Source organism: Oceanobacillus sp. E9 (assembly GCF_001741975.1).
GTDB classification, from domain to species: Bacteria; Bacillota; Bacilli; order Bacillales; family Amphibacillaceae; genus Oceanobacillus; species Oceanobacillus kimchii.
On the sequence record NZ_LSNA01000005.1, the window covers coordinates 1 to 115,343 of the forward strand.

The 115,343-nt window shown below is 34.2% G+C and carries 107 protein-coding genes, 1 riboswitch and 1 other annotated feature; of the genes, 69 read left to right on the top strand and 38 right to left on the bottom strand.

Annotated features, from left to right (window positions below):
* Nucleotides 1–591: 591 nt before the first annotated feature.
* The 3 genes from AQ616_RS03735 to AQ616_RS03745 form a co-directional block, all read right to left on the bottom strand.
* Complete coding sequence (locus AQ616_RS03735; protein ID WP_069685116.1) at nt 592–1,770, bottom strand: dicarboxylate/amino acid:cation symporter; 1,179 nt, start codon at nt 1,768–1,770, stop codon at nt 592–594.
* Between the two features lie 129 nt (nt 1,771–1,899).
* Entirely contained in the window at nt 1,900–2,085 is a 186-nt protein-coding gene (locus AQ616_RS03740) for a hypothetical protein (RefSeq protein ID WP_017797417.1), read from the bottom strand.
* Between the two features lie 73 nt (nt 2,086–2,158).
* Nucleotides 2,159–3,424, bottom strand: coding sequence for a BaiN/RdsA family NAD(P)/FAD-dependent oxidoreductase (locus tag AQ616_RS03745; protein ID WP_069685117.1), 1,266 nt, complete (start codon nt 3,422–3,424; stop codon nt 2,159–2,161).
* 200 nt (nt 3,425–3,624) lie between these two features.
* Here AQ616_RS03745 and AQ616_RS03750 point away from each other — a divergent pair, with 200 nt between their 5' ends.
* The 6 genes from AQ616_RS03750 (at nt 3,625) to AQ616_RS03775 (ending at nt 9,290) form a co-directional block, all read left to right on the top strand.
* Nucleotides 3,625–5,241, top strand: coding sequence for a putative polysaccharide biosynthesis protein (locus AQ616_RS03750; RefSeq protein WP_069685118.1), 1,617 nt, complete (start codon nt 3,625–3,627; stop codon nt 5,239–5,241).
* A 10-nt stretch (nt 5,242–5,251) separates the two neighbouring features.
* Nucleotides 5,252–5,962 (top strand): pseudouridine synthase, encoded by a 711-nt coding sequence (locus tag AQ616_RS03755; protein WP_017797414.1) that lies wholly within the window; start codon nt 5,252–5,254, stop codon nt 5,960–5,962.
* 18 nt (nt 5,963–5,980) lie between these two features.
* Nucleotides 5,981–6,550, top strand: a complete 570-nt coding sequence (gene thpR, locus AQ616_RS03760; RefSeq protein ID WP_240490465.1) for an RNA 2',3'-cyclic phosphodiesterase — start codon at nt 5,981–5,983, stop codon at nt 6,548–6,550.
* A gap of 12 nt (nt 6,551–6,562) precedes the next feature.
* Nucleotides 6,563–7,489 (top strand): NERD domain-containing protein, encoded by a 927-nt coding sequence (locus AQ616_RS03765; protein WP_017797412.1) that lies wholly within the window; start codon nt 6,563–6,565, stop codon nt 7,487–7,489.
* Nucleotides 7,489–8,409: a diacylglycerol/lipid kinase family protein gene (locus AQ616_RS03770; protein ID WP_017797411.1), complete on the top strand. Its 921-nt coding sequence runs from the start codon at nt 7,489–7,491 to the stop codon at nt 8,407–8,409. Before AQ616_RS03765 ends, AQ616_RS03770 begins: the two co-directional genes overlap by 1 nt.
* Nucleotides 8,410–8,477: 68 nt before the next feature.
* Complete coding sequence (locus tag AQ616_RS03775; RefSeq protein ID WP_017797410.1) at nt 8,478–9,290, top strand: phosphotransferase family protein; 813 nt, start codon at nt 8,478–8,480, stop codon at nt 9,288–9,290.
* On the opposite strand, the gene AQ616_RS03780 is transcribed toward AQ616_RS03775, so the two are convergent.
* On the bottom strand, nt 9,282–9,569 hold the full coding sequence (locus AQ616_RS03780) for a YtzH-like family protein (RefSeq protein WP_017797409.1): 288 nt from the start codon (nt 9,567–9,569) through the stop codon (nt 9,282–9,284). The genes AQ616_RS03775 and AQ616_RS03780 overlap by 9 nt on opposite strands.
* A gap of 74 nt (nt 9,570–9,643) precedes the next feature.
* Here AQ616_RS03780 and trmB point away from each other — a divergent pair, with 74 nt between their 5' ends.
* The 3 genes from trmB (at nt 9,644) to helD (ending at nt 14,291) form a co-directional block, all read left to right on the top strand.
* Nucleotides 9,644–10,285 (top strand): tRNA (guanosine(46)-N7)-methyltransferase TrmB, encoded by a 642-nt coding sequence (gene trmB / locus AQ616_RS03785; RefSeq protein WP_017797408.1) that lies wholly within the window; start codon nt 9,644–9,646, stop codon nt 10,283–10,285.
* 214 nt (nt 10,286–10,499) lie between these two features.
* A complete protein-coding gene (gene uraA, locus AQ616_RS03790; RefSeq protein ID WP_017797407.1) occupies nt 10,500–11,759 on the top strand; it encodes a uracil permease in 1,260 nt (419 codons plus the stop codon).
* 216 nt (nt 11,760–11,975) lie between these two features.
* On the top strand, nt 11,976–14,291 hold the full coding sequence (helD, locus tag AQ616_RS03795; protein WP_069685120.1) for an RNA polymerase recycling motor HelD: 2,316 nt from the start codon (nt 11,976–11,978) through the stop codon (nt 14,289–14,291).
* Nucleotides 14,292–14,587: 296 nt separating this feature from the next.
* On the opposite strand, the gene AQ616_RS03800 is transcribed toward helD, so the two are convergent.
* Nucleotides 14,588–14,788, bottom strand: a complete 201-nt coding sequence (locus tag AQ616_RS03800) for a YjzC family protein (RefSeq protein ID WP_017797405.1) — start codon at nt 14,786–14,788, stop codon at nt 14,588–14,590.
* Between the two features lie 100 nt (nt 14,789–14,888).
* Nucleotides 14,889–16,460 (bottom strand): peptide chain release factor 3, encoded by a 1,572-nt coding sequence (locus AQ616_RS03805; RefSeq protein WP_069685121.1) that lies wholly within the window; start codon nt 16,458–16,460, stop codon nt 14,889–14,891.
* Nucleotides 16,461–16,603: 143 nt separating this feature from the next.
* On the opposite strand from AQ616_RS03805, the gene AQ616_RS03810 reads away from it, so the two are divergent.
* The 12 genes from AQ616_RS03810 (at nt 16,604) to AQ616_RS03860 (ending at nt 30,389) form a co-directional block, all read left to right on the top strand.
* Nucleotides 16,604–19,753, top strand: coding sequence for a DEAD/DEAH box helicase (locus AQ616_RS03810; protein ID WP_069685122.1), 3,150 nt, complete (start codon nt 16,604–16,606; stop codon nt 19,751–19,753).
* 12 nt (nt 19,754–19,765) lie between these two features.
* Nucleotides 19,766–20,323 (top strand): O-acetyl-ADP-ribose deacetylase, encoded by a 558-nt coding sequence (locus tag AQ616_RS03815; protein WP_017797402.1) that lies wholly within the window; start codon nt 19,766–19,768, stop codon nt 20,321–20,323.
* Nucleotides 20,324–20,441: 118 nt separating this feature from the next.
* A complete protein-coding gene (locus tag AQ616_RS03820; protein ID WP_017797401.1) occupies nt 20,442–21,638 on the top strand; it encodes an ornithine--oxo-acid transaminase in 1,197 nt (398 codons plus the stop codon).
* A 236-nt stretch (nt 21,639–21,874) separates the two neighbouring features.
* Complete coding sequence (locus AQ616_RS03825; protein WP_069685123.1) at nt 21,875–22,819, top strand: 2-hydroxyacid dehydrogenase; 945 nt, start codon at nt 21,875–21,877, stop codon at nt 22,817–22,819.
* A 406-nt stretch (nt 22,820–23,225) separates the two neighbouring features.
* Entirely contained in the window at nt 23,226–23,384 is a 159-nt protein-coding gene (locus AQ616_RS19545) for a hypothetical protein (RefSeq protein WP_017797398.1), read from the top strand.
* Between the two features lie 23 nt (nt 23,385–23,407).
* A complete protein-coding gene (locus AQ616_RS03830) occupies nt 23,408–23,662 on the top strand; it encodes a transcriptional regulator SplA domain-containing protein (protein ID WP_069685124.1) in 255 nt (84 codons plus the stop codon).
* Nucleotides 23,655–24,683, top strand: a complete 1,029-nt coding sequence (gene splB, locus AQ616_RS03835) for a spore photoproduct lyase (RefSeq protein WP_069685125.1) — start codon at nt 23,655–23,657, stop codon at nt 24,681–24,683. Before AQ616_RS03830 ends, splB begins: the two co-directional genes overlap by 8 nt.
* 217 nt (nt 24,684–24,900) lie before the next feature.
* Nucleotides 24,901–25,200 (top strand): DUF378 domain-containing protein, encoded by a 300-nt coding sequence (locus AQ616_RS03840; protein WP_017797395.1) that lies wholly within the window; start codon nt 24,901–24,903, stop codon nt 25,198–25,200.
* Between the two features lie 171 nt (nt 25,201–25,371).
* Nucleotides 25,372–26,550: an aminotransferase class I/II-fold pyridoxal phosphate-dependent enzyme gene (locus AQ616_RS03845; RefSeq protein ID WP_017797394.1), complete on the top strand. Its 1,179-nt coding sequence runs from the start codon at nt 25,372–25,374 to the stop codon at nt 26,548–26,550.
* A gap of 1 nt (nt 26,551) precedes the next feature.
* Nucleotides 26,552–28,222 carry a thiamine pyrophosphate-binding protein gene (locus tag AQ616_RS03850; protein ID WP_017797393.1) on the top strand — a complete coding sequence of 557 codons (1,671 nt, stop codon included), beginning with the start codon at nt 26,552–26,554 and terminating at the stop codon, nt 28,220–28,222.
* 191 nt (nt 28,223–28,413) lie between these two features.
* Nucleotides 28,414–29,838 (top strand): carbon starvation CstA family protein, encoded by a 1,425-nt coding sequence (locus tag AQ616_RS03855; protein WP_069685126.1) that lies wholly within the window; start codon nt 28,414–28,416, stop codon nt 29,836–29,838.
* 101 nt (nt 29,839–29,939) lie between these two features.
* The gene (locus AQ616_RS03860) at nt 29,940–30,389 is read left to right on the top strand and encodes a hypothetical protein (RefSeq protein ID WP_017797391.1); all 450 of its coding nucleotides are present in this window, start codon (nt 29,940–29,942) and stop codon (nt 30,387–30,389) included.
* Nucleotides 30,390–30,485: 96 nt separating this feature from the next.
* Here AQ616_RS03860 and AQ616_RS03865 read toward each other — a convergent pair whose 3' ends face one another.
* The 6 genes from AQ616_RS03865 to AQ616_RS03890 all read right to left on the bottom strand — a co-directional run bounded on the left by AQ616_RS03865 (nt 30,486) and on the right by AQ616_RS03890 (nt 34,923).
* A complete protein-coding gene (locus AQ616_RS03865; RefSeq protein ID WP_017797390.1) occupies nt 30,486–30,893 on the bottom strand; it encodes a thiol-disulfide oxidoreductase DCC family protein in 408 nt (135 codons plus the stop codon).
* Between the two features lie 93 nt (nt 30,894–30,986).
* Nucleotides 30,987–31,454, bottom strand: a complete 468-nt coding sequence (locus AQ616_RS03870) for a DinB family protein (protein WP_069685127.1) — start codon at nt 31,452–31,454, stop codon at nt 30,987–30,989.
* 211 nt (nt 31,455–31,665) lie between these two features.
* Nucleotides 31,666–31,971: a PTS sugar transporter subunit IIB gene (locus AQ616_RS03875; RefSeq protein WP_069685128.1), complete on the bottom strand. Its 306-nt coding sequence runs from the start codon at nt 31,969–31,971 to the stop codon at nt 31,666–31,668.
* Nucleotide 31,972: 1 nt separating this feature from the next.
* Entirely contained in the window at nt 31,973–32,308 is a 336-nt protein-coding gene (locus tag AQ616_RS03880; protein WP_069685129.1) for a PTS lactose/cellobiose transporter subunit IIA, read from the bottom strand.
* Nucleotides 32,308–33,600 carry a PTS sugar transporter subunit IIC gene (locus AQ616_RS03885; protein WP_017797386.1) on the bottom strand — a complete coding sequence of 431 codons (1,293 nt, stop codon included), beginning with the start codon at nt 33,598–33,600 and terminating at the stop codon, nt 32,308–32,310. The genes AQ616_RS03880 and AQ616_RS03885 overlap by 1 nt, the downstream gene beginning before the upstream one ends.
* 12 nt (nt 33,601–33,612) lie before the next feature.
* Nucleotides 33,613–34,923: a 6-phospho-beta-glucosidase gene (locus tag AQ616_RS03890; RefSeq protein WP_069685130.1), complete on the bottom strand. Its 1,311-nt coding sequence runs from the start codon at nt 34,921–34,923 to the stop codon at nt 33,613–33,615.
* A gap of 184 nt (nt 34,924–35,107) precedes the next feature.
* Here AQ616_RS03890 and AQ616_RS03895 point away from each other — a divergent pair, with 184 nt between their 5' ends.
* Together AQ616_RS03895 and chbG are read left to right on the top strand one after the other, a co-directional pair.
* Nucleotides 35,108–35,836, top strand: coding sequence for a GntR family transcriptional regulator (locus AQ616_RS03895; protein WP_017797384.1), 729 nt, complete (start codon nt 35,108–35,110; stop codon nt 35,834–35,836).
* A 17-nt stretch (nt 35,837–35,853) separates the two neighbouring features.
* On the top strand, nt 35,854–36,552 hold the full coding sequence (gene chbG, locus AQ616_RS03900) for a chitin disaccharide deacetylase (protein ID WP_017797383.1): 699 nt from the start codon (nt 35,854–35,856) through the stop codon (nt 36,550–36,552).
* 248 nt (nt 36,553–36,800) lie between these two features.
* Here chbG and AQ616_RS03905 read toward each other — a convergent pair whose 3' ends face one another.
* Nucleotides 36,801–37,670, bottom strand: a complete 870-nt coding sequence (locus AQ616_RS03905) for a LysR family transcriptional regulator (protein WP_017797382.1) — start codon at nt 37,668–37,670, stop codon at nt 36,801–36,803.
* 170 nt (nt 37,671–37,840) lie between these two features.
* On the opposite strand from AQ616_RS03905, the gene mmgD reads away from it, so the two are divergent.
* The 4 genes from mmgD (at nt 37,841) to AQ616_RS03925 (ending at nt 41,745) form a co-directional block, all read left to right on the top strand.
* Entirely contained in the window at nt 37,841–38,947 is a 1,107-nt protein-coding gene (gene mmgD, locus AQ616_RS03910; RefSeq protein WP_017797381.1) for a citrate synthase, read from the top strand.
* Nucleotides 38,948–38,972: 25 nt separating this feature from the next.
* Nucleotides 38,973–40,409 carry a bifunctional 2-methylcitrate dehydratase/aconitate hydratase gene (locus tag AQ616_RS03915; protein WP_069685131.1) on the top strand — a complete coding sequence of 479 codons (1,437 nt, stop codon included), beginning with the start codon at nt 38,973–38,975 and terminating at the stop codon, nt 40,407–40,409.
* 13 nt (nt 40,410–40,422) lie between these two features.
* Nucleotides 40,423–41,328 carry a methylisocitrate lyase gene (gene prpB / locus AQ616_RS03920; protein ID WP_017797379.1) on the top strand — a complete coding sequence of 302 codons (906 nt, stop codon included), beginning with the start codon at nt 40,423–40,425 and terminating at the stop codon, nt 41,326–41,328.
* Between the two features lie 183 nt (nt 41,329–41,511).
* Nucleotides 41,512–41,745, top strand: coding sequence for a hypothetical protein (locus tag AQ616_RS03925; protein ID WP_017797378.1), 234 nt, complete (start codon nt 41,512–41,514; stop codon nt 41,743–41,745).
* 209 nt (nt 41,746–41,954) lie between these two features.
* Here the strand turns inward: AQ616_RS03925 and AQ616_RS03930 are convergent, their stop codons facing one another.
* On the bottom strand, nt 41,955–42,278 hold the full coding sequence (locus tag AQ616_RS03930) for a YolD-like family protein (protein WP_069685132.1): 324 nt from the start codon (nt 42,276–42,278) through the stop codon (nt 41,955–41,957).
* 1 nt (nt 42,279) lies between these two features.
* A complete protein-coding gene (locus tag AQ616_RS03935) occupies nt 42,280–42,501 on the bottom strand; it encodes a hypothetical protein (protein WP_069685133.1) in 222 nt (73 codons plus the stop codon).
* Between the two features lie 161 nt (nt 42,502–42,662).
* On the opposite strand from AQ616_RS03935, the gene trhA reads away from it, so the two are divergent.
* From trhA to AQ616_RS03970, 7 genes are all read left to right on the top strand, one after another.
* On the top strand, nt 42,663–43,304 hold the full coding sequence (trhA, locus tag AQ616_RS03940; RefSeq protein ID WP_017797375.1) for a PAQR family membrane homeostasis protein TrhA: 642 nt from the start codon (nt 42,663–42,665) through the stop codon (nt 43,302–43,304).
* A gap of 210 nt (nt 43,305–43,514) precedes the next feature.
* The gene (locus tag AQ616_RS03945) at nt 43,515–44,510 is read left to right on the top strand and encodes an ABC transporter ATP-binding protein (protein ID WP_017797374.1); all 996 of its coding nucleotides are present in this window, start codon (nt 43,515–43,517) and stop codon (nt 44,508–44,510) included.
* The gene (locus AQ616_RS03950) at nt 44,507–45,508 is read left to right on the top strand and encodes an ABC transporter ATP-binding protein (RefSeq protein ID WP_017797373.1); all 1,002 of its coding nucleotides are present in this window, start codon (nt 44,507–44,509) and stop codon (nt 45,506–45,508) included. Before AQ616_RS03945 ends, AQ616_RS03950 begins: the two co-directional genes overlap by 4 nt.
* A 93-nt stretch (nt 45,509–45,601) precedes the next feature.
* Nucleotides 45,602–47,401 carry a peptide-binding protein gene (locus AQ616_RS03955; protein ID WP_017797372.1) on the top strand — a complete coding sequence of 600 codons (1,800 nt, stop codon included), beginning with the start codon at nt 45,602–45,604 and terminating at the stop codon, nt 47,399–47,401.
* Nucleotides 47,402–47,648: 247 nt separating this feature from the next.
* Nucleotides 47,649–48,617 (top strand): ABC transporter permease, encoded by a 969-nt coding sequence (locus AQ616_RS03960; protein WP_017797371.1) that lies wholly within the window; start codon nt 47,649–47,651, stop codon nt 48,615–48,617.
* An 11-nt stretch (nt 48,618–48,628) separates the two neighbouring features.
* Nucleotides 48,629–49,552: an oligopeptide ABC transporter permease gene (gene opp4C / locus AQ616_RS03965; RefSeq protein WP_017797370.1), complete on the top strand. Its 924-nt coding sequence runs from the start codon at nt 48,629–48,631 to the stop codon at nt 49,550–49,552.
* A 131-nt stretch (nt 49,553–49,683) separates the two neighbouring features.
* The gene (locus AQ616_RS03970) at nt 49,684–50,409 is read left to right on the top strand and encodes a YkgJ family cysteine cluster protein (protein ID WP_017797369.1); all 726 of its coding nucleotides are present in this window, start codon (nt 49,684–49,686) and stop codon (nt 50,407–50,409) included.
* A 121-nt stretch (nt 50,410–50,530) separates the two neighbouring features.
* Here the strand turns inward: AQ616_RS03970 and AQ616_RS03975 are convergent, their stop codons facing one another.
* The gene (locus tag AQ616_RS03975; RefSeq protein WP_069685134.1) at nt 50,531–51,259 is read right to left on the bottom strand and encodes a processed acidic surface protein; all 729 of its coding nucleotides are present in this window, start codon (nt 51,257–51,259) and stop codon (nt 50,531–50,533) included.
* Between the two features lie 202 nt (nt 51,260–51,461).
* On the opposite strand from AQ616_RS03975, the gene AQ616_RS03980 reads away from it, so the two are divergent.
* Nucleotides 51,462–51,695, top strand: coding sequence for a hypothetical protein (locus tag AQ616_RS03980; RefSeq protein ID WP_069685135.1), 234 nt, complete (start codon nt 51,462–51,464; stop codon nt 51,693–51,695).
* A 52-nt stretch (nt 51,696–51,747) separates the two neighbouring features.
* On the opposite strand, the gene qoxD is transcribed toward AQ616_RS03980, so the two are convergent.
* The 4 genes from qoxD to qoxA are packed head-to-tail and all read right to left on the bottom strand — an operon-like array spanning nt 51,748 to nt 55,510.
* Nucleotides 51,748–52,032, bottom strand: a complete 285-nt coding sequence (gene qoxD, locus AQ616_RS03985) for a cytochrome aa3 quinol oxidase subunit IV (protein WP_017797366.1) — start codon at nt 52,030–52,032, stop codon at nt 51,748–51,750.
* Between the two features lies 1 nt (nt 52,033).
* Nucleotides 52,034–52,630: a cytochrome (ubi)quinol oxidase subunit III gene (locus tag AQ616_RS03990; protein ID WP_017797365.1), complete on the bottom strand. Its 597-nt coding sequence runs from the start codon at nt 52,628–52,630 to the stop codon at nt 52,034–52,036.
* Complete coding sequence (qoxB, locus tag AQ616_RS03995) at nt 52,627–54,579, bottom strand: cytochrome aa3 quinol oxidase subunit I (protein ID WP_069685136.1); 1,953 nt, start codon at nt 54,577–54,579, stop codon at nt 52,627–52,629. Before qoxB ends, AQ616_RS03990 begins: the two co-directional genes overlap by 4 nt.
* Before the next feature lie 46 nt (nt 54,580–54,625).
* Nucleotides 54,626–55,510 carry a cytochrome aa3 quinol oxidase subunit II gene (qoxA, locus tag AQ616_RS04000; protein WP_017797363.1) on the bottom strand — a complete coding sequence of 295 codons (885 nt, stop codon included), beginning with the start codon at nt 55,508–55,510 and terminating at the stop codon, nt 54,626–54,628.
* A gap of 253 nt (nt 55,511–55,763) precedes the next feature.
* On the opposite strand from qoxA, the gene AQ616_RS04005 reads away from it, so the two are divergent.
* The 8 genes from AQ616_RS04005 to AQ616_RS04040 all read left to right on the top strand — a co-directional run bounded on the left by AQ616_RS04005 (nt 55,764) and on the right by AQ616_RS04040 (nt 66,723).
* Complete coding sequence (locus AQ616_RS04005) at nt 55,764–56,981, top strand: EAL domain-containing protein (protein ID WP_069685137.1); 1,218 nt, start codon at nt 55,764–55,766, stop codon at nt 56,979–56,981.
* 120 nt (nt 56,982–57,101) lie between these two features.
* Nucleotides 57,102–58,265, top strand: a complete 1,164-nt coding sequence (locus AQ616_RS04010; RefSeq protein ID WP_017797361.1) for an exonuclease SbcCD subunit D — start codon at nt 57,102–57,104, stop codon at nt 58,263–58,265.
* A 15-nt stretch (nt 58,266–58,280) separates the two neighbouring features.
* Entirely contained in the window at nt 58,281–61,370 is a 3,090-nt protein-coding gene (locus tag AQ616_RS04015) for an AAA family ATPase (RefSeq protein WP_017797360.1), read from the top strand.
* A 57-nt stretch (nt 61,371–61,427) separates the two neighbouring features.
* Entirely contained in the window at nt 61,428–62,114 is a 687-nt protein-coding gene (locus tag AQ616_RS04020) for a ribonuclease H family protein (RefSeq protein ID WP_017797359.1), read from the top strand.
* 121 nt (nt 62,115–62,235) lie between these two features.
* Nucleotides 62,236–63,402 carry a hydroxymethylglutaryl-CoA synthase gene (locus AQ616_RS04025; RefSeq protein WP_017797358.1) on the top strand — a complete coding sequence of 389 codons (1,167 nt, stop codon included), beginning with the start codon at nt 62,236–62,238 and terminating at the stop codon, nt 63,400–63,402.
* 289 nt (nt 63,403–63,691) lie between these two features.
* Nucleotides 63,692–65,080: an NAD-dependent succinate-semialdehyde dehydrogenase gene (locus AQ616_RS04030; protein WP_069685138.1), complete on the top strand. Its 1,389-nt coding sequence runs from the start codon at nt 63,692–63,694 to the stop codon at nt 65,078–65,080.
* 93 nt (nt 65,081–65,173) lie between these two features.
* Nucleotides 65,174–66,226 (top strand): FUSC family protein, encoded by a 1,053-nt coding sequence (locus AQ616_RS04035; RefSeq protein ID WP_017797357.1) that lies wholly within the window; start codon nt 65,174–65,176, stop codon nt 66,224–66,226.
* A 308-nt stretch (nt 66,227–66,534) separates the two neighbouring features.
* A complete protein-coding gene (locus AQ616_RS04040; RefSeq protein ID WP_069685139.1) occupies nt 66,535–66,723 on the top strand; it encodes a hypothetical protein in 189 nt (62 codons plus the stop codon).
* A gap of 57 nt (nt 66,724–66,780) precedes the next feature.
* On the opposite strand, the gene AQ616_RS04045 is transcribed toward AQ616_RS04040, so the two are convergent.
* The 3 genes from AQ616_RS04045 to AQ616_RS04055 all read right to left on the bottom strand — a co-directional run bounded on the left by AQ616_RS04045 (nt 66,781) and on the right by AQ616_RS04055 (nt 69,153).
* Complete coding sequence (locus AQ616_RS04045; RefSeq protein ID WP_069685140.1) at nt 66,781–67,233, bottom strand: YndM family protein; 453 nt, start codon at nt 67,231–67,233, stop codon at nt 66,781–66,783.
* 268 nt (nt 67,234–67,501) lie between these two features.
* Nucleotides 67,502–68,974 carry a sodium:solute symporter family protein gene (locus tag AQ616_RS04050; protein ID WP_017797354.1) on the bottom strand — a complete coding sequence of 491 codons (1,473 nt, stop codon included), beginning with the start codon at nt 68,972–68,974 and terminating at the stop codon, nt 67,502–67,504.
* The gene (locus tag AQ616_RS04055; RefSeq protein WP_017797353.1) at nt 68,971–69,153 is read right to left on the bottom strand and encodes a hypothetical protein; all 183 of its coding nucleotides are present in this window, start codon (nt 69,151–69,153) and stop codon (nt 68,971–68,973) included. The genes AQ616_RS04050 and AQ616_RS04055 overlap by 4 nt, the downstream gene beginning before the upstream one ends.
* A gap of 208 nt (nt 69,154–69,361) precedes the next feature.
* Here AQ616_RS04055 and AQ616_RS04060 point away from each other — a divergent pair, with 208 nt between their 5' ends.
* Complete coding sequence (locus tag AQ616_RS04060) at nt 69,362–70,216, top strand: YtnP family quorum-quenching lactonase (RefSeq protein WP_069685354.1); 855 nt, start codon at nt 69,362–69,364, stop codon at nt 70,214–70,216.
* Nucleotides 70,217–70,258: 42 nt separating this feature from the next.
* On the opposite strand, the gene AQ616_RS04065 is transcribed toward AQ616_RS04060, so the two are convergent.
* Nucleotides 70,259–70,573: a PepSY domain-containing protein gene (locus tag AQ616_RS04065; RefSeq protein ID WP_017797351.1), complete on the bottom strand. Its 315-nt coding sequence runs from the start codon at nt 70,571–70,573 to the stop codon at nt 70,259–70,261.
* A gap of 171 nt (nt 70,574–70,744) precedes the next feature.
* Between AQ616_RS04065 and AQ616_RS04070 the strand changes: the two genes are divergently transcribed.
* Complete coding sequence (locus tag AQ616_RS04070) at nt 70,745–71,809, top strand: M42 family metallopeptidase (protein WP_069685141.1); 1,065 nt, start codon at nt 70,745–70,747, stop codon at nt 71,807–71,809.
* Nucleotides 71,810–71,861: 52 nt separating this feature from the next.
* Complete coding sequence (locus tag AQ616_RS04075) at nt 71,862–72,374, top strand: DUF84 family protein (RefSeq protein WP_017797349.1); 513 nt, start codon at nt 71,862–71,864, stop codon at nt 72,372–72,374.
* A gap of 132 nt (nt 72,375–72,506) precedes the next feature.
* Here the strand turns inward: AQ616_RS04075 and AQ616_RS04080 are convergent, their stop codons facing one another.
* On the bottom strand, nt 72,507–72,947 hold the full coding sequence (locus tag AQ616_RS04080; protein WP_069685142.1) for a YtoQ family protein: 441 nt from the start codon (nt 72,945–72,947) through the stop codon (nt 72,507–72,509).
* 115 nt (nt 72,948–73,062) lie between these two features.
* On the opposite strand from AQ616_RS04080, the gene AQ616_RS04085 reads away from it, so the two are divergent.
* From AQ616_RS04085 to AQ616_RS04115, 7 genes are all read left to right on the top strand, one after another.
* Nucleotides 73,063–73,434 (top strand): thioredoxin family protein, encoded by a 372-nt coding sequence (locus AQ616_RS04085; protein WP_260048385.1) that lies wholly within the window; start codon nt 73,063–73,065, stop codon nt 73,432–73,434.
* 17 nt (nt 73,435–73,451) lie between these two features.
* Nucleotides 73,452–74,261 carry a DUF1444 domain-containing protein gene (locus AQ616_RS04090; protein WP_017797346.1) on the top strand — a complete coding sequence of 270 codons (810 nt, stop codon included), beginning with the start codon at nt 73,452–73,454 and terminating at the stop codon, nt 74,259–74,261.
* Nucleotides 74,262–74,274: 13 nt separating this feature from the next.
* Nucleotides 74,275–74,883, top strand: a complete 609-nt coding sequence (gene ytpR / locus AQ616_RS04095) for a YtpR family tRNA-binding protein (protein WP_069685143.1) — start codon at nt 74,275–74,277, stop codon at nt 74,881–74,883.
* Between the two features lie 145 nt (nt 74,884–75,028).
* A complete protein-coding gene (locus tag AQ616_RS04100; RefSeq protein ID WP_069685144.1) occupies nt 75,029–77,458 on the top strand; it encodes a DNA translocase FtsK in 2,430 nt (809 codons plus the stop codon).
* A 369-nt stretch (nt 77,459–77,827) separates the two neighbouring features.
* Nucleotides 77,828–79,138, top strand: coding sequence for a UDP-N-acetylmuramate--L-alanine ligase (gene murC, locus AQ616_RS04105; protein WP_017797343.1), 1,311 nt, complete (start codon nt 77,828–77,830; stop codon nt 79,136–79,138).
* 255 nt (nt 79,139–79,393) lie between these two features.
* Nucleotides 79,394–79,807, top strand: a complete 414-nt coding sequence (locus tag AQ616_RS04110) for a DUF948 domain-containing protein (RefSeq protein WP_011066624.1) — start codon at nt 79,394–79,396, stop codon at nt 79,805–79,807.
* A 20-nt stretch (nt 79,808–79,827) separates the two neighbouring features.
* Entirely contained in the window at nt 79,828–80,331 is a 504-nt protein-coding gene (locus tag AQ616_RS04115; RefSeq protein ID WP_069685145.1) for a YtxH domain-containing protein, read from the top strand.
* A gap of 56 nt (nt 80,332–80,387) precedes the next feature.
* Here AQ616_RS04115 and AQ616_RS04120 read toward each other — a convergent pair whose 3' ends face one another.
* Nucleotides 80,388–82,499, bottom strand: a complete 2,112-nt coding sequence (locus AQ616_RS04120; RefSeq protein ID WP_017797341.1) for a cell division protein FtsA — start codon at nt 82,497–82,499, stop codon at nt 80,388–80,390.
* A gap of 156 nt (nt 82,500–82,655) precedes the next feature.
* Here AQ616_RS04120 and AQ616_RS04125 point away from each other — a divergent pair, with 156 nt between their 5' ends.
* From AQ616_RS04125 to motS, 4 genes are all read left to right on the top strand, one after another.
* Nucleotides 82,656–83,729: a bifunctional 3-deoxy-7-phosphoheptulonate synthase/chorismate mutase gene (locus tag AQ616_RS04125; RefSeq protein ID WP_017797340.1), complete on the top strand. Its 1,074-nt coding sequence runs from the start codon at nt 82,656–82,658 to the stop codon at nt 83,727–83,729.
* A gap of 484 nt (nt 83,730–84,213) precedes the next feature.
* Nucleotides 84,214–85,212, top strand: coding sequence for a catabolite control protein A (gene ccpA, locus AQ616_RS04130; RefSeq protein WP_017797339.1), 999 nt, complete (start codon nt 84,214–84,216; stop codon nt 85,210–85,212).
* Between the two features lie 103 nt (nt 85,213–85,315).
* On the top strand, nt 85,316–86,143 hold the full coding sequence (gene motP / locus AQ616_RS04135; protein ID WP_017797338.1) for a flagellar motor protein MotP: 828 nt from the start codon (nt 85,316–85,318) through the stop codon (nt 86,141–86,143).
* The gene (gene motS / locus AQ616_RS04140; RefSeq protein ID WP_017797337.1) at nt 86,133–86,888 is read left to right on the top strand and encodes a flagellar motor protein MotS; all 756 of its coding nucleotides are present in this window, start codon (nt 86,133–86,135) and stop codon (nt 86,886–86,888) included. The genes motP and motS overlap by 11 nt, the downstream gene beginning before the upstream one ends.
* An 85-nt stretch (nt 86,889–86,973) precedes the next feature.
* On the opposite strand, the gene AQ616_RS04145 is transcribed toward motS, so the two are convergent.
* From AQ616_RS04145 to AQ616_RS04155, 3 genes are read right to left on the bottom strand one after another with little or no spacing between them, the layout of a single operon-like run.
* Nucleotides 86,974–88,161, bottom strand: a complete 1,188-nt coding sequence (locus tag AQ616_RS04145; RefSeq protein WP_069685146.1) for an acetoin utilization protein AcuC — start codon at nt 88,159–88,161, stop codon at nt 86,974–86,976.
* On the bottom strand, nt 88,158–88,808 hold the full coding sequence (locus AQ616_RS04150) for an acetoin utilization AcuB family protein (RefSeq protein ID WP_017797335.1): 651 nt from the start codon (nt 88,806–88,808) through the stop codon (nt 88,158–88,160). Before AQ616_RS04150 ends, AQ616_RS04145 begins: the two co-directional genes overlap by 4 nt.
* A gap of 1 nt (nt 88,809) precedes the next feature.
* On the bottom strand, nt 88,810–89,463 hold the full coding sequence (locus tag AQ616_RS04155; RefSeq protein WP_017797334.1) for a GNAT family N-acetyltransferase: 654 nt from the start codon (nt 89,461–89,463) through the stop codon (nt 88,810–88,812).
* 134 nt (nt 89,464–89,597) lie between these two features.
* Between AQ616_RS04155 and AQ616_RS04160 the strand changes: the two genes are divergently transcribed.
* Entirely contained in the window at nt 89,598–90,041 is a 444-nt protein-coding gene (locus AQ616_RS04160) for a VOC family protein (RefSeq protein WP_017797333.1), read from the top strand.
* A gap of 88 nt (nt 90,042–90,129) precedes the next feature.
* Here the strand turns inward: AQ616_RS04160 and AQ616_RS04165 are convergent, their stop codons facing one another.
* A complete protein-coding gene (locus tag AQ616_RS04165; RefSeq protein WP_069685147.1) occupies nt 90,130–93,039 on the bottom strand; it encodes a transglycosylase domain-containing protein in 2,910 nt (969 codons plus the stop codon).
* A gap of 120 nt (nt 93,040–93,159) precedes the next feature.
* Nucleotides 93,160–93,363, top strand: a binding site (T-box leader).
* A gap of 57 nt (nt 93,364–93,420) precedes the next feature.
* Between AQ616_RS04165 and tyrS the strand changes: the two genes are divergently transcribed.
* Both tyrS and AQ616_RS04175 read left to right on the top strand, forming a co-directional pair.
* Nucleotides 93,421–94,698, top strand: a complete 1,278-nt coding sequence (tyrS, locus tag AQ616_RS04170; protein WP_017797331.1) for a tyrosine--tRNA ligase — start codon at nt 93,421–93,423, stop codon at nt 94,696–94,698.
* Nucleotides 94,699–95,072: 374 nt separating this feature from the next.
* Complete coding sequence (locus AQ616_RS04175; protein WP_017797330.1) at nt 95,073–96,716, top strand: AMP-binding protein; 1,644 nt, start codon at nt 95,073–95,075, stop codon at nt 96,714–96,716.
* A gap of 160 nt (nt 96,717–96,876) precedes the next feature.
* On the opposite strand, the gene AQ616_RS04180 is transcribed toward AQ616_RS04175, so the two are convergent.
* The 5 genes from AQ616_RS04180 to AQ616_RS04200 are packed head-to-tail and all read right to left on the bottom strand — an operon-like array spanning nt 96,877 to nt 101,823.
* Nucleotides 96,877–98,238 (bottom strand): GntP family permease, encoded by a 1,362-nt coding sequence (locus AQ616_RS04180; protein ID WP_017797329.1) that lies wholly within the window; start codon nt 98,236–98,238, stop codon nt 96,877–96,879.
* Between the two features lie 41 nt (nt 98,239–98,279).
* A complete protein-coding gene (gene dgoD, locus AQ616_RS04185) occupies nt 98,280–99,428 on the bottom strand; it encodes a galactonate dehydratase (protein ID WP_017797328.1) in 1,149 nt (382 codons plus the stop codon).
* 15 nt (nt 99,429–99,443) lie between these two features.
* Nucleotides 99,444–100,076 (bottom strand): bifunctional 4-hydroxy-2-oxoglutarate aldolase/2-dehydro-3-deoxy-phosphogluconate aldolase, encoded by a 633-nt coding sequence (locus AQ616_RS04190; RefSeq protein WP_069685148.1) that lies wholly within the window; start codon nt 100,074–100,076, stop codon nt 99,444–99,446.
* A 28-nt stretch (nt 100,077–100,104) separates the two neighbouring features.
* A complete protein-coding gene (locus AQ616_RS04195; protein ID WP_017797326.1) occupies nt 100,105–101,058 on the bottom strand; it encodes a sugar kinase in 954 nt (317 codons plus the stop codon).
* Between the two features lie 18 nt (nt 101,059–101,076).
* Complete coding sequence (locus AQ616_RS04200; RefSeq protein ID WP_017797325.1) at nt 101,077–101,823, bottom strand: IclR family transcriptional regulator; 747 nt, start codon at nt 101,821–101,823, stop codon at nt 101,077–101,079.
* Nucleotides 101,824–102,009: 186 nt separating this feature from the next.
* On the opposite strand from AQ616_RS04200, the gene AQ616_RS04205 reads away from it, so the two are divergent.
* The 8 genes from AQ616_RS04205 to AQ616_RS04240 all read left to right on the top strand — a co-directional run bounded on the left by AQ616_RS04205 (nt 102,010) and on the right by AQ616_RS04240 (nt 110,285).
* Nucleotides 102,010–102,777, top strand: a complete 768-nt coding sequence (locus AQ616_RS04205) for an SDR family NAD(P)-dependent oxidoreductase (protein WP_069685149.1) — start codon at nt 102,010–102,012, stop codon at nt 102,775–102,777.
* Nucleotides 102,778–102,851: 74 nt separating this feature from the next.
* A riboswitch (PreQ1 riboswitch) is annotated at nt 102,852–102,898 on the top strand.
* 66 nt (nt 102,899–102,964) lie between these two features.
* On the top strand, nt 102,965–103,462 hold the full coding sequence (queF, locus tag AQ616_RS04210; RefSeq protein ID WP_069685150.1) for a preQ(1) synthase: 498 nt from the start codon (nt 102,965–102,967) through the stop codon (nt 103,460–103,462).
* A 49-nt stretch (nt 103,463–103,511) separates the two neighbouring features.
* Nucleotides 103,512–104,147 (top strand): queuosine precursor transporter, encoded by a 636-nt coding sequence (locus AQ616_RS04215; protein ID WP_069685151.1) that lies wholly within the window; start codon nt 103,512–103,514, stop codon nt 104,145–104,147.
* A gap of 304 nt (nt 104,148–104,451) precedes the next feature.
* On the top strand, nt 104,452–105,528 hold the full coding sequence (gene chvE / locus AQ616_RS04220) for a multiple monosaccharide ABC transporter substrate-binding protein (RefSeq protein WP_069685152.1): 1,077 nt from the start codon (nt 104,452–104,454) through the stop codon (nt 105,526–105,528).
* A 64-nt stretch (nt 105,529–105,592) separates the two neighbouring features.
* Complete coding sequence (mmsA, locus tag AQ616_RS04225; protein WP_139136334.1) at nt 105,593–107,128, top strand: multiple monosaccharide ABC transporter ATP-binding protein; 1,536 nt, start codon at nt 105,593–105,595, stop codon at nt 107,126–107,128.
* Nucleotide 107,129: 1 nt separating this feature from the next.
* On the top strand, nt 107,130–108,284 hold the full coding sequence (gene mmsB / locus AQ616_RS04230; protein ID WP_069685154.1) for a multiple monosaccharide ABC transporter permease: 1,155 nt from the start codon (nt 107,130–107,132) through the stop codon (nt 108,282–108,284).
* A 119-nt stretch (nt 108,285–108,403) separates the two neighbouring features.
* A complete protein-coding gene (locus tag AQ616_RS04235; RefSeq protein ID WP_069685155.1) occupies nt 108,404–109,438 on the top strand; it encodes an aldose epimerase family protein in 1,035 nt (344 codons plus the stop codon).
* Nucleotides 109,439–109,580: 142 nt separating this feature from the next.
* Nucleotides 109,581–110,285: a hypothetical protein gene (locus tag AQ616_RS04240; RefSeq protein WP_139136324.1), complete on the top strand. Its 705-nt coding sequence runs from the start codon at nt 109,581–109,583 to the stop codon at nt 110,283–110,285.
* 380 nt (nt 110,286–110,665) lie between these two features.
* Here AQ616_RS04240 and AQ616_RS04245 read toward each other — a convergent pair whose 3' ends face one another.
* Entirely contained in the window at nt 110,666–111,517 is an 852-nt protein-coding gene (locus tag AQ616_RS04245) for an MBL fold metallo-hydrolase (RefSeq protein WP_069685156.1), read from the bottom strand.
* Nucleotides 111,518–111,870: 353 nt separating this feature from the next.
* Complete coding sequence (gene rpsD, locus AQ616_RS04250; protein WP_069685157.1) at nt 111,871–112,473, bottom strand: 30S ribosomal protein S4; 603 nt, start codon at nt 112,471–112,473, stop codon at nt 111,871–111,873.
* A gap of 353 nt (nt 112,474–112,826) precedes the next feature.
* Here rpsD and AQ616_RS04255 point away from each other — a divergent pair, with 353 nt between their 5' ends.
* Nucleotides 112,827–114,611 carry a sensor domain-containing diguanylate cyclase gene (locus AQ616_RS04255; RefSeq protein WP_084822431.1) on the top strand — a complete coding sequence of 595 codons (1,785 nt, stop codon included), beginning with the start codon at nt 112,827–112,829 and terminating at the stop codon, nt 114,609–114,611.
* 154 nt (nt 114,612–114,765) lie between these two features.
* Here AQ616_RS04255 and AQ616_RS04260 read toward each other — a convergent pair whose 3' ends face one another.
* Nucleotides 114,766–115,248: a GAF domain-containing protein gene (locus tag AQ616_RS04260; RefSeq protein ID WP_069685158.1), complete on the bottom strand. Its 483-nt coding sequence runs from the start codon at nt 115,246–115,248 to the stop codon at nt 114,766–114,768.
* Between the last annotated feature and the right edge of the window lie 95 nt (nt 115,249–115,343).

Consider the following 115,343-nt stretch of genomic DNA (forward strand, 5'->3'; position numbering starts at 1 on the left):
AGCGCCGATGGTAGTTGGGGCTTTGCCCCTGCAAGAGTAGGACGCCGCCAGGCAACGATAAAAAGACGGATTAGCTATTAAGCTAATCCGTCTTTTTATCGGCAAAATTTAAACTAAACTAACATACATAAATATTATTTTCGAGAATACTCATGTGAGAAAATATATCGCTTTGATCATACGTGACATCCACTAATCTATCTATCATAGAAACAACATGTTATCTTGTTATTTGTGACTAAATATCATCTATTTGCGCTCTATAGTGAATGTCGTAAAATAAAATCATCCTCCTGCTCATAAAACTTCTATTACTACCTTCTATAATATATCAAGATATCTTAATTATAAAATTGATTTAAATAAGTAAAAGTATTATTTTTTCATTCTCTATGGATGGCAATGTTTTTCTTATATATTTCCTAGGTTAGTAGCCTTATCTATCTAAATTAACCTATAATTTCTTTTTTATTATAATTAGTTTTTAATGTTAATTTTACTCTTAATCCAACACTTATTTTAGTGTGAATAAAAACTGCCTTTCCCTACGTGAAAAGCAGTTTTAGTAAGTTATCTTAGTGAATAATCTAATTAAGCATCATCATTTGTTATTTTCCACTTATTATTTATCGAATCTGCAATACTGGTAATTGCTCCATCTCCTGTCACATTACAAGCAGTTCCTAAACTATCTTGAGCAAGATATAATGCAATCATTAAAGAAACCATTGTTGGTCCAAAGCCTAGCATAGTATCTAATAATCCAATAGCCGCCATTACAGCACCACCTGGAACGCCAGGTGCAGCGATCATTGTTACTCCTAATACAAGTAAAAATGGCAATATAGAACCAATTGTAGCGACTGATCCTTGTAAGAACATTACAGCTAAAGCACAACTAGTTATAGTAATGGTACTTCCTGATAAATGGATGTTTGCTAAAAGGGGTACAGTAAAATCAGCAACATTACCTTTTACATGTAATTTTTTTGTGTGCTGTAATGTTACCGGAATGGTAGCAGCAGAAGACTGTGTACCTAAAGCTGTAAAATAAGCCGGTATCATCCTTTTAAGCATACTAAATGGATTTTGTCGACTTAACGTTCCAGCAATAGTATATTGAAATATCAGGTAAATAATATGTAAAACAATAATCATTGCAAAAACAACTGAAAAAACACTTAAAATGGATGCTACTTGACCTGCATAAGTCATATTTGTAAAGATTCCAAAAATATGAATTGGTAACAATGGAATAATAACTTTTTGTATAACTAGTTCAATGATAGACCTAAAATCAGTCATTACTCTTAACAATGAATCGTTTTTAATTGCTGCAGCTCCTATACCTAGTACAAAGGCTAATATAAGTGCAGTTACCACTTCTAAGGGTGGTGTTAGTTCAAAAGATAAGAAGCCAGTTTCTAAAGCGCTGCTTGGGTCATCAAACATTTTTAGACTGTGTCCACTTAATATTGTTGGATACAAGGACTTAGTAAATAAAAATGCTATAATTCCTGCAATTATTGTAGAAATATAAGCTATAAGTGCAGTAATGCTAAGAAGTTTTCCTGCACCTTTCCCCATATACCCTATACCTGGTGCAATAAAACCAATGATAATAAGAGGTATAATGAATGTTAAAAAGCCACCAAAAATGTCATTAAAAGTAGCAAATAATCGTACCAGCCATTCATTGGCAAATGTTCCAAAAACTATACCAAGAACTATGGCCAGGATGATTCGGATAAGTAGTCCAAATTGTTTCATGATGGTTTCTCTCTCCTTAATTGTATGATGTAATTATTCTAACAATTATACACATAATTATTTCTATATGCTAGTATATAAAAAGGAAAAGAGGAGTATATATTGTACTCCTCCGTACCCGTGTTTGACTTAACTCATTCCAAACGGTCCCATTTGTCCACTATTACCATTATTGCCTCCACTATCTGATAAAAAAGGCGCGAATTTTTGAACGGTTTGTCCAATGTTTTGATTGTTTTTTGTCATGGTGTAGTAAGTTGCAGCTCCCATACCTACAGACGCAATAATTGGTAACCATTTACTTTGATTATTCAAGAGTAAATCACCCTTTCTATAAAATATCAGACATTTATAGAATGAACGTATAACAGTTATTTCATAAGCGGTATCAATTGGAAGTGATGGATGCTTTTGCAGCATTCATTCCAGCTAATCGGCCAGTTACAAGAGCAGAAGTAATGTTATAACCACCTGTATATCCATGTATATCAAGAATTTCACCACAAAAGAATAATCTGTCCATTACTTTCGATTGCATTTGATTTGGTATAATTTCCTTAATTGAAACACCACCGCCTGTTACAAAAGCTTTCTCTATTGGTAAAGAACCGTTTACTTCGAAAGTGAAATGTTTAATATCATAAACAAGATCATTGATAATTTCATTGGAGATATTTGCACATTTTTGCTCGTCTGTTACATCATATTTAACTAATAAATATTCCATGAATCTTTCTGGAACTATTCCTTTTACACTATTTTTAAATGCCTTTTTTGGATGAGTTTTTATTTGATTTTTCATCCATTGTAAAATTTCTTTTTCTGGTTTATCGGGGATAACGTCTAAATGCATCGTTACGGAATCTCTTCCTCGCATTAGCTCTTTTACAACAAATTGTGAACATCGAAGAACGGCGGGACCGGATACTCCGAAATGAGTAAAAATCATATCCATTTTATGCGTAATTATTGCTTTTCCTCGTTTATTCCATACACTTAGATTAACATCTCTCAAGGAAAGTCCCTGTAATCTTTTTTCTTTAATAAATGATTCTTTTGAGGTTAAGGCAACTTCAGTGGGGTATAATTTGGTTATTGTATGACCGGCAGCTTTTGCCCACTCATATCCATCCCCAGTGGAACCAGTATGCGGTACTGCCTTCCCACCAGAAGCGATTACGATAGCAGTTGTTTGAATGTTTGTATGATTATCTAATTGAATAGTATGCTGTGTATCTCCATAGGAAATGGAATGTACCTTTGTACTCATTTGAATCGTTACATTTAAACGTTTTAATTCATTTATTAACGTGTTAACAACATCCATCGCTTTATTAGAAGCAGGGAACATTCTGCCATGATCTTCTTCTTTTAATGCTACACCCAAATTCTCGAAAAAATCAATAATGTCATAGTTGTTAAATATGGAAAAGGCGCTATAAAGAAATTTTCCATTACCTGGAATGTGTCGTATAACTTCTTCTTGAGGTAATCGATTAGTTACATTGCATCTACCTCCGCCAGATATAGCAAGTTTTTTACCAAGTTTTTTTCCTTTTTCAATAAGAAGTGTTTTTGCTCCATGCTCTGCAGCTGATAAAGCTGCCATTAAACCAGATGGACCACCACCAATTACAGTTACATCATATTTCAATTATCTTCATTCCTTTCTATAGTATCGTACCATTTTCCAGAGTCAAAGAACAAATACCAGTATAATTGTCAAAAAATCCCCTTAAGTGAAGAATCTTATATAAGAAAGGTATTTAAAAGTATGATAAAATTGATAAGTATTGAAATACATAGAAATGAAATATCTAACGAGTGAATCGTAATTGTGGGTGAACTATTAAAATGTCAAAAATGGTACGTGGAACGATGCTTCTATCGGGAGCATCGTTTTTATCCAAGTTTTTAGGAATGATTTTTGTAATTCCATTTTATGCAATTGTCGGTGATGCTGGTGGGACGTTATTTGCCTACGCCTACACACCTTATAGTATATTTATTAGTCTCTCTACTGTAGGCATTCCACTTGCAGTGTCAAAATTTGTATCAAAATATAATTCATTAGGTGATTATGAAACCGGGATGCGAATGTTTAAGGCCGGAAGTACATTAATGCTATTTACTGGCCTTGTAGCATTTATTGTTATGTTCTCAACAGCTGACTGGATAGCTAGTTTACAAATTAGAGGGGATAATTCAGCTATTACCTCTGATGATGTTGCTTACGTTATACGTATGGTTAGTTTCGCTTTAATCATAATTCCAGCAATGAGTATTGTACGTGGTTTTTTCCAAGGTCATCAATCCATGGGACCGACAGCTGTATCGCAAGTCATTGAACAAATTGTTCGCATCTTATTTATATTAGGTGGTTCATACGTAATCGTCTTCGTATTGGGGGGGTCTAAAACAACAGCAGTAGGCTTCTCTGCTTTTGCTGCATTATTAGGAGCACTGGCCTCATGTGTAATATTGTTTTTATATTGGAAAAAAAGAAAATCACATTTACAAAAACAAATCGATGCACAACGTTATACGTATGATTTAAAAACAAAAGATTTATTTAAAGAACTTTTTCGGTATGCAGGTCCATTTGTATTAGTCGGATTAGCTATACCGTTATATCAGTTAGTCGATCAATTTACATTTGAACCAGCGATGAATGCAAGTGGTAGAGAAGATGAATGGATACTGGCCTCTTCCGTAATCATGAACTATGGCCATAAAATAATAATTATTCCAATGACAATTGCAACAGGTTTGTCATTAGCAATGTTACCGTCCCTTACAGAGGCCTTTACTAAAAATAAACGAGAAACGTACACAAAGCTTTTAAATCAAGCATTACAAGTAATTCTAGTATTAGTTGTACCTGCTTCAGCAGGGATAGCAATGTTATCTGGTGAAATTTATGGTTCATTATTTACAATGGATGATTTAGGTGCAAGAGCGGAATTAATGGCTTGGTATGCGCCAGTAGCATTATTGTTTGGATTTATAACAGTAACTGCTGGAATGTTACAAGGGATTGATCAGCAAAACTATGCGGTTATTAGTTTACTTACTGGATTATTAGTAAAAATACTATTAAATAATCAATTTATTCACTTGTTTGGCGGAAAAGGTGCTATTCTTGGAACTGCATTAGCCGCTTTAATTGCAGTTATCATGAATTTATGGAGATTGAAAACGACAATCGATTTTTCGTTTAAACAAACGATAAAACGGACGATGCTCATTACGATATTTACTGCAGTTATGTGTGTGGTAATCTTGATGTTAAAATTAGTTCTTGGTATTTTCTTACCGTTCCAAGAGGAGAGATGGGCTGCGATTGTAATGCTTATCTTTGGAGTGACAGTAGGCGGAGGAGTATATCTACTATTAGCTTATAAATCAACGTTATTAGAGCATGTATTTGATGGAAAAATACCGCTTATTGGCCGATTTATGAATAGATAGGAGGGAAATCATGCGGTTGGATAAATTACTCGCTAACATGGGAGTCGGTTCTCGTAAGGAAGTGAAGCAATTACTAAAGGCGAAGCGAATAACAGTAAATGAAGCCATTGTCAAAGACAATGGAATGCATGTAGACCCGGAGCATGATCAAGTATGCGTTGATGAAGAATTAATTACTTATCAAAAACATATTTATCTTATGATGCATAAGCCACCTGGTGTAGTATCTGCGACTTCTGATAAACGAGATCGGACAGTAATTGACTTATTATCAGCAGATGAGAAGAAGTTTGATCCGTTCCCTGTAGGTAGACTAGACAAAGATACAGAAGGACTACTATTAATTACGAACGATGGAGAACTTGCTCATCGGTTAACTTCACCAAAAAAACATGTCGAGAAGGTATATATTGCTTATATAAGTGGTGAATTTCCGGAAAATATCATGGAACAATTTCAAGAAGGATTAACATTAGATGATGGGTATCAAACGAAACCAGCTAAATTGGAAATAGTAAATAAACAATCAAATAAAGTTAAGGTAACGATAACAGAAGGGAAGTACCATCAAATTAAGCGAATGTTTATTACTGTTGGTTGTAAAGTAACCTATTTAAAAAGGATTCAGATGGGAAACCTACAATTAGATGAAAGTTTGCCAATTGGTAACTTTCGCCCATTAACGGAAGATGAATTACAGTATTGTAAATCATTAAAGTAGTAAATAAGTAAAGAGGAGGTGGAAATATTGGCCCATTATTTTATTGGTATAGATTTACCTAATCATGTCAAACAAAGTTTAAATGATGTTCAACGGAAATTTCCAACCTCCTTTTCGTATAGACAATGGACACATAAATCTGACCTTCATATAACACTAACATTTCTAGGTGAATTAGACGATAAACAATTAACTTATATAGAATATTATCTAAATAAATTAAAAAAGAGGCCATTTTTTTTAACGATGGATCAATTAGGGATATTTGGTAATCATGAGAAGCCGAGAGTATTATGGGCAGGCCTTAAACACTCTCATGATTTACATGAAATTTATCGACAGATTAGTAGTATGTTAACACAAATGGAATTCTCCATAGATACTCGCCCATATCGACCGCATATCACTTTAGCTAAGAAATGGAATGATCCATCTAATTATTTAGATAGTAAACAATTTGAAATGATGCAAAAAAATGTACAATCTATAGCAACGAGTTTTGAAGTAGATACTATCCATTTATTTAAAATCTTTCCACAGCAAATGCCAAAATACCAAAAATATAGGAGTTTTCCATTACGTGGTTAAGGGGATGTAAACATGGCGCAATTAATCAAATTACAAGATTATATATCACGTTATGAGTGGGACACTTATCGTTATCCTACGCAATATATACGTCAAAAAAAAGATCAATGGGAAAGGCTTTATCAAATATGGCAGCAACCAGAGATGGATAGGGAAAAAGTAGATGAACCTGTAGAGACATCAAAAGAAGGAATACTCCAAAGGTGGAAAAAACGTATAAGAAGAAAAGATATCTATGTAGAGTCAATTGAATCAGAAAATCATGGAAAGGAAGATGCGTATGAGTCTTTACCATCTTCTGAAAAAGATCTTAAGCATTATTTTTTGGATCAATTGTTTGATATACAAATGAAATGGGCAACTTCTACGGTCTCAAGAGTATCAGTAGTAGAATCAAAATTCTATCATGATGAACTTCTTCGTTTTTTATTACAACGTTTCCCTGATACATACTTCGTCATGTACATGCCTGTATTTGAAATAAAACAAGCTCCAGTAGAATCAGATATACTTTTAATTAGTCCTTTAGATGTTGAAATAATACATTTTCTTGAAGTAGAGAAAGAAGCTGTAATTATGGCTGGCGAAGAACGTACATGGACTGTGACTAGAGGAGAAGATAATGAACGAGTTATTAACCCATTAATTTCTTTAAAAAGGTCAGAGAAATGGATTCAAGGCATCCTGCAGCTACACAATATAGACATTCCGGTTAAGAAAACGGTAATTTCTCGAACCAACCGTATTTTATATGCAACAGCACCATATCAAACAAAGGTGGTAGATCGGGTAGCTTTTGAAGGATGGCTAAATGAAAAAAGAAACCTTTCATCTCCATTGAAAAAAACACAACTACATGTAGCTGAGTGTTTATTAAAACAATCAATTTCTAATTCAATTCGACGTCCTGAATGGGAAGCAGAGAACACGGAAAGCTAATGTTTATATTTATTGTGAATCCGACAGCTGGAGAGGGAAGAGCAAAGTATATTTTTTCACAGATACAACAAATGGAACAATATCGTACGCTGTTAGAAAAAAAGGTATATTTTACAGATTACCCAACTCATGCAGAGATAATAGTGAGAGAAATTTTACATGAATATAATAAGAAGCTAAAAGGATTATTTATTGTTGGTGGAGACGGAACTATGCATGAAGTAATAAATGGTTTAGATAATGTAAATAATCATATCCCCATTTCATTCATTCCCAGCGGTTCAGGAAATGATTTTGCTAAGGGAATTAATTTGAAAAAACACGCTTTAAAAGTCGATGCTTTCAATCAACCAATTGATTATTGGTTTTGTGTATATAAAACCAATAATTGCATTCGAAAAATGGTCAATAGTCTAGGTTTTGGATTCGATGCTGAAATTACCGAGAATGCAAATAGTGCAAGATCAAAAAAGTATTTTAACTCATTAGGGATAGGAAAAATGGTTTACTTAGCTTCTCTTGTAAAAGTTCTGCGCACATATAAGCCTAAAAATATGCAGGTTTCTATCGATGGAATAACAAGAAAGTTAAATAATTGTTGGATGGTATCTATTGGTAACCATCCATATTATGGTGGAGGTTTAAAGATATTACCTCATGCAAAGAATAATCGAAATAAAATGTATGGTATAATCATTCACACAATACCTAAATGGAAAGTACTTCTATTATTTATATCGGTAATTTTTGGGTGGCATCGTTATTTTAAGGAAGTTGAGTTATTCGAAGCTGATACGGTCGAGGTATTATCAGATAAATATATTTGCTATCAAGTAGATGGACAAACAGATTATACTGTTAATTGTAAAATAAAAAAAGATAAAAATCCAATCTCAGTTATAATAAATAAAAAGCAATAATTGTATTTTATATGAAATCTAGATACAATGTATAATTGAACGCTAAATTTGAAAGATGTGAAGAAGTTATGATTAAGTGGCTTGAGCAAGCTCTAGGCACAGGGTGGAATATTACTCCAGCAGGAGGTCTTACTGGGGATGCTTTTATAGCGGAAAAGAACGGGAGACGTTTATTTTTAAAACGTAATTCTTCACCGTTTCTTGCTGTATTATCTGCTGAAGGAATTGTTCCTAAATTAATTTGGACGAAACGTATGGAAAATGGTGATGTCATTACCGCACAAGAATGGTTAGAAGGTCGTTCACTAAATGTTTATGAAATGCAACAACAAAACGTGGCTGATTTATTAAATAAAATACATCACTCTACAGAGCTTTTGCATATGCTGCTAAGAATGGGAAAGAAACCAGTTACTTCAGATGAAAGTTTAAAATCAATAAAATATAAACTTGATAAACAAGGGATGATCGATAGTTACAGTGAAGTAATAGAGGCTATCCATTATTTAGAGAAATTGTTACCGGAAACTCGCGACCAGCAGCTCGCAGTATGTCATTGTGATATAAATCATAATAACCTTATACTAACAAGTGAAGAAAATATCTTTTTAGTTGATTGGGATAATGCCATGATTGCTGATCCAGCAACAGATATTGGTATGCTTTTAAAATGGTATTTACCAAAAGAAGACTGGGTTCCATGGTTAAAACAATATGGCATAGAACCAAGCCAGAATTTATTTACTCGCATGTATTGGTATTTATTACATGATTCCCTCCATTTTTTAAGTTGGCATAATACAAGAAATGAACCGGAAAAGGTTCGCCAACGTCTATGGGATTTACAGGAATTAAATGATCAAATAAGAAGTTTATTTTAAGTTAGTTTGTTCAATTGCATTTATCCAATGTTTTATATTATTTTTATTTGAACTTACATGATCCGGCAGACTTTGTGCTTCTTCGCCTTGTCTGCCATAATTATATATTTCAGGCAGAATAGTAAGAAGTTGTTCATCCGTGATTTGCTCTCGGTCAAGTATGGATTGGACAAGCCTTCCAATCTGTTGACACTCACTTACTGAAGCACAGCATTCTCCGTGTTGTTCGTCAAGTATGTCTGATAGTAACGCTAATTGATTGGATATATTTAATGTCATATTTATCACCTCTTAAGTAGTTTTTTCTGAATAAAGTTTTCTATACAAAATGAAATAAAGTGAGGGAATACAGCATGAGGCAAAGAAATAAGCCGTGGGCAGACGAGTATTTACAAGAAAAAAATCATATTGTTATTAATGACCCAAAGAGCAATAAGGGAAATTGGAATCAGCTTTTTAATAATAATAATCCAATTCATGTAGAAATTGGGTCGGGAAAAGGACAATTTATACTGGGAATGGCAAAGCAGCATCCAGATATTAATTTTATTGGAATAGAATTAGCAAAAAGTATTATTGTTTCTGCTGTTCAGAAGATAGATAAAGAAAGCTTAGCTAATGTATTTATGTTAAATGAAAATGCGATAGATGTGCGTGAAATGTTTGCTGATGATGAAATCTCAATGATTTACTTGAATTTTTCAGATCCATGGCCGAAAAACCGACATGAAAAGCGACGCTTAACATATGAACGCTTTTTAAATCAATATCAAGATATTTTGTGTACTAATGGAGAAGTAATATTAAAGACAGATAACCGAGGATTATTTGAGTATTCTGTAGTAAGTTTTTCACAATATGGGATGAACATAAAGGAATTGAATGTTGATTTACATGCTATAGAAGACGAAACAAATGTTATGACAGAATATGAAGAAAAATTTTCTGCAAAAGGACAACCGATTTATCGTTGTAAAGCAGTGTTTGAAAAATAATCCTTGACTTTTTCTCGAATTTTGTCATAATTAGAAAGAAATATAGTCACCTTTAAATCAGTCCTGTGAGGCTGGTAAGGTTGTGCGGAAAAGAAAATTATAGTGGAAGCAAACATAGCATACATATATGCGTTGATGTTTCCTTGTACTCTCACTGCACCTTGCCATCTTTTACAGGCGGGGTGTTTTTTTATATAAGGGGAGTGTGAGGACAATGAAAGATAGAGAAATACAAGTAGATGAACGTTTACCTTTATTACAAAGCTTGCCTTTAAGTTTACAGCATCTATTTGCGATGTTTGGATCTACGGTTTTAGTACCTATTTTGTTTGGTGTTGATCCTGCAACGATTTTACTAATGAATGGTATCGGAACATTATTATATATTTTTATAACAAAAGGAAAAATTCCTGCTTATTTAGGATCAAGTTTTGCATTTATATCTCCAGTAACAATGGTAATAACTGAAGGTGGAGGATATGGTGCTGCTTTAGGAGGATTCTTTGTAGTAGGTTTAGTTTTAGTCATTATTGGATTAATAGTTCGTTATGCTGGAACTAGTTGGATAGATGTTATATTTCCTCCAGCAGCAATGGGAGCAATCGTAGCTGTTATTGGATTAGAGTTGGTGCCGACAGCTGCTGATATGGCTGGTTTATTACCGCAAGCAGATGTGCCAAGAGATACTACCGCGATTTTGGTATCTTTAATAACTTTAAGTGCGACGATTATTTATTGGGTGACAATGCGTGGATTTTTGAAAATAATTCCTATCTTATTAGGAATTATAACTGGTTATGCTGTAGCTACAATGTTTGGTATTGTAGATTTCGGTGCGGTTGGAGAAGCGTCATGGATACAAATGCCAACTTACTATCAAATTGAATTTAATTGGTCAGATATATTAATCATCTTACCTGCAGCGCTTGTATTAGTACCAGAGCATATTGGTCATTTAGTAGTTACGGGTAATATTGTGAAAAAAGATTTAGTAAAAGAACCGGGTTTAGATCGTTCTTTATTTGGAAATGGATTTTCAACAATGATTTCTAGTTTTCTAGGGTCAACGCCCAATACCACCTATGGTGAAAACATCGGAGTATTAGCTATAAGTAAAGTATATTCTACGTGGGTAATTGGAGGAGCTGCAATAATTGCTGTATTACTATCGTTCTGTGGTAAATTAGCCGCACTTATTTCTTCTATACCTACACCAGTAATGGGAGGAATTTCATTACTATTATTTGGAATTATTGCTGTCAGCGGGTTACGTATGTTAGTAGAACAGCAAATTGACTATAATAAATCTCAGAATTTAATTTTAACATGTGTAGTCCTTGCTATTGGAGTAAGTGGTGCTTCCATCAATATAGGGTCGGTAGAATTAAAAGGTATGGGTCTAGCTACAATTGTAGCAATTGTTATAAGTTTATTCTTTAAATTACTCGATGTATTAAAATTATCGAATGAGTAATCCTGGAGTTTCTAAAGCTTTTAAATAAAGATAAGAAATAAAAAACCTGATGATCAAATCATCAGGTTTTTCTATTGCACCTTTGTCGTCTTTAATGGTACACTAATATAGTTACATCATATTGATTGATTTTATATATACTATTCCTAATTATATTATAAAGTCAATTAAATGATTTGTCAACAAAAATAATACATTTAAATTAGGGGGATATTTATGAGTTCTTCCAAAAATAGTGATCAGGTTTTTGAGTATCAACGTTTAAAACGTATTCTTCAAATAATTGAAGAAAGGGAAAATGTAATTAAACAGCAATCTTCAAAAATAAAAGAGGAAGTTGTAGAATTTAGAAAAAACTTTTGGGATGATATTACCATTAATTTAGAAGAATTAGATGATGTTATTGAAACGCAAGAAAGTATTAAACAACAATCTAATGTTTTAGCACAGAAAGAGAGACATTATGGTAAGAACTATCAGCAGATAAAACAGTTGCAACGATTAAAAAATCAACCTTATTTTGGGAGAGTAGATTTCAAAGAAGAAGCCTACAATGAAGAAAATCAAATATATATTGGTACTTCGTCTTTAATGGATGAAGAGGGATTAGACTTTTACATCTATGATTGGAGAGCACCGATTTCAAGCATTTATTATGATTATGCACCTGGACCAGTTCAGTATGAAACAGATGAAGAACTAGTAAAGGGAGAAATGACTTTAAAACGACAATTTGTTATCAGGCAAGGAAAAATGAAAGGTATTTTTGATACAGCTGTAACTATAGTAGATGAATTGCTACAGGAGAGCTTGAGTCAATCAGCAAATGCTTCAATGAAGTCTATTGTTGCAACTATTCAACAAGAGCAAAACAGGATTATTCGTCATCAAGGTAGTAAAATATTAGTAGTACAAGGAGCAGCAGGAAGTGGAAAGACGGCGGCTGCTTTACAAAGAATTGCCTATTTATTATATCATCATCGTTCGAGTTTACAAGCAAATCAAGTTCTACTGCTTTCACCAAATGATATATTCACAAGTTATATTTCTAACGTTCTCCCAGAATTAGGTGAAGAGCCAGTGAATCAACAAACATTTTATGATTTTCTTGTAAAAGGTATTGAAAGTAATCTTATTGTCGAAACCCCTTTTGAACAAATGGAACAGCTATTAATAAGAGAAGATAAACAACAAAAAGAAAACACAGTAAAATACTTTACAAGCATTCAATTTATGAAAGATATACAATCGTATTTATCATTTCTAAATTATAATGGTTTACAGTTTCGACATATTCGTTTTCGAAATGAACTTCTTATCTCTAACGAAGAAATTAATGCGTATTTTCATGAGCTTCCTAAAGCGATGCGCTTATCAAATAAAATTGAAAAAATCCAGCTATGGTTATTACAAAAAATAAAAGTACTTCAAGAAAAAGAAATTGCAGCAAATTGGGTACAAGATCAAATGGAATTATTAAAAAAAGAAGATTATATGAAAGCTTATCATGAGGCAGAAGCAGAGGAAGAAGAAAGTTCTATTCAAGATGAAGAGTTAATTTTGCGTAAAAGAATAGTGCGCAAAGCATTTGCACCATTAATACAAAATATAAAACTAAATCGTTTTGTACACACATTACGAATGTATAGAGAATTATTTAACCAATGGGCACCTGTTGACAGAAAGAGTGAATGGAAAACATATTCGAAGTATGTATTAAATGATCTTCATCAGAATAAATTACCTTGGGAGCATGCAGTAGCATACCGATTTTTTAAAGGAGAAATAATTGGTCATGATGCTGATCAACCAACAAGATTGATTGTTATTGATGAAGCACAAGATTATACACCATTTCAATTTGCTTATTTGCAGCATGTATATCCATATGGAAGAATGACACTTCTAGGTGATATTAATCAATCCATCTATTCTTATACGACCACTGATAATCCAATTCAGGAAAAAGCAGATTCAAAAGATATTGAGCGGATTGTATTAACTAAAAGTTATCGATCTACTAAGCCGATTACAGATTTTACTACTTTTTTTGCACCAAGTAATGAAGGTATAAGTGCTTTTGATCGTCAGGGACCACTACCAACTGTGATTCAACTGCCCGCACAATCTAATTATAAGAATGCGCTTTGGGAAATAATTGAAGGTAAGAAAAAAGAGGGACATGAAACAATTGCTGTGATATGTAAATCAATGCGGGAATGTGAAAAATATAAAGAATTACTGGAGGATGACGAAGAAATTAATCTTATCCGTTCAAATACTAAAACATATCAAAAAGGTGTAGTTTTCGTGCCAGTATATTTGGCTAAAGGTATTGAATTTGATGCTGTCATTGTTCCAGATGCATCTGAACATAACTACAACACGGAAAATGAGAGGTATTTATTATATACAGCATGTACTCGAGCAATGCATGATTTAACACTTGTTTTTATGGATAAACCGAGTCCATTTATTAAGGAAATCCCAAAAGAAAAATACTCATTTAGAACAATATTAGAAAGAAATTAGAGTGGGATAAAAGTATTTACTCAAAAAGTCGAATGAATGGTGTTAAAAATCCGCTTCAGAAATATACTACGCTTATCTAGAGACAGCTGGTGAGCCTCAGGATGCTTATACATCGAGGTCTCACCTATGCCTCACTTCCACAGGATAAGGAAGACCTCGACAGCATTATATCGCACGCAGAAAATCGGTTTTTGATATTTAAGGAGTTTCCGTATATTTCTTACGCTATTTTAGCAATCATCCGTTTTTTTATCAAAACTTTTTTATGTTACAACTTGATTTTTTACAACTTATATTTAGCCTTGTACTCCGGGATGATGACGTTTTCGCTTATTTACCCACACACGATCTTTATTCGTGTTATCTGGAAAGGACTCTCCTGCCTGTAACTCTATAATTTGTGGATCATTTACATTACTTCCAGTTTCACCGATTTCCATATAAACACCATTATTTGGAGCTTTTTCACCAGCTCGAAATTCAGACCTTTCTCCCATTAGTATCCACTCCTTTTTATTTAAGATAAACTTATTATGCAAAGAAATATCTATAATCATGAATGGGAATATTATCCCGCGCGTAGCGGGAAGTGGAAACTTACGTGTAATCATTAACTTCGAATAGGTCGATTAATTCGATTTCAGGATTCTTATCCTTAAACCAGTTCAGCGCAAATTCATTTCGGAATAGAACAAGTGGTTGATTGTTACGATCACGAACTAATAAATTTCCACTGTCAAATAACTTTCGATCAACTTGTTCCTCTTTTAACCAACGGGGAAGACGTTCACCAATAGATTCCAGCATAACTTCTGCGTTATATTCATGTTGCATTCGGTAAGTAAACACTTGATACTGCAATTCTCCTACAGCACCTAATATAAAAGCATCAGTCATTTGATCACGAAATAACTGAATAGCGCCTTCTTGAACTAACTGCTCTATTCCTTTACGGAACTGTTTTGATTTTAACACATTTTTTGCAGTAACTTTTTTAAATAATTCCGGTGGAAATTGTGGCAATTCATCGTATTCATACGTGTTTTTTCCAACTAAAAGCGTATCTCCGATTTGATAGGCATTTGGATCATATACGCCAATAATATCTCCAGCATATGCTTCGTCAACTGTATCTCTAGAGGAAGCGACCATTTGTTGGGATTGAGCAAGTTTTAATTCTTTGCCCGTTCGTGCTAAACGAACAGTCATACCGCGATCAAATTTACCAGAGCAAACTCGTAAGAAAGCAATTCGATCACGATGGGCAGGGTTCATGTTTGCTTGAATTTTAAAGATAAACCCTGAAAAATCTTCATTGTCTGGCTCAATTGGTCCCAACGTAGTTTTTCGTGATGTTGGACTTGGTGCAAGATGAATGAACGTATCAAAAAATACTTGTACTCCAAATGGAGATAAAGCACTACCGAAGAATACAGGTGTTAATTCTCCCCGTAATATAGCTTCTTCGGAGTATTCATTCCCTGCTTCCGTTACTAGTTCTAATTCTTGTTGTGCATCTTTAAAGGTCGGGTTTTCTATAAGGTCTTTATGGTTGGATAGTTCATTATTTGGAATATACGTTTCCGTATCGCCAGGGTGATGCTGAACAAACTGATCTCCATGTCTATCGAAAATTCCTAAGAAACCTTTTCCCATACCTGCTGGCCAATTCATTGGATAGGTGTCAATTTCTAAGACTTCTTCAAGTTCTTCTAAAAGAGCAAGGGGTTCCTTTCCTTCGCGATCCAATTTGTTCATAAATGTGAAGATTGGAATACCTCTCATTCGACAAACTTTAAATAATTTAATGGTTTGAGCTTCGATACCTTTTGTAGAGTCAATAATCATAACCACACTATCGACTGCTGTTAATGTACGATACGTATCTTCACTAAAATCTTCATGACCAGGTGTATCGAGAATATTGATATGCAAGTCGTCATAAGTGAAATTCATTACACTAGATGTAACAGAAATCCCACGTTGTTTTTCGATTTCCATCCAATCGGACGTTGCAAATTTACCAGATTTCTTTCCTTTTACCGTACCCGCTGAGCGTATCAAATTTCCGTATAGCAAAAGTTTTTCTGTCATGGTGGTTTTCCCAGCATCTGGGTGGGATATAATTGCAAACGTCTTTCGTTTTGATACTTCATTATTTATCGACATATTGCCTTAACCTTCTTTCATTTCTATATACAAATAGATGTTCTTACTCAGATGTTTTATAATAAATAAAGACACCTCCATACTATACTATAGAATTTTATATTTTACGATGGGTAGTAAAGCTAAGAAAGTTGTGATTAATTATGTATTCCTTAACCAAACAGAAAGTACGAGAGTTGTGTGGAGATGTTTCATTTAAATATGGTGAGCGATTATGGAATGGAAATCGCGTCCAAATGGTGAATAATCATAATGAAACAACTGCTACGGTTACAAGTACGGAAGATTTCCATGTGCAAATAATCTGGGATGATGGAGAAATAAAAGAAACGAAATGTAGTTGTCCATCGTTAACTTCTTTCACAAAAGATTGTCAACATATTGCCGCCGTGTTAATCGGTATTTGTGATACAAATACAAAGAGTATTAATCGTACGGATGAAATTATGCGTGGATTTTTAGAGAAAAACGATAAGGATAATCAAGAGTATACGCATCAAGGTTATTTTGAAAATAGACAAGAATTACAACCAACATTTCGATGTCATATATTAACAAATAGTAAAAATCCAATTATGTCAATATCTATAGACATTAATCACTATGAAATTAAACAGTTATCTGATTTTTTATTAGCAGTTCAACAAGGTAACTCGTATAAGATATCGAATGACATTATCTATTCTCCATCAAATAATTACTTTAATACTAAAGATGAAGCAATAATACGTCATTTAATACAATTAAATCAGGAGATTACTTTAACTAACACTTTTAAAAATGCTGATAAAAATAAGCTTGTCATTCCTCCATCTATTTGGAATAAACTGGAGTCTTTTTTCCAAGCTTCCGTTAATACGGAATTAATTATAGAACAATCAAATTGGATTTTACCTAGCTTTTCTATCGTTGATTATTTACCTCCCTTGCATTTTCAAATTGAAAAGTCAGCTAACTTATTTCAGATTACTTGGGAGGAGTTCCAGTCATATATATGTTTACCTTCTTATCGACTTTTTGTTACACAGCAAGCTGTCCATATTTTGACAGAACAAGAAGTAACTACGATTGACTTATGTGATCGATTATGGGGAGAAAATGAAGAAAGTAGTTTGTTCATTTCATTAGAACAAGCAGAGCAACTCATACCCCTCTTAACAAAAATAGGTGAATTAGATGATTTAACTGGCATGATTGCTCAAAGTAAAAAGCCATTAACCGTAAAGATATTTTTAGATCGAATACGTAATCGATTATTGGCAGGAGTAGAATTTCATTACGGTGGTGTCATGTTTCAACCATTTGAACCATCTCCCGTGTCGTTATATCGACAAGAAGAAAAAGAAGAGGAGATTATTCATTTTTTACAAGATAAAGGATTTGCACATATGGATGGTGGCTATGTGCTTCAAAATGAAAAGTTAGAATATGAATTTCTGTATCACCATTTACCTAATTTACAGAAGCAAGCAACGGTTTTCGCTACTACTGCAGTTAGAAATAGATTAAGTAAAAAACATTTTCAACCAATAATACGAGTGCGACATAAAAGCAATCGTACAAATTGGTTAGAATTTACGTTTCAAATGAAAGGTTTTGTAGATCAAGAAGTACGTGGAGTTTTGGATGCATTAGAAGAAAAACGGCCATATTATCGATTGAAAGATGGTTCTTTACTTTCGCTTGAAACAAAGGAGATTGAAGAGTTACAATCCTTTTTAATTGATTCTCCAATGTCATCCACTGAGATATTAGAAGGTTTGGAAAAACCTTTAAATGAAGGATTTACGATCGCTAATAGGTTAGAAGAACGAGGAATACTTGAAGTGGAAGACTCGTTTAAACAGATGTTGTTGCAAATTCAACAGCCAGATGAACAAGCTTATTTCATTCCAAATCCTATTTCATCTCTTTTAAAAGAATATCAACAAGAAGGAGTTCGGTGGATGAGAGCAGTAGCAGACATGGGATTTGGTGGTGTTCTTGCAGATGAAATGGGGCTAGGAAAAACCATTCAAAGTATTGCATACTGTCTTTCCATTCAAAAAGAGTGGAAAAATATGAAACAGCCTATTCTTATTGTTTGTCCAACTTCTGTCTGTTATCAATGGAAACAAGAATGGATGACATTTGCCCCTCATTGTTCTACTGTTGTGTTGGATGGTACGAAAGCAGAAAGAAAGCAAAAGAAATTGGAGTTACGTAATTGTGATGTTTGGATAATTTCATATGGGATGTTACGTAATGAAATAGATTGGATACAAAACCAAGTAGATCGTTTTCATACAATAATTTTTGATGAGGCACAAGCGTTTAAAAATCCTGCAACGCAAACTTTTCGAACTGTAAAAAAACTTCGTGCTAAACATCGTTTTGCTTTAACAGGCACCCCTTTAGAAAATAAAATGGAAGATATTTGGTCTATTTTCCATGTTGTATTTCCAGAGCTACTAGGTAATATAAAAGATTTTAGCTGGCTTACACATGATCAAGTTATTCGTCGTATTCAACCATTTATGCTTAGACGTGAAAAGAAAGATGTCATGCAAGAACTTCCAACAAAAGTAGAACATATAGAGCGTATTCCTTTAACAGAGAAACAAAAGCAGTTATATGTATCTTACTTAGCGAAACTTCGACATCCTTCTTTTAAGCACTTAGATAAGGAAACCATACGAAAAAATCGAATAAAAATTTTAGCTGGGATTACACGATTAAGACAAATATGTTGTCATCCATTATTATTTGTTAGAGAATATAATAACAATTCAGCAAAGTTAGAAAGACTCAAGCAATTAATTAAAGATGCTAGTCGAGCAAATAAAAGACTACTCATTTTTTCACAATTTACTAGTATGCTGCAAATAATTGGTAAAGAGTTAAGAAATAAGGATATTTCATATTATTATATTGATGGAGAGACTCCTGCAGAAGAAAGAGTGGAGATATGTCGTGCTTTCAACCAAGGTAAAAAAGAAGTTTGTCTTATCTCTTTAAAAGCTGGTGGAACTGGTTTGAATTTGGTCGGAGCTGATACGGTAATCTTATATGATGTTTGGTGGAATCCAGCTGTGGAGGAACAAGCTATAGATCGTGCACATCGAATTGGACAACAAAAAGAAGTCACTGTTATACGTCTACTTTCTGAAGGAACAATTGAAGAAAAAATGTATGAATTACAGCGTAAGAAACGGGAATTAATGAATTATTTGGTTTCTGGAAAATCTACAATTAACTATCAGCTTTCAGATGAAGATATACAGGACTTATTGTTTAACGAAACAAAAGATTAGGTAGGTGAGTAGATGAAACGTAATATAAATGATAATACGCTTGAAATAGTAGTTGGAGATATAACCAAGGAAGCAACGAATGTTATTGTAAATGCAGCAAACGGTAGTTTATTAGGTGGCGGGGGTGTTGATGGTGCTATCCACCAAGCCGCAGGACCTAAACTAGTAAAAGCATGTCAAGAGGTAAGAAATCATGAACTTAATGGGGAAGAACTACCTACGGGTGAAGTTATTATTACTTCAGGATTTCAATTGTCCGCTCGTTTTATCATCCATACGGTAGGACCTATTTGGAATCAGACCCCTGATTTACAAGAAGAATTATTGGCTAACTGTTATCGTAATGCTTTGGAATTAGTAAAAGTAAACAAATTATCTAGTATTTCTTTTCCTTCGATTTCAACAGGGGTGTATGGTTACCCTATTCATGAGGCGGCAACTATCGCTTTACAAACAATTATTCAATTCCTACAAGAAAATCATATAGGACTTGTGAAAATCGTACTATTTAGTGATAAGGACTATAACATTTACCAAGAAAAATTTCAGCATTTAGTGGAAAAAATCTAAGCATTGAAACCGAACTAATATTTAGTTCGGTTTTTATTTGTTTTATTTTAAGGTTGACGTTTCTTGAACTTAATGATAATTCTTAAATATAGAAATAATTGAATGAGAGGGGTATTTGATGACAATTACATCTACAAATATTATTGAAGAGACTAATTATTATGGTGCTCATAATTATCACCCACTTCCAATAGTTGTTTCTGAAGCAAATGGCGTATGGGTAAAAGACCCTGAAGGAAATACGTACATGGATATGTTAAGTGCATATTCAGCAGTAAATCAAGGACACCGTCATCCGAAGATTATTGAAGCACTTAAAAATCAAGCAGATAGAGTAACATTGACTTCCCGTGCTTTTCATAATGAATTACTAGGTCCTTGGACAAAACGTATTGCGAAATTAACGAAGAAAGATAAAGTTCTGCCAATGAATACAGGTGTGGAGGCTGTTGAAACCGCGATAAAAGCAGCACGCCGTTGGGCATATCAAGTGAAAGGAGTTACAGAGAACCAGGCGGAGATAATTGCTGCCAATGGTAATTTCCACGGGCGTACCTTAAATGCAATATCTTTATCAAATGATCCAGATGCTACAAAAAATTACGGTCCATTTGTACCTGGGATTAATAAAGTAAATTATGGAGATATAAATGCAATTGAAAAGGCAATTACAAAGAATACTGCAGCAATCATTCTTGAGCCTATTCAAGGAGAAGCGGGAATTATTTTACCTCCAGAAGGATATTTGGAACAAGTAAGAAAACTTTGCACAGAGAAAAATGTATTGTTTATAGCAGATGAAGTTCAAACTGGTTTTGCACGGACAGGGAAAATGTTTGCATGTGAATGGGAAGGCGTAGAACCAGATATCTATGTCATGGGGAAAGCATTAGGTGGTGGTGTTTTACCGGTATCAGCGATTGCTGCTAATAAAGCAATTATGGATGTATTTACACCTGGCTCTCATGGATCTACTTTTGGGGGGAATCCATTAGCGTGTGCTGTATCGATGGCCGCAATCGATGTCATTGAAGAAGAAAATTTAGTTACTAAGTCATTAGAATCAGGTAAATATTTTGCAGATAAGTTGCGTGCAATTAATTTTGAGGGAATTAAAGAAGTCCGTGCAAGAGGATTATTCATTGGTATGGAATTTGACCAGCCAGTACGTGCTATTTGTGAGAACTTGAAAGATAAAGGAATCCTATGTAAGGAAACACATGTAAATACGATACGATTTGCACCACCATTAGTTATTACTAAGAAAGAAATAGACTGGGCATTACAACGAATAGAAGAAGTAGTAACTAATTAATATAGGGATAGGGTAGGGCGCAGGGGCATAACCATTGTATTGGTCAAAAAATTGACTGAAGCTAGAATAAGGGTAGAGGAACTAGTGAAACTCCGGTATTATTGACTGTCTCCTGAAAAGCGGAGTGTATTTTTGGTGTTGGAGCGGGACTTCAAACCTATTCATTCTATTTGTTTTTCGGGTAAACACTTATGTCCCAGCCCTTTCCCTTCAATTAAAATAGAAAGGAAATCATCATGAATATATTATTGATGCTGCGAGGTCCATTTATAGAAGCAAATCCAGATTTTATAGAGAAGATAAAAATGTTAGGTAACATTACTATTTTATATACGGATAATGGTATTGATAAAGAGAAACTAAAGCAGGAAGTGAAAGAAATTGAAGTTATAGTAGTAGCTGTTGTTCCTATTGATAAAGAAATTATCGATGCAGCACCAAAATTGAAATATATTATGAAGTTTGGAGCTGGTTACGATAACATTGATTTTAGATATGCAAGAGAAAAAGGTATTCCAGTTACAAATACTCCTGGTCAAAATGCAGATGCTGTTGCAGATCATGCATTTGGATTAATGTTAGCCACCGCGCGTCAAATTTCTTCGAAGAACGAAGAATTAAGAAATGGTCATTGGGAATTGTCTATGGGAATGGAAATATTTCAAAAGAAATTAGGTATTATCGGTTTTGGTGCAATTGGTCAAGCAATCGCACAAAGAGCAACAGGGTTTCAAATGGATGTTTTAGCTTATGGTACTTATCAAAATCAAACGATAGCAGATCGTCTGAATGTAAAATTCGTAGATCTTTACACCCTGTTGAGTGAAAGTGATATTGTAGTCGTATCAACTACACTTCGTAAGGAAAATTATCAGTTAATTAACGCAAAAACACTTAATGAAATGAAAGAAGATGCCTTGTTTATTAATGTATCAAGAGGGCCGTTAGTAGATGAAGATGCTTTGTATGAAGCACTTAAAAATGGCAACATAAAAGGTGCAGGATTAGATGTGTTTGTAGAGGAACCATCGAACCACCCTTTGTTGACATTACCGAATACAACTGTAACACCTCATATTGGTGCTGCTACAAATGAGGCAATAAAACGTACAGGAAATGTTGCTTTAGAGAATTTACAACGCTTTAAAGACGATATTCCTCTGTTACATGTGGTTAATTAAGGAGAGTACAATTCAAGTAGAACGAATAATAACCGGACTTTAAATCTCTGATTTTTAGTTCGGTTATTTTGTTTGGAGACTTTTATCCTTCATGTAATAGGAAATGATTTCCTTAAATCTTCGTATATGTACGATTTTGTTCCATTCATTCAGCGGGGATAGAGAAAAACCCCACTGAATGAATTTTCATTTTATCTAGGTGGTCTGTTTTGTTTATATTTATGATCATCTTTCATTTCATTTAATTCCTCTTTTGACTTATTCTTCTTCTTTTTTCCTTTAGCCATTTTAATTACCTCCTTTATTTTTTTATTTTCTGCTATTTCTTTGTGCTATATTCATATCATAATTTCGCCGTATATGGTAAAAGATATTGACAAGTCGATGTTTAGAAAGGAAGAAATTTATGTCTGAAGAAAACAAAAATCGAGAAAAAGACAAAGGGAAACAAAGAAACGTAAGAAAGTATAATACATCTCCAAAACAAGATGTAGAAATAGCAGAAGAAACCGAATTTCTTAACGTAAATGGCAAGAAAAATAAGCGTTTTCGTCCTAATGGATAAGATAAAGAAAGGAGAAAACTTATATGAATAACCCTTATTTTCCTGGTGATATAGTATATATGATTATAAGAAATCCTCATGCTCAGGATGTAGCTCAAGTTCAGCAGGCTGCCGTAGTACAACATCCGGATAATCCATCGGAACTTGCATTATTTGTTCATGAGACGTATTACCCTATTACGGATGAATATGCTATTTTTACTTCAGAAGAAGCAGCAGAAAATGCTTTTAGGGAAGCATTTGTATCTGATGATGAAGAGGGGCAATTTTATGGTTAAACCTTTTGTCCCTCAATTGATATATGTGGAACCAAAAGCAATGGAATATAGCTTAGGTCAATCACTAGTAAGTAAGTTTGAAAATATGGGGGTTGAAATTAGGGAAACAACTTCTCATAATCAAATTCGAAATTTACCGGGTGATAATGATTTTCAAAAATATCGTAACGCGAAGTCTACTTTAGTTATCGGAATTAGAAAAACATTGAAATTTGATACATCCAAACCTTCTGCTGAATATGCAATTCCTTTTGCTACTGGTTGCATGGGGCATTGTCATTATTGTTATTTGCAAACAACAATGGGTAGTAAGCCATATATTCGTACGTATGTAAATATAGATGAAATTTTTGATGCTGCAGAAGGATATATGCAAGAAAGAGCTCCTTTGGATACAAGATTTGAAGCATCATGTACTTCTGATATTGTAGGTGTGGATCATCTTACACATACGTTAAAACATGCTATCGAATATTTTGGGAAAAGCGAGTACGGTAAGCTACGTTTTGTTACGAAATTTGCACACGTAGATCATTTACTTGATGCTGACCATAAGGGTAGAACAAGATTTCGTTTTAGTATTAATAATAACCATATTATCAAATATTTTGAGCCTGGTACGTCCCGATTAAATGAGAGGATAGAAGCTGCTGTTAAGGTTGCTGAAGCGGGGTATCCTTTAGGTTTTATTATAGCTCCTATTTACTTACATGATGGTTGGAAAGAAGGATATAAAGAGATGTTCGAGAAACTTGATGATGCTCTCCCACCATTTGCAAGAAAAAATCTAACATTTGAGATGATTCAACATCGTTTTACAAAGCCAGCAAAACGTGTAATAGAGAAAAATTATCCGATGACTAAATTGGAATTAGATGAATCAAAAAGAAAAACCAAATGGGGAAGATATGGTATTTATAAATATGTATATCAAGATCAAGAACAACAGGATATAAAAAAGACACTAGGTGGATGGATAAATGATTATTTTCCAACTAGCAAAATCGAATATTTTACTTAATTGAGATGGTGCCTCTTTTTTCTTGATTAATCAGTTTTGTACTTCTTCGTGAATTTAATTCCAGAAGTTCTATAAGTCCTATGGCAATTCGTTGATCGTACTTGGTACTTGCTATATCTCCTTATATTGGTATGCTCTTTTTTCTGAAAGGATAGCTATAAAGAAGTATGAAATTATAAAAACAACAAATGCTAATGGATAAGGAGGTGATTGTAAGATGAGAACATTGCATGCGATCGCTCTAACCTTATTAGTAATTGGAGGAATCAACTGGGGATTAATTGGATTTTTTCAGTTTGATTTAGTTGCTGCGATCTTTGGAGGCCAAACTTCATTATTATCGCGAATTATTTATGGTCTAGTGGGTATTAGTGCTGTTTATTATGTTGCGACTTTATTTACTGGAGAAGAAGTTGAGGACAATACTGTAAATAATGGAAGAGTGAATTACGGAACAGAATTTGCAGAGGAAAATGATTTCGAAAACGATATAGATGATGATTTAGAAGATCGATAAAAATGGAAACTCGAGGGTATACACTTTCCCTTGAGTTTTCTCGTTAGAAAAATTCTGAAAAATCATGGATATTTTATATACCCCATGCTACACTGTGAGTAATTATAAACAAGGCATAGGTAGTTAAGTGACGAACATATACTTTAGAAGTAATTATTCTGGAGGGATAATATGAAATCACTATATGGATCGGATATAGTTCGAAATATGCCGGCTTACTTATTTGCACATATTCAAAAGAAAAAGCAAAACCTGATTGAACAGGGAAATGATGTTATCGATTTAGGTATCGGAGCACCTGATTTACCACCACCCTCTTATATAATTGAAGAACTATGTAAACATACAAAAGATCAACAACTACATCGCTATTCTTCATATCAAGGGATTCCAGAATTAAGAAAAGCAGTTGCTCATTTTTATCAAAAAAAATACAAAGTTACACTTGATCCAGAAAAAGAAGTTCTCATCTTAATTGGAAGTAAAGAAGGGATTGTCCATTTAATACAATCTGTTGTGAATCCAGGAGATAAAGTGATTCTGCCAGATCCAGGATACCCTGTTTATAAAATGGGTGTACATCTAGTACAAGGAAAAGTAGTTTATTTACCTTTAGATAATAACAACGAATATAAACCGAACTGGAAAATGATAAGCGAACAAGATAAAGAAGAAGCGAAGTTATTGTTTTTAAATTATCCAAATAATCCAACAGGTGCAACAGCTCAAAAGGAGACGTTTGTGAAAGCAGTCGAAATGGCAAATAAATATGATATCTGTATTGCACATGATGCAGCCTATGATCATGTGACATTTGCTAACTATAAATCTTCAAGTCTACTTCAAGTAGAAGGTGCGAAAAAGATAGGGGTAGAATTAGGATCATTATCTAAGAATTTCAATATGACTGGTTGGAGAATTGGATATATTGTTGGAAATTCGAGTGTCATTCATTCGTTAGCGACATTAAAAAGTAATATAGATACTAGTCAATTTATACCAATTCAACTTGCTGCAAAAAAGGCATTAGAACAAAGTGAAGATGAGATTCGCACAATACATCAAACAATGGAACAACGTATGTTAAAAACATGGCAACTTTTAAAAAATGCTGGCTTTCAAGTAGAGAAAACCAAAGGAACGATTTTTCTATGGGTGAAAGTTCCGGAAGGCTATACCTCAAGTTCATTTTCAGAACAAGTTCTAGATCAAGCACATGTAATTGTAACTCCTGGTTCAGCGTTTGGTAAACAAGGTGAAGGATACTTTCGAATTGCACTAACAGTGCCAGAAGAAAGGCTGATTGAAGCAGTTCAACGTATTGATTCTTGGATAAATGGAGGAAAGTAATATGAGTCATAATCGAATTCATTTAAATGCAGCAGAAGCTATTGTAAAAGGGTTACGAAGAGAAGAAGTAAAACATATTTTTTGTGTTCCAGGTGAAAGTTATCTTCCTGTATTAAATGCTCTATATGATGAGCAAGATATACAAGTAATTTCAGGTCGTCATGAAGGTGGTATTGCTTTAATGGCAGAAGGATATGCAAAAGCTACAAAAAAGCCTGGGATAGTTATGGCAACGAGGGGAGTGGGAGCAAGTAACTTATCCATAGGTGTACATACCGCGTATCAAGACTCTACTCCAATGGTTGTGCTACTAGGGCAAGTAAGTACTAAGTTTAGAGGCAGAGAAGGCTTTCAAGAAGTAGATTTAGAGAGTTTCTTTCGTCCGATTTCCAAATGGGCGGTGGAAATTACAGATGTACAGCGCATACCTGAAATACTTGCTAAAGCTTTTCGCATTGCTAAAACCGGAAGGCCCGGACCAGTAGTAATATCTTTACCTGAAGATATCCTTTATGAAGAAGGAGAATTCATATTTAGAGCACCTGTTAGTATTCCACGTCCGTCACCTTCGATAAAAGAAATATCCATGTTTCAGCATTTTTTACAAATTGCCAAAAAACCTTTAATTATTGCTGGAGGGGGAATTCGTTTTTCGGGTGCTGAAGATGCGCTTCTTGAATTTGCTGAAGCATTTCAGATACCTGTGATGACAGCCTTCAGGAGGCATGATGCATTTCCAAATAATAATAACTTATATCTTGGACATTTAGGGTTAGGTATTACAGCAGAAATACGTGAAGCTGTAGATGAAGCAGATGTTATCTTTGCTTTAGGTACAAGATTATCGGAAATTACTACCCAGGATTATTCGATTATCACAAATGATAAACGGCTAGTGCATATTGATATATCTTTTGAAACGATAGGAAATGTGTACCCACCAGATTTAGGTATTGTAGCGGATATAAAAGAAGCTCTACTGGCGTTAAGAACGATTAAAATTGAAGAGGTAAAGGGTTCAGGGGAATTTATTTGGAAAGAATGGGTAGAGAACAGGCGTACCAAGCAAATAGAATCGATAAAAAAATTAAATCAAAAACAAGATATTCAAAGTAAAATAATCGGTTATATACAGCAGCAATTAAGTCATGAATATATTATTACAAATGATGCAGGTAATTTTGCAGGATGGCTACATACGTATTTCCAATTTAACCATAAAAACACTTATATTGGCCCTACATCAGGAGCAATGGGGTATGGCGTACCTTCTGCAATTGGAGCTGCAATTGCAATTCCAAATAAAACGGTTATATCCCTGTCCGGAGATGGTGGATTCATGATGACTGCACAAGAGTTAGAAACTGCAGTGAGATATAAAATTGGTATGCTAAGTCTTATATTTAATAACCAGATGTATGGAACAATTCGAATGCATCAAGAAATACACTATCCAAAAAAAGTAATAGCAACAGACCTTGGAAATATATCATTTAAATCGTATATTCAAAGTTTAGGAGGAAAAGGATATCAAGTTACTAGCTTTCAAGAATTTGAACATGTATTTCCAATAGCACTTGAACATGCAAAAGTCTCACCAGTTGTCATTGAGATTCTTACCGATCGTGAACAAATAAGTGTAAATAAAAGAATAAAAGATTTTCATAAATGAATTAGTTTACGATGATCCAACTAATAGTAATAATTGGTAATCAAGAATACAATCCTTGTTATTCTTGAATTTTTTTTGATGTTTTATTCATAGGATTGAAATTTTATTAACGAAAATATATTGATATTTATCGGTTAAAAGATATAATGGTGATATGGAAACGATTACATCGGAGATTATGGGGGATATATATGATAACACTTTTCACAGCTATTATTTTATTAATTATTGCATATTTTACGTATGGAAAATTTATAGAAAAGTTATTTGGACCATCAGATAAGAGGCAAACTCCAGCTATATCACAGAATGATGGAGTAGATTATCTTCCAATGAATAAACAGAAAAATGCTTTAATTCAATTATTAAACATTGCGGGTACAGGACCAATTTTCGGGCCTATTATGGGTGCGTTATTTGGACCAGTTGCATTTTTATGGATTGTCATTGGATCGATTTTTGCAGGAGCGGTGCATGACTATTTAACAGGGATGATATCTATACGAAATCGTGGTGCACACATACCACAGCTTGCAGGAAAGTTTTTGGGAAGCTTTTCGAGACATATTGTTAATGCTTTTTCTCTTCTTTTATTAATCTTAGTTGGAACCGTTTTCTTAACTACTCCAGCTTCATTGATCGATATTTTACTAGATGGGAAAGTTGCATTTATATATATTTTAGGAGCTATTTTACTCTATTATTTTCTTTCAACAATTCTACCAATTGATAAAATTATAGGTCGAATTTATCCATTTTTTGGAGCAATCTTATTAATTGGAACTGTGTTAATAGGTGTAGCACTAGTATTCTCTGATTATAAGATACCAGAACTTACGATTCAAAATATACATCCAGATAACTTACCAATATTCCCTATTTTATTCTTTACGATTACTTGTGGAGCTTTATCTGGATTCCACGCAACACAATCGCCGATTATATCTAGAACAACCCAAAAAGAATCACAGGGAAGATATATTTTTTATGGGATGATGATTGCAGAAGGAATTATTGCAATGATTTGGGCAGTAGCAGCAATGAGTATTTTTGATGGACAAACATTAAGTCAAGTGATCGCAGACGGGACAGCTTCAGCAGCAGTGAGTGAAATTGCTATTACTTTATTAGGAGCTGTTGCGGGTACAATTGCGGTAATTGGTGTGATTATTTTACCTATTACTTCAGGTGACACTGCCTTCCGTGCAGCGAGGTCTATTATTGCAGATTACTTAAATATTAACCAAAAGAAAGCTGCTGACCGTTTAATGATCGCAATTCCATTATTCGGGATAGCATACTTCTTAACAACAATTGATTTTAATCTGTTATGGAGATATTTCTCTTGGGCAAACCAAGCAACAGCAATGCTTGCATTATGGATTGCTACGATGTATTTGTATGTGAAAGGTAAGAACTTTGTCGTATCTATGGTACCAGCCATTTTTATGACTTATATGGTTCTGGTATATATTCTTAATGCGAAGATTGGATTCCAGTTAGATTTAAATATATCTTTCATTATTGGACTTGTATTGACAGTAATATTAACCATTCTATTCTTTATAAAAGCAAAAAATAATGTAAAAAATGACCTTCAAGTGGATATGGAGTAAATGAATATAAAAGTCATAGAATTTTCTATGACTTTTTTGCTTCTTTTTTATATAGTTTGCCGTCTATTAAAGTAAGTAGATGTCGTTAAAGGGGGAATGAAATGATGAATCAAGAAAGAAAAAGAATGTTTTATATTGATGCAACAGCATTACAAAACTATTTAGATATAGAAGTAATGACCAATACCGAATTTGACTTTAAGCGCGTGGATAGATTATATGGAGTAGACAATCACGAGCTGAATTATGATTGGATTGAAAAGTTAGGACTTGGAGTAGTAAGAACGAGTTATTTTAATGATTATTTTATTTATAATGCTACTTATGACAATTTGATCAATGAGTCAACTAGAATTGGTTTGTATTATCAGTTAACACATCCAGAATACGATGATAAAGAATTAGATCGTTGGATTTTTGGTGATAAAGATGGCATCAACTATCTTTTGGAGTTAGTTGGAGAGCATGGTTTATTAGTTGTAAGTAAGTTAAAAGAAATATACAGGCAAAAAAAAGGGAATGTCATCAAGTTTCCAATCCAAAAGAAATAAATTGGATCCTTATTTAGTGCGAGTATTACTGCCTGATGCGGAATAAAAATTTTTACTAAAAAAGGGTAACCTCTTCGAGTCAGAGGTCACCCTTTTTTATATATCTTCAACGGATTCGATAAATCTTTGTCTTTCTTCGGGAGTAGGGAGTTTACATTGTTGTTTTTTACCAAACCATTTAAATCGATTGTTGGCGAACCAATCATAAGCTTTGTTTCGAATAGAGTTTGGAACAATAGTTAATCCGTATAATAATTTCCACGGTAATGGTAATTTTCTACAAATATCTAGTACCGCATTAGACTTTATTTTCACATCGTTATTTTCTTTTACGAGTACCATACTGTCTGTATCATTAGGGATGTTATATTTTTCTCGTAAATATTTACCTGCTTCACTTTGTAGAGAGGCAAAGGAAAACATTCCTTCTTGATCTCGCTTTAGAATAAATTGAACACTTGAATCACAAACATTACATTCACCATCAAAAAGGATTATATGCAAAGTGAGCCTCCTAAAGTTTAATCTATTTCATCAATAAAGATGTTTTTATTTTACATTATACATATTCCCCTTTATACATTCGTTAAACAGTTTTTATTTTACAAGTCGATAAATACGCTTAATTGTCTCCATATGAAGAGCTTCATGATAAAAACTGAATAACAATGTTTCGGAAAAAGTGTCAAATCGCATTTTTGAACTATTGATAAAAGGAGTAGGCAAAGTCTCTTCTAGGTGATAAGGTGCATAGTTGTTGATTCTATCAATTTGAAGGGTTAGTTCTTTAACTATTTCATTAAAACTAGGTGGTGTTCCCTTCCATTCATTCGGACTAGTACCAGGTTTAAAATATTCGATAAAGGTTGTAGGGATCTCTAGCTTTTCATTCATTACTCCAAATATAAGCTTCTCTTGAACTACTATAATATGGCCAAAATTCCATCTAATATTATTTCGATATGTTTCTGGGATATGATCAGCTAATTCTTCAGGAATTTTTTCTAGAGAATTTAAAGTGATCCCGCGTACTTGTTTCATATGATTTGAAATGTGTTCATACAATTTGATCGCCTCCATTTATATAATATTCAATAATTTTATTATAAAACCCTTCATTTATAATAATAAATAAATAGTATTTCTATGAAAAGATATTTTGAAATATAGTATCTATCCTTATATAGTAAGAAAAGATTCCATCTATCAAAAGTGATAGGTGAAATCTTATTGGTTAAAACAGTTAATATTATTATACCTTGATCATGAGTCTAATTTAAGTGTTTTTTAGATTGATTGCTTGTTCTAATACTTTATCACCTTGAACCAAACCGTAAGCCATTTGGTCAATAACAGCAACTTTAACTCCTTTTGGTTCAACTAACTCACGAATCTTCTTTTCTAAATAACGAACTTGAGGACCAATTAATACAACATCTAGATCTGTTAAATGATTTTTTAATTGTGTTTCAGGAATTGCGTCAATTTCCACTTCTAATTTATTTTCCTTTGCTGCGATTTCCATTTTTTTAACAAGCATGGATGTGGACATGCCAGCAGAACATACGAGACGAATCTTCATGTTATCTCTCCTCCAACTTTTTTATTTGTTTTTGCATTGCAATCATTTCGATTGCTAAATCTTTTACAGTTAAAGCATTCATTAAATGATCCTGTGCATGGATAAGGATTATGGAGAATTCTGGAATGGTCCCATTTGCTTCATCTTGTAATAGAGATGTTTGTATATGATGAGCTTCTGTAAATTCTTTATCAGCAGTTTCTAGCTTTAATTCTGCTTCGTTAAATTCTCCGTTTCTAGCAAGCTGTAATGCTTCCATTGCTTCAGACCTAGCGTTTCCTGCATGTAATATAATTTGAAATGAAAGCACTTGTAATTCTTCCTGTTGTATGATCATTATTTTTGACCTCCTATCTTTTCTCTCATCGAACGTACACCCGCCATAATAAATGGAATATATAATAGTACGGCTATGGTTAAGTTAAAGAGCTGTAAAATGATTCCACGTACATTTCCTCCAGTGACAAGGTATCCACTTAATATAGGGGGAGTTGTCCAAGGAAGTATAGCGACGGTTTTTGGTACAAGGCCTAATGACAAAGCAAAATAAGAGATTATTGTTAAGGTGACAGGTACAAGGATAAAAGGAATTAAAAAGATTGGGTTTAATACAATTGGTAACCCAAAAATTACTGGTTCGTTGATATTAAATAAACCGGCAGGTGCTGATAATTTTGCTACTTCTCGATATGGATGATTTTTTTCATGTCTGATAACAATAAATACAGCAATCAGCAAAGCAATTGTCGTTCCAGATCCACCCATAAAAACAAATGTATCTAAAAATGGTTTTGTTACTACATTTGGCACATCAAATGCGGACATACCTTTTTGGAATAAGTCTGCATTTCGTTCAATCAGAGGCAAATATACTGGTTCGATTACTGATCCGATAATGTTTGTACCATGTAGCCCAAAAAACCATAATAAATGATTTAAGAAGGCAACAATGATTGCTGCAGGTAATGTATTTCCGAGTCCTTGGAGAGGCTCTTGTATTACATTGAATATTACTTCAAATATACTAATTCCAGAGAATACACTAACGAAAGCATGGAATAGACCAACAAGAACAAGAATAATTATCGCTGGTATTAAAGCAGAAAATGATCTGGAAACTCCTTCAGGAACTCCTTCTGGCATTTTGATGGTAATATTCTTATTAATGAGAAATCTGAAAAACTCTGTTACTAGCATGGAGAGAATAATAGCAACAAATAGTCCTTGTGCTCCAAGCCAAGCAAAATTCAATCCACCATCAGCAGTCGTCGGGACAAGCATAATAAAAGCTGCAGCGGAAATTAAACCTGAAGATAAACCATCTATTTCGTAGGACTTAGCTAAATTATATGCGATAGAAAATGATATAAGTAGTCCTAATACAGCGAATGTACCATTCCATATACTTCCACCAACTACTTGCCATTTACCTTCACCAAAAATACTATTTAACATTTCAACTAGACTAAAATTCCCGAAATCTGGAAAGTTATTGATTAACACAGCTAATGACCCAATAATAATTAAAGGCATAATAGAAACGAAACCATCACGTATTGCAACTAAATGACGTTGTGACCCAATACGACCAGCGATTTCAATAAATTTCTGCATAAATTTGTTATTCATGCTTTGTTCCTCCTATAGTTTAAATTGTGGTAGAAAAGATTTGTGAGCTTCTAAAAGTTCATCAAGTAACACTTTTGCTTTCTTTTCGTCTTGAATTAATGGATTCATAACAAACGCATTGTAAGCATCCTCATATTTTCCCGATAATGCAGCTTGAATTGTGAGTTCTTCCATTGCTTTCATATTTTGGATCATGCCTTTTACAGGAGCTGGAATCTTTCCAATGGAAATTGGTTTTGGACCACCTTTTGTTATCACACAATTAGCTTCAATTACTGCATCATTCGGTAAATCAGTAATCGTACCATGATTATGTGTATTTACTGTCTGTATATCATTCTTATTATTGTATATGGAGTCCATTAAACTACATGCAACTTTGCTATAAAATGCTCCACCTCTTTTTTCAAGTTCTTTTGGTTTAATATTTAATTCCGGTTGTTGATATAAATCAAATAAGGATTCTTCTAATTGTTGTACTACCTCCGCTCGTGTACCATTTTCTTTATATGCATGCAAATCCTTTTGGAGTACTGTTTCTGTTTGGAAATAATATTGATGATATGGATTAGGTAATAGTTTTGTAGATTGAATGAATGTCCTTGACCAATTTAACGGCATTATATTTGCTGGTGTATAATTGGCTTCCCGGTTGATTAGTCGATCGAATATTTCTTCCGTACGATTTTCTCCGTCTACAAGTATCTTCTTACCAAAAATAAAATGATTTAGTCCAATAAATTCAATTTGCACCTCTTCAGGTTTTGCATTTAATAGTTCGGCAGTGGAATGTTGTGTATTAAAAGGAATATTACAAACTCCTATAACTTTTTCATGTCGAGAATAATTTAGAAGTGCTTCTGTAACTATTCCTGCTGGATTTGTAAAGTTAATAATCCAAGCATCTGGGCATATTTCTTGTACATCTTTTGCGATTTCCATCAACACAGGTATTGTACGAAAAGCTTTCATTATGCCACCTGCACCATTTGTTTCCTGTCCAATAAAACCATGCTTTAGCGGAATACGTTCATCTATTGCACGTGCTTTAAGACCACCAACTCGAATTTGAGTAGCAATAAAATTTGCATTGACTAATGCTTCTTTACGATTCAATGTCCATGAAAGTTTAATATTCGCATTCGCTTGATGAATCATTCTTTTTCCAAGATAACCAATAGTTTCTAGTTTATGTTTCCCTGGTTCAATATCAACTAGAACAATTTCATTTACAGGAAAAGTATCCTGACGTTGAATAATTCCTTCAATAATCTCCGGAGTATAACTTGAACCACCACCGATAATAACGAGTTTTAATGCCATAATTTAATGCTCCTTCACTAAATGTAATCGCTTTTATTTAAAATGTTTAGATAACTCACCTAAAATGTATCATACAAATTTTGTATTGTCCATACAATTTTATTTAGTTGTTATAACATAAATTATTGTCAATCAGTTTCAAATCTTGTAAACTAAATAAAAACAGTGAAAAAGGAGTACGGTAATGGAGAAAAACCAATCTTTACACGCTTATATTAAGCAGGAGTTATTACAACGAATTAAGACAAATCAATACAAAAGTGGAGAAAAAATTCCACCAGAGCTAGATCTTTGCAAAGATTTTAATGTAAGCCGTACCACTGTTCGTACAGCATTAAACCAACTTACACTAGAAGGCTACCTAGTTAGACAACAAGGAAGTGGAACATTTGTAGCTGATGAAAAAGTGAAACAGACACTGACACAGACCGTCAAGCGTTATAGTGATCAGTTAGCAATTCAAGGGAAAGTATCAGAAATTGAAGTAATAGATATTTCTGTAATTGCAGCTGATGAAATGATTGTTTCATATCTAGATGTATATATGAAAGACCCTATACAGCGGATTGAACGTGTTCGTAAAGCAAATGGCCAGCCCACGCAGTATGAAATAGCGTTTATACCTTGGTCCATTGCACCAGGAATTACCAATACACATGTTGAAACTTCTTTATATAAGTCGTTAAACGACATGTTCAATGTATTCATTGCTAAAACTTATGAAAATATGGAAATAACCCTTGCAGATGATCAAATTTGTAAATATCTAGAATGTGAGCCAGGACTACCATGTTTTTACATAGAAACGATTGCAGAAGATCAACTGGGGAAAAAAATAGAATTTTCAAAGTCGTTTTTCCGAGGAGATAAGACTAACTTTACAATAGAACGAAAATATCCAGAATTAGAATAATTGATGGAGGGGTATCAATGAGGGTAGAGATTAATGCGGATGATTATGGACTAACGAGAGGTGTAACGGATGGAATTATAAAAGCCCATAGAGAAGGATGTGTTACATCAACGACACTCATGATGAATGGATTATCAGTAGAATACGCTGTTGAACAGGCAAAGAAAAATCACGAGTTAAAAGTAGGATTACATCTCGTTTTAACATGGGGGAAACCCATCTTAAATAATAACACTTCTTTGATACAATCAAATGGTAATTTTAAGTATACAAGTAGTTATCGAAATATGGCTCCTCCTTTACTAGAAGATGTTGAAAAGGAATGGCGAGCTCAATTAGAAGCATTTAGGAAAACGGGTTTAACACTTAATCATATAGATAGCCATCATCACATTCACGCTTGGCCACCATTAGTAGGTGTTATTTTAAAATTAGCTAAGGAATATGAAGTTCCTGTACGGTATGCGGATTCGTTGAAGGATTATCCGGATATATGTTGGACTGAAAAATTATGGACTGAATTTTATCAAGATGGTGTTACAGATAATCTGTTTGAACAATTAAAAAAAGAAAATGTTCTTTCTGTAGAAGTGATGACTCATCCTGGATTTGTAGATGAAGATTTAATAGAAAATAGTTCCTATTTGTATACCCGTGAAAAGGAAGTCGAACTTCTTTGTGAAATGAGAGTTCCAGAATGGGTACAGTTAAAGTGAAATTTTATCTTAGAAGACAATTTTAAAGGCAATATATTTTATTTATTAGTTATAATAACCAGGTTGAGACTAGAGTAGTAAAGATAAGTTCAGATTAATACAATTGGGAAATATACTTTACTTTCATGGTTAGCATATTACAGCTCACCGCTGTCTCACCCTCGGCCTTCTTGCCCTAGAAATTTTAAAAATCTCCTTCACGATAATTAATCTCATTTGACTTTTTGGTAGTTTTATTTTTTCTTAGGTTATAATGCTTTAACATCAATGGTTTGAATGAAATCTACAAATGCACGAACAACATTCATTTGCAATGCATCTTCGGGGTAATACATCCAAGTCTGCCTTTTAATGAGTTCCCTATCTTCATTTATGATTGGTTTAACAATTAATTCTGGGTTATTTCTAACTACTAAATTAGCAACCACTGCATAGCCTAAACCATGTACAACCATTTCTTTACAAGTTTCCACTTGATTAACATGGATAGTAATATTGGGGCTTTGAGTATAATGGTGATGCCACCAATTATCAACCATCAGTCGCATATGATCGTCCGTATAATAATCAATCCTTGGAAGCTCAGGAAGTTGTTCCCAAGAAAACTCCCAAGGTGATGCGATGCAAATTTCTTCTTCATACAATAATTGTTTTCTCTCTTTCCATGGATAATTTCCTTTTATAAAACTAATATGTACATCATGATTTAATAACAATCGATGCATTTCGCTACTCCATCCAGTTACTACTTGGCACTCAACATCAGGATATTCTTGTTTAAATAATTGAAGCAGTTTGGGCATTTTATTAGATGCAAAAAAGTTTGAAACTCCTACACGTAATGTTCCTGTAACTTGATTTTTCATATTGTCTAGTGTTTCTTCAATCTTTCTCTGCTCCTTTAACATTTGCTGAGCATGATGTGCCAATTGCTCACCTTCAGGAGTAAAAGCAATTCCCCTACGTTTTCTCATAATAATTTGTATACCATAATAGGTTTCTAATTTTTTCATTCGTGAAGTCAGGGTGGGTTGTGTTAAAAATAATTGATGGGCAGCCTGTGTAATATTCTCTGTCTCATATAAAGTGGATAACATTTCCCAATCCTGTAAATGCATTGATAATCCTCCTATAACATGTGATATAGATTTTTTTTATGTTTATTTATTAATATTATATATTTTTCTAATTTTCAATTCAATATTATAATTAAGGTATATAAGGTTGAAGGATGTTTTTTTCGATCGTTTGACTACGCTTTCAAAATTTAAAATGAGGAGGAATAAAATTGAAGACAGAAGAAAAATTTATTCCAGGTTTGGATGGTGTGATTGCTTCGGAAACAGCGATTTCTTTTTTAGACGTTGATAAGGAAAAAATTATCATCAATGGGCATGACCTTATCGAATTATCATTAAAACAGGATTATATAGATATTCTTCATTTGCTTTTGGAAGGGGGTCTACCTAAAAGAGCAGAAAAAACAAATACAGAGAAATTGTTGAAAGATCATTATGAAGTTCCTCAATCAGTATTGGAGATCTTAAAACTATTACCAAAGGGAACACATCCAATGGATGGAATGCGGACAGCTTTATCTGTGCTTGCAGGATACGATAAGAATATCGAGGATCGTTCAGCTAGTACAAATAAGGATCGTGCTTATCGGTTACTTGGACAATTGCCAACAATAACAGTAAATAGTTATCGAATTATAAATAATCAAGAAGTGATGCAACCAGCGATAGAACTATCATATAGTGCAAACTTTTTATACATGATTACAGGAAAAGAACCGTCAGATTTAGAAGTGGAAATTTTTGACCGTTTGCTACTGCTATATAGTGAACATGAAATGCCGAATTCTACCTTTACTGCTAGAGTAATATCTTCGACTAATTCTGATATGTATGGTGCATTAACTGGAGCTATCTCCTCGTTAAAAGGTAATCTACATGGTGGTGCAAATGAAGCAGTTATGTACATGCTTAATGAAGTGGAAACGGTGAATGAATTTGAACATTTATTATATAAAAAGTTAGAAAATAAAGAAAAAATTATGGGGTTTGGGCATCGTGTTTATATGAAAAAAATGGATCCTCGTGCACTTATCACCAAAGAAGCACTAAAGAAACTTTGTGAGAAAGATAATGACTATACGTTACTAGAGATGTGTGAAGCTGGAGAGAAAATAATGAAAAAAGAAAAAGGATTATATCCTAATTTAGATTATTACGCAGCTCCTGTTTATTGGAAATTAGGTATACCAATTTCACTCTATACACCAATCTTTTTTAGTGCACGTACAGCTGGACTCGCAGCTCATATCGTTGAGCAACACTCAAACAATCGTATATTCCGTCCAAGAGTAAAATATATCGGAAAAGATTATTAAAGGAAAAAGAGAGGGGATTTATTATATGACACAAGTAAAAACGATTAACCAAACAGATAAAATTATAGAAGAAATAGCTGATTATGTACTTCATACAGAAATTACGAGTGAAGAAGCTTATAGAACTGCACACCAAGTACTAATTGATACATTGGGTTGTGGGATTTTAGCGTTGAATTATCCAGAATGTACAAAATTATTAGGTCCGATTGTGCCAGGTACAGTTGTACCTAATGGTAGCAGAGTACCGGGTACTTCCTATGTGTTGGATCCAGTGCAAGGTGCCTTTAACATTGGTGCAATGATTCGCTGGTTAGATTACAATGACACTTGGCTTGCAGCTGAATGGGGACATCCCTCAGATAATTTAGGTGGAATCTTAGCTGTTGCTGATTATGTAAGTCAAGAAAGATTAAAAAAAGGTGAAGAGCCAATTAAAGTAAAAGAAATACTTGAAATGATGATTAAAGCACATGAAATTCAGGGTGTATTAGCTCTAGAGAATAGTTTGAATCGAGTTGGATTAGACCACGTTTTATATGTGAAAATTGCTACTACTGCAGTTGTGACAAAAATGCTAGGTGGAACGAAAGAAGAGATACAAAATGCATTATCTAATGCTTGGATTGATAATTCAAGTTTACGTACGTATCGTCATTTTCCAAACACAGGTTCAAGAAAATCCTGGGCTGCTGGAGATGCGACAAGTAGAGCAGTTCGATTAGCTTTAATGGCAATAAAAGGAGAAATGGGATATGCTACAGCTCTTACCGCAAAAGGTTGGGGATTCCAAGATGTTCTTTTTAAAGGAAAGGAGTTAAAGCTAAGTCGTTCTTTAGGAAGTTATGTTATGGAAAATGTCTTATTTAAAGTATCATATCCTGCAGAATTTCATGCGCAAACAGCAGCTGAGGCAGCAGTTCAATTACATCCAGAAATAATTGGGCGTCTTGATGAAATTAAAGAAATAACGATTACAACCCATGAATCTGCTATTAGAATAATTGATAAGACAGGACCGTTACACAATCCAGCTGATCGAGATCATTGCTTACAGTATATTGCTGCTATTGGGCTTTTGAAAGGAAATATCACTGCAGAAGATTATGAAGATGATGTGGCATCTGATCCGCGTATTGATGAATTACGTGAAAAAATGGTAACCGTGGAGAAAGAATCCTATACAACGGATTATTTAGATCCGGAGAAGCGTTCGATTGCTAATGCAATACAAGTACACTTTGTAGATGGAACTTCGACAGATGTTATTGATTGTGAATATCCATTAGGGCATCGTTTCCGCCGTGATGAAGCAGTTCCTAAGATTTTGGAGAAGTATGCGTATAATTTATCTACACAATATACGGATAAACAGAGTGAACGTATACAAAAATTTACTAATAATTTTGATGAGGTGCAACAAATGAATACGACGGATTTTATTGATTTATTTGTAAATTAAGGAGGACTTATAAATGGCTTGGATAGTAGACCAACCTATATCACAACAAGAATTAGCAAGTCAGTTCAGATCCCAAGTAAGCGAGAAAGGTATTTTACAAATTCCTGGTGCACATGACGCGATGGCTGGATTGGTTGCCAAAGAAGCCGGATTTCAATCTCTTTATCTTTCAGGAGCGGCTTATACAGCTAGTCGTGGCTTGCCGGACTTAGGTATTATTACTTCAACAGAGATAGCTGATAGAGCTAGAGACATTGTACGTGCTACTAATTTACCTATTCTTGTTGATATAGATACAGGTTTTGGTGGTGTATTGAATGTTGTCAGAACGTCACGTGAAATGGTAGAGGCAAATGTGGCTGCAGTACAGCTAGAGGATCAGAAATTGCCTAAAAAGTGTGGCCATTTAAATGGAAAACAGTTAGTAAGTACAGAAGAAATGGTTCAAAAAATTACAGCAATTAAAGAAGTGGCTCCAACTCTTGTGATTGTTGCTAGAACTGACGCCCGTGCAGTTGAAGGTTTAGAGAATGCTATTTCAAGAGCCCAAGCTTATGTAGAAGCAGGAGCGGATATTATATTTCCAGAGGCATTACAAAATGAAGAAGAATTTCGCCTTGCTTCAGAAAAGATAGATGCACCATTACTTGCTAACATGACGGAATTTGGGAAAACTCCTTATCTAACTGCAGAGGAATTTGAACAAATGGGCTTTGATATTGTCATATATCCCGTTACATCTTTACGAGTTGCAGCAAAAGCCTATGAAAAAATCTTTTCAATAATTCGTAAAGAGGGAAGTCAAAAGAATGGTTTGTCAGATATGCAAACAAGGAAAGAATTATACCAGACAATTTCCTATGAAGAGTTTGAAGATTTAGATGAAAGTATTGCTAAAACGGTTTTAGAAGATAAATAATAGTGTTTGTCATATGCACCTTAGAGTTTGGATCTTTGGGGTGCATATTTCTTTTTTTACATGTCATATTAATTACTTACTTTTTTTAGACTTATCACATGGTACTTCCACTATTGCACGCTAGTATAGAATTATTCAATATATACATTCTAATTAAGTAAAAGGTATAAGGTGGTGGAAACCATGTATGTTATTAGTCTAATGGGAGTTAGTAAGGTTATTGAAGCTCCTGTTCATCAAATAAAAAAATGGATTCAACTATTTGGTTCCTATATTCCGATGACGTTTATGGACCAAATCCTTTATTTTGAGATAGAAGCCGTTCATATATTGTCGTTTATAAAAGAAAAAATAGAAGAAGAATATGACTGGACTGAAATTGAAAGCTTACTAGAGCATACGGTTTTTGGTGAGTGAGAGGTTGGGACAAAAATATTCACGCAAAAGATAAATCCGAATGAATGGATTTAAAAAAACTCGCTTCAGAAATATATTCCGTTTTCTTTGGGTGGCTGGTGAGCCTCCGAAAGGGTCTCTCCGAGCCTTGCTCCCATAAGAGTATCCGAATATTCTAAGACTTATTCTAGCTATCATTCGTTTTTTGACCAATCCTTTTTGTTATGTCCTCATTCAGATTCTATATTCAAAAGGTTATTTACAGGTAGTTCTATGGTACCGTTACCTATATTTAGTTGGAGATATTCCTTTGTTACTTTTATATTTGATGTTTGACATGTAATGGTTTGTATTTCTCCATCATTATAGTAAGTAATTATGATATTGGAATTATTGACCGTAGCATACTGTAATTGCTGTTCCATATAATCAAATTGCTGATTATCGATAACAGGTTTAGAAATCTTTTGAGCTTCTTTTTTCTTCTTTCTAAGATATTCAACATGTTCTGGCAGCATCATAGCTGTCCATTTTATACTTCCGCGATCATTCATGTCATGCACCGTATCTCACTCGCCCAGATGATTTTCCGACAGACAATATCTGGTCAAGATGAAATAATCTGATTTCTTTTCGAAAATAACAAAATGCAAGTATCGAATCAGATTTTATCGTTACTACTTGAACAGTTCGTTGTGTTATGATATCTTGCTGATCAATATATACCATTATTACTTTTTCTTTTTGTTGTACAGAATGAAGAAGTAATGGGTACATCGAACGATCCCTCCTTTTACAAAATAGGAACAAATGTTCTGTATTTAAAGTATATCATGATTAGAAAAAAATATACATACGATTTTATTCGCTTTTTCGTTTTTGAACATGTAATATTTTAAAGTAGATGAATTTATTGTGTGGAAAGAAGGATGGTTGAATTGGCAAATACACATATTTTTACAAAAGGAGAAGAAATTGCGAACGCAATAACTCATGGTGTGGCAGCTTTATTAAGTGTAGCAGGGTTAGTTGTGTTGATTGTTTCATCAGTAATAAATGGGACAGTGTTACATGTTGTTACATTTACTATATTTGGTGCGACCATGGTAATCTTATATACTTCTTCAACATTTGTACATGCTTTACCAAAAGGAAAGGCAAAAGATATATTTGAGATACTTGATCATTCTTCCATCTATTTATTTATAGCTGGTACTTACACCCCTTTTACACTATTAGTTATTCAAGGCGCGATGGGGTGGAGTATCTTTGGTATTGTATGGGGAATCGCTTTAGTGGGTATTGTATTTAAAGTATATTTTGTAAAACGATTTCTGTTTACCTCTACGTTATTATATATAGCGATGGGCTGGTTAATTGTAATAGGATGGTCGCAAATAACAAATAACATAGAAAGTAGCGGGGTATATCTGCTCATTGCAGGTGGATTATGCTATACGTTAGGAACGGTTTTTTATATGTGGAGAGGATTTAAATTTCATCATATGATTTGGCACTTATTTGTTATTGCGGGTACACTTTTTCATTACTTTTGCGTACTATTCTTTTTACTTCCTTAAATTGAAATATAATATATTACTCGAATGTACTTCTTTTAAGAAGAAGTGCATTTTTTATTTGACTATGTCGAATTTTGTTATATTTAATAAAATTCAGTATATTCCGTTGACAGTTTACGAGTTATAGTATAATATGAATTCAAATTTATTAACTAGATATATATCCCTAGCTAAAAATATTCAAAAAAGGTTTGGGAATGGAGTGTGCGAATGAAAAAGGAATCAGTACTTGATGTTGCAAATTTAAAAACATATTTTTATTTAGAGAAAGAAAAAGTTGCAAAAGCAGTGGATGGAGTTTCGTTCCACGTATCCCCCGGTGAGACAGTGGCCATCGTAGGAGAATCGGGAAGTGGAAAAAGTATTACTGCATTATCAATAATGCAACTAATTAATAAGCCTGGGGAAATTATTGATGGAACTGTTAAATTACATAATGAAGAAATTCAAAATCTTACCTCTAAGCAAATAACGAAAATTAGAGGAAATGATATAGGTATGATTTTTCAAGAACCGATGACTTCTTTAAATCCAGTATACACAATTGGAAATCAAATTATCGAAATGTTAAGAAAACATAAAAAAATAAATAAACAAGAAGCAAGAATAAAAGCAATTCATTTATTAAAACTTGTAGGAATTCCGCGTGCAGAGCAAGTAATAGATGAATATCCACATCAATTGTCTGGTGGTATGCGTCAACGAGTTATGATTGCAATGGCGATATCCTGTGACCCTAAACTATTAATTGCTGATGAACCTACTACCGCCCTTGATGTAACCATACAGGCACAAATTTTAGATTTATTACAAGAGATGAAAGAAAAATTTCATATGGCAGTGCTATTAATTACACACGATATAGGTGTAGTATCAGAATATGCTGACCGAATTATCGTAATGTACGGAGGCCAAATTGTAGAAGAAGGAACAGTTTCAGAGTTACTACATCATACCAAACATCCCTATACGAAAGGGTTATTAGAAAGTTTGCCAGATATAAATCAAGATATCGAACGATTAGGGACGATAAAAGGCTCAGTACCACCTGCATATGATTTTCCGATTGGTTGTCGCTTTTCAACCAGATGTCCATACGTCATGGAAGAATGTAAACAAGCTATTCCAAAATTGACAAAGATGGAAGAAAATAATAACCACGCAGTACGTTGTTATCTCTATCAAGAAGAGGTGGTGAAGAAATGAAGCTGGCCGAATCAAATGTTTTAGTAGATGTGAAGGAAGTGAAGAAATATTTTCCTATAAAAGGTGGAGTTTTAAAACGAACTATTGGACATTTAAAAGCAGTTGATGATGTGTCATTTTCTATTTATGAAGGAGAGACGCTTGGAATTGTAGGAGAATCTGGTTCTGGTAAGTCGACGCTAGGACGGGTAATGCTACGTCTTCTAGATCCAACGGAAGGCAAAATCGAGTTTAATGGGATAGATATATCTCATTTAAGTAGAAGAAAATTAAGGGTTCATAGAAAAGATATGCAAATGGTATTTCAAGATCCATTTGCATCGTTAAATTCTAAAATGAGTATTTCAGAATTGATAGAAGAACCTTTAATTGTACAAACTAATTTGTCCAAAGAAGAGAGAATGAAAAAAGTAATCGACATTATTGAAAAAGTAGGACTTCGAGCAGAAGACCGCTTAAAATATCCTCATGAATTTTCTGGTGGACAAAGACAACGTATAAGTATTGCTCGAGCATTAATTACAAATCCGAAATTTGTGATTTGTGACGAGCCAGTTTCAGCATTAGATGTATCTATCCAAGCTCAGGTTCTTAATTTAATGAAAGATTTACAAGATGACTTAGGATTAACCTATTTATTTATTGCACATGATCTTAGTGTAGTAAAACATATTAGTGATCGAGTCGCAGTAATGTATTTAGGAAGAATTGTTGAAATTGCGGATAAGCATTCGCTATATAAAAACGCAATGCATCCATATACACAAGCTTTACTTTCTTCTATTCCTGTCGTTAAAGCAAATGATGAGGTAGCAACACTAGCAACACCAAAAGAGAGAATTAGATTAACTGGAGATTTACCGTCTCCAGCAGATCCTCCGAGCGGTTGTACATTCCGTACACGTTGTCCTTTTGCTTTTGAACAGTGTGGATTGGAAAAACCACCATTAATAGAAAAGGAAGAAGGTCATTACGTTGCCTGCCATTTGCATTCTTGAAAGAAGGTGGAGTACATAATTAGGAGGTGATGTCTCTGTTATCAAATGGTTAAGTTAGTAAATCTATTAAAGATACTTAAAGGGGGAAAATTAATGGGAAAATGGAAAAGAATACTGATGCTTGCTGTACTATTTCTATTTGTTTCTATATTTGCAGTAGCTTGCTCAGGTAATGATGAAGGTGAAGGTGATACTGAGGAACCTGCTTCTGCAGAAGAAGATACTGATGATGGAGGAGAAGAGGCTACTGGTGAACCGCAATCAGGCGGAACAATTACAGGTGCAATGGATACTGCACCAGCTGGGGTTTTTAATCCGATCTTCTATGAAGAAGCATATGAGGCAAATATCTTGGACTTTACGCATGAAGGTTTATTGAGTCAAGATAAAGAATTAGTGTTTGGACCTAACTTAGCTAAAGATTGGGAAATTAATGATGATAACACAGAAATCACGCTAAACTTAGAAGAAGGCGTTAAGTGGCATGATGGTGAAGAATTCACAGCAGATGATGTTGTCTTTACGTACAAATCGATTGCATCTCCTGGATATATCGAAGCAGGTGGTGTACGTACTGAATATGTAGAGAAACTAGTAGGCTATGAAGCATTTAATAGTGGAGAGACAGATGAATTTGAGGGTGTTGTTGCAGAAGATGATTACACGGTTACCTTTAAATTCGAAGAACCAAATGTAACTATTTTGAAGGATGTAGCATTTTCAATTATACCAGAACATATTTTTGCAGATGTACCAATTGAGGAAATGCCTTCTCATCCAGCCACTTTAAATGCTGGTGAAGTAATCGGAACTGGTCCATTTAAATTTACTGAAATGCTTGAACGAGAACAATATATCCTAGAAAAGCATGCCGATTATTGGGAGGGTGAACCATACCTAGATCAAATTGTATGGAGAATCGTAGATCAGTCGGTTATGCTTGGACTTTTAGAGAATGGAGAAATTGATTTTATCTCTGATCCAAATGGTGTTCCTGCAGCTGATTTTGAAGATGTAGATGGGATGGAACATGTAGAAGTTATTGAACAGACTGATTTTGGTTATCAATTAATGGGCTTTAAAATGAATCATAGAACAGACGCAGATGTTGAAAGTGGAACAATCGATCCAGCTAATTGGAAAGTAAATGAAGATGTGGGAGAAAAACTTGTTCGTCAAGCAATGGCATATGCAATTGATCGTCAAGCTATTGTTGATAATTTACTGCATGGGCATGGATCTGTTATTAACGCCCCAATTGCACAACAATTTTGGGCATATGATGAGGAGGCAACTACAGCATATGAATATAATCCAGAAAAAGCAGCAGAATTGCTTGATGAAGCTGGATACGTTGATACCAATGATGATGGATTCCGAGAGACTCCGGATGGAGAAGAATGGATTGTTAACATTAATTATCCGACCGGAAATGCGCTTCGTGAACAATCCGCTCCAATATTAGCGCAATTCTTAGAGGAGGCTGGAATTAAAATCGATCTACGTCAACCGAAGGAAATGACTGCATATGTAGAAGAATTAACGAATGATAATACGGATTGGGATATATATTTACTAGGTTGGAGTTTAGGAAGTGGGGACCCAGATCCATCTGGATTATGGAGAAGTGTAGATCCTTATAACTATGGTCGTTGGAATAACGAAGAATCGGATCAATTGATTGCTGATGCATTAACACCACCTGATGCTTTTGAACAAAGCTTTCGTGAGGAAAAGTATAGTGAATGGCAAGGTTTATTTTCAGATGAACTTCCAGCGCTATTACTTTACGCGCAAAATAAAATTTACGGCCATAATAAACGCCTAAATGGAATAGATCCAATGCCATATGGATTTATAAATGATCCACACCTATGGTGGGTTTCTGAGTAATAGTATATGTATAGGAGCGTGCGTTTGTGGCCGTATGCTCCTTTCTATTTTGCTCTTAAGGAACTAGAAGATTCGAGTTGAGTGATAGCGAGATATTCCAATTCAACATTTGCTCTTTTCTGTCGTTTCTTTATTTGCACTGTGTAGAGGTGGTAGAAAAATCGAATCCCATTACTAAAGAGCATAGTTCATACCAACAAGGACTTACATATATGTTCCTAGGAAAAAACATTAAGGTGGGAATGACATGACGAAATATATTATACGAAGAGTATTAGTATTTTTCCCGATGCTTTTAGCTCTAACTATTATTGTTTTTACGCTTGCTCAATTAGCTCCTGGAGACGCACTGACTGGACAGCAACTTGCAGATCCAAGAGTAGATCCTGAAGTGTACGAAAAGCAGAGAGAAGCACTCGGCTTAAATGACCCTATACCGGTTCGTTATGGTAGATGGATATCAGGTGTAGCTCAGGGAGATTTTGGTAACTCACTTGTGTTTAACGGTCGTTCTGTAATGGAATTAATTCAGGATAGGATAATGAATACAGTATACTTAGGTGTGTTTGCATTATTAATTACATTAGTTGTATCTATACCGATAGGCATTTATTCTGCTAGAAAACCATATTCATTGGTAGATTATGCTGCTACAGGGTTTGGATTTTTAGGACTAGCCATACCGAACTTCTTTTTTGGTTTAATGGCAATCTACTTTTTATCTATTAACTTAGGATGGTTCCCTGCTCAAGGGACACTATCATCTCCAGGAGCATCAGGATTCAGTGGTTTCGTTGATCGAATTCATCATATGATTCTTCCGGGAATAACACTAGGATTAGCTGGTACAGCAACATACATGAGATATATGCGATCTGAGGTACTGGGCGTTTTAGGTAGTGATTATATTCGCACTGCACGAGCAAAAGGAATGTCAGAGAGAAATGTTCTTTATAAACATACTCTACGAAATGCATTATTACCGATTGTGACTTTAATGGGATTTGAAATTGGAATTTTGCTTGGTGGTGCAGTAATTACGGAACAAGTCTTTCAATACCCAGGACTAGGAACTCTATTTCTTAGCTCTGTTACCAATCGTGATTATCCGGTTGTAATGGCAATTGCAATGATTTTGGGTGTTCTCGTCTTAGTTGGAAATTTAGTTGCTGATATCTTGTATAGTGTTATTGATCCTAGAATTCGTTATGATTGAGGTGAGTGAAAATGCAATCCATGCCGCAAGAACCAGTGCCTAATATTCCTGAAGAAGGTATATTATCCAAAAACCAAAAAAGTAAAAGTCCTTTTCAAATAGGATTAAGTAGATTTTTTAAAAACAAACTCGCTGTAATTAGTCTAATTATATTACTATTAATTATTTTAATCTGTATATTTGCTCCATTATTTACGGATCTTGATCCGGAAAAAACGAATCTTTTAAAAATCGAGCAAGGTCCGAGTGAAGAACATATTTTAGGAACGAATGGAGTTGGACAAGATAATTTTTCTCGTCTGTTATACGGAGGACGAATCTCTTTAGTCGTTGGGTTTAGTGCAATGTTCTTTACATTAGTAATTGGTGTTGTATTAGGTTCGCTAGCTGGTTACTATGGTGGTAAAGTCGATAGTGTTATTATGCGTGGAGCAGATATTATGTTAATGTTGCCATTTCTAGTATTAGTACTTACGATAATGGCGGTAATTGATAATGTAACAATTGGTTTATTTGTTACAACAATTGCTTTAACGTCATGGCCAAGTTTAACAAGGATTATTCGGGGGTCATATTTATCTTTACGTGAACAAGAATTTGTATTGAGTGCACATGCTATTGGAGCAAATGATTTTCGAATCATTTTTAAACATTTTATTCCGAATGCAATAGGACCAATTGTCGTAAATGCCACGCTTATGATGGCATCTTACATTATCATAGAATCCGGACTAAGTTTTATAGGGTTTGGAATCCCGCAACCAACACCAACCTGGGGGAATATGATATCCGAAGCGCAAAATATTAGGATTTTACGTAACCATCCGGAAGCTTGGATACCACCAGGACTTGCGATTTTTATTACCGTACTAACTATTAATTTTATTGGAGACGGTTTAAGAGATGCTTTTGATCCAAAAAGTAATCAACGTTAATACGTATACCGCAAGAAATCGATACCATGTACATTGATTTCTTGCGGTATTGTTTTGTTCATAAATTGATTTACTTTTTTTAGGTAATACGTAACAATAGAATGGAGACAGATATAAGGAGATAGAATGAAATGCTAAAAGATTTGAGTTATGATGAAGTAAGGAAAAAATGTGATGAAATAAGTGAAACTTATCAGATAAATGAAGAATTATTTTATGGTGTGATTGAAGATTGGGATGGAACTGAGAAGACAATAAATGATAAGTTACAAGGGGTATTCCAGAGTTTATTAAAAGTTGTATCAAATGAAATTACTACAATGGAAGACAAAGTGTCTTTGGAAGCGACATGCCAAATGGGATGTGCTTTCTGTTGTTATTTTCCAATTATTATAACGAAATTAGAATCAAAATTACTGCAGATGACTATCAATAATTTTGATTCTGAACGGAAAGAAAAGCTATATAATCACATTGAACAATACTTTATTAAATATAAGCATATACTTGAGCAGGTTCCTGATAATACGGATGAGGAAATTGGTGAGGTGAAGGAAGCTTATAAAAAATTACAACTTCCTTGTGTACTGCTGGATACGGAAACAAACCAATGTATGGCATACGAAGTACGTCCAATTCCGTGTAGAACATATATGAGTTATTCTGACCCACTATTATGTAAAGAAAATCTACTTCCAAAAGAAACCGTTAGTTTTGAATTTCTTTATGAACCATATATATCAGCATTAAATGAATTTCTTCAGTGGGCATACGAGGATGGGAATACAGGTAAGATAACATACCCAAATGATTTATATGAGACGGATTACTTGTTTAATTGGATGAGTAAATCATAAATTTAATAAAAACGGGTTAGACAAATAAAAAGATTAGTTCAAAATTGGTGCTTTTGATTAATGCTTTATTGTCTAACCTCTCTTTTGTGAGTGTAAACGTAAATACCTAGTTCATCTTATACTAAAAAAAGATTGCTTGGAATGCAATTGGAGTAAGACCGATAAATACGTTAAGATGCGGATCTGTAGTAGGGAATATACTCTCCGTATCCCATATACTCATATTCATTCCACTACCGAAATCTCCAGAAAAATCATCTGTTAAATCAGAAGTAACATCTTGACCACCCATATAAGCGTCAACTACTAATTCGAGATCCCAAATAGTCTCGTAGTTTTCGATAGAATCGCCCATACTCTTCAAGTACTCTTCTAATTCTTCAGATGAACTGAAATCATAAAACTCTAGTAGACCTTGAATATTTTCTTCAGTAATTTCCTCGTCCCAATCCGTTATTTCATCAGAATTCTCTACTCCTTGATCTAAAGCAAATGCTACATCTTCAATGAATAAAAACCAAGTTGAATCAAACACATCTTCATCTTCAAATAGTTGTCCTGTCTCTCTTAATTTTTCATTTAACTCTTCATGAGTAATATCATAGGTGTTATAAATTTCTTCTAACGTTTTTTCAGTTACGGGAATACCTAAGTAGTCGTTGTTAGGAAAATCATCAATGGAATAAAACTTACTATCTAAGTACTCAATATAATCTTCCTTATCCCAATCAATTTCTACGAGAAATGCTTCGAATTCTGGATCATCTGCTTCAATTGCAAATGCAACCGTTGGAATAATAGTGAAACTAAGAATCATAATAAATAGTGCAGTGAATAATTTGTTACGCATATGAAACCTCCTATAAGAATTAAAATACAAATTTAGTATAAATTGTTAATACAAAAATTGCTACGAATAACCTGCGAAATGCAGATAAATAAACCAAAAGTCCTGATGTCAAGTTTAAATATATTAGTTCATAAAATTGTAACTTACTTATTGACAACTTTTTGAACATGCAGCATAATGTAAACAAAGGGGATGAAGTTTCATGGATATCAATCAAAAATTACTGAAATATGTATCAATTATTTGTGGGACGCTAATTACAATAGGATCTCTACTATTTATTTATGGATATTTTGTAAGCGATTTAACCGCGGTGACTGCTATTGGTATAGGGTTGGTAATGGGCTCAACTTTCATCTTTATTATGGGTGTTTTCTTAGTAGCAACAGAGGAATCTTTTGTTAGCGAGAAAGAACAACGAACAAATTTATATTAAAGATAGGCATATAAAAAAGCCAAAGGCAAAAGTGCCTTTGGCTTTTTCGAATCTACATATATCCCCAAACCATTGCGAGTAATGATCCGAATACGGTGAGCAATGCAATCAATGCACCGTAATAAATACTTGTATATATTGTACCTTTATCTTCACTTTCTCCTGCGTGCATAAATACAATCAGTTGTACTCCAGCTTGAATGAATGCTGTAACAATAAGAATTGTTAAGCCCATTGCAAAGGACATGTCTAAAAAGTAGACGCTCAGCGCAATCACTGTGAGGAGCAGGGAAAAGATAAATCCGTTAACCTGCTTCATAGGGAATAATTCTTTCATGTTACATCATTCCTTTCAAGTACACAAAGCTAAAGATGAAGATCCACATTACATCAAGGAAATGCCAATATAATGAGAATATAAATGATTTATTCGCTGTTTGAGCAGTTAAGCCGTGCTTTACTAATTGAATAATAATCATTATTCCCCAGAATAGACCAAATGTAACGTGCGCTCCGTGTGTTGCTAGGGTAGTAAATAATGTTGCAGTGAAACCACTTGTTTGTAGTGTTGCGTTTAAGTGATAGAAATGAATAAACTCATAAATTTCAACACTGACAAACGCTGCACCAAGTGCAAGTGTAACAATCAGAAAACCGATCATTGCTTTAGTACGTTGGATTCGCATTGCATGTATTGCTAAACCAATTGTAAAACTACTCGTTAATAAGATCATTGTATTAATGATGACAGGTCCAATTTCGAAGATTTCTGCTGCGCCTGGACCGGAACCGACACGACCTTCATAAATAAAGTAGCTTGTAAACAGTGTAGCAAATAACATGATCTCTGCACCTAAGAATATCCAAAAACCAAGGATATTCATCTTATTTTGTTCGGTACTGTACTCAAGAGGTTGATTAGAATCTATTTTCATTTCTTGTCACCTCCAAATTTCTTTTCAGTCTCAATAATTTCTTCTTTATGGATATGGTGACCATCATCTTTTTCAAATGTACGGTATAGTAGACAGCCTAGTATTCCTATTGCTCCTACAATAGCTCCGGCCCACACATGGAATACAAAGAAGAAACCAAAGATAAAGAAGAAACCTGCTAATATAATGGACCAACCACTGTTATTTGGCATATGGATGTCACTAATTGGTTCTTTAAACAACTGATATCCGTTTTTCTTGTAATCCCAAAATGCTTCTTCTGAATCTACAGTTGGTGTAACAGCAAAATTATACTCTGGAACTGGATTATGCGTAGCCCATTCTAAAGAGCGAGCGTTCCATGGATCATCTCCAACATTTCTTGGTGCATGACGGAAACTATAGTAAATATTGAATACCAGAAGGATAAATCCTAGGGTTAATAATGCTACTCCACCAAACGATAGTAAGTTTAATGGACCGAAACCAGAAGCTTCCGAATAAGTGTACATACGTCTTGCTTGCCCGTCTAATCCTGTGATGTACATTGGGAAAAAGGATAGACAGAAACCGATAACGATATTCCAGAATGCCCATTTACCAATTCTTTCGTTTAGTAAGAAACCAAACATTTTTGGCCAGTAATAAATTAATCCTGCAATCATCGCAAATACTACACCAGGAATAATTACATTATGGAAGTGAGCAACTAAGAACATCGTATTGTGATATTGATAATCAGCACTTGCGATCGAGAGCATTACACCAGTTACTCCACCAATCGTGAATAAAGGAATAAATGCGATGGAATAAAGCATTGGTGTGGTAAATCGAATTTTACCTTTCCACATGGTCAGTAGCCAGTTAAATATCTTAATTCCGGTTGGAACTGCTATCGCCATCGTTGTAATGGAGAAGATACTATTTGTAAGTGCACCTTGACCCATTGTAAAGAAATGGTGAACCCAAACAACAAAGGATAATAGTGAGATAATAACCATGGAAGCTACCATCGATTTATAACCATATAAGTTTCTTTGAGAGAATGTCGAGATAATCTGACTGTAAATACCAAATGCCGGTAATATCAAAATATATACTTCTGGGTGTCCCCATATCCAGAATAGGTTTGCCCACATCATATCCATACCGCCATCAGATGTTGTAAAGAAATTCGTAAAGAACTGACGGTCAAGAGTACCCATTAATAGGGCAATTGTTAAAACAGGGAATGCAAATACAATAATTATATTTGTAATTAATGCAGACCAAGTGAACATTGGCATTTTCATCAATTTCATACCTGGTGCACGCATTTTTATAATCGTGACTACAAAGTTAATACCAGTCATCAGTGTACCGATACCAGATATCTGTAATGCCCAGTTGTAGTAGTTAACACCTACATGTTCACTAAACTCTGGTCCTGCTAGTGGATAATAATTTGTCCATCCAGCATCAGGTGATCCTCCGACTACGAAGGAAATATTGAATAACATTGCACCAGCAAAGTATAGCCAGAAACTTAGTGCGTTTAAGCGAGGGAATGCAACATCTCGCGCACCAATTTGCAATGGAATAACATAGTTCATTAAACCAATAATAAATGCCATGGCCATGAAGAAAATCATAACCACACCATGGGTAGTAAATATTTCATTATAGTGTTGTGCATCTAAGAAACTGTTATCAGGAACTGAAGTTTGTAGACGCATCATAACTCCATCAGCACCACCACGGAAAAGCATTAGAAGTGCTGAAATTATATACATAATTCCTATACGTTTATGGTCAACGGTAGTCAACCATTCGTTCCAAAGATATCCCCATTTCTTGAAGTAGGTAATACCTACAACAACTGCTATAGAAACAAGTGCAATGGCAACCAGGGATGCATAAAGCATCGGATCGTCATGCGGAGGAATGGCAAATCTTTCTAATATATTCATATTTATGAATCTCCTTTCGATGCTCTTGTTGCATGAATCTTATAAATTAGTGATGATGGTGTCCTTCGTCATTAGAATCGGATGGTCCGTGATTATGTGGACTGTTCTCACCTTCAGGAGCAGGTTTAAATTCTTGATGTGTTCCTGTGAATGTCATTTGACCGAGATGACCTGGTTCTAATATTTCTTCAAATTTTTCTTCAGTAAGAGGATCTGCTGTAGCATGAATTTCCTCTACCCAAGTGTCGAATTCGTCATGAGGCATAACTGTTACATTAAACATATTTTCCGCAAAACCTTCACCATTAAAGTTAGAGTTTCTTCCTACAAAATCGCCTGAATGATCAGCGACTACATTCAATGTATTTACCATGTCAGCCATCGCATATTTTTGTCCAGCTAGTTGAGGAACCCAGAAACTAGAGATTGTACTATGAGAATATAATCTAAATTCTACATTTCTATCCTGTGGTATAAATACATAGTTTACAGTTTCAATGTCTTGTTCTGGATAACTAAAATGCCATTTCCAGTTTGAAGATGAAGCATAAATAACTAAAGGTTCGTCATCTTTATACCCTTCTGGTACAGATTCTACTTGATACGTAGATATTACAGAAACAACTGCTAAGAATGCTACTATTAATACTGGAACACCAACAATAATTCCTTCTACAACAGGACTTCCTTCTATGTGTGGTGGCTCATAATCGTCACTTTGTTTTGAAGCTCTATACTTAAACAAAACAATTGCTAGCATTACCATCACAACAATTACAATTAATGCCATCGTTATAATTGAAATCCATATAACATTTGCGGTCGTTGCTGCTTGTGGCCCCTTAGGATCAAGTACGAGTAATGGTTCACAACCTGCTAAAAATAAGGCTGTTGCTGTTAATAACATTATATAGGCCCACTTTTTATTCATGTAGATACCCCTTTCATCGGTATGTTTATGGATAGTATTCTAAATCCTATCAAGTTAACATGTCAGTGACAATATTAATACTCGTAAACTAAAATAACAAGAGTTTGAGAAATGCTTCACAAAATGTTCATTAATATGTGGATTTTGTATGGTAACTAAAAAAAATGTAACAGAACACTTGACATGATTATGAGTTAAAAAGGAAGAGAGGTACTTGTTTGCTGTGATATAATAGTCTAAAGGGGGATTAGATATGGATCCGTTAGATGTAATGTTAGATATGGACCAATTACTTCCTTATTATAAAGCGATCGTCAGCGCAGATACGCAAATGATCATTGGATATGAAGTGATTGCTTATTTTCAAAATAAGCATGGGAAGTTACAACGTATGGATTGTTTTTTTGATGATGTATCCATTCCGGATGAATTTCGTATTGAAGTAAATACTTATCTTCAGCGTAAAGCTATAGAAAATAAGCTTGAAAAGCAAGATAAAAGTTTTCTATCTTTCTACTATGACGCTGATTTACTTGTACGAAACAACGGTGAAGCATTACTTGCAATACTTGAAGAATACCAATCAAAAGGATTAAAATTAAATGAAATTATATTAGAAGTGAAAGACACTGCATTTCCTAAAGATATGGATCAACTATCCAACCTAATAAAATATTTAAAAACATTAGGCGTAAAAGTTAGTATTCAACTGGAAAATCCAAATGGTATCCTTGACCAATTAGCTACATTACATCCAAATGTATTAAAAGTAGATACAAGTTTTCTAAAGGATGATTTACTACCTCATCTATACAAAGATGTCTATCATGCAATTTCCATGTTGTCACGCAAAATTGGTGCGTCTCTCCTGTTTAAAGGAATTAATAATTATAATCAATTTAATTATGCATGGAGAAGTGGGGGCCAATACTATCAAGGTAGGTACTTAATTCATCCTCAAAATGACTTTGTAGAAGTTGATAGCTGTAAATCAGTCATTCAAGTTAGTTTTAAGCAATTCGTTACATATGAACGAAAAAAGGGGAAAGCGCAACTGGAACTTCTAGAAAAAATACATGCTACGTTTACTAGTATTTTAACACAATCGACTTTAACAGATAACTATGACGAATTTATATTAAATGTAGGTAAGGCATGTAAAGAATTCGCATTTCGGGTTTATATTTGTAATGAGGAAGGTATTCAACTTTCTTCCAACGCAGAAAAAGATCAAGAAGATACGTGGAAACTGGTTAAAGAAGGTTTAAATAAAAACTGGAGTTGGCGACCTTATTTCTTTGAAAATGTAATGAGGATGAACTTAGAGAAGAAAGGTTTACTTTCTGATCTGTATACGGATATAGATAAGTCGGAATTAATCCGTACATATTCTTATCCGCTTACAGATGGACGGTATATATTTTTAGATATTCCTTATCGTTATTTATTTGAGCAAGAAGGATTATTATAAAGGGGAGCTAAAATTAGTGGGGGGCTATATTCCCCCCCCCCCGCTTAAATGTTGTTAGAGTAGGTCATTACATTACTTTCTGTTACATACAAAAAAAGAACTTATGCTAGGAGTGAAATAATGAAAATATTCCATACTGCAGATTGGCATTTGGGAAAGCTGGTTCAAGGAATTTATATGACAGAAGACCAAAATTATATACTAAATCAATTTGTTGCGGAAGTTGAAAAGGAACAACCGGATGTAGTAATTATTGCGGGAGACCTCTATGATCGAGCAGTTCCTCCAGTTGACGCAGTACACTTATTAGACAAGACATTAGATAAAATAATCCATGGACTTAATATTCCGGTATTAGCAATTGCTGGAAACCATGATAGTCCTGGAAGGCTACATTTTGGAAGTGGATTAATGAAAGAGAACGGTTACCATGTTACCGGTAAATTATCAACAGAATTAGAACCAGTCATTTTGAAAGATTCTTTTGGGGAAGTACATTTTCATTTTATTCCTTATACGGATCCTAGTACGGTGCGCACTATTTTTAAAAATGACGAGATCATTACACATGATGATGCTGCAAAATATATAATAAATAAAATTCGTGAAAATATGGCTCCTCATGCAAGGCATGTCGCTATTGGACATGCTTTTGTCACGCCATTTGGTGAAGAACGTGAGAATACAAGTGATTCGGAACGTCCGCTTTCCATAGGTGGAGCAGAATATGTAGATGCACATCATTTTAAAATATTTGACTATACAGCACTGGGACATCTCCATCAAGCGCATTATGTATTAGATGAAAAAATCCGTTATTCTGGATCTCCTTTGAAATATTCTATATCAGAAGAAAATCATAAAAAAGGCTTTCTTATTGTAGAGTTGGCTGAAAATGGGGAAGTCTGTGTTGAGAAAAGGCACTTATATCCACTTAGAGATATGCGTCGTGTGAAAATGACGATAGAGCAAATTTTTAATGAAAACCGAAGCGATGATTATGTGTTTGTTCAATTAATGGATCAGACTCCAGTATTATCGCCAATGGAAAAAGTCCGCTCTATCTATCCAAATGCAATGCATGTTGAACGAGCTCAAGTTTCACCAATTTCTTTGAAAGATGAAGATTCAATACCGAAGACAAAAATGAATGAAATGGAACTTTTCCATGCTTTTTATAAAGAAGTAAAAGGTGAAGGACCTTCAGAAGAGGCAATTGAAATTATTAAAACAATAATGGATGAATTAAATAAAGAAGAACATAAAGAAGTCAAGGCGAAGTGAATGGAGGTGTAAATATTGCGACCATTATATCTTAAATTAACTGCTTTTGGACCTTATAAAGATACAGAAATAATTGACTTTACCAAATTAGGTGACGTACAGCTTTTTTCTATATCAGGCAATACAGGAGCAGGAAAAACAACGATATTTGATGGAATTGCCTTTGCTTTATATGGTAGAGCTAGCGGATCCGATCGAGAAGATAACCGATTACTTCGAAGTGATTTTGCAGAGGATCACGTACACACATCCGTAGAATTGGTCTTTACGATTAAAGAGAAAATCTATCGAGTATTACGTCAGCCTGGTCACATAAAAAAAGGAAATAAAACAAAGACCGGTGAGAAGTATGAACTATTTGAAATAACGGATCTACAAGAAATTTCGATAGTAGACAGACAGATTGTGAGTGAGATAGATAAAAAGATTGAAGAGCTAATAGGTCTGACACAAGATCAATTTAAACAAATAGTCATGCTACCTCAAGGTGAATTTCGAAAACTATTAACCTCAGAAACGGAGAATAAAGAAGCAATATTAAGAAGGTTATTTAAAACAGAACATTATAAGTATATGAATGAAATATTGCGTCAGAAAAAAAGTACTTTTGAACAATCGTATAATCGAGTATCGGATCAGTTAGATCAAACAATGAAGCAAATTTCTTCTATTTTTCCACTCCGTGAGAATTCCAAATTACAAGATGTATTTCAAGCAGAGTATTATAATGTACAGCAGGTTCTAGAAGCGATGAATGATGAAAAAGTATATTATCAACACGAAATCGAAAAGAAAAACCAACAATACATTTCTAGCTATAAGAATCATGATACTGCACTGAAGGAATATTATGCGGCAAAGCATATAAATGAACAGTTTGATCAACTTCGAGTGAAAAAACTTCATAGTCAGGAGTTAATGAATAAGGAAGCAGATATACACCAATTGGAAAATCAATTAAAAGCAGCTGAACTAGCTCAGCGAATTGAGCCGTCAGAGCAATATGTATTAAACTACCAAAAACAACTACAAGAAAAGGAGATTCAGCTAAAAACACTGACTAAAAAAGAACAACAAGCTTCTGAACAACTAAAATTAGTCACCTCGCAATATAAAAAAGAAGAAGAAAAGAGCGAACAGCGAGAAAAAGTATCGATCTATATAAATCAACTGGAATCGTATCTTCCTATAGTTGAGCAGCTGGACTCTGAAAGAAATGAAATTAATTCTTTAAATAATCAGATTAATCAACAGGAGCATAAGATACGTGAGGACAGACAGTTACTTGATAGAAGAGAGAAGGAACAAGAAAGCTTAGCTGAAAAAATAAAGGAATTAACAAAACAAGTTGAGAAAGCTTCCGAGTTAAATAAGCGATTAACTGAATTAAGGCAAATTGGAAAGTTACTTCAAAGGTTGATTAGTTTACAAAAAGAAGAATCGAATATTCAATACAAGTATCAACAAACAAAAAAGGCTTATGAAAATAGTAAAAAACAATATCAAGAAATGGAACAAAATTGGATAAATAACCAAGCATTTGTATTGGCTTCACATTTACATGATGGAGTGGAATGCCCAGTTTGTGGAAGTACTGCACATCCTAAAAAAGCTTCTATGGAAAAACAACCGATTACGAAAGAAGCGTTAGAGTCCCTTCAGAATCAAATGGAAGAAAAAAATCATTCTTGGCAGGAACAACAAGTTGCGCTATCTTCAAATAAATCTTCTTTGAATGAAGTGTTTACTGAACTTAATGAATGGGGGGTATTACTGGACGAACCATCTAAAACTTTCAATGAAATTGTACAAGAAGGCAAACAATTAGCTGAAAAAGAAAAGGAAATTGAGCAGGCAAAAGAGAAACGAAACCAATACGAAGAAAGATTAGAGCAACAAAAACAAGAAGATAAAGAGAATAAAGAAGCATTTGAACATCTAAAGCAAAAATATCAAGATCTATTTGCTTTGATACAAACAAAGCAGGCTAGCCATACAGAGAAAAAGAGACAAGTGCCAGAAGAGTTTCATCAGTTATCGGAACTGAAAGCAAATTTACGTAATCAAAAACAACAAAAACAAGAAATGGATCAAGCATGGAAGGATATTCAACAACAATATCAGCAAATTACACAATGGCATTTGGAAATCCGTTCTGAGGTAAAGAATTATCAAAAACAAATAACAGAACTGAATAAACAAGTAGAAAAAGCCAACAAAACATTTGAACAAAAAGTGAGTGAAGCTGGTTTTACTTTAGGAACATACCATGAAGCGAAATTAGAAGAAAATATATATGTTGAGCATAAACAACAAGTTGAAATGTATAACCAGGAAAAGCAACAATTAGACAGTCAAATTAAAGAATTAGAAGCAACTTTAGCGAAAGAAGAAAAACAAGATCTTGGCTACTTAGAAGAAAGACTTAGGGATTTAAAACGTGATTTTGAACAAAATTTAAATCAATTAAATACACTTAAAAAGTATAACCAAGAAATTTATTCAATTAAAGATCGAATGGAAGTATTACACAATGAAGTTGCAGAAACAGAAAATAATTTAATGGTGATTACAGAGATTTATGATGTATTACGTGGACAAAATCAGAAGAAGGTTTCTTTTGAAAGGTATTTACAAATGGAATATCTAGAACAGATTATCGAAGCTGCTAATTATCGGTTAAAAGACTTATCTAATGGACAATTTTATTTAACTAGAAGTGATCGACAAGAATCTCATGGTCGACAAAGTGGACTTGCTTTAGATGTTTATGATACATATACTGGTCAAACAAGAGATGTTAAAACGTTGTCCGGCGGTGAAAAATTTAATGCCTCTCTTTGTCTAGCTTTAGGCATGTCTGATGTAATTCAAAGTTTTCAAGGTAATGTTATGATCCAAACAATGTTTATTGATGAAGGCTTTGGCTCATTGGATGAGGAATCATTAACGAAGGCAATAGATACGTTAGTACAACTACAAAAGTCTGGAAGATTAATCGGTGTAATATCGCACGTCCAAGAATTAAAAGACATATTACCTGCTACCATTGAAGTGAAAAAGACGAAAGAAGGGTATAGTCATACAAATTTAATTGTGAAATAAAAGATCGGATTTCCGATCTTTTTTCACATTTTGGGAAAAGACTAAGATGGAAATTAAATGATGATTGGTGGGGATAAAGTGAATATACGGTTAGCATATATGTATCGAGCTGGAAAAGAAATGGAGATAAATTTCCTGTCAGATGAAATGCGTATAGAAGATAGCGTTATAATTGCAGAGAAGTTAGAAAAAGAGCGGTCCGTTCAAAATTTATATGCAATAGACGACCTTGACCGAACTTGGACGATCAAAGAATTAAAACGTCTAGTAGCCCAAGTGGAAGAGGAGCCACATCATATTTTGGTTTATTTTGATGGGGGCTATGATAGAAATGATTTGATTGCAGGTGTTGGAGTAGTTATTTATTTTGAAAAGAACAATAAATACTTTCGACATAGAAAGAACGTAAAATTAGAGCAGTTAGATAACAATAATGAAGCGGAATATGCCGGATTATATCATAGTTTAGAGATACTCGAGGAAATGGGGGCTACAAATCAGTCGATTACTTTTAAAGGAGACTCTATGGTAGTTATTCATCAGTTGAATGAAGAGTGGCCTTGTTATGAAGAGAATCTTCAAAGATGGATAGAACGTATTGAAATTAAAGTAGAACAACTTGGAATTCAACCTGATTATCAAGTTATATCAAGAAAGAATAATAAGGAAGCTGATCATTTAGCGACACAAGCAATTCAAGGTATACAAATTGAAAGTACATTGGAAATTAACAAAAGAAAATAAGAGGATAGCTAACTTAGTTGATTTTTAGAGAAAGGTTATATTATCATTTAAGTATTAGATTTCGAGCATTTTATTAGAAATAGATGTATAAGACAAGTTGTAATAGTGAAGGAGAATGACATTGAAGATAGGAATAGATAAAATTGGTTTTTATGCTCCACATTTATATTTAGATATGAATGAACTAGCAAAAGAGCGTGGAGTTGAACCAGAAAAATTTACAATAGGTATTGGCCAAGAAAAAATGGCAGTGTCGCCCATTACACAAGATACAGTTACGTTAGCTGCGAATGCAGCGGCACAAATATTAGACGATACTGATAAACAAGATATTGATATGGTTATTTTTGGTACAGAATCAGGTATTGATCATTCCAAATCAGCTGCAGTAAATGTACATCAGTTATTGGGATTGCAACCACATGCACGAGCTATTGAATTGAAACAAGCTTGTTATGGTGCAACAGCAGGTATTCAGATGGCAAGAGGACATATAGCTTTAAACCCAAATCGAAAAGTATTAGTATTAGGATCGGATATTGCACGATATGGATTAAAGACTCCTGGAGAATCGACACAAGGAGCCGGTGCAGTTGCGCTATTAATTTCTGCTGAGCCAAGAATAATGGAAATTGAACAAGAAAGTACCTATTATACTGACGATATTATGGATTTCTGGAGACCTGTGTACTCGGATACAGCATTTGTTGATGGAAAGTACTCCAACGAACAGTATATTGCATTTTTTCAAAAAGTATGGAATTCATACAAAGAGCAAACAGACCGCAGCTTAGAAGATTTTGCAGCAATTTGTTTTCATTTACCTTATACGAAAATGGGATTGAAAGCTTTGCGTACAGTATTGGATGAGGTTGGGGAAGAAACTCAAACGCGTTTGAAGGACCAATATCAATTAAGTACCCAATATAATCGCAATATAGGAAATATCTATACAGGTTCACTTTATTTGAGTCTACTCTCATTATTGGAAAACAGTGAGGAATTAAAAGCTGGCGATAAAATTGGAATGTATAGTTATGGTTCTGGTGCTGTGGGAGAATTTTTCTCTGGTATATTACAAGAAGGTTTTGAAAAACAACTACACCATACAGAACATAATGCTATGTTTGAAAAACGCCAAAAAATATCTGTTTCCGAATATGAAAAAATCTTTGAACAACAAATCCCAACAGATGGTTCAGTCGCTGAATGGTCAACAAATGAAGACCCAGCTGAAATTTGTCTGACAGGAATGCAAAATCATCAACGCGTATATCAAGTGAAATAAATTTTTTAAGGCATTAAATAAAAAAATGAACGTAGAGGTCCAATTCTTTTATAAGATTTGGGCCTTTTTTGATAGATAACTGTTAAGGACAATACAAATAAACTTATATACTAATCCTAGATATGTCCAGAATAGGTATCCACCTAAAAATAGATTCCAGCTTACTAGTACATTATGTTTATATCTAATTTATTATCATTTATTGTCGAACGATTACATCGTATGGAAATAAGGGAAAAGGTATAATAGAGTACAGAAAATGAATAGAAATATATAGGAGGTTACAAGTATGGCAATAATGAAAGAATGGATTGAAGTGACAAATCCGGCAACAGGTGAAGTGATTGATCGTGTTGAGCGTGGAGGTAAAGTTGAAGCAAGAGAAGCTATTGATCAAGCATCTGAAGCTTTCAATGATTGGTCCAAACTTACGGCTTATGAACGAAGTGAGTTGTTAATGAAATGGAATACATTAATTACAGAACATCAAGAAGAGTTAGCTAAAATAATGACAATGGAACAGGGAAAGCCATTTAAAGAAGCTTTGGGAGAGGTACAATATGCGAATAATTTTGTATCTTGGTACGCTGAGGAAGGGAAGCGGCTTTATGGGGAGACGATACCTGCATCTAAAGCAGACAAACGTATTCTTGTACAGCGTCAGCCGGTAGGTGTTATAGCAGCGATTACTCCATGGAATTTCCCGGCTGCTATGATTACCCGAAAAGTTGCTCCTGCAATGGCTGTTGGTTGTACAGCTGTAGTTAAACCTGCCAGTGCAACCCCTAGAACAGCAATTCGATTAGCAGAGTTAGCGGAGGAAGCAGGAATTCCAAGAGGAGTTTTGCAAGTTGTAACTGGAAGTTCGGGTGAGATTAGTGATGCATGGATGGAAGATAGTAGAGTTAGAAAGATATCCTTTACTGGTTCTACAGAAGTAGGAAAAATATTAATGAGAAAATCAGCAGAAACAGTGAAAAAAGTATCCTTAGAGTTAGGTGGCCATGCACCTTTAATAGTTATGAAAGATGCTAACATTGAAAAGGCAGCAGCAGGCGCAACAGCATCAAAATTCCGAAATGCTGGTCAAACCTGTGTGTGTACGAATCGTATATACGTACACGAATCGATAAAAGATGAGTTTAACGAAGCGTTTGAACGGAAAGTAAGAGAGTTAAGAGTTGGTAATGGATTAGAAGAAGGTATAGATGTGGGACCGCTTATTGACCATGATGCGTTGGACAAAGTAGAAACACATATACAAGATGCAGTAAATAAAGGGGCTTCCATAGTATATGGAGGAGGTAAGGAGGGCAAGGGTAGTTTGTTTTATAAACCAACTATCTTATCCGATGTTACCGATGATATGTTGTGTATGACTGAAGAGACATTTGGTCCATTAGCTCCCGTTACAACTTTTACAACTGAAGAAGAAGCGGTCAAACGTGCAAACCACTCTCCATATGGACTAGCAGCATATCTATTTACAGAAAATCTGTCTACAGCAATTCGTATAAGTGAACAATTAGAATATGGTATTGTAGGTGTGAACGATGGGGTGCCATCCACTGCTCAAGCTCCATTTGGAGGTTTTAAAGAAAGTGGGATTGGAAGAGAAGGCGGTCATCATGGAATAGAAGAATATGTAGAGGTGAAATATATTTCTATCCAGCTATAGAGACTTCTCCATGCATTAGCTGTATTGCCTCGATATTTGTGGTGACAGACATCAAAGAAAAAGGTATACTACTGCTAGTGAGGTGCAAAAAACATGGAATTTAATATAGGACCGCGTATGGTTAAAACGGGCCTTGCCGTTGCGCTGACATTGCTTATCACAGGATTGTTTGATTTGCAATTTGAGATTATTGCCGCTATTGCTACGGTACTTGCAATGCAACCATCTATTATGCGGTCTTTTAACTACATTAAAGAAGTATTACTATCAAACACGGTAGGTGTTATCTTTGCAGTTATCGGCATTGTATTGTTAGGAAGTCATCCGATATCCGTTGGAGCGGTTGTGATTATTGCAATTGCAATTAACATTAAATTAGGTTTAAATAAAACGGTTAGTTTAACAGTTTTAACAATAGTCAGTATTATGCTGGCAAGTACGGGTGATCATGCAAATATGTTGTACATTGTAGAACGAGTTTCATTAGTAGCAGTCGGGGTAATATCCGCTTTTGTTATTAATGTCATCGTGAATCCACCAGATCATCAAAAAATATTGTTTAGTATGATTAAACGAGCGAGTGAAAAATCGAATTTTCTTCTTCGTGTTATCCCTAGTAAAACAATGAGTATTCCACAAGTAAGAGATGAGGAACGGGAAATAGAGAAGGAAATTAATAAAGCAAGAGATTATTTTGATATCATTACGGATGAAAGAAATCGCTTATTTATTCGTAAACGTATCGATTTTTTAAGAAACATTATAATTTATCAGCATATGATTCAAGTTTTAAGAAAGAAATTTACATTAATTATTGAATTAGAAAAGAATTTACATGAGATTGAAAAGATTGCTAGCGGAAAGTCACATCTAATAAAAAAATTAGTAAGTGAGATTAATAATTATAGTGAAAATGTATTTTTAATGTATGAAGATCGTATCGTATTGGATCGAGATTTACAAAAAGAAACAAAAAACGCAATGCGGGTAACGATTAATAACTTAATTGAGGCTCTTCAAGGTAGTGACTATGAAAAATGGCACTATGTCTTTCCTGTAGCTAATAGTATAATTGAACTGTTTTATGAACTGGATAAATTGGAGAGATTTGTACGACGGAAAGAACAAAAACAATATGGTCAGTAAACACATTGTGAAAATTAAAATATCATAATTAAGAATATCTCAGATAATTAAGAGGTTGTGACGAACGTGTTAACATGAAAATATTTCGAATGATTTGGGTTTGAAAAACCGCTTCAGAAATATACTTCGCTTATTAAAAACATTTTGTTTTGTCACGACCTCTTTTTGGTATATGTATAGGCAGAGTTCCTTAAAAAATAAGAGATAAAGTTATTCAGATAATGAACTTTTGGTGGTATAAAAGTTGTTTTTTTTGTATATAGTAAATAACGAGTTATATTGTAAAAATAAAGGAGAGCGAGAAAAATTTGACAAGATTTTTATCCCGTCATGAGTTAGAGAATTTATATTATCTTTTAGGTAAACATGAGCAAGCTTATCATCAACTAATAGAGTATATGGATGCATATCCAAATCAAGAACATAATCAAAAACTACAATCGGATTTAGAGTTGGCAAAGCAAATTCAACAACAGTTATTATCTAAATTAACGTAGTAATTATGAAGATAAAGGACAGGACCTCTAAGGTAACTTAGGGTCCTGTTTTTGTCGTTATTCTTTATTGCTATCATCATCATTATTATTAGATGGAGTTATTTCTTCACTCGTTTCAGTTTGAAAACGATGTGTGGGAAAGTATGCGATTTCTCCCATCTTTTTCTGACGAATGACATCATTCAACATATAACGATGAAAGTATATTTCGATTAAAGATAAAGCAATAGCAGATATAAGCGTAGCTATACCAATACTATTCATTTCACTGATTATGATTATACTCGCTAACCAAAGTACAGCCCAGTATAAGATAAAATCAGTTATGACAGCAGTTTGTGAACTTAGTTTTGGTAAAATGAACAAGTCGCCAATGTATGTGATAGTTGCAACAATCATACTTAGTAGAAAAATAGAGCTGAATAAATTACCATATATAAAACCAAGAACAATCCATAAAGTGAATAATGTAATTAAAAATTTCAAAAAAAGTGCTCCAATATATCTCATTGTTAGTTTTCCTTTCCGTAAATATCAGCAATTCCCCCGATAAATGAAGTTTCGCTATGGAATAGGATAACCAACTAGAAATATATCCATACCTTAAAATTACTATTGTTATTTATTGCTCATGTAACTGGAATCCCTTACTTCAAGACCAAAGAGGCCTAGCATAAGAGGATAATTGAACGTAGATGCCCGTTTCTTTTCAAGGTCCTTTGCGGTACTAGCATTTAGTGTGAAAAAACAAAATTCCCGTTGAATGAAATCTCCTTTGTTAGGAATTGACACTTTTCATTTCATTTTTGATATAATCTATAAATTCATCTGCTTTTTGCTTAGGTGCCTTAGTCAGTATACTGACAATAATAAATAATACGGTCGATACCAATAATCCCCATAGACCAGAAGCTAATCCTAATGGTTTTAACTGGAAAATCTCTAGAATACACACAAGTAATCCAGCAATAATGACACTCGATAGAACACCTGCAGCAGTGCCTCGTTTCCAAAAGAAACATCCTATAATTGCTGGAACTACTACGATAAGTCCTGCAGAAGATGCCACTGATAATACTGCGATGAGGTCTAATTGTAATTCTGCAAATAAAAATGCAAGAAGAGCAATAATAGGGATAATGATTTTTCCGACTTTTAATTGAGCTTGATCATTGCTATTTTTTGAAATGTTACCATAAACATCTTTTGCAAATAAAGACGACACTGTAAGTAATATAGAGTCAATGGTTGAAATAGCTGCTGCCATAATACCAATCATTACTATGACCGCTAATACAGAAGGGATAGCATCCGACGATAGTACAAATGGTGTTGCGAGATCCGCATTTTCCATTCCTGGGTTTAAAATAAAAGCAGTGAACCCCCACATAGTTGCAACAAGCGTATAAATAAATCCAAATAGCATAAAGCCAATTAACATTTGACGCATGCTTTTTAAGGATGAAGGCATAAATAATCGCTGACTAACTTGTGGATTGGAAATACTAAAGAAAAACCAAGGAATTGTTAATCCTAAAAATGTCCAAAAGTTAAAATATCCATTACCTGGAACAGTTAACATCTCTGGACTGTGAGTTTCTAATTGATTAAAGAACCCAGTGATACCACCCAATTTATTTACTAAGAACATAACTACTAGTGTAGAACCGATAATCATAAATAAAGATTGTAATGAGTCTGTCCAAGCAACAGAACGAATACCAGCAATATATGAGAAGATAATAGCTAAAAGTGTTGCAATAATGACTCCTGTGCTAAATGTGATTGCTTGATTCGAGACACCTTGTAATAAATATCCAATACCTGCTAATTGTACAGCGCTATAGGGGATTAGAAATAACCCATTAAAAATAGCAACCGTAATGGCTACACCTCTATGTTGATAGCGATCGCCGAGCATTTGTGATGGTGTTACATATCCGTATTTCTTTCCAACGAGCCAATAACGAGGACCGAAAAAAGCGACTAGAGAAACTCCCATTAAATAAATTAATTCAAATCCTAATGCCCCTACACCTCCACTGTAGGTTAAACCTGCTAGTCCGACTAACATAAAAGCACTATATGTAGTTGCACTATAACTTAGTGCCGAAACAAAACCGCCTAATTTTCTGTCTCCTAAAAAGTAAGAGGTCATATTGGATTGTTTCCCTTGTCGGGAGAGAAATGCAATAACTATAGCAATAATTATATAAATAACAATTCCCCACCAAATCATTGTCGTATTCATTTGTATTTACCCCAATTCTTTGTAAAAGTGATATTACAGAAAATAACGATTAATGTAAGTACAATCCAAATAAAAAAACTACCATACCATTTTTCAATATTAGTTAGTAACGTAAATGGTAAGAAAAATGCTAGTAACACGATAGAACCAATGATTATAGCCCATTTATTTTCCGTCATTTTGAAAATTCTCCTTTCAATTCATTTAACTTTTGTGAAATTATTCACAATTGAATGCGATTTCTTGCAATTGAACTCAAAAATAATCATAGCAGACCGTACACAAAATTGCCATATTTTTTAAATGATTAATATCAAGAAAAATGATAGCGTTTGCAATAAACGGTTGTATTATATAAACTAGATGGCAGGAGGGGAGCGATTGAAAGTGGAAACACTTGAAATAGGACGCGCTAAATTAACCTGGTTAAATGGAGGAGTAACACATTTAGATGGTGGAGCAATGTTTGGAGTTGTTCCAAAATCGCTATGGTCTAAAAAATATCCTGCTAATGAAAAGAATCAAATTGAGTTACGAACCGATCCGATTTTATTACAATTGGATGGAAAAAATATATTAATCGATTCTGGAATTGGAATAAACAAACTAACTGAAAAACAGAAACGAAATTTTGGGGTGAAGGAAGAATCGAGAGTTGAAAGTACCTTAGCTAGTTTAAATTTAACAGTTAATGATATAGCAATTATCTTAATGACACATTTGCATTATGATCATGCATGTGGATTGACGAAGCCTGTTAAAGAAGGATATGAGAGTGTATTCCCGCACGCAGACATATATGTGTCTCAAATAGAATGGGATGAAATGCGTCATCCAAATATTCGTTCGATAAATTCTTATTGGGAGATGAACTGGAAACCAATTACGGAACAAGTAATCCCTTTTGAAGAAGAGATTGAAATTCTACCTGGCTTATCGATGATACATACTGGTGGACATAGTGACGGTCATTCTATAATCCGATTTAAGGATGGGGATCATACATTTACACATATGGCGGATATTATGCCAACGAATGCACATCAAAATAAGTTATGGGTATTGGCGTATGATGATTATCCAATCAAATCTGTGCATCAAAAAGAAAAATGGATGAAAATTTGTTATAAAGAAAAATCTTGGATAACGTTTTATCATGATGCTCACTATAGAGCAATCAAATTCAATGAACATGGTGAAAAAATGGACCAAGTAGAAAGAAAATGGAATTCATACGATTAGGAGATAAAAATGCTGTCGAACTAAGTTCGGCAGCATTTTACATTAAATAGCTTCTTTCGTGTCTATAACGGCACCAGTTTCAATATCTACATAAAACTCATATTGTTTGTTATCGCCATCTATATTCCGGGTTACTCCCCCTCGGTAGACATCATATAACAAACCATTCTTTTCAATTTCTTCTGGCTTCATATAAATCCAGGAGCCACTAATTGGACCTTTACGTTTAAACATTTCCTTGGCTTGATTTAGTGCTTTCTCTGGTGTAATCTTTGTTTGTTTGCTAACTTGTTCTCTTGCTATATAACCGATTGCAACACCAACTGCTGCAGCAAGAAGTACGTTTTTTTTGCTCAAATTGTCCACCCCTACTTAGCTATATTTATTGAAGGATTTAGTTGTAAGTATACAGGAAACAAATTAAAAATGACAACGATTTGAATATGATTACTGGAAAGATTTTGACTTTTTCAGTTATACTACTATTTAGATGTTACATAGCATGAAAAAAGAAAGGGGAGTAAGAGAATGGAAAAAGAAACGTTATCGCTTTTTAAAACGTTAACAGAATTACAAGGTGCACCTGGTAATGAACATCCAATACGTGCATTTATGAAAGATGAACTGGGAAAATATTCGGATGAAGTCATACAAGATAATCTAGGTGGAACATTTGGTGTGAAGCATGGTGATGGACCTAGAGTTATGGTGGCAGGTCATATGGATGAAGTTGGTTTTATGGTTACGCAAATTACAGAAAATGGCATGTTGCGCTTTCAACCACTTGGAGGCTGGTGGAATCAAGTTATGCTTGCACAAAGAGTTCAGGTTATGACTGCAAACGGACCAGTTATAGGTGTTATTGGATCCATACCGCCACATTTACTTACAGAAGCACAACGTAGCAAACCAATGGAAATTAAAAATATGCTAATTGATATTGGGGCGGACGATAAAGAAGATGTAAACAAGATAGGTGTAAAGCCCGGAGACAGTATCGTTCCTATTACACCTTTTGAACCGATGGCCAATAACAAAAAGATTTTAGCAAAAGCTTGGGATAATCGTTATGGCTGTGGACTAGCCATTGAATTGTTAAAAGAATTACAAAATGAGGAACTACCAAATCAATTATATTCTGGAGCAACAGTGCAGGAAGAGGTTGGTCTAAGAGGTGCACAAGTAGCTGCAAATATGATTCAACCTGATGTGTTCTATGCATTAGATGCATCTCCAGCAAATGATGCTTCTGGTGATAAACAAGCATTTGGTCATTTAGGAAAAGGTGCATTACTTCGTATATTCGACCGTACAATGGTAACACATAAAGGAATGCGAGAATATGTCCTGGATACTGCAGAAAGCAATAACATCCCATATCAGTATTTTATTTCTCAAGGTGGGACGGATGCAGGTCGTGTTCATCTCGCCAATGATGGTGTTCCATCGGCAGTAGTCGGTATTTGTTCACGTTATATTCACACATCTGCTTCTATTATTCATGTGGATGATTATGCAGCCGCAAAAGAATTGCTCGTAAAATTAGTACGAGGTACAGATAAATCTTTTGTATCACAATTAAAAGAAATTTAAAGAGATGAGCAGTTGCCATTGGGTGACTGCTCTTTCATAGGAGATTATTAATATGCAAATTCAAGTAGGGTCAAAAAATCCAACAAAAATTCAAGCGGTAAAAGAAATGTTTCCAAATATAGATGTAAACGGAGTTCAAGCAGAATCAGGAGTGAGTGAACAACCTTTTTCTGATGAGGAAACTAGATTAGGAGCTATTACTAGAGCAAAACATTGTGCCATTAAGAATCCATATACAATTGGAATTGGTCTCGAAGGTGGAGTCATGTATATGGATAACGATTTGTACCTTTGCAATTGGGGAGCATTAGTTACTCCTGAAAATGATATCATTACAGCTAGCGGAGCGAGAATAAAAATACCTAAAGATATCGAAGAGGGTTTACTAAAAAATGTAGAACTTGGAACATTAATGGATACATATGCGGAAAGGAAGGATGTTAGCAAAAAAGAAGGAGCAATTGGTATTTTTACGAATCAACTGATTACAAGACAAGAGATGTTCCGTCATGTGGTCACTTTATTAAAAGGGCAATGGATGCTATTAAACAACTATAACAAATAATGAAAGGAAATATATTTGGGATGAACTGCCAGTGAATATCAGCTGAAGTTCAAGGGTCCTTATGTCATGCTCTTGTGATACCAACATTCAGTAAGAGGGACAAAGAACCTACCCACTGAATGTTGGTCCATTTTATTCATAAATATAAGCAATAACTTCTAAAGCTTGTTCAATCGTCTCGACGGTAACATTTGCTTTATTAGAAATTTCCTTTAAGGGATGAATTAAAGATTCTGGACGGACAATAATGGTTGGTTTTCCTAATGTTATTGCAGAGCTAGCGTCCATTGCAGTGTTCCATTGCTTATAAGATTCTCCGAATAAAGCAATGACAATATCAGACTTGGAAAGAAGAACTTGTGTACGGAGATTATTAATACTGGATGCTGCATCATCCCTATATAAATTACTAGGTTGTTTACCGATTATTGCTTCACCAATATCATCGGATCGATCATGGTGAGTCTGTGGAGATACAAAATGTAAAGGTAATTTCTTCGACTTTGCTATTTCTTTTACTTTTTCTCTCCAATTATCATGAATTTGTCCAGCTAAATAAACCGTTAATTCCATTTAAATTCCTCCTAATTTAATCTAATTCTCATAGTAAACGTTTTTCAATAATTTGAAAAGTAAGTCGCTATCACGATATGCTAAAATCTATGTTAAGTATGGTATAATCACGATAATTGAAACGAACTACAATGCAAGCTATGATAGGTGTAGAAAGGAAGTAGATGACATGAATATATTAGAAACGAACGATCAATTTGAATTATATAAACAAGAAGGTCCAGTTATTTTTATGTTTACTGCTGGATGGTGTCCAGATTGCAGAATAATAGAACCTATCTTACCGGAGATAGAACAACAATTTAATGATTATCAATTTGTAGAAATAAATCGTGATGACTTTATCGAATTATGTCAATCTCATGATGTCTATGGGATACCAAGCTTTCTAGCATTTGAAAAGGGGAAAGAACTTGGCAGATTTGTTAGTAAAGATAGAAAAACAAAAGAGGAAATTGAGCAATTTATTCGTAGCCTTAAAGAGTAGTAGGAGGAGGAATTTTGATGGCTAAAATGACAAGTATAAAAATGAAACGACTCCTCGAAGATCGTTTGAAAAATCCGGATTATCGTATCGTATATAAACGAGATGACGATGCTCTTCGTATCGAATGGAGAGATTCTGGACAAGGGATGACCGTTTCACTTCCTAATCTTATTACCAAATACAATAATCGTGGTGATATTGCCATTCAAGAAATGGAAGAACACATTATAGAAGCTCTAAAGATAATGAATGAAACGCATCATTTACAAGGAATGGAAAAACACATTTTTCCCGTATTACGCTCACCTTCTTTTCCAATAGAAACAAAAGCTGGGAAGAAACTAATTTATAAGGATCACACTGCTGAGACTAGAGTTTTTTACGCATTAGACTTAGGGAAATCATATCGTCTTATAGATGAAGAATTATTAATGGAAGAAGAGTGGACTGCGGAACGGATAGATGAAATTGCTAGCTTTAATGTGCGTTCACTATCTCATGATGTGAAGAAAGACCAAGTGGCTGATAATGATTTTTATTTCTTAGCAACTCAGGATGGTTATGATGCTAGTCGTATTCTAAACGAGGCATTTTTAGAAGAGATGAAGGCAAATGCTCAAGGTGAGTTAACAGTTGCTGTTCCTCATCAAGATGTATTAATTATTGCTGACATAAAAAATAAAATGGGTTATGATATTTTAGCGCAGATGACAATGAAATTTTTTGCTGAAGGACGAATTCCGATAACATCACTTTCATTTGTGTATGAAGATAGAAAGTTGGAACCAATCTTTATCTTAGCGAAAAACAAACCAGAAAATAAATAGGAGCTGAATAACTATGGATGTATTTTATAATCCAAATGGAATTGGTGATGTACTACTTATTCCAATAAAAGATGGTAATCGATATGAAATAGAATCAACTAATTACGATAATATAACAAGAATCACTTCTACTGATGGAGAATTGCTTGGATATAATATTTTTCAAGCTTCTCAAGTATTGGATTTGCCGAATGCAAATGGTGCTTTGCGTTTAAACGAAGATTTGTTAGAAAAAATCCGGGAACTTTTTATTGAAAAAGGAATCAAAGACCCCCTTGATTTTGATTTGAGTCCGAAATTTGTAGTAGGGTATGTGACTACCAAAGAACCTCATGAGAATGCTGATAAACTAAGTGTGTGTCAAGTTGATGTCGGTACAGAGAAATTACAAATTGTTTGTGGTGCACCAAATGTTGATGCAGAACAAAAAGTAGTAGTTGCAAAAGTCGGTGCTACGATGCCAAGTGGAATGAAAATTAAGGCATCAGAACTCCGAGGAGTACCTTCAAACGGAATGATATGCTCCCAAAAAGAATTAGGAATCCCTAATGCACCTCAAGAAAAAGGTATTTATGTATTGGATGATTCTTTTACAGTGGGAGAAGAATTTATATTGTCTTAACACATGCCCCCTAAGCAATTATTGCAGGGGGGTTTCTTGTGTAATCAGACAACCATTCTCCCACATCAAATGGATGATTCCAAATAGGTTAAAAAACTGATAAACTAAGCATGTACGATCTTTTAGAGAAATGAGTGAATATGAAATGTGGGAACAATGGAAAGAACGATTAAAAAACGTATTTACAAAAGAAGTTGAAGTAGAAGAGACGATTGAAGTTGAAGTAGATGATCCTGAGCCAAAGTCAGAAGTAAAGGCAAAAATGACTTATCAGTACCCATCTCGATCGTCATTTAAATTTCCTGTAATTCCCGATGAGACGGAAAAAAACCAAACGAAACACCAAACATATGAGCCTGCTTATAAGAAACGACAAACCCAACGTATAAGAAGGGAAAAAAAAGAAAAGCAAGACCAAGAACAAACGTATACTTATAGACAATCAAATAACAGTAAACAAAAAGAAGAACAAAAACCTAGTTATTTAAACGATGAATATAAAAAAACGGATAATATTGGAAGGAAGGTATACAAGAAAAATCCGGATATTCCTTTCCAACCTACAGATGTACCTTCTCCAATTTATGGTTATCAAAGAAGATATTCAACATCGATCGATGATATACCTGCTTTTCAACGAAAGAAGGAAGAGCAACTACATGATGAAACCGAAGTTGTTGAAGAGCGTAAAGAAAATACAGTTGAAAAACATTTGATAGAAGAGGCGCAAGAACAAGACCTCCAAACATCGTCGTTAGAAATAGATAGTGATGAAGATAAACAAGGGACATTAGTAAATTCTAAACCACCATTAGTTGAAATAGAGAGCTTTGCAAAAGACGAAGTAGCCTCTACGGAAGAACCAGCTGTTAAACAAAAAAAAGATAAACAAACAAATGATAAGAAGCTCAATCCAGTTGATGATAACCAAAGTAATCAAGCATACAGAAAACACTCTCAGAAGAAAATGACTCCATTTAATGTCATGATGACGCCAAGAGATAAAAAAAATGTACATGAACAGAAAAAGAGAGAGCAAGTTCACTCTCGATTATTGGAGTCTCAGCGTAAGAGAGAAGCAGCATTACAACAAGCTCAACAAAAATTGAATACTATTAATGAGTCAAAAAATGAACCCAATCAGGAGATGCCGACAAAAGATGAAAAAGCTCCTGTATCCATTCCATACCATTTATTAGATGATCCTATACGACTTACGGAAGATGATAGTGTTTGGTTAAACGAACAACGAGAACTGTTGGAAGAAACGTTAAAACATTTTCAGGTGAAGGCAAAAGTGGTTCGTGCAACTCAAGGCCCTTCAGTAACTCGTTTTGAAGTACAACCTGAAATGGGAGTAAAGGTAAGTAAAATAAAGAATTTAGCGGATGATTTAAAATTAAATATGTCGGCACAAGATATTCGTATTGAGGCACCGATACCAGGAAAGAACACGGTAGGAATCGAAATACCGAATCGACATGCTGAAATGGTAGGTTTACAATCAATCTTTGAAAGTACTTCATTCAAAGAAAGTAAATCACCACTTAGTATAGCACTTGGGTTAACCATAGAGGGAAATCCAAAGGTGACAAATATACAAAAAATGCCTCATGGTCTTATTGCTGGAGCCACTGGTTCCGGAAAAAGTGTTTGTATAAACACCATATTAATCAGTCTTATTTATAAAGCAAGTCATGAAGATGTGAAGTTTTTACTTATTGATCCAAAAATGGTGGAACTTGCCCCTTACAATGGTATTCCGCATCTAGTATCACCGGTTATTACAGATGTTAAAGCAGCTACACAAAGCTTAAAATGGGCTGTTAATGAAATGGAAGACCGATATGATCGTTTTGTTAAAGAAGGCGTTCGGGACATTGAAAGATATAATCAGAAAATGATAAAGCAAGGCAGAACTGACAAGAAGATGCCGTTTATCGTTATCGTTATTGACGAGTTAGCTGATTTAATGATGATGTCCCCACAAGATGTCGAAGATGCAATTAGTCGGATTGCACAAAAAGCGCGAGCTTGTGGTATTCATCTATTGTTAGCTACACAACGCCCTTCAGTTGATGTAATTACAGGCTTAATCAAAGCAAATATACCAACAAGAATTGCTTTTAGTGTATCCTCACAAGTTGATTCTAGAACAATCATAGATTTAAGTGGTGCAGAAAAGCTTCTTGGTAAGGGTGATATGTTATTTGTTGAAAATGGTGCTGGAAAAAGTGTCCGATTACAAGGACCTTTTGTATCCGATGACGAAATTGAACGAGTTGCAACGTACGCAAGATCAATTGCTGAGCCGAATTATTTATTTGAACAAGAAGAGCTCTTGGAACAAATTACTGTCGATGAAGAAGAAGATGAGCTTCTACAAGAAGCAATTTCATTTGTAATTGCTCAGAATGGTGCTAGCACTTCATTGTTGCAAAGACACTTTAAAATTGGCTATAACCGTGCAGCAAGATTAATAGACTCATTAGAAAGTCGAGGGATTATTTCTGGTCAGAATGGCAGTAAGCCAAGAGAAATACTGATTTCTAGAACACAGGCAGATGACATGTAAAAGAGGAATGCTAACATGATGAAATAAATTATAGTGTACTCCTGAAAGTAGTAGAGCTAGTGTGAAGAACATCTTACCTAGTATTTGTATACACTGAGGTAAAGAGTGCGAAAACTGTTTGAATAACGCAGTAAAACAAGGGTTAGTCAGATATATTGATTTATTGTTGTATCAAGTTTAAAAATCAATACACAGAGACGTAGAAAGATAAATGTATTAACCAGTATAAAAGGTGAAAATTGGAAAAATATATAGAATAAATATGTTTAAGTTTGAAAGCAATCAATTTTTTGCTATAATGTAGCGGTATGAAAAAGTACTAAACATCATAAGAATGAATGATTGTAAGAACATGTTGGAGGTTCGTTTATGACAACTTACCATTTTATAGGTATAAAAGGAACTGGAATGAGTGCTCTCGCACAAATTCTTCATGACTCTGGAGAAAAAGTGCAAGGATCTGATTTTGAGAAGCGTTTCTTTACTCAAGAAGCGTTAGAGCAAAAAGAAATTACTATTTTACCGTTTTCTAAAGAAAATATTAAAGAAGACTATACAATAATTGCAGGAAATGCATTCTCTGATGATCATATTGAAATTCAGAAAGCCAAAGAACTTGGCTGTAAATTTTATCGTTATCATGAGTTTTTAGGTGAATGGCTAAAACAATATACAAGTATCGCAGTCACTGGAGCGCACGGAAAAACTTCAACGACGGGATTGTTATCTCATGTTTTAAAATCTGCTTATCCTATCTCTTATTTAATTGGAGATGGAACCGGAAATGGTCATGTAGATAGCGAATATTTTGTTTTTGAAGCATGTGAATATCGCAGACACTTTCTAAAATACGAGCCTGATTATGCGATTATGACGAATATTGATTTTGATCATCCAGATTACTTTACGAGTTTAGATGATGTTGTTGATGCATTTCAGTCTATGGCAGATCGTGTTAAAAAGTGTATTGTGGCATGTGGTGATGATGAGCAGCTACAAGGAATTCATACAAAGGTACCTGTGATCTATTATGGATTTAATGATTCGAATGATTTTCAGGCACAAAACGTAGTAGAAACAGCAAATGGTACTGAATTTGACGTTTTTGTACGTAACACATACTACGATCACTTTATTATCCCGACATATGGCAATCATACTGTGTTGAATGCACTAGCTGTCATTGCTATTTGTCACTATGAAGGGATTCCGGTGGAACATATGAAACAATTGGATTCCTTTGAGGGAGTTAAACGTCGATTTACAGAAAAGAAAATTGGTTCACAAATTGTTATTGATGATTATGCACATCATCCGAAAGAAATTTCCGTTACAATCGAATCTGCAAGAAAAAAATATCCAAATAAGGATGTTGTGGCTATTTTTCAACCACATACATTTACCCGAACAAAAACATTCTTGAAAGAGTTTGCGGATAGTTTAAATGAGGCTGATAATGTATATTTATGTGAAATTTTTAAATCAGCACGAGAAGATTCTGGACAGTTAACCATTAATGATTTGCAGAAATTAGTTCCGAACAGTCAAATTTTATCATTAGAAGAAACTGAAGTTTTACAAGAATTTACAGATAGTGTATTGATCTTTATGGGTGCAGGAGATATTCAAAAATTCCAATCTGCTTACGAAGAAACAACTACAAGATCAACAAATTTTTAAAAAATACCATTTTAACCGGACCATCGAAAAATAGGGTTCGGTTTTTTCTATTTTTTGTTTTACGAAGTAACCGTGCATAATACTATTTGTACAAATTATGGGAAATACTATACAATAGACATACAGTTCAAATTAAAAATACATAGGTTTATAAAATTGAATTCAGGGAATAAAATGAACAAGATACTAATAAGCCCTTAAACATTTGAGCTGTATAACCTGAACAACCAACATAAAAGGAGCTGATTAGAAAAAATGGAAATCATACTATACATTGCCGCAGGGATTGCAGCTCTTGCTTTTGTAATACTGGTGGTTTATGTAATTATTACACTAAAAGCAACAAAACAAACACTAAATGATGTTTCAGGTACATTGCAAGGGCTAGAAAAGCAAATGCAGGGTGTAACATCTGAGGCTACACAATTATTAAATAAGACGAATCGACTTGCAGAAGATATGAATCAAAAGTCATCAAAATTAGATAGTCTATTTGAAAGTGCAAAAGGAATTGGAAATACGCTTCAAGATTTTAATCAGACATTAGCACATCTATCAAAAATTATTTCTAAACATTCGAAAGAAGATCAGGAAAAAGCAGCACAAGCAGTAAAATGGGGTGCATCGCTGTTTGAATTCTGGAATAATAGAAAGAATAAATCGAAATAATACTTAGGAGGTAATACAATATGGCTGATAATCAAATTAACACAAAGGACTTTCTAATTGGATCACTGATAGGTGGATTAGTTGGAGCATCTGCAGCATTACTTTTTGCTCCGAAGTCAGGAAAAGAACTACGTGGTGATATAAATGATGGTGCTGTACAAGTGAAGCATCGTGCAGATGAATGGAAAACAGTTGCACAAGAAAAAGGATCGGAATGGAAAGATAAAGCATACACAACATCAAAAGAATTTAAGAAGAAAGCAATGGATACAACTTCAGACCTTTCTAATTCAGTTGCATCAAAATCACAAGAATTCACAGGAAATGTGAAGGAGAAAGCTTCTGAGTTAAAAGATAATGCAGCTAAAAAAATAGAAGAAGTCAAAGAAGACGCATCAAACAAGAAAAAGGAAATTCAAGCAGATGCGGAAATTAAAAAAGCTGAGATGGAAGTAGAAGCAACAAAGAAAAAAGCAGAAGCAAAAGGTGCTGCTAAAAAAAACGCAGAAGAAATAAAAAAATAGATGCTACGTATCAAAAGACTTGGAGGTATTGACTTATCCCCAAGTCTTTTTGTGTGTTATTTAATTTCTAGACGATCTCCTGGCTGGATGATTTCATCAAATGAAGTGGGTCGATCATTTCGATAGAGTTTAAAACCAGGATCTAAATTATAAATATCTAATGAAATAAAACGGAATACATCCTGAAAAATAAATGGTTTTGGAACGTCTTCCATTAATTGAATTTGGTCTCCTTCATATAGCAAAGAATCCATCGACAGTTGCTCATTATTTCTATATATTAATGCAAGTGGCTGTCTTAGAACAACTGAACTATCATTAAACATAATTTTGCATGTTTGTTCCATCTCGGTATCTAAATGTCTTAAAAGATCAGATACAGTAGGAGATATAAACGATGAGATTTCCAATTTATCTTTGTTAGAAATAATATTTTCTTTTGAAACCTCTAGACCATTAATATGAATCGTTGTCGAAGCTTCTGGAATTGTATACTCCCGATTATTCACATATACGTAAAAGACATCTTTTGTTGGAATTGATTTTAATTCACTAAAATCTTGTACGGTTAGTTTATCTTTCCACTCAATATTATCTTGATCTTGAATGATATAGTCACGATTACGTATTGTCCCATTAACGAATATTTTTGTAGGGAGTGTTATAAGCTCACTTTCATAATAAAAATTTAGATTGGGAGGATCGACAATTTCATTTAATCGTAAACAAGGAGAATCACCTGATGCCCCTGTTTGTACTTCAATAATATCGCCATTTTTTATAAAATCATCTAAGGACGCACTTTCGGAATTAACATATATAAGAGGAGGTTGGCCAACAGATCCTGGAATGGTCATATCTCTTCCGTTTACATTTATGACAATACCTGCTCCTGGTTTTCCATATAATTTATTTGTATCGATCCCTGACTGAATAATACAGTCTCCAACAGTTAATTTTTTCATTTCAAACATACGAATACGTTTTTTATTCACGGTAACAGTTACATAATGAACTGGATTTTGACTTGCTGCAATTGCTATTCCAATAGGAGTTACAAAAGCGGGACCTTGTGGTGTTTGGTCATTCTTCCTTAAGTCCGCAATGGCCTCAATGCTTCTTATTGCTACACGGTTTTCAGGAAGGTCTAACTTGGCAGCAATATTCTTGCTGAGTTCAGGGGTTAAGCTTCCACCACCGACAAGCATGATAGCACGTGGTACTTTTTCATTTAACCTGAGAATTTCATCTGTAATTTGATCAGATAAACGATTAATAGAAGTTCGAATATCTTCAACGCATTGATTGTAAGTCACAACTGTCTTAAAACCCAATATATCTTCTATCTGTGCTTCACCTTCATTGACAATTTGCCGTTTCATTTGTTCGGCTTTTGGAAAATCTAATAAGTATTGGTCACTAATTGCTTCTGTTATCTCATCTCCAGCAACAGGGACCATACCATAGGCAATTACCGTTCCTTGATCTGTCAGAGCAATATCACTTGTACCAGCCCCAATATCAACTAATGCTACATTTAACCTGCGCATAGATTTGGGGATCAATACTTGAATGGCTGCAATCGGTTCTAATGTCAATGCTTCCATTTCTAATTCTGCACGTTGAAGTGCAGCAAGAAGAGATTCAACAACGATTTTTGGGAGAAATGTAGCAATGATCTGTACAGTAGCAGTTTCTCCTTGTTGATCAATAAATGAACCGATTTCCTCATTATCTAGTTGATATTTTAGTACAGAATATCCGACACAATAGTGTATTAATGTATCTTGTTTTTCTTCTTTTATTAGATTCCGTTGAGCTTCTTGAACAGCGAGAAGTTCAATATGTTTTATTTCTTCTTGCTCTGTAATTGGTTGATTATTTAGTGTAATAGTTGCTTTCGCTTTCGTTGTCTTTAACGACCGTCCAGCTGCTGCGACACATGCTTTATGTAACGTCAGATTATTTCTTTCTTCTAATAGTTGCTTTACTTGTTTAATTACTTCTGCTACAGCAACAACATGGTGTATTTGACCATCACGCATAGATCGTTCTGTATGTTCTATTTCAACATAATCCAAGACCTGATAGGTACTTTCTTCCATTTCTAATAAAATACCAGTAACGGAGCGTGTACCAATATCCAGAGCAAACATGGTATTAGGCATAGGTATAAAGCTCCCTTCTTTCTTGTAAACTATCGATATAATTATATCATTCTTAATTTATTATAAACTTAATGGTGACAAATGAAACAATTTTAGCTATAATTGTCTCTAATTATTCGAAAAGAATATAAATTGTATTTTCAAGGAGCGTGTCAAATGAGTAATGAAATGGAACAACTAAGACAGCAAATGGATGATATAAATCTAGAAATATTAGATTTAATCAATCAACGTGCAAGTGTTGTACAAGAAATAGGTAAATTAAAAACAAAACAGAGCATTATTCGCTTTGACCCAGTGCGCGAACGAGAAATGCTAGATTATATTAAAGAGAATAACAACGGGCCATTTCAAGATGCCACGTTAGAACATATATTTAAAGAAATATTTAAAGCAAGTTTAGAATTACAAGAAGATGACCATAGTAAAGCTTTATTAGTATCACGTAAGAAGAAGCCAGAAAATACTGTAGTTAATTTAAAAGGAAAAGAAGTTGGAAATGGTGAATTAAGTTATGTCTTTGGTCCTTGTGCCGTAGAAAGCTATGAGCAAGTTGCAGCGGTAGCACAATCTGTAAAAGATAAAGGCCTAAAATTACTTCGTGGAGGTGCATTTAAACCACGTACTTCTCCATATGATTTCCAAGGTCTAGGTGTAGAAGGGCTACAAATACTTAAAAAAGTAGCAGATGAATATGATTTAGCTGTAATTAGCGAAATTGTGAATCCTGCTCATATCGAAGAAGCAATAGAATATATAGATGTTATTCAAATTGGCGCTAGAAACATGCAAAACTTCGAATTGCTTAAAGCAGCAGGCGATTCGAAAAAACCTGTATTATTAAAGCGAGGACTTTCTGCTACTATCTCAGAATTTATTAATGCTGCAGAGTACATTATGTCTAGAGGCAATGGAGACATTATCCTTTGTGAACGCGGAATTCGAACGTACGAAAAAGCAACAAGAAATACATTGGATATATCAGCAGTACCAGTATTGAAAAAAGAAACACATTTACCAATAATGGTGGATGTTACGCATTCTACTGGTCGTAGAGATCTCTTGTTACCTACTGCAAAAGCAGCAATTGCCGTTGGTGCAGATGGTGTAATGGCAGAAGTACATCCTGATCCAGCAGTCGCATTATCTGATTCTGCTCAACAAATGGATATTCCTACTTTCGATCAATTCTATAAAGAAATTAAAGAAACAGAAAATCGATTAAGATAAAACGAATTACAAACCGATTGATGATGAAATGCTCCCCTTTACATTAGATAGTTTAAAGGGGAGCATTTTTTTTACATGTGTAAATCAGCATGTAGGGATCAGTACCACCTACTTCAATACAAATATGCTAATGCCTAAAAGAATAAGTAGTGGATAAATCGTTATAGATTGTCGATTATGTTCCACTGTATGAAGTTTCACTTTATGAATAAAATACAACAATAATTGATAAAAAAACTTGATTCACTAGTTAGAAACTGGTATTTTTGACAAGAATGAAAACAGTTATGAAAAATTTTCATTTTGTTTACATGAAAACTTTGTATTTTTTTTCATGGTAGAGTATCATATATAGAAAGAACAGTGGATATTGTCATTTTGTCAGTTTAGAAAGTATAGTCATTTCTTTACTGCATGATTGCAACTAAAGCTTTCACCATTAGAGTTTGGTGATAAGCGGAGTTCCTAATAGGAGGTATATATAATGAATGTAACTATTTACGATGTAGCAAGAGAAGCAAATGTCTCCATGGCTACGGTTTCTCGTGTGGTTAACGGAAACCCGAATGTGAAACCAACCACAAGAAAGAAAGTATTGGCTACAATTGAACAACTTGGTTATCGCCCAAATGCAGTAGCACGAGGCCTTGCGAGTAAAAAGACAACAACTGTTGGAGCGATTATTCCGGATATTTCCAATATCTTCTTCTCTGAACTGGCACGAGGGATTGAAGATATTGCTACTATGTATAAATATAATATAATTTTGAGTAGTTCTGATCAAAACAAAGATAAGGAATTAGAGTTAATTAATACTATGTTAGAAAAACAGGTTGATGGAATACTGTTTATGGGTGGTAATATTTCTGAAGAGCATATTCATCAATTTCAAACTTCTTCGGTTCCTGTCGTATTAGCTTCCACATACGATCCAACAGATACAATACCTTCCGTAAATATTGATTATGAACTTGCTGCATATGAAGCGACAAAGCAATTAATTCAAAAAGGAAATAAACAACCAGCATTAGTTGGAAGTAAAGCTGACACTAGTGTAAATAACTTGAAAACCAGTGGTTATTTAAGAGCATTAAAAGAAGCAAATATAGAAGTTAATGAAGATTATATTTATAAAGATGAGTACGCTTATCAAACTGGAATTAAAGCAGTAGAATATCTATTGGATTTAGATGATAAGCCTAATTCTGTGTTTGTTATGTATGATGAAATTGCTTTAGGTGTTATTCATGGAGCTCAGGATAAAGGACTCAATGTGCCGAATGATTTAGAAGTATTTGGATTTGATAACATTCGTTTATCAACAATGGTTCGACCTACGTTGACCACCATTGTACAGCCAACATATGATATTGGTGCTGTAGGAATGCGTTTATTAACTAAATATATGAACAAAGAGCAAGTTGATGAAAAAAATGTAGTATTACCACATAGAATCGAATTTAGAAACTCAACAATTCAATAAAAATACCGATAAAAGGTATAGATGAATAGAAGTTCAAAAGGTTATCATATAGATGGCATTTTGGACTTCTATTATTTCAGAAAAGCTATGGGAGAATGATTAGATGACAAAACGTGATTTATTAACTCCACTTGGTATTACACTAGGATTTGCAATGATAATGGTAGCAATTATGTCTAACAGTGGATCTGAAGGGATATCATCATTTGCAGATATTTCATCTATATTCATTGTGTTAGGTGGATTAACTGCTTCCATGCTAATTACTTTTAAAATGGAACAAATTCGATTAACAAAAAGAGTATTAAAAGAAGCATTTCTTAAAAGCCAACGGTCCACCCCTGAACTAATTCAATTATTTATCCAATTATCGGACCGTGCTAGAAGGGAAGGTATCCTTGCCTTAGAAAATGAATTGGATGAAGTGGAAGATCCATTTATTCGTAAAGGCATGATGTTAGCGGTAGATGGTGTAGAACCTGAAGTAATCACAGATATATTAAATGCAGAAATAATTGCTATGGAAGATCGACACTACAAAGGTCGTCAGTTAATTGAAAAAGCAGCAGAATATGCTCCTGCATGGGGGATGATCGGTACGCTTATTGGATTGGTTCTTATGTTGAATAAGTTAGCTGAACCTGCATCGTTAGGTCCAAGTATGGCTGTAGCATTATTGACTACATTGTATGGTACTGTCTTAGCCAATCTGTTTTTTACACCAATGGCTGGAAAACTTGAATCTAAAACAGAAGAAGAAGTATTTATAAGACAGATTATTATAGAAGGAGTAATCGGAGTCCAATCAGGGCAAAATCCACGCATTCTAGAAGAAAAACTAAGTGCTTTTCTAACTGAAGAGGATATGCAAACAGAGAAGAATAAAACCAATGAAAAGTCCTACGCGGGAGAAAAGCTAAATGAAGCGTAGATCAATAAGACAGAAGACGAAAAAAGGCGCACCAAAGTGGATGGTCACATATTCCGATATGATAACACTTATTCTAGTATTCTTTATATTATTATTTTCTATGTCGCAAATTGATCAAACCAAGTTCGATCAAGTAACAGAATCTTTTCAAAACCGTATGATTTTAGATTTCTTGCCTTCAGCTGTACCTTTAGATCATCCGACAGAAAATACAGGTGAAAAAAGTGATAATGGAACTTTAGATGAAATCGAACCAATATATCTTGCGAAAGATGAAGTAGAGGATCGTAATGATGAACTTGATGACCTAATGATGAGTGTTTCTCAATACTTAGAAGAGAATAACCTTAACGATGTTATTACAGCTAACAGAAATGACCGCGGAGTTGTTCTTGTATTACAAGAAAAAATACTATTTAAGTCTGGAGAAGCTGAAATATTAGAGGAGGCAGGACCTTTTTTAAATCATATTGGTTCCCTATTAAGTGACTTACCTAATCAAGTAAAAGTCGAAGGGCATACAGATTCTAGACCAATATCTAACTATCGTTATCCTTCTAATTGGGAATTATCTGGCGCAAGAGCAAGTAGCGTCGTTCGATATTTAATAGAGGCCAAATCTCTTCATATGGAAAGATTTTCAACAGTGGGGTATGCTGATACGGTTCCGTTAGAACCAAATACCAGTGAATCTAATATGAGCAAAAATCGCCGTGTAGAAATTATTATTTTAGATAATGAGTAAAAATATAGATAATAAACTAACAGCCTGCGGAGAAGGAACGAATTCCCCGCAGGTTATTAGTGTCACATTATTGGGAAGACACTTTTTATTTTGGCTTTGTAGACACATTAGTTAGATGTCTAATTTGTTTTGTATATTTTAATAGATTTTGTAGTAATTGATAGTTCTTCTTTGTAATTTCATTTTTTCTAGGAATGCTTGGTTGAATATCCTCAAGGTCTTGCCATAATTGAGGAAGTGTAACTGGTGACTGATCTTGCCATTTTTCTTTCCATGTTGCCGGTAAATTACCATAACTAGCTTCATTGTTTTTCATCACATTCCATATTTGTCCCCAAGCTCTTGGAATCACCCTCCACATATCGTATCCACCGCCACCAATTGCAATCCATTTACCGTCACAGTATTTATGTGCAAGTTCGTGGGCAATACGAGGAATTTCCTCATATATACGCATAGTTCCACATAAATGGGTGAGCGGATCAAGACAGTGAGCATCTACACCATTTTGAGTAACAATAATGTCTGGCTTGAAGAAAGCTGCAATCTCTTTGAATGCGGTTTCATAAAGCGTTAAAAATGATTCATCTTGTGTAAAGGCATCAATCGGCAAATTAAAGGTATATCCATGACCTTCTTTAATACCACGTTCGTTTATACCACCTGTGCCGGGGAACAAATATCTACCAGTTTCATGGATTGAAAAAGTACATACATTTGGATCATCATAAAAGGCAGATTGAACGCCGTCTCCATGATGAGCATCTGTATCCACATAAAGTACTTTTAAATTGGTATGTTCACGTATATATTTTATAGCTACTGCGCTATCATTATAAATACAAAATCCTGATGCGCGACTCCTGAAACCGTGATGTAGTCCTCCGCCAAGGTTCAACGCATGGGTATAATTATCATTTAATACAGCATCAACTGCTGCTAATGTGCCTCCTACTAAGTAGCTGGCTGCCTCATGCATTTGAAAAAAAGCAGGGGTGTCTTCCGTGCCAATACCATATTCTAGTGCTCTTTCTTCTGTGATTTCTCCGCTTCCAGCACGTTTTACTGCTTCGATATAATCAGGATGATGAAATAATAACAATTCTTCCTCAGTGGCCAATCGAGGAGTTATCAAATCACAATCACTTAATACTTGATGAGCCTCTAATAATTCTTTCGTTAAAAGCACCCTTTTTTGATTAAATGGATGCTGTTCATGAAAATGGTATTTTAAATATAGAGATGAATATACGAAACCTGAAGTACCAGTCATCGTTTAGGCTCCGCAATATTATTTGGCCACAGTAATGGATATCCAGCTTCTCGAAGGTCTTGTATGATAGGCATTGGATTTAATGTTTTTACCCGAAAAACTAAAATTTTATAATCTGGGTCTCTATATGGATAAATGAGAACGGATACAATATTGATTTTTCGCTTACCAAATATTGCGGCAACCTCCGGTAAAATCCCTGGCCTATCTGGAACTTTTACTTCAATGAGAGAGCTTTGGACATGAGTTCCCGTTAATTGAATTAATGTATATAGCATATCTTTTTCTGTTACTATTCCAATGAGCCTTTCATGACTTACGACAGGTAGACAAGCAATTTCTTTCTCATAAAAAATAGCTGCTATCTCTTCTACAAAATCTAATGGATGGATTGTCACCACTGGACTTGTCATAATTGATTGAATTTCATTGTTTAATACATCAACATCTGTTGTAGAATCAAAAAATGTAGATGGACTAGCATCGCGTACATCTCGATCAGAAACAATTCCAATAACTTGAAAATCATTGTTAACAATTGGTATATGTCGAATCTTATGCTGTTGTAATAATTGCAGGGCATCGTTAATTGTTGCTTTTGGAGTAAGCGTGATAACCTCCGTTTTCATTATTTCTTCAACTAGCATGTTAAAGACCCTCTCTCATATTTCTATATTTTGATCTTCCTAAAAAGCGTAGTACGTCAAACTGTTCAATTGACTTTTGGGTAACATTCTTACCGGTTCGCACCATTAAGCAGTTTGCTGGGTGAGAAATAATTTCTGGATCATCTGTAGGAGCTGGTAATAGTCCACCAGCAGCCATCATTTTTTCCATCACTTTACGATATTCCCAAATACTTAAGTTTGTACCTTCTAAATCCCAATGCCAATAATATTCTGTTGATATAATAATGTAATTTTCCATATAATTATCCATCATGGATACTTTTAATAAATTTGATGCTACTCTTGCACCACGGTATGCAGGGATAATTTCAATTGCTCCTAATTCAATGAGCACTTCCATATTAAATGTAGACCATCTTTCTAATGGATCAGGATGAAGATAAGTGACATACCCAATGATGGTATCTTCTGTTCTTGCAACAATAATTCTTCCTTCAGGGAACTCAGCAATATCCAATAAAGCTTCAAATTGTTTAGGAGCGGGACGAAAAGCTGTTAGTTCAGAATGAAATTCATATTTTTCTAGTTCTTTGCGCGGAATAGGTCCTTCAATCGTGATTTGACCAAGTTTCGTTGAATAGGAGATAGAATGGTGTTTCTTTGTATGTTCCATTAATTCACCACCTGTTGTAATACATAATATTTCAATTTCTATTATACAGGAAACGAAAACTTGTTTTTAGTATTTTTTGAAATTTATATAAAAAAATAGTACATTAAAGACATCAAATTATAAGGAGTATAACTATGAACCGATTAAATTTAGTAACATTAGGTGTTCGTGATATCGTGAAAAGCATTAATTTTTATAAGGAAGGATTAGGATTTGATGTGAAAATTTATGGGGATTCAGAAGATCCAGATGTTGTATTTTTTAACAATAATGGTTCAAAAATTTCCTTGTATCCAATTGATTTGTTAGCAAAGGATATTTATAAACAAAACCCACCATCATTAGAAAATAAAGCTTTTAGTGGAGTAACATTAGCATATAATGCAAAATCAAAACAAGAAGTTGACGAGATATTTATTTTGGCAAAAAAAGCCGAAGCAACAATTGTGAAATTACCAGAAAAAGTTGAATGGGGAGGATATAGCGGTTATTTTCAAGATCCAGATGGACATTTATGGGAAGTTGCTTACGGGGATATGTGGGAATTTGATGAGCAGGATATGCTGATTATTAAATAACCGAGTATCTAGTCGTTAATAAAAAACACCCACTAATTAGAGTTAACTTCTAGTTAGAGGGTGTTCATCTTATTCTTAACGAAAGGTTCTACTCTTCATCGGATTCAGATTCAGATTCTTCGTTATTACTTTCATCTGTTTCTTCATCAGAATTTTCATCTTCATTCTCTTCATTACGTTCAGACTCATCGTTCGTCTCATTATCAGGAGTTTCCTCTTCTTTATCTGATGTCTCACCAACAATAACCTCACTGGAATTATCGGATTCTTCACCGAAATAATCGACTGCGCGTACGATATATACACCGTTATCATTCCCAATGTCATAACTTGTTGAAGTGGTACTTCCGATTTTTTTGAAGTTTTCACCTGGTTCACTAGAGCGATACACTCGATAACCGACTACATCTTTACTAGAAGATGTGTTCCATGTTAAATTACTTCCCGATTTCTTTATGGAACTTGGACTTGCAGGAGCCTTACCATCGTCTTCGATGGATGAACCTACAGAACCACTTGGGGCAGCAATTTTTTCCCATTTTTCACTTTCTGTTCTTGGGTAAAGTTGACTAATGTCATTGAGATTATCATAGCCCTTACGTTTCAACCATTCAGGGTTGAACATTAATCCATCACCTTCCACAAATTCAGAAGGAGTATTTGGACCAGCTTTCACCGATTTTCCATCCACTACAACGTAGCTACCAGAAATTAAACTATCGTCTTTTTCCGATGGAACATATTTTTCATTGAATAAATCGGTTTTCACTAGCCCTGCTTGTTCACAAAGTTCTGATGGGAGCATACCTGAAATCGCGCAATAACTGCGTTCGACGATTCCTCCCGGACGTTCAAAACGATCAGTAGGTGTGACTAATTCTGGGTTTTCATTTGCAGCTGCATTAATCAGTTTTGCCCAGAGCTGCAAGTTTCTATGACTATAAGAAAGGGGGTGATTCTGTGCATTAATCGAATACGGAGTATCATATCCTATCCAAGTCCCCATTGTAATATTTGGATTGGTGCCCATGAACCAAGCATCTTTATACTCTTGGGAAGTTCCTGTTTTTCCAGCCCAATCGACAGTTGTATTATTTAACTGGGAATTCAGGTATCTTGCAGTACCATTTGAAACTACGCCTCGCATCATATCGAGTGTTAAATAATTTGTCTGCGGACTAAATATCTCCACAGGTTCGGATTCATGTTCATAGATTACTTCCCCGTCAGGATTAACAATTTTCTCAATCATATAGCCGTCTACAAATTTACCATTGTTACCTAGAGTACTATATGAATTCACAGTTTCTTCCACACTAATGCCATGATCCATAGCGCCCAAACTGAGTGAAGGATGATAATGGTCACCTTCTGTTAACGAAGTAACTCCCATTTTTTCCAAATAATTTGCAGCTGGATCTTCATTAATTATTCTCATATACGTATCAACTGCCGGAATGTTGTAGGAACTTTCCAGTGCTTTACGTGCGGATACCATACCATAACTTCCGCCACCATAGTTGGATACTTTGTAATTACCAAATGTTTTAGGATAGTCTGCAATTGGTGTTCCTGGTTGTACAACTCCTGCTTCCATTGCAGGACCGTAGACAAGAATTGGTTTACTTGTACTCCCAATCGATCGTACCGTATTAAATGCATAGTTGTTCGAATGGTCTTCATCATGACCTCTTCCACCGACAAATGACACAATGCGACCGCTACTATTTTCAATCATTACTGCACCGGTTTGTATTCGCTCTGTTACTTCATATGATTCGCCCTCATCATTAGTTTTTGTAAATGTACGATCGTAGCCATAATTTTCATAGTTACGGGCTACTTCCTGCATCGCATCATAGATTCCTTTATCAATAGTCGTGTGAATTTCATAACCATCCATACGCATCGCGCGTTCTGCTAACTCTTCATATTCTGCTTCTAGATTTTCATCTTCATCTATATCTTCTTTCGTAATGCCATCTTGCTCCATTAGAACATCTTTAATGATATCTTTTGCACGTTTTTCAACTTCGAATGTAAGATATGGATATTGATCAACAATAGATGGTTTTCCTTCGGTGAAATCTTGTGCAATATCATATTCTAACGCTTCGTTCAGTTCTTCATCTGTTATGTAATTCATATCATGCATACGATTTAGAACAGTTTTCATTCGATTTATTCCAGGTTGTAAGCCGTCCTCATCTTTTATTTCACCGCTCGTTAAAAATGGTGTATAAACAGAAGGGCTTTGTGGTAATCCGGCTAAATAAGCCGCTTGTGGAAGTGAAAGTTCATTTGCATCCACACCAAATATGCCTTGAGACGCTGTTTGAATCCCTGCGATATTACGACCAGAAGAGTTACGACCATACGGAATAATATTCAAATAAGCTTCCATAATTTCGTCTTTCTCGAAGAATTGTTCTAATCGCATAGCAAGTAATATTTCTTTTGCTTTTCTTTCAAACGAAACTTCATTTGTTAGTATTTGATTCTTGATTAATTGCTGTGTTAGTGTACTACCACCTGTTTGAATAGAAGAATTGGTCAATTCTTGTACCATTGCTCTTAGAATAGCTTTAGGTACAACACCCTCGTGTTCCATAAAATACTCATCCTCAGTAGCAATGACAGCATCAATTAAGATTGGAGACACTTCTTTCAATGTAGTATCTTCCCGATATAGATCAGAACGTATATCACCTGCATATACTTCTCCAGCAAAATAAATACTTGATGTTTCTGAATAATTATAAATATCCATTGCCATAGATTCTTTATCTCGAATAGGTTCATCTTTTACTAACGATGCGAAGTAACCTAAACCGATACCTCCAACTAAAAAGAATCCGATGAACATGATAACGCAAGTAAATAAGATAATATTCCAAACTACATCATATGTAATTCTAGAAGTTCGTTGGACGATACCTTCATGCCACCAACGCTTTAATGTATCCCAAAAACGTAGTAGTTTTTCTTTCATATTCATGTATAGACCTCCTAAATTCTCTAAACTATTATAGCATATGACAAATTTTTTAGGAGCGTAGATTATTAAATTGTTGCATTCCGGTTACGATTATGCTATGAATAGTATCATACAATAAAGTTAAATACGAAGAAGGATCGAAGTAGCTATGCAAATCACTATTAAAGAGAACTGACGGGTGGTGCAAGTCAGTATATATTTGCAAGTGAATTACAATCTGGAGTAATTCTCTTATTTAGAGATCGGTGGAAACATCGTTAACAATTCCAAGTGGCTGGTAATCCAGCAACAAGGGTGGTACCGCGAATTCAACTCGTCCCTTCCATTTCAGGAAGAGACGAGTTTTTTATTTGAAAAATATAAATTTTGGAGTGTGATTACATGGATATTTTACAAGATTTAGAAAGCAGAGGTTTGATTCATCAAACTACAGATCGTGAAGGATTAAAGAAACATTTACAAGATAATCAAGTAACATTATATTGTGGATTTGACCCAACGGCAGATAGTTTGCATATTGGACATTTAGTACCTTTAACGATGTTGAAACGATTCCAGCAAGCAGGTCATAAACCAATTGCCCTTGTTGGAGGCGGAACAGGGATGATTGGTGATCCTAGTGGTCGATCAAGTGAAAGGAGTTTAAACGCTCCAGAAGTGGTAAATGGATTCACTTCGAAACTTCAACAACAAATTGCTAAATTGGTTGATATGGAAAGTAACTCAAGCGAAAATGCGGTAGTAGCACGTAATAATCATGACTGGTTAGGTAATATGACAATAATTGATTTTCTACGTGATGCAGGGAAGCATTTTGGTATAAATTATATGTTAGCAAAAGAATCTGTATCAGCACGAATTGAACAAGGTATTACCTTTACAGAATTTAGTTACATGATTTTACAATCATTAGATTACTTAAAACTTTATGAAGAGGAAAACTGTACCTTACAGATTGGTGGAAGTGATCAGTGGGGGAATATTACTGCAGGTATGGAACTCATCCGCCGTTCACGTGAAAACCATGATGAGAATATTGAAGTATTCGGTTTGACAGTGCCACTAATAACAAAAGCAGACGGAACAAAATTTGGTAAAACAGCTGGAAATGCTATTTGGCTTGATGCAGCAAAAACTTCACCATACGAGTTTTATCAATTTTGGTATAATACGGATGATCGTGATGTTATTCGTTTTATACGTTACTTTACTTTCTTATCTGTAGAAGAAATTGCTGAACTTGAAAAAGAAGTAGAAACACAACCTGAAAAACGTGTTGCTCAAAAACGTTTAGCAGAAGAAATGACGAAAACCGTTCATGATGAAGCTGCATTAGAACAAGCGAAGCGTATTACAAATGCATTGTTCAATGGGGATATTAAACAGTTAAATGTTGGAGAAGTAGAACAAGCGTTTAAAGATGTACCAAATCATATTATTACACGTGAACCTATTGGTTTAATTGATTTACTCGTCGATTCGAAAATATCATCATCAAAACGACAAGCACGTGAAGATGTTAAAAATGGAGCGATTTACATTAATGGTGACCGCGTGCAGGAAATGGATTACCATGTGGATGAAAAGGACCATTTAGGAAGTAAATTCACTGTTATTCGTAGAGGGAAGAAAAAGTATTTTCTTCTTCAAGTACAATAATATTAAAGATTAAAGGATGGGACATAACAATATTACTCATGAGAGTATTTGTTTTGTCCTGTCTTTATTATTAATGTTCGGATTATAGAAAAAATCCATAAGGAAAAGAGATACTTAGTTATAGTCGTACCTGCTTAAATTTTTTACCTAGTAACTTATTATGAGATTGATTAGAGTGTTTATTTTATCTTTTTATGATTACGTTGATTATAATTAAGATATTTCAGAAAACTAATTGGATAGAGAGAATATCTATGATAAAATAATGCAAAAGTTCATTAATTGATATTTGAGGAGGGATTTATATAAATTTGTAAGCGGTTACTTTTAATGCTTGATTGAATTATATGAAGTTATAAAAAGGAGAAGATGTTATGACAGAATTAATTCATAAAACAGTAGGACAATTACTTCAAGACCGTGCTGATGAAATGCCAGGACAAGAGGCTGTTGTATATTCAGATCGTGGATTACGATACACATATAAAGAATTTAATCATCTATGTGAGAAGGTTGCAAGAGGGATAATGGCTTTGTCGATTGGAAAAGGGGAACACGTAGCTGTATGGGGTACAAATACTCCTGAATGGTTAACGCTTCAATATGCAACTGGAAAAATGGGTGCAGTTCTTGTTACGGTAAACACGAGCTACCGTGCAAATGAATTAGAATATTTACTTAAGCAATCTGATTCTACAACTCTATTTTTGATAGAAAATTATCGGGATCACTCTTATATTGATACTTTATATGAAATTTGTCCAGAATTACATGAATCAGAACCAGGTGAATTGAAATCTGAACGATTACCCCTTTTAAAGAACGTTGTAATTATGGGGGAAAAAAGGTATCCAGGAACTTTCCTTTGGAATGATATTATTGAGAAGGCAGTAGAAATTACACATGAGGAATTAGTTACCCAATCTCAAAACCTCGATCCAAATGATGTTATTAATATGCAATATACATCAGGAACAACAGGTTTTCCAAAAGGCGTGATGTTAACACATAGAAATCTCACAAATAACGGATATAATATAGCTTCCTGTATGAGATTGACTGCAGAAGATCGGTTATGTATACCTGTACCATTTTTTCATTGTTTTGGATGTGTTATTGGTACATTAGCAGCGGTTAGTGTAGGAGCAACTATGATACCTATCCAAGAATTTGAACCGGAGCAAGTTTTACAAACGGTAGAGAAGGAAAATGTTACAGCGCTTCATGGTGTGCCTACAATGTTCATTGCTGAATTAAATCATCCAAACTTTGAACAATATAATTTAAGTACACTACGAACAGGAGTAATGGCAGGCTCTAATTGTCCAGTGGAAGTAATGAAAAATGTAATGAATAAAATGAATATGACTGAGATAACCATTTGTTATGGACAAACAGAATCATCACCAGTAATTACACAAACAAGAACAAATGATCCTATCGAGCTGCGAGTAGAATCAGTTGGTAAGGCATTACCAAACATAGAAGTCAAAATCATAGATCCAGCTACAAATGAGGAAGTACCACGTTATACACAAGGGGAGCTCTGTACAAGAGGATATCACGTAATGAGAGGTTATTATAAAAACCTCGAAGCCACTCAACGAACAATAGATGAAGAAGGATGGCTACATACGGGTGACCTCGCAGTAATGGACGAAAATGGTTATTGTAAAATAACTGGAAGATTGAAAGATATGATTATTCGTGGTGGAGAAAATATTTATCCTCGTGAAATTGAAGAATTATTATATAAACATCCGAAAATACTAGATGCACAGGTTGTTGGTGTACCACATGAAAAATTTGGAGAAGAAGTTCATGCTTGGATTATCTTAAAGGAGGGTGTGGTTAGCTCATCTGATGAGATAAGAGAGTTTTGTAATGGGCAAATTTCGAAGTACAAAATTCCTAAACATATCTTTATTACAGATGAGTATCCAATGACTGCTTCAGGAAAGATTCAAAAATTTAAGTTACGTGAAAAATCGTTAAAGGAAGTTGAAAAAAACATATAAAAATAGCATTGTAAAATTACTAATTACATTTGAAAGTTAGTAGAGGTTGGGACAAAAAACATTTATTCATGAATGGTATTTCTTGCGCTTATTCTTATTATCATCCGTCATTTCATAAAATTTTTTGCTCTATTCCAACCTACTACTATATTTTTATATGCTAGACAAAGAAGCTGATTGCAAATACAACTGCAAATCCAACAAAACCAATGATAGTTTCCATTACTGTCCATGTTTGTAGTGTTTGCTTTTCTGTCATCCCGAAAAATCTGTTAACTAACCAGAATCCAGAATCATTCACATGTGAGAACACTGTAGCACCACTCGCTATGGATATTACAATTAACCCTAACATAGGTTCAGAGACTTCCATCAAATTAATAATCGGTGACATTAACCCAGCAGCAGTAATCATTGCAACTGTAGCTGAACCTTGGGCAATCCGTACAAATGTTGAAATAATAAACGCTGCTAATACTAATGGAAGGTTTGATGTCGCTAACATATTACCTAATACGTCACCTACACCACTATCAATTAAAGTTTGTTTAAAAACTCCACCTGCACCAGTAATAAGTATAATAATACCTGCAGGTTCTAATGATTTCGTAGCAATATTTTGTACTTCTTCTTTAGTGTATCCTCTTTTTGTACCCAAAATATAGAAGGTTAATAGGGTAGATATAGTTAACGCGATAAATGGATGTCCGATAAATGTAAGGAATGAATGTACAAACGTTCCTTCTTCTAATATTAACCCAAATACAGTGTTAATTAGTATTAAAAAGAGTGGAATTAATATTAATAGACATACAGTTTTAAAACTTGGTAATTCTCGGTTTGTTTTTTCTACCTCATTTTCAAGATATTCTTTATCTACAATATACTTGGGAACTTCTAAATGAATTTTTTTAGAAATATATTTACCAAATATTGGTCCTGCTATAATCATCGCTGGCAAACCTGCTATAGCACCAAATAAAATTACCCATCCTAAATCGGCGTTTATTATAGAAGCGACCGATATTGGTCCAGGAGTAGGTGGTATGAAACTATGAGTAACGGCTAGCCCTGCAAGTAAAGGTATACCAAAATATAATAATGATTTTTTAGTTTTTTGAGCTAAACTGTACACAATTGGTATTAAGATTACCAGAGCAACATCAAGAAAAACTGGAATTGCTACAATAAACCCTGTTAAACCAAGTGCCCATTGAACTTTTCCATCACCAAATTTATTAACTAAAGTTAATGCTAAACGTTCTGCTCCTCCAGAAACTCGAAGCATTTCACCGAACATAGCTCCTAGACCAACTACAACTGCAATGAAACCTAAGGTTCCTCCCATGCCTTCTTCCATGGTAGCTATAAGATCATTTAAGTCCATTCCCGATAAAACACCTATAAAGATACTAGAAATAAGTAATGCAACAAAAGCTTGGAGCTTTGACCGCATAACCAAGAACAGTAACAGGGCTATACCTAGTATCGTAACCAAAATCAACATAGTAGTATTTGACATAAGTAATCCTCCTTTGTAATCAAAATTTTAAATATTAAATACTACCATTCTGCAATTGAGCCGTCTTTGTGTCTCCAAATTGGATTACGCCAGTTCTCTGTATCATTTGCTTTCTCTATAACATATTCTTCATTTACTTCAATACCTAATCCAGGTCCATCTGGGATGGTGACATAGCCATTTTCGTAAGTGAAAACATCTTTATCAACAATATAGTCTAATAAATCGTTTCCTACGTTATAATGTATTCCTAGACTTTGCTCTTGAATAAACGCATTATGCGAGGAAGCGTCGACTTGTAAGCATGCTGCAAGAGCAATTGGCCCTAATGGACAATGTGGAGCTACTGCAACGTCATAAGCTTCTGCCATTGAAAAGATTTTTTTCGCTTCTGTAATTCCACCTGCATGAGATAGATCTGGTTGAATTATGTCTACATATCCATCTGATAAAAGCTTTTTGAAATCCCAGCGAGAGAACATTCTCTCACCTGTTGCAATTGGAGTAGTTACATGATTAGCAATATCTCTCAATGCTTCATTATTTTCTGGAAGTACGGGTTCCTCGATAAACATTGGTCTAAATTGCTCTAATTCTTTTGCTAAAATTTTTGCCATCGGCTTATGGACACGTCCGTGAAAATCAATCCCAATTCCAATATAAGGACCAACCGATTCTCTGACAGCAGCAATCCTTTCTATAACTGCATCAATCTTTTGATGGGAGTCAATATATTGTAGTTCTTCTGTCCCGTTCATTTTTATTGCTTGGAAACCTCTATCTACTACTTCTTTAGCAGCTGCTCCAACATCTGAAGGTCTGTCTCCCCCAATCCAAGAATATACTTTTATTGAATCTCTACAGGCTCCACCTAGTAACTGGTGGATAGGTGCATTGAAGAATTTTCCTTTAATATCCCATAATGCCTGGTCAATTCCAGCAATAGCACTCATTAAAATTGGGCCGCCTCGATAAAAACCGGAGCGGTACATTAGATTCCAATGATCTTCAATTCTTTGAGGATCTTTGCCAATCAAATTTTCCATAAGTTCTATAACTGCCGCTTTCACTGTAGATGCTCTACCTTCAATAACTGGTTCTCCCCAACCTACAATTCCTTCATCTGTTTCTATTTTTAAAAACAACCATCGAGGTGGTACCTGATATATTTTATAATCTGTTATTTTCATATGATCAACTCCAATTTATAACGTTTTCATTTTTGATGTAAATTGCTTTGCATTGTTTGTTACTTGATCTAAGAATTCATCTGTGACTTTTATCGTATTAGGTACTAAGGAACTGCCTAATCCTACTCCAATCGCACCTTTTTTAATGAATTCGTTTACATTTTCGACATTTACACCTCCTGTAGGAAGTAATTTTATATGTGGTAAAGGACCATGAATATCTTTAACATAATTTGGTCCTAATGAGGATGCTGGAAAAACTTTAACAATATCTGCTCCTGCCTCTACGGCGGTTAATATTTCAGTAGGAGTAAAAGCAGCGGGTATGCTAATCACGCCATATCTTTTAGTCGCTTTAATTGTTTCTACATCCAATGTTGGAGATATTATAAATTTTGCTCCAGCTTTTATTGCTAACACAGCCGATTCGGAGTCAAGTACGGTTCCTGCACCGATAAGAACATCCTTTTCTAAGTGTGAATGTAATGCACCTATTGTATCTAAAGCATTATCACTATTAAGAGTAACTTCGAGTAATCTAATTCCACCTTCATATAGAGCTTTTGCTATTTTAATAGTTTCATTAGTATTGTAACCACGTATAATAGCAATTAGCTTTTCTGTTTCGACTCGTTTTAAAATATCCATAGCAATATCCTCCTTCTTATCACTAAAATTAACGACTTACATCTTCGCTCGAAGATAGACTGGACAAACGTTCAAAGTGAGACCTATCTGGAAACCCTTCATAATCTCCTACATAAGTTGTAGCATATCCACCAGTGATACATGCGCGTTTTACTGCTTCATTAACACTTAATTCATCAATTAGCCCCGATAATAGACCAGCTGCAAATGCATCTCCAGCACCAACAGGATCTTTCACTTGTTTTACTGGAAAACTAGGGACATGATCACTTTGATCACTTGTACAATAATAGGCTCCTGTTTCACCGAGTTTGACAACAACTAACTCTGCACCTAACTCCATACATTTTTCACCTATTTCTTCTGGGTCATTACTATCGAATAAAAATTGACCTTCACTAATTCCTGGTAAGACAATATTGGACAACTTTAATATATCGAGTAATGTTTCCCTCGCTTCTATTTCTGACCAGAGTTTTTTACGAATATTTGGATCGAAGACAATTTTTACACCATTTTTTTTAGCCATGTTTATTGCTGTAAAAATAGTTTGTTTACAACTTTCACTAATCGCTGGAGTAATTCCAGTTATAAAAAGATAAGAAGCTAAAGAAATATAACTTTCGTCAAGTAGATTAGGATTCATTTGGCTAGCTGCTGAATGTTCGCGATAATAATAAACATGAACATCGGACTCGTTAATAATTTCTTTTAGAAATAATCCAGTTTGATGACTCGAATCAAATTCAATAAAAGTGGTATCTACACCTTCTCCTCGTAATTCTTTTAATACCATCGCGCCCAATTCATCGTCACCTAATCTACTTATAAAACCAGTACTATGGCCCAGTCTACTTAATCCGATTAATGTATTGGTTTCTGTACCAGCTACACGTGGTTCAAAGGAGGATGTCTGTCTAATAAGTCCATTCCTATTTGGGGTTAGTGATATCATTGTTTCTCCGATTCCAATAACATCCAATTTTCCGTACTCCTTTCTTTATACATATCCCATCCCATTAGAAATAAGTTGGGCTGTTTTTTTAAGATTTGTAATAGTAGATTCTTTTTGCTTTATCATTCTATCTTTTGGTCCTGCAACACTTATAGCTGCTAAAAGCTGTCTCTGACTATCGAATATTGGAGCAGCTAAACAGTACAAGCCATCTTCATTTTCTTCATCATCAACGCTATATCCTTGTTTTTGAAACAATTGCAGTTGATCTTCTAATTGAGTTCTATCAGTAATTGTATTTGCAGTGATTTTCTTTAAGGTAATGCGATTTAATAATTCATTTTTTTCCCTTTCAGGCATAAAAGATAAGAACGTCTTACCAAGTCCAGTACAATATATTGGCTTTTTATATCCAGGTTGTGCAGTCGTGCGTATTGATCTGTCAGCATCCATTTTTGCAATATATACTAGCTCATCTTTAGATAACATTGCCATAAACACAGTCTCTTTAACCGCTTTCATAAGATTGGTTAAATAAGGTTTTGCTACCGTATGTATATTTAATGATTCTAAAGCACTTGTTCCTAATGGTATTAACTTTTCACCTAAATAATATAGTTTCATACCATCTTGTCGAACGTATCCTTCGTTATGTAATGTTTTTAAAAGGTTAAACGTACTACTTTGTGGCAATTCTAACTTGTCGCCAATATTTTTAATTGATAACCCATCTGTATATCTTGCTAATAAGTCTAGAATGTCTAATGCGCGTTTGGCAGATTTTACAGACATACTATCACCTCCTTTAATTCATATATATGAATCTTCATCACATATGTAATTTTGTTGAATATACCATACTTTATTTAACTAGTAAAGAATATTTTTAATTAATATTAATTGGATACTTAATAAGCATATTGTATTCGAATTAGTTAAAACTATAATAAAATCTAGTTTGTTAAAGGAGTTAAAGATATGTTCAAAGATAAAGTTGTATTAATTACCGGAGGTGCCGGAGGGATAGGTTTAGAGGCGGCAAAAGCATATGCTCGTGAAGGAGCAAAATTGGCACTAGTAGATCTTAAAAATGAAGCATTAGAGAAGGCTGCTAATGAAATTGATACTCAAGAAATTCTATTGATTACAGCAAATGTTGGAAAAGAAGAAGATGTACAAAATTATGTGGGTAGAACAAAAGAAAAATATGGAATGATAGACATATTTATTAATAATGCAGGAATCAATGGTCAATTTAATAACATCACAGAACAAACAAAAGAGAATTTTAGTAATGTATTTGACGTTAATGTTATGGGTGTATTTTTTGGAATGAAGTATGTACTACAAGTAATGAAAGAACAAAAATCTGGTGTAGTTATTAACACTGCGTCTAATGGTGGATTATTAGGAGCTCCTGGTATGAGTGCATATGTTGCTTCTAAACATGCTGTAATTGGATTAAATAAAACAGCGGCACTAGAAATGGCGGAGTATGGTGTACGCGTCAATGCGGTTGCACCTTCAGGAGTTAACACAGAAATGATGCGAAGTATTGAGAAGAATGCAATGGGTGATAAGGCAGAAGAAGCTAGAGCTCAATTCGAAGCATCTGTACCGATGAATCGTTATGCGACAGCTGAGGAGATAGCGAACCTTATGTTATTCTTATCTTCAGATAAAGCTTCATTTATTAGTGGTTCCTATTATCGAATCGATGGTGGTCAAGGGGCGACATCCGTATAAGTAAGATGAAAATATTAAGATTGACATAAACACTAATAATACTTATAATCATTGTTTGTACACCAAACATAATTTTGGTAGAGGTTCTTAGCTTCAACCCTCTATAAAAAACTAAGGACAAACAATGATTATTCAAGTCATGTTCCTTAGGGGCATGGCTTTTTTTATGGAAAAGGAGGTAATAATTATGGCAGGTAGAGATGAAAATGAACTTCAGGATGTTCAGTTATTAGGAAGTCAAGGAACTACATATAATTTTAATTATACACCGGAAGTGTTAGAGGTTTTTGAGAACAAACATCCACTACGTGACTACTTTGTTAAATTTAATTGTCCAGAATTCACTACGTTATGTCCAAAAACAAATCAGCCTGATTTTGGAACGATTTATATTAGTTATATTCCAGATATTAAAATGGTAGAGAGTAAATCATTGAAATTGTATTTGTTTAGTTTTAGGAATCACGGGGATTTCCATGAGGACTGTATAAATATTATTATGAATGATTTGATTGATCTAATGAATCCAAGATACATAGAGGTTCGAGGGAAATTTACTCCACGTGGTGGTATTTCTATTGATCCATATTGTAATTATGGTAGACCAGGAACAAAATTTGAGAAAATGGCGGACCAACGACTTATCCAACATGATATGTATCCAGAAAATATAGATAATCGATAGAGGGGAAAAGTAAGATCCTCTAACCTAATATAAAGGGGAAGAGGACAGGATGTATATTTATTTTAGTGCAATCTTTGTAGGTTTGTTATTGCTATCAAATATTCTTTCAGTAAAGTTATTTGAAATGGGAAGTTTTATACTTCCAAGTGCTGCTATCGTTTATGTTATTACATACTTAATGACAGATGTTATTGGTGAGGTTTATGGTAAGGCTGCAGCAAGAAAAACGGTGCTAGCTGGGTTTCTGACACAAATAATTGCTATGGTATTTATCTACATTTCTATACAATTACCACCGGCTCCAGATTTTCATGCACAAGCCGAATTTGAACAAATCTTAGGTGGAAGCTTTCGACTTATATTTGCTAGCTTAACTTCTTATGTAATAAGTCAAAATTTAAGTGTGTCTATATTTCATTGGTTTAAACATAAGCATGGTAAGAAAAAATTATGGTTACGAAATAATTTAGCAACAATGTCAAGTCAATTCATAGACACTGTATTATTTATTACGATTGCATTTTTGGGGATAGTACCCACAAACGTACTGCTAGGTATGATCGTTTCGCAATATATTTGGAAATGTCTAGTCGCATTATTGGATACTCCATTTGCTTATATTTTGGTTAAATGGACTAGAAAATACGAGGGCAACAGTCCAGACCATGTGATAAAGCCTTCTTAATTTACTTCAAGTCATGTATTCATAGCTTGTATTTTCATATACCTTAATTGATATTCATATAAAACAGAGAAGAGTAAAAAAGAGCCAATTCTTATGAATTGGCTCTTTTTTACTAATTTTGTGAATTTACTTAAGATATTTTGAATATCCTATAATAAATGTACGTACAAGAGATAAATAATTATTTCTTATACGAACGTTATTATTACTATCGCACAAAATAGATTGAATATGCTTTTTACATGAGTGTGGTATGTCTGTGTTTACTTATTTGTTTGCGATAGAAAAAAGAAAGGGGATCAAAATGAAAAGGTTTATATTTTTGATGTGTGCTTTTTTAGTTAGTGTCTTATTGGTCGGGTGTAGCGAAGATTCGAGTGGTGCAAGTGATTCAAAAACGGTTGGAATCGCAATGCCAACTAAGTCTTCGGAGAGATGGGTGTACGATGGGGACAATATGAAAGCAGAATTTGAAGAGTTAGGTTATGAAGTTGATCTTCAATATGCCGAAGACGTAGTAGAGAATCAAGTATCTCAGATTGAAAATATGATTACAAAAGGTGTAGATATTTTAGTAATCGCTTCCATTGATGGAGAAGCTATCACTGATGTATTAACACAGGCAGAAAACATGGATATCCCTGTTATTGCTTATGATCGATTAATTATGAATAGTGATCATGTTAGTTACTATGCAACATTTGATAACTTTCAAGTAGGAGTATTACAAGCTCAATATATAGAAGAATCTCTCGGTTTAGCAGATGGGAAAGGGCAGTTTAACATTGAATTATTTGCAGGTTCACCTGATGACAATAATGCATACTTTTTTTGGGATGGTGCATTGTCGATATTGCAACCGTATATAGACAATGGTCAATTAGTAGTTCAAAGTGGTCAGACAGATTTTGAACAAGGTGCTACTCTAAGATGGGATGGATCAAAGGCGCAAGAACGAATGGATAACTTATTGAGTGCTAATTATTCCAGTGAAAAAGTTGATGTAGTACTTTCGCCATTCGATGGAATTAGTAGAGGAGTTATTTCATCGTTAAAAGCAGTAGGGTATGGGAGTGGTGATAAACCAATGCCTATAGTTACTGGACAAGATGCTGAGTTAGCTTCCGTTAAATCAATCATTGCAGGAGAGCAGACACAAACTGTTTTCAAAGATACCAGAGAATTGGCAAAGAAAGCAGTTGAAATGGCAGATTCTGTTTTAAGTGATGAGGAGCCTGAAATTAATGATACAGAAACTTATGATAATGGCAATAAAGTAGTTCCATCTTATCTTCTCGAACCGATTTCTGTGGATATAGATAATTATGAACAGGAATTAATAGAGACTGAATATTATTCTGAAGATGAAGTAAGTAATTAATCTAAAAAGATGATTTAGCGTATCTTCATGCTAAATCATCTTTTTGTAAGGATGTGTGTACATGTTGGATAATTATATATTGGAAATGAGAGGTATTGAGAAAACTTTCCCAGGTGTGAAGGCGCTTAATAATGTAAATCTAAAGGTAGAGTCAGGAGAGATTCATGCATTAATTGGAGAAAATGGAGCCGGAAAGTCCACATTAATGAAGGTCCTAAGTGGTGTGCATCCATATGGAAGTTACGGAGGAGATATTGTATTTCAAAATACTAAATGTGAATTTAAAAATATTAACCAAAGCGAAGCATTAGGGATTGTTATTATACATCAAGAGCTTGCTTTAATTCCTGAGCTTTCTATTGCAGAGAATATATTTTTAGGAAATGAACGAAGTAACAAAGGAATCATTAATTGGAATGAGACTATATTAAAAACAAGGAAACTCCTATCTAAAGTTGGACTGAGAATCAATCCGGAAGAAAAAATTAAAAATATAGGAGTAGGTCAACAACAATTAGTAGAAATTGCAAAAGCGTTATCAAAGGAAGTTAAATTACTTATTTTAGACGAACCAACTGCGGCCTTAAATGAAGAAGATAGTGAGAATCTACTAAACTTACTACTAGATTTTAAAAGACAAGGTATGACTTCAATTATGATATCTCATAAATTAAAAGAGTTATTGAAAATATCGGATAGCATAACTGTTTTACGAGATGGAGAAACCATTCAATCCTATAAGCACAAGGAGCAAAAAGTTAGTCAAACACAAATTATAAAAGACATGGTAGGAAGAAACTTAGAAAATTTGTTTCCAGACCGCACTTACAACATTAAGGATGATGTTGTTTTCGAAATTAAAAATTGGTCGATCAATCACCCCATAGACGTTGATAAGCAAATTTTAAATAATGTGAACTTATATGTGAAACGAGGAGAAATTGTTGGGATCGCAGGTCTTATGGGTGCAGGGCGGACAGAATTAGCAATGAGTGTATTCGGTAAATCCTACGGAAGGAACATCACCGGTCAACTTTTCAAAGATGGAAAAGAAGTTGTTTTTAATAATGTTACTGAAGCTGTTAAAAGTGGTGTAGCTTATGTATCTGAGGACCGAAAAGAATATGGATTGATATTGATTGATAACGTGAAGAACAATGTAACGTTAGCTAATCTACAGGAGCTCGCTAATTACTCAGTAATTGATAATCAAAAGGAGATTATTGAAGCAGAAAAACTTAAATTACAAATTAATATTAAGACTCCTACAATTGAACAAAAAGTCTTCAATTTGAGTGGTGGAAATCAACAAAAAGTTGTATTAGGAAAATGGATGTTTGCTCAACCAGATATTCTTATACTTGACGAACCAACCAGAGGTATTGATGTCGGTGCAAAATTTGAAATCTATAAGTTAATTAATGCACTTGCAGAACAAGGAAAAAGCATCATCATGATTTCTTCAGAATTACCAGAGTTAATTGGCATGTGCGACCGAATATATACATTATGCAAAGGTGAAATCACAGGGAATCTATCAAGGCAAGAGGCAGATCAAGAAACCTTAATGACTTATATGACACAAAATTGGGGGTCCTAAAATGGATATAGTGAAAAATTTAATTACAAATAATATTCGTAAGTTTGGAATGGTAATTGCTTTAGTCGGTATCATTATTCTATTTCAAATCTTAACGAATGGTATATTACTTACACCACTAAATATTACTAATATTATTATGCAAAATAGTTATATTATTGTATTAGCAATAGGGATGATGTTAGTGATTATTTCAGGAGAGATAGATTTATCGGTTGGTTCTGTTGCAGCTTTTGTAGGTGCGATAGCGGGAGTATTGTTAGTAACCCTTGATTTACCAGTGATTGTAGGTATTGTACTGTGCTTGCTTATCGGAGCTTTAATCGGTGCTTGGCAAGGTTTTTGGGTATCCTATGTGAATATTCCTTCCTTTATTGTAACGTTAGCTGGTATGCTTATTTTTAGGGGATTAACGCTTATTGTACTTGATGGAAGAACGATTGCTCCTTTCCCGGAAAATTTCCAATCATTAAGTTCTTCCTTTATACCGAATATATTTGCTACTGAAACGCACTTCTTAACCATTATAATAGGAGGGATATTATCTCTTATTTATGTTTTAAATGAAGTTAGAATTAGAAGAGCAAATGTAAAATATAATTTTGAGACGCTATCCTTCCCGTTATTCGTAAGTAAAATCTTTTTTATCTTAATTATTTTAAATCTATTTACCTTTGTTTTGGCACAATATGCAGGTATTCCATATGTGCTCATCATTTTATTACTTCTCATTTTTGGATATACTTTTGTCATGAATAAGACTGTCATAGGTCGTCATATTTATGCACTGGGAGGGAATATCAATGCCGCACAATTATCTGGTGTAAAAACAAAGAAGATGAAATTTCTTGTATTTGTGAATATGGGGGTACTTGCTGCATTATCAGGGTTAATCTTTGCAGGAAGATTGAACGCTGCAACGCCACAAGCAGGAAATTTATTCGAATTAGATGCCATTGCTGCCGCTGTGATCGGGGGAGCTTCGTTTACTGGAGGCGTAGGAACTATTTTCGGTGCCGTAATTGGTGCTTTAGTAATGGGGGTATTGAATAATGGCATGTCATTGATGGGGATAGGAATAGATTGGCAACAAGCTATAAAAGGTATGGTACTATTAGGCGCTGTAGCATTTGACGTGTTGAATAAGAATAAATAATAGATGAACGAAGGGACTCGAACTAAAGGAGTCTTTTCGTTCAGGTTGTGTAAAATAATGTAGTTAAACAATTAATCAGTATATAATGAAAAATAGATTACTAGTTTGGAGTGATAAATATGCAAATTCATGTAGAAAATGTACATAAAGATTGGAAACAATTTACAATGGTCAACGATGATGCAATGGAAGTATCTATACTAAATTTTGGAGGGATTATTACACGAATCATTACACCAGATAAACATGGAGATAGAGAAAATATTGTTGCGCGATATAACAATTTTGATGATTATATCAAAAATCCACTTTACCTCGGAGCGATTATTGGTAGAGTAGCAGGAAGAATACAACATGCAAGTTTTTCTATAGAAGACAAAGCTATTCATTTACAAGCCAATGAAGGTGATCATGTTCTGCACGGTGGTTCAAGTGGATTTCATCAAATTTTATGGGATGTAACAACTATTGAAGAATCGGATTATGTAGGGATTAAATTATCTCATACAAGTAAAGAAAAAGAAGGTGATTTTCCAGGTAATGTAAACGTAACGGTTACCTATTATTTGAATAATCAAAATGAATTATCAATTGAGTATAAAGCGATTAGTGATAAACAGACTCCGATTACATTAACGAACCATTCTTATTTTAATTTAAGTGGAAATTTAAAACAAACAATACATGAACATGAAATAACATTAGATAGTGATCATTTTTTGGAGTTAGATGAAGAACTAATTCCAACAGGAAAGATAATGGATGTAGATATGACACCGTTTGATTTTCGAAGTGGACATCGTCTCGGAATTGGTTTAAATCAAGATTTTTACCAAAATAAAATTGTCGGAGCAGGCTATGATCACTATTTTCTATTTAATCATGAGAAAAGGCATGTTGTGAATATAGTTGAACCTAGAAGTGGTAGACAACTCTTTATTTCAACCAATCAACCGGGGATGGTCATGTATACGTCAAACTCGGTAGATTCTAGTCAGCGATTTTATGAAGGTGAGGCAAAGAAACACATTGCCGTATGTTTTGAAACTCAAGGAAGCCCTGCATCATTACACCATGACAACCTTGATACCATTATTTTAGAGGCGAATCAACCTTATCAAAAAACTACAACATTTCAGTTTGGGATATTTTAAGTCACTAATTAAGTGATAAAACTACTTTTAAACGCATAACGTATAGGATAAGAATTACTTTTCTTATATGAGACATCTCTATAGAGGTGTCTTTTTCTTTTTGCAATATGCACTATTATCTGAAGAAGGAGCGAATGCTTTCGTGTCGAAATGGACAAATAAAGATTGGAAATGGCTGACTGGAATTCTTATAGCCATTATTATTTTGGCTTTTTCACTATGGCTAGTCGATTTTACTGTTGGTTTTGGGATTATTTCTAGTTCAGTTTCCATTGCTTTAGCAATAGTAGCTATATACATGTCGTTGCAGCAAAGTAAAGACAATCAAAAGATGTTAACTTCGGTAATAAATATGAGAAATGAAGTAATTAACCATATTAAAGATGTTGCGGTAAAAGTAGATAATATTACAATGATTGATATTACCGATTTGGTAGATGTACATAAAAAGTTGAACAGTATCGGAAAGATGGAAAAGAGTAATGGTAATGAATTTGATAGTAAAGGGAAGATAAAGCAGTTATCAGATGATGAAAACGAAAGAATAAAGCTTTATAAACAGTTTTTAAATTTTAATACTCTCGGAGGGGGAGCGCATTGGAATAGATATCAACTTAATATAAGCCTAGCAGAAAATGTAGATCAACAACAAACAATGAAAATTATTAGTAATCTTATAGTTAACGGTTTAAAAGGGGAATATATTTTGTACAATAAGGTTAATGCAAATGTATATGAATTTGTATTTGTATCTGATTTACCAGATATAATACTAAAAAATAGCTGGATAGAAAATATAATAAATTATCAAGGTGTTAATGTTTTAGGATTTTTTCAGATTGATTAAGGACTGAGTGATAGTAGACCATAAATGATATGGGTGCTAACTAATTTTATACCCCCTATCTCTATAGTGAAAACATCTCAAAAACTTATTAGCAGAGAGTCGTTTAATATAAATTAAAGTAAAAGTGTTAGTCTGATAAGAGAACTTTATATAGATATATTTTAAGTAGAACAAAAGCCCTCACTAGTAGGGCTTTCTTTGTTATATTCTTTATTTTTTAGTGGGTTATCATAATAGAGAGGAGGATCTGATGGGAATTTAGGTGTTCTTCTCCAATAGACTGGCACATTTGAATTTTGTATTTGCCTTTTCCATCGTACCCCCTTAAAATGTTAAAACATAAATTTTCCTTCCTTTAGATTTCTGGTTATTTTTCTACTTTAGTGACTTTTTTTATCATCGACATATTGTCCGTAATCTGGAATAGCTAATTCATCAAAATTATTCACTAGCTCCTGTAACCCATTTGCAAGTTCTTCACCTTCTATAAAAGTACCATGGCCGGGTATAACTATGTTAGGCTTTAAAGAGTTAAGTTTTTTAACTGATTCCCGAGCAGTTAGCCAATCAGTTGTAAAGTATTTTGGTGGTCCGTTTATTTCTTTCTTTTGCGTTAATACATTATAAAAAGAATCTTGTTTAACCGTAATAAAAGCGTCCCCTGATATTAATACCCCATCTTTACTTCTATAAAGTGATACGTGCCCTGGAGAGTGCCCAGGTGTGTGAATCCATTTCCAATCAGTTAAATAAGGCACACTGTTATCTTCAGGTAAGGGATTAACTGCTGAACCTACGTCAATTGGTTCATTTGGGAATATAGGAGAGATTTTTGCTATAAAACCTCCTTCAACACTTGGGTCTGGCTTAGGGTAGCTTTTTTCTCCAGTTAGATAGGGTAGTTCAAGATGGTGTGCATATACAGGAACTTGCCATTGTTTTAATAAGTCAATCAATCCTCCAACATGGTCGAAATGACCATGAGTTAAAATAATTGCTTGAGGTTTTCTTCCAAAACGATGTTCAACAACTTTTTCGATCTCTGATGCCGATTCTGGCAACCCACTATCAATTAGGACCCAATTTTCTTCTGGTTTTCCAATGAAGCATATGTTTACAATTTGATCAGTGTAGTAATAGATATCAGGTTTAACTTCATTCCCAGTTCTACTCGAAATAGATGTCATAGGGATAAATTTTTTATCATTACTTTCGTGCATATTTTCATACATACTAAAATCCTCCTTGATACTAGCATTAAATAAAGTTAAAAATATATACGCTGGTTTACAGTTAGGGTATATTTGGAGGTGTACTCTTTGGGAGTAAAAACAAAAGCCTCCATGTGGGAGGCTTTTGTTTCCTTTAAGTAATCATATTGTTACGGTTTTCATCACTATTCGGCGTTCTATGTGCAGGTTTCAAAACAGGTTTTTACTAAAAGGCTTTTTTGCCCCCACAAGTGCCCCAATTTAATAATATTAAATACATTGTCTACAAACATGGAAACATACAAAAGCCCTAGAAACATTGATATATCAACGTTTCTAGGGCTTTTAATACTGTTTTTTATTAAGCGATTCACTTAACGAGAGTAGAACTCAACGATAAGTTGTTCGTTAATTTCAGCTGGAAGTTCAGAACGCTCAGGCAAGCGAGTGTAAGAACCTTCCATTTTGTCGGCGTCAAAGCTAGTATATTCAGGTACAAAACTATTAGCTTCTAAAGCTTCTTTTACAACATCAAGGTTTTTAGACTTTTCACGAAGTCCAATAACTTGACCAGGCTTAACAGCGTAAGATGGGATATCTACACGTCCGCCATCAACAGTTACATGACCGTGATTTACAAGCTGACGAGCTTGTCTGCGAGTACGTGCGAGTCCTAAACGATAAACTAAGTTATCAAGACGAGATTCAAGAAGAATCATGAAGTTCTCACCATGAATACCTTTCATTTTTCCAGCTCTATCGAATAGAGTGCGGAATTGACGTTCGTTCAATCCATACATGAAGCGTAATTTTTGCTTCTCTTGCATTTGCAAGCCATATTCTGATAGTTTTCTGCGTTGGTTTGGTCCATGTTGACCAGGAGCGTAAGGGCGTTTATCTAATTCCTTACCAGTTCCAGTTAATGAAATGCCAAGACGACGGGATTTTTTCCATACGGATCCAGTATATCGTGCCATAGGTCATTTCCTCCTTTATATGTTTTATTGCATAAAATAAAACGAGCGTGATCGTTTCGTTGTCCATTTTGTTTTCATGTACCATCGCTCCAGCAGCAGAGAGTTACACGATACACCTTCTTATCATTTCGACAAGTAAGGAACAAAATGGGTGCAAGCGTCGATGCACTTAGGCTACCTAATTATTTTACACAAATTACAGTATATAATTTTTATATACCCATGTCAACAGTCATAAAAAAAGTAATAATTTCTTTGGTGTAGGAAAAATTGACTAGTTGATGTATAATTATAGTAGAAAGGAATTGTTTTGTTGATGTTATTTTAAATAATCGTTAAGTTAGGGAGAAAAGGTGATTATTTTGCACGTTTCGAAGCAATCACGAGGTAAGTTTATAGAAAAACTATACCGTAATATGTCTGATTTTATTGAAAATAAGAATTTGAATTGGATACCTTCATTATTCGATACGATTGGAATGTATTTAGATTGTTCTAGTATTACTGTTTATGAATGGCATGAAGAAGAATCTTGTTACTATTTACATTACCATTCTAATAATGATAAAGTGCCGCATGTATTAATGTCTAGTCATTTTGAAGTTATTGATGATAAGTCAACTAAAATGATTAAAATAGATTCATTAACAAATCCATGGATTATAATTATACATGATATGACGAACTCTAACATGGACAGGTTAAAAATCGAGGTTGTAAATATAGAAGTCAACAAATATCTTACTACTTTTTCATCAATATTACATAATATGCATATGCCTTTATTCAATAATCTTCTTTTGGAATTAAATAATGAATTATCTGGTTCGATTCACACTTCGTTTGTATTTCAGAAAATAACAGATGTTATACAATCAACGTTTCATAGCATTAAAGTTTCGTATATGGTAACACAGGATTTTACGTTTCCTGATCATATAAATGTAAAAATTATGGAGTGGAATGATGAAACTCTTAGTAGAGAAGTGAAACAAACATTTATGAATGGTCAAATACAATTTAATAGTGATAATTCAATCATTTATTTGCCTATTACTGGTAAACAAGGTAACTATGGGGTCATAGAAATACAAAGTGATGTCATATTGAAAATGAATAGCAATGAAAAGTATTTTTTAACTCAAGTTGCAAAAGTATGTGGTAATGCTTTAGAAACAGCTTTTTTATTACAACATTCCAGAAATAAAATTGACCAATTAACAATGATAAATCAAACGAGCAATCATTTTAATTCTAAGTTAGACTTTCGTGAAATTATTAATACATTAAAGAGTCAGTTTGCTTCTTATGCTTCAGATTCAACCTTTGCTATCTTGCCGTTAGATGGCAAATATGCAGGAACAAGTGTAGGTAATGATTTGTATTTTGAAAAAGAAGAAGGAATCATGTTTCTTCATAATCTGAAAATCTATACAAAAAATTATGAAGAAACGTTCTTCAGTGGGAATTTTAAGGAAAATGAGCCCGACTCTAATTTTCAGTCAGTTATTGCCGTTCCCATGAAACATGAAAACAGTTTAATTGGAATTGTATTTATCGGGCATAAAGAAGAATATCAATATGATTATCATCAATATAAATTAATGGAAAGTATGATTCAACATTCAGTAGTAGCTATTGCAAACACATTGCAAAAAGAACAACTTACAAAAGCATTAGCAGTGGACCATTTAACAGGACTATATTCAAGACAGTATTTAGAAGAAACTGTAAATAATCATATGAAAGAGGGAAATAAAGGCTCGTTAATTCTATTTGATATTGATGATTTCAAACAAGTAAATGACTCGTATGGACATTTAATTGGAGATCAAGTGTTAATTCAAGTTGCACAAGTACTACAAGAAGTAGTTAAAGATAAGTATATAGCAGCAAGGTGGGGAGGCGAAGAGCTCGCTATATATGCGCAGGAGACTTCATTACAAGAAGCAATAAGGATTTCCAGAGAAGCTTGTGACATTGTTGAACAAACAACCAATCCACGTGTAACTCTTTCTTCTGGAGTGTCATTTTGGTCTAGCGAAGAAAATGACAGCGCAAATACGATATGGCAAAGATCAGACAAAGCTTTGTACGAGGCGAAGGAACGCGGAAAGAATAAAGTGGTGTATAAATAGAAGTTGTTATATGCTAAAATTTTTAATAGACTCAACTACATAAAATGTTATAGTTAATAAAAATCGAACGATTATCCGAATCATTTATGTTTACGGATAATCGTTCAACTTTTTAATGTTTAATATACTTAAAACTAACAAAATACATTAAATTTTACTGTAGGTGTTTTGTTAAATGTAGTACAAATTTTTCTAGAAAATATTGATCTTCTTCATCAAAACGATTGTTAATCGGGCTATCTATATCAAGTACTCCATAGATTTGATTATCAATAGTGATAGGCACTACGATTTCTGAATTGGTGGCACCGTCACAGGCAATGTGACCAGGAAAAGCATGCACATCATCAACTCGTTGTGTCTGCTGTTCTGAGACAGCTGTACCACATACTCCTTTTCCATAAGGAATGCGGATGCATGCTGGTAAGCCTTGAAAAGGTCCAAGAATGAGCTCGTTTTCTTCCCAAAGATAAAAGCCAACCCAATTTACTTCGGTTAAGAATTGGTTTAATAATGCAGAGGCATTTGATAATAATGCTACATTATTTTTTTCACCTTCAGATAATGCATCGAGTTGTTTGATTAGTAGCTCGTAATCTTTTGTTTTTTCACCAGAATAATTTTTATGTTCAAACATATATACCCCCCTAACATGGTTTTACAGCGGTTGACAAATGGTGACAGTCGTAGTTTTTTTGTCGAGAATTTATTGAAGGAATTTCATCATTAACT

Excerpts from the sequence above, each read along its gene's own strand:
- AQ616_RS04165 (WP_069685147.1), bottom strand. The coding sequence starts at position 93,039 with ATGAATATGAAAGAAAAACTACTACGTTTTTGGGATACATTAAAGCGT.
- AQ616_RS03990 (WP_017797365.1), bottom strand. The coding sequence starts at position 52,630 with ATGAAAATAGATTCTAATCAACCTCTTGAGTACAGTACCGAACAAAAT.
- AQ616_RS03980 (WP_069685135.1), top strand. The coding sequence starts at position 51,462 with ATGGATATCAATCAAAAATTACTGAAATATGTATCAATTATTTGTGGG.
- dgoD (WP_017797328.1), bottom strand. The coding sequence starts at position 99,428 with ATGAAAATAACAGATTATAAAATATATCAGGTACCACCTCGATGGTTG.
- AQ616_RS03915 (WP_069685131.1), top strand. The coding sequence starts at position 38,973 with ATGACACAAGTAAAAACGATTAACCAAACAGATAAAATTATAGAAGAA.
- AQ616_RS03880 (WP_069685129.1), bottom strand. The coding sequence starts at position 32,308 with ATGATCATACAACAGGAAGAATTACAAGTGCTTTCATTTCAAATTATA.
- AQ616_RS03960 (WP_017797371.1), top strand. The coding sequence starts at position 47,649 with ATGACGAAATATATTATACGAAGAGTATTAGTATTTTTCCCGATGCTT.
- AQ616_RS03875 (WP_069685128.1), bottom strand. The coding sequence starts at position 31,971 with ATGAAGATTCGTCTCGTATGTTCTGCTGGCATGTCCACATCCATGCTT.
- AQ616_RS03810 (WP_069685122.1), top strand. The coding sequence starts at position 16,604 with ATGTATTCCTTAACCAAACAGAAAGTACGAGAGTTGTGTGGAGATGTT.
- AQ616_RS03845 (WP_017797394.1), top strand. The coding sequence starts at position 25,372 with ATGAAATCACTATATGGATCGGATATAGTTCGAAATATGCCGGCTTAC.
- AQ616_RS04200 (WP_017797325.1), bottom strand. The coding sequence starts at position 101,823 with ATGTCTGTAAAATCTGCCAAACGCGCATTAGACATTCTAGACTTATTA.
- AQ616_RS03895 (WP_017797384.1), top strand. The coding sequence starts at position 35,108 with ATGGAGAAAAACCAATCTTTACACGCTTATATTAAGCAGGAGTTATTA.
- rpsD (WP_069685157.1), bottom strand. The coding sequence starts at position 112,473 with ATGGCACGATATACTGGATCCGTATGGAAAAAATCCCGTCGTCTTGGC.
- AQ616_RS04010 (WP_017797361.1), top strand. The coding sequence starts at position 57,102 with ATGAAAATATTCCATACTGCAGATTGGCATTTGGGAAAGCTGGTTCAA.
- AQ616_RS03750 (WP_069685118.1), top strand. The coding sequence starts at position 3,625 with ATGTCAAAAATGGTACGTGGAACGATGCTTCTATCGGGAGCATCGTTT.
- AQ616_RS04110 (WP_011066624.1), top strand. The coding sequence starts at position 79,394 with ATGGAAATCATACTATACATTGCCGCAGGGATTGCAGCTCTTGCTTTT.
- AQ616_RS03765 (WP_017797412.1), top strand. The coding sequence starts at position 6,563 with ATGGCGCAATTAATCAAATTACAAGATTATATATCACGTTATGAGTGG.
- qoxB (WP_069685136.1), bottom strand. The coding sequence starts at position 54,579 with ATGAATATATTAGAAAGATTTGCCATTCCTCCGCATGACGATCCGATG.
- AQ616_RS19545 (WP_017797398.1), top strand. The coding sequence starts at position 23,226 with ATGTCTGAAGAAAACAAAAATCGAGAAAAAGACAAAGGGAAACAAAGA.
- AQ616_RS04205 (WP_069685149.1), top strand. The coding sequence starts at position 102,010 with ATGTTCAAAGATAAAGTTGTATTAATTACCGGAGGTGCCGGAGGGATA.
- mmsB (WP_069685154.1), top strand. The coding sequence starts at position 107,130 with ATGGATATAGTGAAAAATTTAATTACAAATAATATTCGTAAGTTTGGA.
- AQ616_RS04080 (WP_069685142.1), bottom strand. The coding sequence starts at position 72,947 with ATGGAATTAACGGTTTATTTAGCTGGACAAATTCATGATAATTGGAGA.
- AQ616_RS04075 (WP_017797349.1), top strand. The coding sequence starts at position 71,862 with ATGCAAATTCAAGTAGGGTCAAAAAATCCAACAAAAATTCAAGCGGTA.
- AQ616_RS04120 (WP_017797341.1), bottom strand. The coding sequence starts at position 82,499 with ATGCCTAATACCATGTTTGCTCTGGATATTGGTACACGCTCCGTTACT.
- AQ616_RS03815 (WP_017797402.1), top strand. The coding sequence starts at position 19,766 with ATGAAACGTAATATAAATGATAATACGCTTGAAATAGTAGTTGGAGAT.
- AQ616_RS03780 (WP_017797409.1), bottom strand. The coding sequence starts at position 9,569 with ATGACATTAAATATATCCAATCAATTAGCGTTACTATCAGACATACTT.
- AQ616_RS04100 (WP_069685144.1), top strand. The coding sequence starts at position 75,029 with ATGTGGGAACAATGGAAAGAACGATTAAAAAACGTATTTACAAAAGAA.
- chbG (WP_017797383.1), top strand. The coding sequence starts at position 35,854 with ATGAGGGTAGAGATTAATGCGGATGATTATGGACTAACGAGAGGTGTA.
- splB (WP_069685125.1), top strand. The coding sequence starts at position 23,655 with ATGGTTAAACCTTTTGTCCCTCAATTGATATATGTGGAACCAAAAGCA.
- AQ616_RS04190 (WP_069685148.1), bottom strand. The coding sequence starts at position 100,076 with ATGGATATTTTAAAACGAGTCGAAACAGAAAAGCTAATTGCTATTATA.
- AQ616_RS03935 (WP_069685133.1), bottom strand. The coding sequence starts at position 42,501 with ATGTACCCATTACTTCTTCATTCTGTACAACAAAAAGAAAAAGTAATA.
- AQ616_RS04180 (WP_017797329.1), bottom strand. The coding sequence starts at position 98,238 with ATGTCAAATACTACTATGTTGATTTTGGTTACGATACTAGGTATAGCC.
- AQ616_RS04175 (WP_017797330.1), top strand. The coding sequence starts at position 95,073 with ATGACAGAATTAATTCATAAAACAGTAGGACAATTACTTCAAGACCGT.
- motS (WP_017797337.1), top strand. The coding sequence starts at position 86,133 with ATGAAGCGTAGATCAATAAGACAGAAGACGAAAAAAGGCGCACCAAAG.
- opp4C (WP_017797370.1), top strand. The coding sequence starts at position 48,629 with ATGCAATCCATGCCGCAAGAACCAGTGCCTAATATTCCTGAAGAAGGT.
- AQ616_RS04045 (WP_069685140.1), bottom strand. The coding sequence starts at position 67,233 with ATGAGATATATTGGAGCACTTTTTTTGAAATTTTTAATTACATTATTC.
- ytpR (WP_069685143.1), top strand. The coding sequence starts at position 74,275 with ATGGATGTATTTTATAATCCAAATGGAATTGGTGATGTACTACTTATT.
- ccpA (WP_017797339.1), top strand. The coding sequence starts at position 84,214 with ATGAATGTAACTATTTACGATGTAGCAAGAGAAGCAAATGTCTCCATG.
- trmB (WP_017797408.1), top strand. The coding sequence starts at position 9,644 with ATGAGGCAAAGAAATAAGCCGTGGGCAGACGAGTATTTACAAGAAAAA.
- qoxD (WP_017797366.1), bottom strand. The coding sequence starts at position 52,032 with ATGAAAGAATTATTCCCTATGAAGCAGGTTAACGGATTTATCTTTTCC.
- AQ616_RS04245 (WP_069685156.1), bottom strand. The coding sequence starts at position 111,517 with ATGTATGAAAATATGCACGAAAGTAATGATAAAAAATTTATCCCTATG.
- AQ616_RS04235 (WP_069685155.1), top strand. The coding sequence starts at position 108,404 with ATGCAAATTCATGTAGAAAATGTACATAAAGATTGGAAACAATTTACA.
- AQ616_RS04030 (WP_069685138.1), top strand. The coding sequence starts at position 63,692 with ATGGCAATAATGAAAGAATGGATTGAAGTGACAAATCCGGCAACAGGT.
- queF (WP_069685150.1), top strand. The coding sequence starts at position 102,965 with ATGGCAGGTAGAGATGAAAATGAACTTCAGGATGTTCAGTTATTAGGA.
- AQ616_RS03955 (WP_017797372.1), top strand. The coding sequence starts at position 45,602 with ATGGGAAAATGGAAAAGAATACTGATGCTTGCTGTACTATTTCTATTT.
- murC (WP_017797343.1), top strand. The coding sequence starts at position 77,828 with ATGACAACTTACCATTTTATAGGTATAAAAGGAACTGGAATGAGTGCT.
- AQ616_RS03970 (WP_017797369.1), top strand. The coding sequence starts at position 49,684 with ATGCTAAAAGATTTGAGTTATGATGAAGTAAGGAAAAAATGTGATGAA.
- AQ616_RS03830 (WP_069685124.1), top strand. The coding sequence starts at position 23,408 with ATGAATAACCCTTATTTTCCTGGTGATATAGTATATATGATTATAAGA.
- prpB (WP_017797379.1), top strand. The coding sequence starts at position 40,423 with ATGGCTTGGATAGTAGACCAACCTATATCACAACAAGAATTAGCAAGT.
- AQ616_RS04125 (WP_017797340.1), top strand. The coding sequence starts at position 82,656 with ATGAGTAATGAAATGGAACAACTAAGACAGCAAATGGATGATATAAAT.
- AQ616_RS04150 (WP_017797335.1), bottom strand. The coding sequence starts at position 88,808 with ATGCTAGTTGAAGAAATAATGAAAACGGAGGTTATCACGCTTACTCCA.
- tyrS (WP_017797331.1), top strand. The coding sequence starts at position 93,421 with ATGGATATTTTACAAGATTTAGAAAGCAGAGGTTTGATTCATCAAACT.
- AQ616_RS03925 (WP_017797378.1), top strand. The coding sequence starts at position 41,512 with ATGTATGTTATTAGTCTAATGGGAGTTAGTAAGGTTATTGAAGCTCCT.
- AQ616_RS03840 (WP_017797395.1), top strand. The coding sequence starts at position 24,901 with ATGAGAACATTGCATGCGATCGCTCTAACCTTATTAGTAATTGGAGGA.
- AQ616_RS04145 (WP_069685146.1), bottom strand. The coding sequence starts at position 88,161 with ATGACTGGTACTTCAGGTTTCGTATATTCATCTCTATATTTAAAATAC.
- uraA (WP_017797407.1), top strand. The coding sequence starts at position 10,500 with ATGAAAGATAGAGAAATACAAGTAGATGAACGTTTACCTTTATTACAA.
- AQ616_RS03770 (WP_017797411.1), top strand. The coding sequence starts at position 7,489 with ATGTTTATATTTATTGTGAATCCGACAGCTGGAGAGGGAAGAGCAAAG.
- AQ616_RS04160 (WP_017797333.1), top strand. The coding sequence starts at position 89,598 with ATGAACCGATTAAATTTAGTAACATTAGGTGTTCGTGATATCGTGAAA.
- AQ616_RS04050 (WP_017797354.1), bottom strand. The coding sequence starts at position 68,974 with ATGAATACGACAATGATTTGGTGGGGAATTGTTATTTATATAATTATT.
- AQ616_RS03860 (WP_017797391.1), top strand. The coding sequence starts at position 29,940 with ATGATGAATCAAGAAAGAAAAAGAATGTTTTATATTGATGCAACAGCA.
- AQ616_RS04070 (WP_069685141.1), top strand. The coding sequence starts at position 70,745 with ATGGAAAAAGAAACGTTATCGCTTTTTAAAACGTTAACAGAATTACAA.
- AQ616_RS03885 (WP_017797386.1), bottom strand. The coding sequence starts at position 33,600 with ATGAATAACAAATTTATGCAGAAATTTATTGAAATCGCTGGTCGTATT.
- helD (WP_069685120.1), top strand. The coding sequence starts at position 11,976 with ATGAGTTCTTCCAAAAATAGTGATCAGGTTTTTGAGTATCAACGTTTA.
- AQ616_RS04090 (WP_017797346.1), top strand. The coding sequence starts at position 73,452 with ATGGCTAAAATGACAAGTATAAAAATGAAACGACTCCTCGAAGATCGT.
- AQ616_RS03945 (WP_017797374.1), top strand. The coding sequence starts at position 43,515 with ATGAAAAAGGAATCAGTACTTGATGTTGCAAATTTAAAAACATATTTT.
- qoxA (WP_017797363.1), bottom strand. The coding sequence starts at position 55,510 with ATGAATAAAAAGTGGGCCTATATAATGTTATTAACAGCAACAGCCTTA.
- AQ616_RS03755 (WP_017797414.1), top strand. The coding sequence starts at position 5,252 with ATGCGGTTGGATAAATTACTCGCTAACATGGGAGTCGGTTCTCGTAAG.
- AQ616_RS03775 (WP_017797410.1), top strand. The coding sequence starts at position 8,478 with ATGATTAAGTGGCTTGAGCAAGCTCTAGGCACAGGGTGGAATATTACT.
- AQ616_RS03825 (WP_069685123.1), top strand. The coding sequence starts at position 21,875 with ATGAATATATTATTGATGCTGCGAGGTCCATTTATAGAAGCAAATCCA.
- AQ616_RS03820 (WP_017797401.1), top strand. The coding sequence starts at position 20,442 with ATGACAATTACATCTACAAATATTATTGAAGAGACTAATTATTATGGT.
- AQ616_RS03735 (WP_069685116.1), bottom strand. The coding sequence starts at position 1,770 with ATGAAACAATTTGGACTACTTATCCGAATCATCCTGGCCATAGTTCTT.
- AQ616_RS03890 (WP_069685130.1), bottom strand. The coding sequence starts at position 34,923 with ATGGCATTAAAACTCGTTATTATCGGTGGTGGTTCAAGTTATACTCCG.
- AQ616_RS04155 (WP_017797334.1), bottom strand. The coding sequence starts at position 89,463 with ATGGAACATACAAAGAAACACCATTCTATCTCCTATTCAACGAAACTT.
- AQ616_RS03905 (WP_017797382.1), bottom strand. The coding sequence starts at position 37,670 with ATGCATTTACAGGATTGGGAAATGTTATCCACTTTATATGAGACAGAG.
- motP (WP_017797338.1), top strand. The coding sequence starts at position 85,316 with ATGACAAAACGTGATTTATTAACTCCACTTGGTATTACACTAGGATTT.
- AQ616_RS04215 (WP_069685151.1), top strand. The coding sequence starts at position 103,512 with ATGTATATTTATTTTAGTGCAATCTTTGTAGGTTTGTTATTGCTATCA.
- AQ616_RS04260 (WP_069685158.1), bottom strand. The coding sequence starts at position 115,248 with ATGTTTGAACATAAAAATTATTCTGGTGAAAAAACAAAAGATTACGAG.
- AQ616_RS04115 (WP_069685145.1), top strand. The coding sequence starts at position 79,828 with ATGGCTGATAATCAAATTAACACAAAGGACTTTCTAATTGGATCACTG.
- AQ616_RS04055 (WP_017797353.1), bottom strand. The coding sequence starts at position 69,153 with ATGACGGAAAATAAATGGGCTATAATCATTGGTTCTATCGTGTTACTA.
- AQ616_RS04005 (WP_069685137.1), top strand. The coding sequence starts at position 55,764 with ATGGATCCGTTAGATGTAATGTTAGATATGGACCAATTACTTCCTTAT.
- AQ616_RS03930 (WP_069685132.1), bottom strand. The coding sequence starts at position 42,278 with ATGAATGATCGCGGAAGTATAAAATGGACAGCTATGATGCTGCCAGAA.
- chvE (WP_069685152.1), top strand. The coding sequence starts at position 104,452 with ATGAAAAGGTTTATATTTTTGATGTGTGCTTTTTTAGTTAGTGTCTTA.
- AQ616_RS03805 (WP_069685121.1), bottom strand. The coding sequence starts at position 16,460 with ATGTCGATAAATAATGAAGTATCAAAACGAAAGACGTTTGCAATTATA.
- AQ616_RS04020 (WP_017797359.1), top strand. The coding sequence starts at position 61,428 with ATGATGATTGGTGGGGATAAAGTGAATATACGGTTAGCATATATGTAT.
- AQ616_RS03950 (WP_017797373.1), top strand. The coding sequence starts at position 44,507 with ATGAAGCTGGCCGAATCAAATGTTTTAGTAGATGTGAAGGAAGTGAAG.
- AQ616_RS03975 (WP_069685134.1), bottom strand. The coding sequence starts at position 51,259 with ATGCGTAACAAATTATTCACTGCACTATTTATTATGATTCTTAGTTTC.
- AQ616_RS04035 (WP_017797357.1), top strand. The coding sequence starts at position 65,174 with ATGGAATTTAATATAGGACCGCGTATGGTTAAAACGGGCCTTGCCGTT.
- AQ616_RS03800 (WP_017797405.1), bottom strand. The coding sequence starts at position 14,788 with ATGGGAGAAAGGTCTGAATTTCGAGCTGGTGAAAAAGCTCCAAATAAT.
- AQ616_RS03855 (WP_069685126.1), top strand. The coding sequence starts at position 28,414 with ATGATAACACTTTTCACAGCTATTATTTTATTAATTATTGCATATTTT.
- AQ616_RS03850 (WP_017797393.1), top strand. The coding sequence starts at position 26,552 with ATGAGTCATAATCGAATTCATTTAAATGCAGCAGAAGCTATTGTAAAA.